At 68.0% G+C, this 113224-nt stretch carries 104 protein-coding genes and 1 pseudogene (2 of these 105 only partly in view); 57 read left to right on the top strand and 48 right to left on the bottom strand.

All coding sequences use genetic code 11. The features are described 5' to 3' along the window. A protein-coding gene (locus C8D78_RS07500) for a Crp/Fnr family transcriptional regulator (RefSeq protein WP_011693220.1) crosses the window boundary here: on the bottom strand, positions 1 to 280 show its beginning. 398 nt of this gene lie to the left of the window's left edge; only the first 280 of its 678 coding nucleotides appear in the window; it begins with the start codon at positions 278 to 280; the stop codon falls past the left edge of the window. Between the two features lie 223 nt (positions 281 to 503). On the opposite strand from C8D78_RS07500, the gene C8D78_RS07495 reads away from it, so the two are divergent. Next, positions 504 to 1688, top strand: a complete 1185-nt coding sequence (locus tag C8D78_RS07495; RefSeq protein WP_120951602.1) for a MarP family serine protease — start codon at positions 504 to 506, stop codon at positions 1686 to 1688. A gap of 36 nt (positions 1689 to 1724) precedes the next feature. On the opposite strand, the gene aroQ is transcribed toward C8D78_RS07495, so the two are convergent. Both aroQ and acs read right to left on the bottom strand, forming a co-directional pair. Continuing rightward, entirely contained in the window at positions 1725 to 2201 is a 477-nt protein-coding gene (gene aroQ / locus C8D78_RS07490) for a type II 3-dehydroquinate dehydratase (protein ID WP_120951599.1), read from the bottom strand. A gap of 193 nt (positions 2202 to 2394) precedes the next feature. Continuing rightward, positions 2395 to 4401, bottom strand: coding sequence for an acetate--CoA ligase (acs, locus tag C8D78_RS07485; RefSeq protein ID WP_244208292.1), 2007 nt, complete (start codon positions 4399 to 4401; stop codon positions 2395 to 2397). A 431-nt stretch (positions 4402 to 4832) separates the two neighbouring features. Here acs and C8D78_RS07480 point away from each other — a divergent pair, with 431 nt between their 5' ends. Genes C8D78_RS07480 through C8D78_RS07470 form a run of 3 tightly spaced genes read left to right on the top strand, consistent with a single transcriptional unit; the run spans position 4833 to position 7799 of the window. Next, complete coding sequence (locus tag C8D78_RS07480) at positions 4833 to 6227, top strand: hypothetical protein (RefSeq protein ID WP_120951594.1); 1395 nt, start codon at positions 4833 to 4835, stop codon at positions 6225 to 6227. Positions 6228 to 6255: 28 nt separating this feature from the next. Next, positions 6256 to 7122 (top strand): endonuclease III, encoded by an 867-nt coding sequence (gene nth, locus C8D78_RS07475; RefSeq protein ID WP_244208291.1) that lies wholly within the window; start codon positions 6256 to 6258, stop codon positions 7120 to 7122. Then, positions 7119 to 7799 (top strand): NUDIX hydrolase, encoded by a 681-nt coding sequence (locus tag C8D78_RS07470; RefSeq protein WP_120951593.1) that lies wholly within the window; start codon positions 7119 to 7121, stop codon positions 7797 to 7799. The genes nth and C8D78_RS07470 overlap by 4 nt, the downstream gene beginning before the upstream one ends. A 92-nt stretch (positions 7800 to 7891) precedes the next feature. Here C8D78_RS07470 and C8D78_RS20110 read toward each other — a convergent pair whose 3' ends face one another. Together C8D78_RS20110 and C8D78_RS07460 are read right to left on the bottom strand one after the other, a co-directional pair. Continuing rightward, complete coding sequence (locus tag C8D78_RS20110) at positions 7892 to 8170, bottom strand: YegP family protein (protein ID WP_120951591.1); 279 nt, start codon at positions 8168 to 8170, stop codon at positions 7892 to 7894. Between the two features lie 142 nt (positions 8171 to 8312). After that, positions 8313 to 10040: a bifunctional 3'-5' exonuclease/DNA polymerase gene (locus C8D78_RS07460; RefSeq protein ID WP_120951590.1), complete on the bottom strand. Its 1728-nt coding sequence runs from the start codon at positions 10038 to 10040 to the stop codon at positions 8313 to 8315. Between the two features lie 135 nt (positions 10041 to 10175). On the opposite strand from C8D78_RS07460, the gene ssd reads away from it, so the two are divergent. The 7 genes from ssd (at position 10176) to C8D78_RS07425 (ending at position 15617) form a co-directional block, all read left to right on the top strand. Further along, entirely contained in the window at positions 10176 to 11282 is a 1107-nt protein-coding gene (gene ssd / locus C8D78_RS07455) for a septum site-determining protein Ssd (RefSeq protein ID WP_120951589.1), read from the top strand. Next, positions 11282 to 12619 (top strand): TadA family conjugal transfer-associated ATPase, encoded by a 1338-nt coding sequence (locus tag C8D78_RS07450; protein ID WP_120951587.1) that lies wholly within the window; start codon positions 11282 to 11284, stop codon positions 12617 to 12619. Before ssd ends, C8D78_RS07450 begins: the two co-directional genes overlap by 1 nt. Next, positions 12619 to 13536: a hypothetical protein gene (locus tag C8D78_RS07445; protein ID WP_167467876.1), complete on the top strand. Its 918-nt coding sequence runs from the start codon at positions 12619 to 12621 to the stop codon at positions 13534 to 13536. The genes C8D78_RS07450 and C8D78_RS07445 overlap by 1 nt, the downstream gene beginning before the upstream one ends. Positions 13537 to 13552: 16 nt before the next feature. Continuing rightward, positions 13553 to 14155, top strand: a complete 603-nt coding sequence (locus tag C8D78_RS07440; protein ID WP_120951585.1) for a type II secretion system F family protein — start codon at positions 13553 to 13555, stop codon at positions 14153 to 14155. A 291-nt stretch (positions 14156 to 14446) separates the two neighbouring features. Further along, positions 14447 to 14731: a DUF4244 domain-containing protein gene (locus C8D78_RS07435; protein WP_120951583.1), complete on the top strand. Its 285-nt coding sequence runs from the start codon at positions 14447 to 14449 to the stop codon at positions 14729 to 14731. Next, on the top strand, positions 14728 to 15183 hold the full coding sequence (locus C8D78_RS07430) for a TadE family type IV pilus minor pilin (protein ID WP_120951581.1): 456 nt from the start codon (positions 14728 to 14730) through the stop codon (positions 15181 to 15183). The genes C8D78_RS07435 and C8D78_RS07430 overlap by 4 nt, the downstream gene beginning before the upstream one ends. Next, entirely contained in the window at positions 15180 to 15617 is a 438-nt protein-coding gene (locus C8D78_RS07425; RefSeq protein ID WP_120951579.1) for an Rv3654c family TadE-like protein, read from the top strand. The genes C8D78_RS07430 and C8D78_RS07425 overlap by 4 nt, the downstream gene beginning before the upstream one ends. A 71-nt stretch (positions 15618 to 15688) precedes the next feature. On the opposite strand, the gene C8D78_RS07420 is transcribed toward C8D78_RS07425, so the two are convergent. Beyond that, positions 15689 to 18121 carry a DEAD/DEAH box helicase gene (locus tag C8D78_RS07420; protein WP_244208289.1) on the bottom strand — a complete coding sequence of 811 codons (2433 nt, stop codon included), beginning with the start codon at positions 18119 to 18121 and terminating at the stop codon, positions 15689 to 15691. A gap of 258 nt (positions 18122 to 18379) precedes the next feature. Further along, positions 18380 to 19072 (bottom strand): GNAT family N-acetyltransferase, encoded by a 693-nt coding sequence (locus tag C8D78_RS07415; RefSeq protein ID WP_120951577.1) that lies wholly within the window; start codon positions 19070 to 19072, stop codon positions 18380 to 18382. 117 nt (positions 19073 to 19189) lie between these two features. Here C8D78_RS07415 and trhO point away from each other — a divergent pair, with 117 nt between their 5' ends. Further along, the gene (trhO, locus tag C8D78_RS07410) at positions 19190 to 20083 is read left to right on the top strand and encodes an oxygen-dependent tRNA uridine(34) hydroxylase TrhO (protein ID WP_120951575.1); all 894 of its coding nucleotides are present in this window, start codon (positions 19190 to 19192) and stop codon (positions 20081 to 20083) included. A gap of 143 nt (positions 20084 to 20226) precedes the next feature. Here the strand turns inward: trhO and C8D78_RS07405 are convergent, their stop codons facing one another. Both C8D78_RS07405 and C8D78_RS07400 read right to left on the bottom strand, forming a co-directional pair. Further along, positions 20227 to 20772 carry a hypothetical protein gene (locus C8D78_RS07405; protein WP_120951573.1) on the bottom strand — a complete coding sequence of 182 codons (546 nt, stop codon included), beginning with the start codon at positions 20770 to 20772 and terminating at the stop codon, positions 20227 to 20229. A 159-nt stretch (positions 20773 to 20931) separates the two neighbouring features. Next, the gene (locus C8D78_RS07400) at positions 20932 to 21387 is read right to left on the bottom strand and encodes a hypothetical protein (protein WP_120951571.1); all 456 of its coding nucleotides are present in this window, start codon (positions 21385 to 21387) and stop codon (positions 20932 to 20934) included. Between the two features lie 250 nt (positions 21388 to 21637). Here C8D78_RS07400 and C8D78_RS07395 point away from each other — a divergent pair, with 250 nt between their 5' ends. Beyond that, a complete protein-coding gene (locus tag C8D78_RS07395; RefSeq protein ID WP_120951569.1) occupies positions 21638 to 22435 on the top strand; it encodes a MerR family transcriptional regulator in 798 nt (265 codons plus the stop codon). 113 nt (positions 22436 to 22548) lie between these two features. Beyond that, the gene (locus C8D78_RS07390) at positions 22549 to 24165 is read left to right on the top strand and encodes a DUF7059 domain-containing protein (protein WP_120951567.1); all 1617 of its coding nucleotides are present in this window, start codon (positions 22549 to 22551) and stop codon (positions 24163 to 24165) included. Between the two features lie 105 nt (positions 24166 to 24270). Here C8D78_RS07390 and C8D78_RS19940 read toward each other — a convergent pair. Then, positions 24271 to 25416 (bottom strand): annotated as a pseudogene (locus C8D78_RS19940) (MFS transporter); the annotation flags it as partial. A 202-nt stretch (positions 25417 to 25618) separates the two neighbouring features. On the opposite strand from C8D78_RS19940, the gene C8D78_RS07380 reads away from it, so the two are divergent. The 7 genes from C8D78_RS07380 (at position 25619) to proC (ending at position 34029) form a co-directional block, all read left to right on the top strand. Then, on the top strand, positions 25619 to 26287 hold the full coding sequence (locus C8D78_RS07380) for an ArsR/SmtB family transcription factor (protein ID WP_120951565.1): 669 nt from the start codon (positions 25619 to 25621) through the stop codon (positions 26285 to 26287). 193 nt (positions 26288 to 26480) lie between these two features. Further along, positions 26481 to 29219 carry a type I DNA topoisomerase gene (topA, locus tag C8D78_RS07375; RefSeq protein WP_120951563.1) on the top strand — a complete coding sequence of 913 codons (2739 nt, stop codon included), beginning with the start codon at positions 26481 to 26483 and terminating at the stop codon, positions 29217 to 29219. A 124-nt stretch (positions 29220 to 29343) separates the two neighbouring features. Next, positions 29344 to 29841 carry an SseB family protein gene (locus C8D78_RS07370; protein WP_244208288.1) on the top strand — a complete coding sequence of 166 codons (498 nt, stop codon included), beginning with the start codon at positions 29344 to 29346 and terminating at the stop codon, positions 29839 to 29841. A gap of 82 nt (positions 29842 to 29923) precedes the next feature. Beyond that, positions 29924 to 30928, top strand: a complete 1005-nt coding sequence (locus C8D78_RS07365) for a Ppx/GppA phosphatase family protein (protein WP_120951561.1) — start codon at positions 29924 to 29926, stop codon at positions 30926 to 30928. Between the two features lie 112 nt (positions 30929 to 31040). Beyond that, positions 31041 to 31382, top strand: coding sequence for a YciI family protein (locus C8D78_RS07360; protein WP_120951559.1), 342 nt, complete (start codon positions 31041 to 31043; stop codon positions 31380 to 31382). Between the two features lie 22 nt (positions 31383 to 31404). Continuing rightward, a complete protein-coding gene (locus tag C8D78_RS07355) occupies positions 31405 to 32736 on the top strand; it encodes an RNA polymerase sigma factor (RefSeq protein ID WP_120951557.1) in 1332 nt (443 codons plus the stop codon). 459 nt (positions 32737 to 33195) lie between these two features. Then, on the top strand, positions 33196 to 34029 hold the full coding sequence (proC, locus tag C8D78_RS07350; protein ID WP_120951555.1) for a pyrroline-5-carboxylate reductase: 834 nt from the start codon (positions 33196 to 33198) through the stop codon (positions 34027 to 34029). Between the two features lie 94 nt (positions 34030 to 34123). Here the strand turns inward: proC and C8D78_RS07345 are convergent, their stop codons facing one another. Together C8D78_RS07345 and C8D78_RS07340 are read right to left on the bottom strand one after the other, a co-directional pair. Next, on the bottom strand, positions 34124 to 34762 hold the full coding sequence (locus tag C8D78_RS07345; RefSeq protein ID WP_120951861.1) for a potassium channel family protein: 639 nt from the start codon (positions 34760 to 34762) through the stop codon (positions 34124 to 34126). A gap of 37 nt (positions 34763 to 34799) precedes the next feature. Then, a complete protein-coding gene (locus C8D78_RS07340; protein ID WP_120951553.1) occupies positions 34800 to 36233 on the bottom strand; it encodes a TrkH family potassium uptake protein in 1434 nt (477 codons plus the stop codon). 116 nt (positions 36234 to 36349) lie between these two features. On the opposite strand from C8D78_RS07340, the gene C8D78_RS07335 reads away from it, so the two are divergent. Beyond that, positions 36350 to 37573: an acetoin utilization protein AcuC gene (locus tag C8D78_RS07335; RefSeq protein WP_120951551.1), complete on the top strand. Its 1224-nt coding sequence runs from the start codon at positions 36350 to 36352 to the stop codon at positions 37571 to 37573. Between the two features lie 80 nt (positions 37574 to 37653). Continuing rightward, entirely contained in the window at positions 37654 to 38241 is a 588-nt protein-coding gene (locus C8D78_RS07330; protein ID WP_120951549.1) for an ArsR/SmtB family transcription factor, read from the top strand. Positions 38242 to 38310: 69 nt separating this feature from the next. Here C8D78_RS07330 and C8D78_RS07325 read toward each other — a convergent pair whose 3' ends face one another. Continuing rightward, complete coding sequence (locus C8D78_RS07325; protein ID WP_120951547.1) at positions 38311 to 39654, bottom strand: alpha-hydroxy acid oxidase; 1344 nt, start codon at positions 39652 to 39654, stop codon at positions 38311 to 38313. A gap of 405 nt (positions 39655 to 40059) precedes the next feature. Between C8D78_RS07325 and C8D78_RS07320 the strand changes: the two genes are divergently transcribed. From C8D78_RS07320 to C8D78_RS07310, 3 genes are all read left to right on the top strand, one after another. Next, positions 40060 to 41184, top strand: a complete 1125-nt coding sequence (locus C8D78_RS07320) for a 3-deoxy-7-phosphoheptulonate synthase (RefSeq protein ID WP_120951545.1) — start codon at positions 40060 to 40062, stop codon at positions 41182 to 41184. A 222-nt stretch (positions 41185 to 41406) separates the two neighbouring features. Further along, positions 41407 to 41628 (top strand): helix-turn-helix domain-containing protein, encoded by a 222-nt coding sequence (locus tag C8D78_RS07315; RefSeq protein WP_090951577.1) that lies wholly within the window; start codon positions 41407 to 41409, stop codon positions 41626 to 41628. Positions 41629 to 41831: 203 nt separating this feature from the next. Next, the gene (locus C8D78_RS07310; RefSeq protein WP_003792170.1) at positions 41832 to 41930 is read left to right on the top strand and encodes a 30S ribosomal protein bS22; all 99 of its coding nucleotides are present in this window, start codon (positions 41832 to 41834) and stop codon (positions 41928 to 41930) included. A 218-nt stretch (positions 41931 to 42148) separates the two neighbouring features. On the opposite strand, the gene C8D78_RS07305 is transcribed toward C8D78_RS07310, so the two are convergent. Next, entirely contained in the window at positions 42149 to 42967 is an 819-nt protein-coding gene (locus tag C8D78_RS07305) for an HAD family hydrolase (RefSeq protein WP_120951543.1), read from the bottom strand. 131 nt (positions 42968 to 43098) lie between these two features. Between C8D78_RS07305 and C8D78_RS07300 the strand changes: the two genes are divergently transcribed. Continuing rightward, positions 43099 to 43371 (top strand): glutaredoxin family protein, encoded by a 273-nt coding sequence (locus C8D78_RS07300; protein WP_120951541.1) that lies wholly within the window; start codon positions 43099 to 43101, stop codon positions 43369 to 43371. Positions 43372 to 43445: 74 nt separating this feature from the next. Then, positions 43446 to 44141, top strand: coding sequence for a redox-sensing transcriptional repressor Rex (locus C8D78_RS07295; protein WP_120951539.1), 696 nt, complete (start codon positions 43446 to 43448; stop codon positions 44139 to 44141). A gap of 66 nt (positions 44142 to 44207) precedes the next feature. On the opposite strand, the gene C8D78_RS07290 is transcribed toward C8D78_RS07295, so the two are convergent. The 3 genes from C8D78_RS07290 to C8D78_RS07280 form a co-directional block, all read right to left on the bottom strand. After that, the gene (locus C8D78_RS07290; RefSeq protein WP_120951537.1) at positions 44208 to 45080 is read right to left on the bottom strand and encodes a Yip1 family protein; all 873 of its coding nucleotides are present in this window, start codon (positions 45078 to 45080) and stop codon (positions 44208 to 44210) included. Between the two features lie 250 nt (positions 45081 to 45330). Further along, complete coding sequence (locus tag C8D78_RS19935) at positions 45331 to 46089, bottom strand: polyadenylate binding domain-containing protein (protein WP_244208306.1); 759 nt, start codon at positions 46087 to 46089, stop codon at positions 45331 to 45333. A 270-nt stretch (positions 46090 to 46359) separates the two neighbouring features. Beyond that, the gene (locus C8D78_RS07280; RefSeq protein ID WP_120951534.1) at positions 46360 to 46908 is read right to left on the bottom strand and encodes a YceI family protein; all 549 of its coding nucleotides are present in this window, start codon (positions 46906 to 46908) and stop codon (positions 46360 to 46362) included. Between the two features lie 211 nt (positions 46909 to 47119). Between C8D78_RS07280 and C8D78_RS07275 the strand changes: the two genes are divergently transcribed. From C8D78_RS07275 to ccsB, 5 genes are read left to right on the top strand one after another with little or no spacing between them, the layout of a single operon-like run. Then, the gene (locus C8D78_RS07275) at positions 47120 to 47785 is read left to right on the top strand and encodes a histidine phosphatase family protein (protein WP_120951532.1); all 666 of its coding nucleotides are present in this window, start codon (positions 47120 to 47122) and stop codon (positions 47783 to 47785) included. Positions 47786 to 47787: 2 nt separating this feature from the next. Continuing rightward, positions 47788 to 48408 (top strand): TlpA family protein disulfide reductase, encoded by a 621-nt coding sequence (locus C8D78_RS07270; RefSeq protein WP_120951530.1) that lies wholly within the window; start codon positions 47788 to 47790, stop codon positions 48406 to 48408. A 13-nt stretch (positions 48409 to 48421) separates the two neighbouring features. Continuing rightward, positions 48422 to 49177 carry a cytochrome c biogenesis CcdA family protein gene (locus tag C8D78_RS07265; RefSeq protein ID WP_120951528.1) on the top strand — a complete coding sequence of 252 codons (756 nt, stop codon included), beginning with the start codon at positions 48422 to 48424 and terminating at the stop codon, positions 49175 to 49177. Further along, positions 49177 to 50952, top strand: coding sequence for a cytochrome c biogenesis protein ResB (gene resB / locus C8D78_RS07260; protein ID WP_120951526.1), 1776 nt, complete (start codon positions 49177 to 49179; stop codon positions 50950 to 50952). Before C8D78_RS07265 ends, resB begins: the two co-directional genes overlap by 1 nt. After that, positions 50952 to 52064: a c-type cytochrome biogenesis protein CcsB gene (gene ccsB, locus C8D78_RS07255; protein ID WP_208641894.1), complete on the top strand. Its 1113-nt coding sequence runs from the start codon at positions 50952 to 50954 to the stop codon at positions 52062 to 52064. Before resB ends, ccsB begins: the two co-directional genes overlap by 1 nt. A gap of 696 nt (positions 52065 to 52760) precedes the next feature. On the opposite strand, the gene C8D78_RS07250 is transcribed toward ccsB, so the two are convergent. From C8D78_RS07250 to C8D78_RS07240, 3 genes are all read right to left on the bottom strand, one after another. Further along, on the bottom strand, positions 52761 to 53750 hold the full coding sequence (locus C8D78_RS07250) for a hypothetical protein (protein ID WP_244208287.1): 990 nt from the start codon (positions 53748 to 53750) through the stop codon (positions 52761 to 52763). 236 nt (positions 53751 to 53986) lie between these two features. Further along, positions 53987 to 54493 carry a GNAT family N-acetyltransferase gene (locus C8D78_RS07245; protein WP_120951524.1) on the bottom strand — a complete coding sequence of 169 codons (507 nt, stop codon included), beginning with the start codon at positions 54491 to 54493 and terminating at the stop codon, positions 53987 to 53989. Between the two features lie 145 nt (positions 54494 to 54638). Next, a complete protein-coding gene (locus tag C8D78_RS07240; RefSeq protein WP_120951523.1) occupies positions 54639 to 55067 on the bottom strand; it encodes a PLD nuclease N-terminal domain-containing protein in 429 nt (142 codons plus the stop codon). A gap of 129 nt (positions 55068 to 55196) precedes the next feature. On the opposite strand from C8D78_RS07240, the gene C8D78_RS07235 reads away from it, so the two are divergent. Continuing rightward, the gene (locus C8D78_RS07235) at positions 55197 to 55505 is read left to right on the top strand and encodes a DUF4229 domain-containing protein (RefSeq protein ID WP_120951521.1); all 309 of its coding nucleotides are present in this window, start codon (positions 55197 to 55199) and stop codon (positions 55503 to 55505) included. Positions 55506 to 55729: 224 nt separating this feature from the next. Here C8D78_RS07235 and C8D78_RS07230 read toward each other — a convergent pair whose 3' ends face one another. The 7 genes from C8D78_RS07230 to C8D78_RS07200 all read right to left on the bottom strand — a co-directional run bounded on the left by C8D78_RS07230 (position 55730) and on the right by C8D78_RS07200 (position 62532). Beyond that, a complete protein-coding gene (locus tag C8D78_RS07230; RefSeq protein ID WP_120951520.1) occupies positions 55730 to 56611 on the bottom strand; it encodes a 1,4-dihydroxy-2-naphthoate polyprenyltransferase in 882 nt (293 codons plus the stop codon). Between the two features lie 71 nt (positions 56612 to 56682). Beyond that, positions 56683 to 57828, bottom strand: a complete 1146-nt coding sequence (locus C8D78_RS07225; protein ID WP_120951518.1) for an AMP-binding protein — start codon at positions 57826 to 57828, stop codon at positions 56683 to 56685. A 22-nt stretch (positions 57829 to 57850) separates the two neighbouring features. Next, positions 57851 to 58804, bottom strand: coding sequence for a 1,4-dihydroxy-2-naphthoyl-CoA synthase (locus C8D78_RS07220; protein ID WP_120951516.1), 954 nt, complete (start codon positions 58802 to 58804; stop codon positions 57851 to 57853). A gap of 21 nt (positions 58805 to 58825) precedes the next feature. Continuing rightward, entirely contained in the window at positions 58826 to 59266 is a 441-nt protein-coding gene (locus C8D78_RS07215; RefSeq protein WP_120951514.1) for a VOC family protein, read from the bottom strand. A gap of 140 nt (positions 59267 to 59406) precedes the next feature. Beyond that, on the bottom strand, positions 59407 to 60168 hold the full coding sequence (locus tag C8D78_RS07210; RefSeq protein WP_120951512.1) for a CPBP family intramembrane glutamic endopeptidase: 762 nt from the start codon (positions 60166 to 60168) through the stop codon (positions 59407 to 59409). Between the two features lie 103 nt (positions 60169 to 60271). Beyond that, entirely contained in the window at positions 60272 to 62179 is a 1908-nt protein-coding gene (locus C8D78_RS07205) for a hypothetical protein (protein WP_120951510.1), read from the bottom strand. Then, a complete protein-coding gene (locus tag C8D78_RS07200) occupies positions 62176 to 62532 on the bottom strand; it encodes a hypothetical protein (protein WP_147429563.1) in 357 nt (118 codons plus the stop codon). The genes C8D78_RS07205 and C8D78_RS07200 overlap by 4 nt, the downstream gene beginning before the upstream one ends. 454 nt (positions 62533 to 62986) lie before the next feature. On the opposite strand from C8D78_RS07200, the gene C8D78_RS07195 reads away from it, so the two are divergent. Beyond that, the gene (locus tag C8D78_RS07195) at positions 62987 to 64444 is read left to right on the top strand and encodes an amino acid permease (RefSeq protein WP_120951507.1); all 1458 of its coding nucleotides are present in this window, start codon (positions 62987 to 62989) and stop codon (positions 64442 to 64444) included. A gap of 142 nt (positions 64445 to 64586) precedes the next feature. Here C8D78_RS07195 and C8D78_RS07190 read toward each other — a convergent pair whose 3' ends face one another. The 6 genes from C8D78_RS07190 to C8D78_RS07165 are packed head-to-tail and all read right to left on the bottom strand — an operon-like array spanning position 64587 to position 71180. Continuing rightward, positions 64587 to 65408, bottom strand: a complete 822-nt coding sequence (locus tag C8D78_RS07190; protein ID WP_167467868.1) for an HpcH/HpaI aldolase family protein — start codon at positions 65406 to 65408, stop codon at positions 64587 to 64589. Continuing rightward, complete coding sequence (gene hpaH / locus C8D78_RS07185; RefSeq protein WP_120951505.1) at positions 65393 to 66178, bottom strand: 2-oxo-hept-4-ene-1,7-dioate hydratase; 786 nt, start codon at positions 66176 to 66178, stop codon at positions 65393 to 65395. Before hpaH ends, C8D78_RS07190 begins: the two co-directional genes overlap by 16 nt. A gap of 1 nt (position 66179) precedes the next feature. Beyond that, on the bottom strand, positions 66180 to 67268 hold the full coding sequence (hpaD, locus tag C8D78_RS07180) for a 3,4-dihydroxyphenylacetate 2,3-dioxygenase (RefSeq protein ID WP_120951503.1): 1089 nt from the start codon (positions 67266 to 67268) through the stop codon (positions 66180 to 66182). A 46-nt stretch (positions 67269 to 67314) separates the two neighbouring features. After that, entirely contained in the window at positions 67315 to 68847 is a 1533-nt protein-coding gene (hpaE, locus tag C8D78_RS07175) for a 5-carboxymethyl-2-hydroxymuconate semialdehyde dehydrogenase (RefSeq protein WP_120951501.1), read from the bottom strand. Between the two features lie 58 nt (positions 68848 to 68905). Further along, positions 68906 to 69613: a GntR family transcriptional regulator gene (locus C8D78_RS07170; RefSeq protein WP_120951499.1), complete on the bottom strand. Its 708-nt coding sequence runs from the start codon at positions 69611 to 69613 to the stop codon at positions 68906 to 68908. Further along, complete coding sequence (locus C8D78_RS07165) at positions 69606 to 71180, bottom strand: fumarylacetoacetate hydrolase family protein (protein WP_120951497.1); 1575 nt, start codon at positions 71178 to 71180, stop codon at positions 69606 to 69608. The genes C8D78_RS07170 and C8D78_RS07165 overlap by 8 nt, the downstream gene beginning before the upstream one ends. Before the next feature lie 223 nt (positions 71181 to 71403). Here C8D78_RS07165 and C8D78_RS07160 point away from each other — a divergent pair, with 223 nt between their 5' ends. Further along, entirely contained in the window at positions 71404 to 73317 is a 1914-nt protein-coding gene (locus C8D78_RS07160) for an FAD-binding monooxygenase (protein WP_120951495.1), read from the top strand. 360 nt (positions 73318 to 73677) lie between these two features. Here C8D78_RS07160 and C8D78_RS07155 read toward each other — a convergent pair whose 3' ends face one another. From C8D78_RS07155 to C8D78_RS07145, 3 genes are all read right to left on the bottom strand, one after another. Then, positions 73678 to 74535 carry a prephenate dehydratase gene (locus C8D78_RS07155; RefSeq protein ID WP_120951493.1) on the bottom strand — a complete coding sequence of 286 codons (858 nt, stop codon included), beginning with the start codon at positions 74533 to 74535 and terminating at the stop codon, positions 73678 to 73680. A 103-nt stretch (positions 74536 to 74638) separates the two neighbouring features. Beyond that, positions 74639 to 75409 carry a dienelactone hydrolase family protein gene (locus C8D78_RS07150; RefSeq protein ID WP_120951491.1) on the bottom strand — a complete coding sequence of 257 codons (771 nt, stop codon included), beginning with the start codon at positions 75407 to 75409 and terminating at the stop codon, positions 74639 to 74641. Positions 75410 to 75641: 232 nt separating this feature from the next. Continuing rightward, positions 75642 to 75818 (bottom strand): CsbD family protein, encoded by a 177-nt coding sequence (locus C8D78_RS07145; protein WP_120951849.1) that lies wholly within the window; start codon positions 75816 to 75818, stop codon positions 75642 to 75644. Between the two features lie 165 nt (positions 75819 to 75983). Here C8D78_RS07145 and C8D78_RS07140 point away from each other — a divergent pair, with 165 nt between their 5' ends. The 5 genes from C8D78_RS07140 (at position 75984) to C8D78_RS07120 (ending at position 80208) form a co-directional block, all read left to right on the top strand. Next, positions 75984 to 76457, top strand: a complete 474-nt coding sequence (locus C8D78_RS07140; RefSeq protein ID WP_120951489.1) for an SRPBCC family protein — start codon at positions 75984 to 75986, stop codon at positions 76455 to 76457. Further along, positions 76457 to 77134: a pentapeptide repeat-containing protein gene (locus C8D78_RS07135; protein WP_120951487.1), complete on the top strand. Its 678-nt coding sequence runs from the start codon at positions 76457 to 76459 to the stop codon at positions 77132 to 77134. The genes C8D78_RS07140 and C8D78_RS07135 overlap by 1 nt, the downstream gene beginning before the upstream one ends. Positions 77135 to 77243: 109 nt before the next feature. Then, positions 77244 to 78455 (top strand): thiolase family protein, encoded by a 1212-nt coding sequence (locus C8D78_RS07130; RefSeq protein WP_120951485.1) that lies wholly within the window; start codon positions 77244 to 77246, stop codon positions 78453 to 78455. Then, positions 78455 to 79288: an enoyl-CoA hydratase/isomerase family protein gene (locus C8D78_RS07125; protein ID WP_120951483.1), complete on the top strand. Its 834-nt coding sequence runs from the start codon at positions 78455 to 78457 to the stop codon at positions 79286 to 79288. Before C8D78_RS07130 ends, C8D78_RS07125 begins: the two co-directional genes overlap by 1 nt. Before the next feature lie 110 nt (positions 79289 to 79398). Further along, positions 79399 to 80208: a 3-hydroxyacyl-CoA dehydrogenase family protein gene (locus C8D78_RS07120; RefSeq protein ID WP_244208305.1), complete on the top strand. Its 810-nt coding sequence runs from the start codon at positions 79399 to 79401 to the stop codon at positions 80206 to 80208. Positions 80209 to 80304: 96 nt separating this feature from the next. On the opposite strand, the gene C8D78_RS07115 is transcribed toward C8D78_RS07120, so the two are convergent. Beyond that, entirely contained in the window at positions 80305 to 80745 is a 441-nt protein-coding gene (locus C8D78_RS07115) for an SRPBCC family protein (RefSeq protein ID WP_120951481.1), read from the bottom strand. Positions 80746 to 80839: 94 nt separating this feature from the next. On the opposite strand from C8D78_RS07115, the gene C8D78_RS07110 reads away from it, so the two are divergent. Then, the gene (locus C8D78_RS07110; RefSeq protein ID WP_120951479.1) at positions 80840 to 81448 is read left to right on the top strand and encodes a GNAT family N-acetyltransferase; all 609 of its coding nucleotides are present in this window, start codon (positions 80840 to 80842) and stop codon (positions 81446 to 81448) included. On the opposite strand, the gene C8D78_RS07105 is transcribed toward C8D78_RS07110, so the two are convergent. Further along, positions 81445 to 82287 carry an SGNH/GDSL hydrolase family protein gene (locus tag C8D78_RS07105; RefSeq protein WP_120951477.1) on the bottom strand — a complete coding sequence of 281 codons (843 nt, stop codon included), beginning with the start codon at positions 82285 to 82287 and terminating at the stop codon, positions 81445 to 81447. The two genes, C8D78_RS07110 and C8D78_RS07105, sit on opposite strands and share 4 nt — an antisense overlap. A gap of 292 nt (positions 82288 to 82579) precedes the next feature. Here C8D78_RS07105 and C8D78_RS07100 point away from each other — a divergent pair, with 292 nt between their 5' ends. Both C8D78_RS07100 and C8D78_RS07095 read left to right on the top strand, forming a co-directional pair. Beyond that, on the top strand, positions 82580 to 83260 hold the full coding sequence (locus C8D78_RS07100; RefSeq protein ID WP_120951475.1) for a tyrosine-protein phosphatase: 681 nt from the start codon (positions 82580 to 82582) through the stop codon (positions 83258 to 83260). A 9-nt stretch (positions 83261 to 83269) separates the two neighbouring features. After that, positions 83270 to 86131, top strand: a complete 2862-nt coding sequence (locus C8D78_RS07095) for a S1 family peptidase (protein ID WP_244208286.1) — start codon at positions 83270 to 83272, stop codon at positions 86129 to 86131. Between the two features lie 199 nt (positions 86132 to 86330). On the opposite strand, the gene C8D78_RS07090 is transcribed toward C8D78_RS07095, so the two are convergent. Next, positions 86331 to 87539: a globin domain-containing protein gene (locus tag C8D78_RS07090; RefSeq protein ID WP_120951473.1), complete on the bottom strand. Its 1209-nt coding sequence runs from the start codon at positions 87537 to 87539 to the stop codon at positions 86331 to 86333. Positions 87540 to 87821: 282 nt separating this feature from the next. Continuing rightward, positions 87822 to 88238, bottom strand: coding sequence for a PaaI family thioesterase (locus C8D78_RS07085; RefSeq protein WP_120951470.1), 417 nt, complete (start codon positions 88236 to 88238; stop codon positions 87822 to 87824). 162 nt (positions 88239 to 88400) lie between these two features. Here C8D78_RS07085 and paaZ point away from each other — a divergent pair, with 162 nt between their 5' ends. Continuing rightward, positions 88401 to 90503: a phenylacetic acid degradation bifunctional protein PaaZ gene (gene paaZ, locus C8D78_RS07080; protein ID WP_120951468.1), complete on the top strand. Its 2103-nt coding sequence runs from the start codon at positions 88401 to 88403 to the stop codon at positions 90501 to 90503. A gap of 181 nt (positions 90504 to 90684) precedes the next feature. Continuing rightward, positions 90685 to 91092: a VOC family protein gene (locus C8D78_RS07075; RefSeq protein WP_120951466.1), complete on the top strand. Its 408-nt coding sequence runs from the start codon at positions 90685 to 90687 to the stop codon at positions 91090 to 91092. 142 nt (positions 91093 to 91234) lie between these two features. On the opposite strand, the gene C8D78_RS07070 is transcribed toward C8D78_RS07075, so the two are convergent. The 4 genes from C8D78_RS07070 to C8D78_RS07055 form a co-directional block, all read right to left on the bottom strand. After that, a complete protein-coding gene (locus tag C8D78_RS07070; RefSeq protein ID WP_120951464.1) occupies positions 91235 to 92074 on the bottom strand; it encodes a DUF427 domain-containing protein in 840 nt (279 codons plus the stop codon). 68 nt (positions 92075 to 92142) lie between these two features. Further along, on the bottom strand, positions 92143 to 92748 hold the full coding sequence (locus C8D78_RS07065) for a TetR/AcrR family transcriptional regulator (protein ID WP_120951462.1): 606 nt from the start codon (positions 92746 to 92748) through the stop codon (positions 92143 to 92145). A gap of 99 nt (positions 92749 to 92847) precedes the next feature. After that, positions 92848 to 94176, bottom strand: coding sequence for a phenylacetate--CoA ligase PaaK (gene paaK, locus C8D78_RS07060; protein WP_120951460.1), 1329 nt, complete (start codon positions 94174 to 94176; stop codon positions 92848 to 92850). Between the two features lie 16 nt (positions 94177 to 94192). Continuing rightward, the gene (locus tag C8D78_RS07055; protein WP_120951458.1) at positions 94193 to 94732 is read right to left on the bottom strand and encodes a hotdog fold thioesterase; all 540 of its coding nucleotides are present in this window, start codon (positions 94730 to 94732) and stop codon (positions 94193 to 94195) included. Positions 94733 to 95043: 311 nt separating this feature from the next. Between C8D78_RS07055 and pta the strand changes: the two genes are divergently transcribed. The 3 genes from pta (at position 95044) to C8D78_RS07040 (ending at position 99124) form a co-directional block, all read left to right on the top strand. Continuing rightward, entirely contained in the window at positions 95044 to 97155 is a 2112-nt protein-coding gene (gene pta / locus C8D78_RS07050) for a phosphate acetyltransferase (protein WP_120951456.1), read from the top strand. A gap of 166 nt (positions 97156 to 97321) precedes the next feature. Beyond that, positions 97322 to 98491 (top strand): acetate kinase, encoded by a 1170-nt coding sequence (locus C8D78_RS07045; protein WP_120951454.1) that lies wholly within the window; start codon positions 97322 to 97324, stop codon positions 98489 to 98491. Between the two features lie 60 nt (positions 98492 to 98551). After that, positions 98552 to 99124 (top strand): GNAT family N-acetyltransferase, encoded by a 573-nt coding sequence (locus C8D78_RS07040; protein ID WP_120951452.1) that lies wholly within the window; start codon positions 98552 to 98554, stop codon positions 99122 to 99124. A 195-nt stretch (positions 99125 to 99319) separates the two neighbouring features. Here C8D78_RS07040 and C8D78_RS07035 read toward each other — a convergent pair whose 3' ends face one another. The 4 genes from C8D78_RS07035 to C8D78_RS07020 form a co-directional block, all read right to left on the bottom strand. Next, complete coding sequence (locus tag C8D78_RS07035; RefSeq protein WP_120951450.1) at positions 99320 to 101848, bottom strand: hypothetical protein; 2529 nt, start codon at positions 101846 to 101848, stop codon at positions 99320 to 99322. A 7-nt stretch (positions 101849 to 101855) separates the two neighbouring features. Then, positions 101856 to 102620, bottom strand: a complete 765-nt coding sequence (locus C8D78_RS07030) for a peptidoglycan-binding protein (RefSeq protein WP_341867112.1) — start codon at positions 102618 to 102620, stop codon at positions 101856 to 101858. Between the two features lie 678 nt (positions 102621 to 103298). After that, complete coding sequence (locus C8D78_RS07025) at positions 103299 to 105515, bottom strand: S9 family peptidase (RefSeq protein ID WP_120951448.1); 2217 nt, start codon at positions 105513 to 105515, stop codon at positions 103299 to 103301. Between the two features lie 27 nt (positions 105516 to 105542). Beyond that, positions 105543 to 106535, bottom strand: a complete 993-nt coding sequence (locus tag C8D78_RS07020) for an LCP family protein (protein WP_244208285.1) — start codon at positions 106533 to 106535, stop codon at positions 105543 to 105545. 390 nt (positions 106536 to 106925) lie between these two features. On the opposite strand from C8D78_RS07020, the gene C8D78_RS07015 reads away from it, so the two are divergent. From C8D78_RS07015 to paaD, 8 genes are all read left to right on the top strand, one after another. After that, positions 106926 to 107252, top strand: coding sequence for a hypothetical protein (locus tag C8D78_RS07015; RefSeq protein ID WP_120951446.1), 327 nt, complete (start codon positions 106926 to 106928; stop codon positions 107250 to 107252). A gap of 263 nt (positions 107253 to 107515) precedes the next feature. Then, on the top strand, positions 107516 to 107818 hold the full coding sequence (locus C8D78_RS07010; RefSeq protein WP_120951444.1) for a DUF4193 domain-containing protein: 303 nt from the start codon (positions 107516 to 107518) through the stop codon (positions 107816 to 107818). 147 nt (positions 107819 to 107965) lie between these two features. Next, positions 107966 to 108619: a hypothetical protein gene (locus C8D78_RS07005; protein ID WP_120951442.1), complete on the top strand. Its 654-nt coding sequence runs from the start codon at positions 107966 to 107968 to the stop codon at positions 108617 to 108619. A 118-nt stretch (positions 108620 to 108737) separates the two neighbouring features. Then, positions 108738 to 110300 (top strand): CehA/McbA family metallohydrolase, encoded by a 1563-nt coding sequence (locus tag C8D78_RS07000; protein ID WP_208641893.1) that lies wholly within the window; start codon positions 108738 to 108740, stop codon positions 110298 to 110300. A 274-nt stretch (positions 110301 to 110574) separates the two neighbouring features. Further along, complete coding sequence (paaA, locus tag C8D78_RS06995; RefSeq protein ID WP_120951440.1) at positions 110575 to 111606, top strand: 1,2-phenylacetyl-CoA epoxidase subunit PaaA; 1032 nt, start codon at positions 110575 to 110577, stop codon at positions 111604 to 111606. After that, complete coding sequence (gene paaB, locus C8D78_RS06990) at positions 111603 to 111908, top strand: 1,2-phenylacetyl-CoA epoxidase subunit PaaB (RefSeq protein WP_028265291.1); 306 nt, start codon at positions 111603 to 111605, stop codon at positions 111906 to 111908. Before paaA ends, paaB begins: the two co-directional genes overlap by 4 nt. Next, a complete protein-coding gene (gene paaC / locus C8D78_RS06985; protein ID WP_120951439.1) occupies positions 111905 to 112837 on the top strand; it encodes a 1,2-phenylacetyl-CoA epoxidase subunit PaaC in 933 nt (310 codons plus the stop codon). Before paaB ends, paaC begins: the two co-directional genes overlap by 4 nt. An 11-nt stretch (positions 112838 to 112848) precedes the next feature. Beyond that, a protein-coding gene (gene paaD, locus C8D78_RS06980) for a 1,2-phenylacetyl-CoA epoxidase subunit PaaD (RefSeq protein WP_120951437.1) crosses the window boundary here: on the top strand, positions 112849 to 113224 show its 5' portion. Its footprint extends 197 nt past the window's final position; only the first 376 of its 573 coding nucleotides appear in the window; the start codon lies at positions 112849 to 112851; its stop codon lies off the right edge, out of view.

Raw genomic sequence — 113224 nt, 5'->3', positions numbered from 1 at the left:
CCGTGGCCGTCCGCGGGCTGGGGTCGAAGAGTGCCATTTCGCCGAAAAGCTCACCCGGGCCGAGGATTGCCAGCAGCGATTCGCGGCCGTCCGGCGACGTGCGGCCGAGCTTTACCTTGCCGGAGACGATGAAGTAGAGCTGGTCGCCCTGATCGCCTTCCCGGAATACCGAGGCACCGCGTGAAAGGTCCACCTCGGTGAGTTCGTCCGTCAGCAGACGGAACGCCTCGTCGTCGAGCGTGGCGAAAAGGGGTGCGCGGCGCAATACCTCGATATCCATGAAATCTCCTGACTAGCTGTGTCGGCTGGGGCGCTTCAGCCATTCTTTCAGAATTTCTGCGCTTCTGTGACGTAGTTGGCAGCGAAACGCCCGAAGGGCCCGAATGCTCGCCACCTGCGAAGTCCCCGCCGATCCCGGCAGACCCGCCAGGCATGGCGGCCGATCGGCAAACGTTCAGCTTACACCGCTAGAATCGTGGCTGACCTGTCTGTAAGGAGCCCCGGTGTTTGGCTTGACCATTTTGGACCTGGTGTTGGTTGTGGCGCTGCTGTCCTACCTCATACATGGCCTTCGCAACGGTTTCCTCGTGACGCTCGGGGGAATCGCTGGCTTCGCGGCAGGCGCGGTGGCCGCGTTCGTGTCCGTTCCCATTGTCAGCGGACTAGTGGAGGACAGCGGCTGGCGCCTGACGGCGATTGTTGCCACCGCCGTCGTGCTGATGATCGTGGGGAACGGCCTCGGCACCATGATCGGGCGGCGGATCCGCAGTGTGGTTCCCTTCACGCCCCTGCGGGCGGCCGACCGCCTCGTCGGGGGAGGCGTGAACGTGGTGGTGTCCGCCCTCGTGATGTCGATGCTCGCGTTCAGCATCGGTGCCCTCGGGGTGCCGTTCGTTTCGCAGCAGCTCGCCGAGTCCAAGGTGATCGGATTCATTGACGGCGTGACGCCGACGCCGGTCAAGGCGTCGATGGCGCAGTTGCGGTCCGCCGTGATCGGCGAGGGCATACCCACCCTGCTCGACGGATTCGGCCACGGCCAGCCCGTCGCCGTCCCGGACACCAACACGGACACCCCGGCGCTGAACAAGGCCGCCGCGTCGGTGCTGAAAATCGCAGGCACAGCGTACCAGTGCGGCCAGAACCAGACCGGAACCGGCTTCGTGGTCGCCCCCGGGCGAGTGGTGACCAACGCCCACGTCGTGGCCGGAGTCGACGAACCGGTCGTGGAGACGCCCGGCGGCGGCGCCCTGCCCGGCCGCATTGTGTACTTTGACACCCAGCATGACCTCGCCGTCGTGGCGGTGGACGGCCTCCAAGCGGCGCCGCTTCCCCTGACGTCAGACCTGCACTCCGGCACCGCCGCGGCCTTCGCCGGCTATCCGCACGGCGGCCCCTTCCAGTCCAAGCCGGCCCGGATTCAGGACATCACTACCGTGCTCGTCCCCGACATTTACGGCAAGAATGCTGCCCCCGAGGACGTCTACCGGCTCGCCGGGGACGTGCAGCCGGGCAACTCCGGAGGCCCGCTGCTGACCATGGACGGACAGGTGGCCGGGGTTGTTTTTGCCAAGGCCACCACCGAGTCCTCGCTCGGGTTTGCCATCACCATGCATGACCTCCGCCCCGTAGCGGCGCAGGCGCCGGGTCTGGGCAGCGCCGTCTCGTCCGGACAATGCGTCAAAAAATAACCGGGTAGCGCAACGGGGACGACGGTGGGGACGTGCTCAGCCCCTGGCCGTGTCCAGTCCGGCGAGGTATTCCACCGCGAAGCGGTAGCCCATAATGCCGGCGCCTGCGATCACGGCCTTGCTGATATCCGAAAGGTAGGAATGGTGCCGGAAATGTTCGCGGGCGTGAACATTGGTGATGTGCACCTCGACCGTGGGCAGGGCAACCGCGGAAATGGCGTCCCGGATGGCCACGGACGTGTGCGTGTAGGCCCCCGCATTGAGCACGATTCCCACCGCCTTCCCCCGGGCGGCATGGATGGCGTCCACGAGGGCACCCTCATGGTTGGACTGGAAGCACTCGACGTCCAGGCCGTGCGCCGCACCCGCGTCCTTGGCGAGCTGCTCGACGTCGGCCAGCGTGGCCGTCCCGTACTTCTCAGGCTCGCGGGTGCCGAGCAGGTTCAAATTCGGTCCGTTGAGAACCAAGATGGTGCCGCGGCCGGCACCGCTGGCGGGGGTGGCTTCAGTCATGTCTGCCAATCTATCGCGCCGCAGGCCGCCCACGCTGTTCGTTACTACCGCACGTTCTAAACGGCGGATCGTCCCGCCCCCGATTCGTGCGACAGGCAGGACCCGCGACGACGCCGGCTTGGCCCGCCGGGGGCGCCGCCGTCGTCTGTTCGCCGGCGCCGTAACACGCCGGCGCGGCGGCTGATTCTGCCGGCTACTTCTTCAGGGACCTCGCGATCTGGGCCATGACCGTGTTGTCGGCGAGGGTGGTGGCGTCGCCGACCTCGCGGCCTTCGGCGACGTCCTTGAGCAGGCGGCGCATGATCTTGCCGGAGCGGGTCTTGGGCAGTTCCGGGACCACGAGGATGGTCTTGGGCTTTGCGATCGGTCCGATTTCCTTGCTGACATGGTTGCGGAGTTCCTGGACGATGTCGTCGCCGGTGTCCACGGCGTCCCCGCGCAGGATCACGAAGGCCACGACGGCCTGGCCGGTGGTCTCATCGGCTGCGCCCACGACGGCGGCCTCGGCAACCGCCGGGTGGGAGACGAGTGCGGATTCAATTTCGGCGGTGGACAGGCGGTGCCCTGAGATGTTCATGACGTCATCGACCCGGCCGAGCAGCCAGATGTCGCCGTCCTCATCCTTCTTGGCGCCGTCGCCGGCGAAGTACATGCTCTCGAAGCGGGACCAGTAGGTTTCCTTAAACCGCTCCGGGTCGCCCCAGATCCCGCGGAGCATGGCCGGCCAGGGCTCTCGGATCACCAGGAACCCGCCGTGGCCGTTGGGAACGGTCTCGCCGAGCTCATCCACGACGTCCACGGCGATGCCGGGGAGCGGGACCTGGGCTGAGCCTGGCTTGGTGGCCGTGACGCCCGGCAGCGGAGCGATCATCTGCGCCCCGGTCTCTGTCTGCCACCAGGTGTCCACGATCGGTGCCGGGGTCTGCTTCCGGCCGCCGTTGCCGCCGATGACCTCGCGGTACCACATCCAGGCCTCCGGGTTGATGGGTTCGCCCACCGACCCCAGGACACGGATCGAGGAGAGGTCAGACTTGGCCGGGATCTCCTTGCCCCACTTCATGAAGGTGCGGATGGCGGTGGGGGCCGTGTAGAGGATGGAGACCTTGTACTTCTCCACGATTTCCCACCATCGGCCCTGGTGCGGAGAGTCCGGTGTGCCCTCGTACATGACCTGGGTGGCGCCGTTGATGAGCGGGGCGTAGGCGACGTAGGAGTGCCCGGTGATCCAGCCGACGTCGGCGGTGCACCAGTAGACGTCGGTTTCCGGGTGGAGGTCGAAGACCGCCTTGTGGGTGTAGGCGCCCTGGGTGAGGTAGCCGCCGGTGGTGTGCAGGATGCCCTTGGGCTTTCCCGTGGTGCCGGAGGTGTAGAGGATGAACAGCGGGTGTTCGGCGTCGTGCCCGACGGCGGTGTGCTCGGCGGACGCGGCCCCGACGGTGTCGGCCCACCAGTGGTCCCGGCCCTCGTGCCAGTCCACGTCTTGGCCGTTGCGTTTGACCACCACGACGTTCTGCACGGTGTGGCCGTCGTGGGCCAGGGCGTCGTCGACGGCCGGTTTCAGTGCGCTGGGCTTGCCGCGGCGGTAGGTGCCGTCGGCCGTGACGACGAGCTTGGCCTCGGCGTCGTCGATCCGGGACCGCAGGGCCTCGGCGGAGAACCCGCCGAAGACCACGGAGTGGATGGCGCCGATCCGGGCGCACGCCAGCAGCGTGATGACGGCCTCGGGGATCATGGGCAGGTAGACGGCGACGCGGTCGCCCTTGGTCACGCCCAGGGACTCGAAGGCGTTCGCGGCCTTCTTGACCTCTTCGGTCAGCTGCGCGTAGGTGTAGGTGCGGGTGTCGCCGGGTTCGCCCTCGAAGTAGATGGCCACGCGGTCACCGTGCCCGGCCTCGACGTGGCGGTCCAGGGCGTTGTACGCGGCGTTGATCTCTCCGCCGACGAACCACTTCGCGAACGGCGGGTTGGACCAGTCCAGGGTCTGGGTGAAGTCCTTGGACCAGCTCAGCAGCTCGCGGGCCTGCTTCGCCCAGAAAGCGGGGCGGTCGGCGTCGGCCTCGGCGTATTCGCCGGCGGTGACCACTGCGTTCGCCGCGAACTCGGCCGATGGCGCGAAACGGCGGTTCTCCTGGGACAGGTTTTCGAAGGCATCGCCCTGAGGCGCCTGCATTGCCGTGGATCCGGGGGTCTGCTGGGACATGGTGAACCTCATCATTCATCGATCCGTGCTGCGGTACGGTCGTGGCGCCTCCGCGCCGGGCAGCGTGCGCGACGTCGGGCGGCGGCAGATCACGGCGGTACCGCAATAGCTGTTCTGCACTAAACACTAATACGCGGGTCCGACTAAACGTGCGCCCCGTCACAAAGAGCGCCGTGAGCGGTGTTTGTTAAGCGCCGAATGGTTTGTGGGGCGGCGCTGAAGGGCACTCCTGCGCCTGTTCCGGATCTGCAAAACCGGGGAGTTCTGCTCCATCCGCCCACGGCTTGTCAGCTAGTGATCGGCCATTCACTTGGCTAGGCTGAGATGAAGTTGCGACATCCGATGGAGGCGACGGGACCCGCTGGCGGTCCTGTCTTTGCCTGCCGTTAGACGGCGCTGTCCAGAGTGCCGCCATGCTAAGGAGATACGGAATGAACGAGCAAGACAACGGGCAGGTCCGGGCCCCCGCCCAGAGCCAGGACGGATCGGCTCAGCCCGGTGCCGCCGGGTTCGGTGCCGCCCCGCGCTTCACCGTGGACAAGAAGTCCGCGAAGAAGCACGAAGCGGTCCTCGGCCCCTTCACCATCCGGGACCTCACCGTCTTCGGTTCCACCCTGCTGCTCTTCATCGCCTCGCTGATTCCGATGTTCGCGCTCGCCTACAACCTGTGGAACCTGGGTAGCCTGTTCTTCCTGGGGCTGGGCATCGTGCTGCCGCTCATTGTCACCGCCCTGTTCGTGGCCCGCCGCCTCAGCCCGGCGACCAGGATCCGGATCGGATCCCTGTCGATCGACCAGTTCGCATCCGTCGTCGCCTCCTTCACACTCGCCTTCTTCTTCCTCGCCGCCGCCGAAGCATTCGTTCCGAGCATGCTGATAGCCCTCCTGGGCGCAGCCGGGCTGTTCGCCGCCACGGTGCTGGGCCGCTGGATCCCGTTCTTCGCCAGTGACTTCGCGGGCCGGGAGGAAACGCCTGCCCACGTCGTGGCCCGCGAGGCCGTTGCCCCGGTACAAAAGCCGCGTGCGCCCAAAAAGCCGAAGCAGCCCAAGCCGGTCAAGGACTCCGCGGCCGCTTCCGGGGCCTCCGCCGGCTGGGCCAACCGTCCGGGAACCGGAACCCAGACCGCCGCCGCACCGGCGGCCGTTTCACCCGTCGTGCCGCCGGCCGAAGCGACTACGGGGGCCGGGACGCCCGCCGCGGCGCCGGGCGCTGCGGCAACAGGCGCGCCGGCGACCCAGATTTCCGGCGTCGTGCCGACAGCCGGCACGGCTGGCCCCGCCCCGTTCGCGTCCCCTGCGGCCGCCTCGTCTGCAGCCGGGTCGACGGCTCCGTCGACGGCTCAGTCCGCTGAACCGGCGCAGTCTGCGGGCGCCCCGGCGCCCGTCGCGGACCAGAAACCGGCCACAGGCGTCGCGGCCGCCTCGCCAGCCACCGGCGCCGCCGCGGCGGCCGCTGCTGCCGCCGCCGGGCCTGCCGCCTCAAGCGACGCCGAACAGACCCGCGCCGCCGACATTCCGGCGCCGGCGGGCGGCAGTGCGCCCACCACGGTCAACCCCCAGGTCAGGCCGCAGGAGCCCATCGGCGCCACCGTCGATCCCGCCAGCCGGCCCTCGGAGGACGAGGTCCACCCTGCGCAGGAGGCCTTCTGGTTCGCGGTCGCGCAGCCACGCACCGCCGTCGACGAGCGCACCGGGGCGCCGGCGTTCGTCATTGAACCGGGCGGCTGGGTCCTTGCCCTCGAGGACCGGGGTACCTCGTTCCTGGTCCAGCACACCGACGGCCGACTCGGCGTGCTGCGGGACCTCAGCAACATCGAACGCGGTTAGCCGGCCTGTGACCACGGAACCGGGCAGCATGGAATCGGCGCTTACGGAATCCGCAAGTGCGGCATCCGGCGCGCCGGCCCCCGGCACTACCGGGCCCGGGCCCGCGCGGGCGCCGGGGGAGTCGTCCCTGGCACTCAAGCGCCGAGCCCGCCGGATAAACCGGGCCCTCGCGGAGCAGTACCCGTATGCCCACGCCGAACTGGATTTCCGCAGCCCGTTCGAGCTCGTGGTCGCTACCGTGCTGTCCGCCCAGACCACGGACGTGCTGGTCAACCAGATCACGCCCCTGCTGTTCGCGCGCTACCCGGATGCGCGGCGGATGGCGGAGGCGGAGCCGGCAGAGCTGGAAGCCATCATCAAACCCACCGGCTTCTTTCGGGCCAAGACCAGGAACCTCCTGGCGCTGTGCAACCGGCTGGTGGACGAATACGACGGCGAGGTGCCGGGCCGGCTAGAGGACCTCGTGACGTTGCCCGGCGTCGGGCGGAAGACCGCGAACGTCGTGCTGGGCAACGCCTTCGGCATTCCGGGCATCACCGTGGATACCCACTTCGGCCGCCTGGCCCGGCGGTTCGGCTGGACGGAATCCGATGATCCGGTCCGGATCGAGTCCGACGTCGCCGAACTGTTCGAGCCCCGGGACTGGACCATGCTCTCGCACCGTGTCGTCTTCCACGGCCGCCGCGTCTGTCACTCGCGCAAGCCGGCCTGCGGCGCCTGTGCCGTGGCCAACTGGTGTCCCAGCTACGGGATGGGCGAAACCGACCCGGACAAGGCCAGGAAGCTGTTAAAGTACGAGCTCGCGCCGGGGCAGGAGGAACTGCTGGCCCGCCTGCAGGCCGAGACGCACCGCGCCGCCGAAATCCGGATGGAATCGCAGAGGAAGCCGCGGTGACCGCACGCCAGGAGCTGATCGATCTGGTCGCCGCGGTGGAGGCGGGGACGGCGCCGCCCCCGGATCCGCGCTGGCGGGAACTCGCCGTCGAACCCGGTGAACGCGTCCGCAGGGCCGCGGTACTCATGCTGTTCGGCGCACTGGACAACGTCCCGGCGGTGTCCGAGAAGTTGCTGGCGCCGGCCGACCTGGACGTCCTGCTGCTGCAGCGGGCACAGACGCTGGATGACCATCCCGGGCAGGTGGCTTTTCCCGGCGGCGGCATCGACCCGGGTGAATCCGTGGTCGCCGCGGCCCTCCGCGAGGCGGAAGAGGAGACCGGCCTGAACCCCACCGGCGTGGAAGTGCTCGGGGCCATGCCTGAACTGGCGCTGCCCCGGGGCAATTTCCTCGTCACTCCGGTCCTGGCCTGGTGGGCCTCCCAGTCCCCGGTCCGGGTCGTGGATTACGGCGAATCTGCGCAGGTTTTTCGTGTTCCGGTCCGTGATCTGCTGGACCCCGACAACCGGGTCATGGCTACGGTCAGCCGGGCCGGCCAGACATTCCAGAGCCCCGCATTCACCGTCAACGGCGTGGTGGTGTGGGGGTTTACCGGGATGATCCTGAACCAGCTTTTTGAACAGCTGGGCTGGGCGGTCGCCTGGGACCGCGCACGGCTGTATGGGATCGATGTCTAAGGTGAGCCCATCTAAGGTCAGCCGCGCGAGTTGAGTATCAGGGCCCGCGCCGTCGGGCCTCCCGCCAGCTGGGCGCCGTAAGCTGGGCGCCGCTAGCGGGATACCGCGACGCTGCCCGTGCGCCTGCTGGCCAGCGTCGGCGCTATTGCCCGCCCTCCGGGCCTGATGGTGGCGGCCCGTATGCTGTGTGTTTCGGAACGGTCCACCACCAGGCCGGTGGCGGCGTTTTCGCGGACGGCGGTGATGCCCGCCGCCGCGCTTTTGATGGAGCTGAACAGCGGTGACACGGCCACAACCGTGCCGTCCGCCGCTGTCAGCCTGAAGTAATAAGCTTTGTCGCCTGCTTGTGCAATCTCAAAAATGCCAGCCAAACCGCTGCCTCCCCAATGTACTTGCGTCTTTGCAATGGCCGGCGGAGTACGGGAAATTAGCCGGCCATTTTCGAGCCTAGCCCGGTGACGGAGACCACACAAAGCTACCAACGGGTACGTTACAGACGGTGACCGCGTCGACTCATTTGGCGTTGTCGTAGGAGTCCACAACGGCCACACTGACCGGGAATTCCACTGGAATGCGGCCGAACAGCAGTTCTTTGGCCGCGGCTGCGGAGTCTTCGATGGCCCGGATGCAGTCCGCGACGTCGTCTTCGGGGCACTGCACCATTACTTCGTCGTGCAGGAAGAACACGAGCTGGCCCGCGGCGGTGCCGGCTGACCGCATGGCGCGCAGCCGGCGTCGCAGTTCGGCCAGCCAGCACGCCGCCCAGTCGGCGGCCGAACCCTGCACCACGAAGTTGCGCGTGAAGCGGCCGCGCGAGCGGGCGATCGAGTCTGCCCGGCGCTGCTCTTCCGCGGTGCTGGACTGCTGGCTCTGCAGCCAGCGCTCCGACGGCGGCGGGCTGCTCCGGCCCAAGCGCGACGTGACTGTCCGGCCGGCTTCGCCGTCGCGGGCCGCCTGCTCCACGAAGCCCACCGCCCGGGGATAGGTGCGGGCGAGCTGGGGCATCAGCCGCCCGGACTCGCCGGTGGTGGCACCGTAGATGGCGCCCAGGAGGGCCACCTTCGCCTTTGCCCGGTCGCCGCCGAAGCCCTGCGCGGCGATGCCGGCGTAGAGGTCCTTGTCCCGGGCCGCCTCGGCCATTTTGGAATCCTGCGCGAGCGCCACCAGCACCCGCGGTTCCAGCTGCGAGGCATCGGCAACGATCAGTTTGTGGCCGGGATCAGCGTGCACGGCCCCGCGGACCTGGCGCGGGATTTGCAGCGCCCCGCCGCCCCGCGACGCCCATCGCCCGGAAACCACGCCGCCAACCACGTATTCGGGCTGGAACCTGCCGTTGCTGACCCACGTATCCAGCCACGTCCAGCCATTGGCCGCGTGCAGGCGGGACAGCTTCTTGTACGTCAGCAACGGCACGATCGCGGGATGGCTGGATTCCTTCAGCTCCCATTGACGGGTGGTCTTGACCTCGATGCCGTTGCGGTGCAGGGCGCGCATAAGCTCCTGGGGCGAGTCCGGGTTCAGCGCCGGCGACTGCAGCAGCCGCCGTAATTCGGCCGTGAGCGATTCGAGTTTGGCCGGCCGCTGGCCTGGAGCCGGCCGGGGTCCCAGCTGTTCGGCGAGAATCTGCTCATGCAGTTCCGCACGCCAGGGGACGCCGGTGTGCTGCATCTCGGCGGCGATCATGGCTCCGGCGGATTCCGCCGCCAGCAGCAGCTGGAGCCGCTGCCGGCGGGTGGCGTCGGCGCCCGCCGCGCCGGAGTCCGTTCCCGCCTGGCCCAGCGACTCCTGCTGGGCCGCATACTCGGCGCGGAGAGCCTCCAGCGATTGGCCGGGCCGCCGGCCGGGCGCCGGGGCGTCGAAGAGGGCGCCCTGTTCCGGCGGCGGGGGAGGAGGCTGCAGCGCCCGCGGCGGCTGGTTCAGCTCGTCATCCTGCGTCAGCTTCTCCGCCGCCTGCGCATAGCCGGTGTGGGCAGTAAATTCCGAGTGGGCCAGGATCGCGCCGCACAGCGTGAGGTCGTAGCAGCGCTCGAGCTCCACCCCGGCGCGCAGCAGCGCGGGGTACCAGTCCTGCGTGCGGTGCCAGATCCAGCGCGGGTGCCGCCCCTCAATCCCGCGCACGACGCCGGCCAGGTCGCCGGCGCTGACAACGCGCGGTTCCGGATTGGACGGTTCGGGGACGCCTTCCGCGGTGATTTCCTGGAGGGCCGCGCCGTCGGCATGGGCGGCGAGCAGCAGGTACATAGGATCAATTCTGCCCTGCTCCGGGGAGTGGTCCGTGCGCCTCGGACGGCGGCGGCCGCCGTCATCTTGTCCGCCTTGTCCACATAGCCGACGACGGCGGTTACGCCGCGCTTCCGGCGCGGGCACAGTGAGACCATGAACAGGCATCAACAACCAGATCCAGGCCTGCCGCCGGCGCGGGCGACGGGACCCTGGATTCCCGGGGAGTCCAACCAGACGTTGCTCGTCACCCGGGTCGATGTGCTGCGCAATGAGGTGGAGCGCATCGTCGCGGCGGCCGGGGGCCAGCTGCGGACGGTGCACGATGTGGCGGCTGCCGCGCCGTTCTGGGATGCCGCGGCCGCCGTGCTGGTGGGCAGCGACATCCGCGAGCTGCCGCTGCGGGGGAGGGCGCCGGCCGTGCTGGTCGGGCTCAAAGGTGACGGGGACGGGTTGTGGCAACTGGCCGCCGCCATCGGGGCCGAACGTGTCGCGGTGCTGCCCGACGCCGCCGCCTGGCTGGCCGAATACCTGAGCCGGTCGCGCGCGCCGGAAGCCGGCGGGCTCGTTGTCGGGGTTACCGGCGGCTGCGGAGGGGCCGGTGCCACGACAACCGCCGTCTGGATCGCGCAGGCCGCCGCCGGGCTTGGCGTCCGGGTGCTCCTCATTGACGGCGACCCCTGGGGCGGGGGCTTGGAACTGGCGTTGGCCGCCGAGGCCGCCCCCGGGCTCCGCTGGCCGGATCTTGCCGGCGCGAGCGGAACCATCGACCCCGCCCAGTTGGACCACGCCCTGCCGACGGCCGGCGGGTTCTCCTTCCTGTCGTGGCCCGGCACCCGGGACGGCGCAGCCGGCGTGGAGGCCGCGACGGTGGCCGGGGTTCTCGACGCCGCCCGTCGCGGCTGCGAGCTGGTCGTGCTGGACATCGGCCGGGGACGGGAGGCGTTCCGGGCTTTCGCCTGGGAATGCGACCGGATCGTGGTCGTGGCGCCGGCCCGGCTGCGGGCCGCCGTCGCCACGGCCAAGCTATTGCAGGAGCTTCCTCCGGTGGAGACGCTGCTGGTGGTCCGGGAAAGTCCCGGCGGTGCCCTGGACGCGCCTCTGATCGCCGAATCAGTGGGCCTGCCCCTTCAGGGGATCATGCCGGAAATCAAGGGTCTGGCCGCGGCAACGGAACTCGGCCGTCTTCTGGAATCGGGGCGGCAGCGCGCTGTCCGCCGTTTCGTCGCGGCACTCCTTGATCCGGACCGGGGTGAGAGCTGATGAGCGCCCATTCGGCTGCGGAACCTGCTGAACCGGATCAGGCCTTCCGCCGCGCGCGGGCGCGCGTCCGCCCGCCGGGATTTTTCGACGAAAAGCTGCTCGAATCCGTGCGCGCGTCGGTCATGGCCGATGCCGCTCCGGTAACCCCGTCGCGGGTCGCCGCGGCGGTCCAGGCGAGCGGACGGCTGCTCGGCACGGCCGGCGCGCTGGCCGCGGTGGAGGGCATCAGCGCCGAACTGAACGGACTGGGGCTCCTGCAACCGCTGACCCGGGATGCGGCCGTGACGGATATTTTCGTCAACGGACCGGACTCGGTCTGGCTGGACCGCGGCGACGGGCTGGAACGGGCCCCGGTCGTGTTTTCCGGGGAGCAGCAGATCCGTGCCCTTGCCGCGAGGCTAGTGGCAGCCGGCGGCCGCCGCCTGGATGACGGCTCGCCCTGCGTCGACGTCAGGCTGGACGGCGGCTTCAGGGTGCACGCGGTGCTGCCGCCGATTTCCACCGCGGGAACTCTCTTGAGCGTCCGAATCCGCCGGGCCACGGTCTTCTCCATGCCCGAGCTCAGGCGGGACGGCATGTTCGGACCGGGAGCGCTCGGTGCCCTGGTCCAGGCTGTCCTCGAGCGCATGGTGGCGGCCAGGCTGAGCTTTCTCATTAGCGGGGCCACCGGCTCGGGGAAAACCACATTGCTGGCCACGTTGCTGGGGTTGTGCCATCCCCGGGAACGGCTCGTCCTGATTGAGGATGCCGCGGAACTGAATCCCGTCCACCCGCACGTCGTCTCGCTCGAGTCCCGGCACGGGAACTTGGAGGGCGGCGGTGCCGTGGACTTGGGCGAGCTGGTCCGGCAGGCACTCAGGATGCGGCCGGACCGTCTGGTGGTGGGCGAATGCCGCGGCGCGGAGGTCCGGGAACTGCTTTCCGCCATGAATACCGGACATGCCGGAGGCGGCGGGACCATCCACGCGAATGCGGCGGCGGCCGTTCCCGCCCGGCTCGCGGCGCTCGGTGCGCTCGCCGGCATGGGCCAGGACGCCGTGCGCCTGCAGGTGGCGAGTGCCATCGACGCCGTGGTCCACGTCGAACGGACCGCGACGGGACGCCAGGTCGCAAGCATCGCTGTTCTGGAAGCACAGGAGTCCGGGCTGGCTGTCACCGCCGCCCTGGAACTGCTGAGGGGCCATGTGTCCTTCGGGCCGGCGTGGCCGCAGTTGGCGGGCCGGCTCGGGCTGGATCCCGGGATGGCCTCAGCAACCGGCTCCGCGCCGCATCTGGCCCGGGCAGCGGCGCACCTGGCGGAGTGCGGCGGCGAAACGCCGCTGCCGTCGACCCCGTGATGACCGGGCCCCTGGTCGTCGTCCTTGGGCTGGTTCTGGTCCCGGCCTTGTGGCTGGCACTTGCCGCCCCGGGCGCCGCGGCCCGCCGGGCCCGGAGGGCACTGACGGGGGCGAGCCTGCGGAGCTCCGCGGCCGGCGAGGAACGGCGACCCCGGCCGCTGCGGGCTGTCCGGGAGGCCTTCCCCGGCGCGGGCCGCTGGTTTGGCGGGGGACCCTCGGAGGCCGTCCCGATGACCGTGGTGGTCCAGCAACTGGCCGCACTCCTGAAAGGAGGGCGCAGCCCAGCCCGGCTGTGGGACGAATTGTGGATTTTGTACGGCGGGGCTGCACGCCGGGAGGGGTCTGCGGTCAACCGCGCGGCCCACGGACGTGACCGCGACGGGACCGGTGAGGTCTCCGGACCGGTGCTGGACCCCGGATCGCTCAGGATCCTCGCGGCCGCACGCGGGGCCGCCCTGCGGGGGTCCTCCGTGGCCGAGGCCATCCGCCGCGAGGTCTCCGGGGAAGCCGCCGGCGGTGGCAGCGACGGAACAGCCGCCAAGGCGGCGGGGCGTGTCCGTCTCGGCCGCGACCGGCGGGTGTGGGGCGAGCTCGGCGCATGCTTCGACACCGCCGAGGCCAGCGGGTGCCCGCTGGCCGACGTGCTGACCCGCTTTGCAGCGCATCTGGAGACCGAGGATGACGCCGAGGCCGCCCGGCAGACCGCGTTGGCGGGCCCGCGGGCCACCGTGCGCCTGCTGACGTGGCTGCCCCTGTCGGGGCTGGGCCTTGGCTTGCTGCTCGGCGTGGATCCGGCAGCGACACTCGTGCAGAACCCGTGGGGTCTCGCGGCGTTGGCCGCCGGTGCAGCCCTGACCGCCGCCGGTCGGTTGTGGTCCTCGGGGCTCGTCAGGGCCGCGGCGGGAGATCCGACATGATTCCCCGACCGCCGCCATGAGGCCGGGACTCGCCGGTGCCCTCGTGGCAGTGAGCCTTGCCAGTGCTGCCGTTGTGATCCTGGCACACCCGGGCCGTGGGCGCCGACGGCTCCGGCGCCAGGTTCAGGCTCCCGCCGACGGGACCCGCGGTGATCCCTACGTCGGCGGGCACGGGCGTGAAGGCTTCCCGGGTTTGCGGGACACCGCCATGATGCTGGAACTGGTCGGCGCCATGCTGGATGCCGGAGCCGGGCTTGGCCGTTCCCTGGAGCTCATCGCCGCGCTGGTGCCACCGGAACTCGAGCGCCAGCTTCGGCCGGTTGTGTCAGCCCTCGCCATCGGCGCGGATTGGGACACGGCATGGCGCAGTTCAGGGGCCCAGTCGTCCCAGCTTCTTGCCCTGCGCGACGCCCTGGCCTTTGCGGCGCTTACGGGCGCCCCTTCCGCGGCTCTCCTCTACGCCCAGGCGGCCCGCCTTCGCCGCGAACGGAACAGGGCCGCCGAGCAGGGCGCGGCGGCCCTCGGCGTGAAGCTCGTAGTGCCCCTGGGCCTGTGCTCCCTGCCGGCGTTTGTATGCCTCGGCGTCGTCCCCGTGCTCCTGGGGCTGCTCCCGCACTAATGCGGGCCGTCCCGGCAGCGTCGCGGGCCAACGCCGGGGGGGCGGGGTCCAGCCTGCCCGGCGGCGCCCGTTGACGGTCGGCTGTCGGGCAGTAGTTGGGTCGCTGGTCGTTCAGTGGTCGTTCGTTGTTCTGCAGAGCGGCAGCCGGTGAGTTCTCCCCCACAGCACGCCGTGGCTATGGTGACGCCGAAGTTTTCCACTTGGCGGACTTCAGGGCTTACCGCGCAACCCCGAAGCCGGGAGAGTCGGATCAGCCGGCAATCCTGCCGGCGTCCCGTGGAAGGAAAGCAGATGTCAATCAATCAGGACACTCCCGCTGCGAATCGCATCGACGCCGGGGAGGACGGCGTTGCCAAGGTGTACGAGATTTACCCGGGCGCCAGCTCGGTTGTTCCGGTTCAGCCCCACGGGCGGAGGAGGCCGCCCTCGGCGCAGGCGGGAATGGCGACCGCCGAGTATGCCATCGCAACTCTCGCCGCCGTGGGGTTCGCCGGGATCCTCGTGTTCATCATGCGCAGCGATGAGGTCCGAGGTTTCCTCCTGAACCTCATCCGGACTGCGCTGACGCTGCCATGAAGGCGGACTGGCTCGGCAGGGGTGGTGGCGGCAGCGCTCGGCCGGATCCGGCGCCTGCCCCGGACTGCCGCGGTGCCGTCACTGCGGAGTTTGCCGTGGCGCTGCCCGCCGTCGTCCTCCTGCTCGCCCTTCTGCTCGCGGGCTCGGCAGCCGGCGTGACGCAGCTCCGCGTCGAAGAGGCGGCCCGGGGCGGTGCCCGTGCGCTGGCGAGGGGCGCCCCGGCTGGCGAAGTCGGCGGCATCGTCCGCCGGCTCGCCGGCGAAACGGCAGGGTCGGAGGTGGCCCTCGACGGCGCCTGGCTCAGGGTCACGGTTTCCGGCCGCGTCCCCGGGGCGGTCGGGGCGCTCATTCCGTGGACCCTCAGCGCCAGTGCTTGGGTCCGATCGGAGGCCGCCGGGGCGGCCCAGCCGCGGTCAGAGGGCGCCGCCGGTGCTTCGCGGCAGCCCGCATGACTTCGGTTGCTGTCCGGAACCACGCGTCGCCCCGGTATCCGCACGTTCCCCGTGACCCCTGCCGCCGGCGGCCTCGGGAGCGTGGCTCCGGAACGGTCCTGGCCCTGGGTCTCGGGCTCCTCGTCATCATGGCGACGGTGTTGCTGCTGCTACTCGCCCAGTCGGCCGTTGCGGCGTCCAAGGCTGCGGCGGCCGCCGACCTCGCGGCACTCGCTGCCGCGGACGCCGCCCGGGGAATCACCCCCGGCGAGCCCTGTACCGTGGCCCGGCAGGTCGCCCTGCAGAACAACGCCACACTGGTCGCCTGTATTGAGGGCCCGGACGCGACAGTTCAGGTCCGCACGCAGCTCAGCGCCGGACCGGTGCTCGGCACGGCCACCGGGCTGGCCCGGGCCGGACCGCCGCCGGGGTCTGGGAAAGGGTCCCTCCCGTGACGGCCGGTGACCCGCCGGGGTCTGGGAAAGGGTCCCTCCCGTGACGGCCGGTGACCTGCCGAAGACCGCGCTCAGGCGCGGAGGGGTTGGACGGGATTCTCTGCCGACGTCCCGGCTGCTGTTCCGGCCGATGCCGTATCCGGGCGGGCGGGGTTCATCTGCTCGCCGGCGTCGTGGAGCAGCACATCGATCAGTGTGACGGCAGCGTCCTTGTCGAGAGGATTGTTCTTGTTGCCGCACTTGGGGGACTGCACACAGGACGGGCAGCCGGACTCGCATTCGCAGGCCTGGATGGCGTCCCGCGTGGCAGTCAGCCACAACCGGGCCTTGTCGTAGCCGCGTTCGGCGAAACCGGCCCCGCCGGGATGGCCGTCGTAGACGAAGATGGTGGGCACTCCGGTGTCGGCATGAATGGCCGTGGAGACCCCGCCGATGTCCCAGCGGTCACTGGAAGCCACGAGCGGCAGGAGACCGATGGCCGCGTGCTCGGCGGCATGCAGGGCCCCGGGGAACTGAGCTTCGATCAGTCCCGCCCCGGTCAGCGAGCGGTTGTCCATGACAAACCAGACCGCCTTCGTGAACAGGTCGCGGGCGCCCAGCTGCAAGGGTTCTTCGCCGAGGATCTCGTTAGAAATCAACGCCTTGCGCTGGAAGGAGACCACTTGGGTGGTGACTTTCACATCGCCGAAATGTACGGCCACGTCGCCCCACTGTGTGGTGCGCTCCGTTTCGAGGACCTCGATCTGGGTCACGTCCCGGGCCGTGGTGTAGTAGTCGGGGTTCGCCCGGCGCACGACCACACAATGATCGTCCTCGTTCAGGTCTTCCACCACGTAGCTGTCACCCTGATGGACGTAAATGGCGCCGGTATGGGCTTGGTAGTGGGTTTGGGGCGAATCCATGGTGCCGAGCAAGGAGCCCGTGTCGGCATCGACGATGCTCACCGGACCCCCGCCGTCTGCCCGCAGGTTCACCATGGCGGCGGCACTTTGCGGGTGGGTCCAGAACCATCCGGCCGGCCGCTTGCGCAGGTAGCCCTGCGCAACCAGTCGATCCAGGAGCCTTTCGGAGGTTGCTCCGAAGAGTTCCAGTTCGGCGAACCCCAGCGGAAGTTCCGCGGCGGCGGCGCAGAGATGCGGGCCGAGGACATAGGGATTGGAGGGATCGAAAACTGTGGCCTCCACCGACACGTCGAAAATCGCCTCGGGGTGATTGACCAGGTAGGTGTCCAGCGGGTCATCGCTGGCCACGAACGCCGCGATTGCGTCCTGCCCGGCGCGGCCCGCCCGGCCGATCTGTTGGAACAAGGACGCCCGGGTACCGGGCCAGCCGGCCACCAGCACGGCGTCGAGACCGGAAATGTCGATGCCCAGCTCAAGCGCGGATGTGCTTGAGACACCCAGCAGCTCTCCCGAGCGCAGCGACTTTTCCAGGGCCCGTCGCTCCTCCGGCAGGTAGCCCGATCGGTAGGCGGCCACCCGCTGAGGCAGGCTGGGGTCCACCTCATCGAGGAGGCGCTTGGCGATGGAAGCAATCGTCTCGGCCCCACGCCTGGATTTGATGAAGGCAATCGTGCGGGTGCGGGAGGACACCAGATTGGCCAGCAGATCGGCGGTCTCGGCGACGGCGGTCCGGCGCTCCTTGGCACCGTTTTCGCCCCGGAGTTCGGTCAGCGCCGGTTCCCAGAACGCCACGGTGGTGGACCCATGGGGCGAGCTGTCTTCGGAAACGGCACGCACCGGGGCGCCGATCAGCCTGCCGAAGGATTTCCCGGGCTCGGAGGCCGTGGCGGAGGCCGCAATGAACACGGGCCCCGGGTGCGATCCGCTTGGGCTGTAGTAGGCACAGATCCGCCGCAGGCGCCGCATCAGGTTCGCCACATGGGAACCGAAGACGCCGCGGTAGCTGTGGGCCTCGTCGACGATCACGTAGCGGAGGCGCCTGAAGAACCTGGCCCACCAAGCATGGTTCGGGAGGATGCCGAAGTGCAGCATGTCCGGGTTCGCGAGGATAAAGTTCGCGTGGTCCCGGATCCAGCGCCGGGAGGCGGGGTCGGTGTCACCATCGTAGGTTTCGGCCCGGACGGTGGGGAGTTTCAGGGACCGGATAGCGGCCAGCTGGTCGGCCGCCAGGGCCTTGGTGGGGGAGAGATAAAGGGTGACGGCGCCGTCGTCGTGAATCTTCCCGGGATCGGCCAGAACCCTGAGCTCGGAACGGTGGATCGCGTCCAGGGCGGGGAGCTGATACGCCAGGGACTTGCCGGACGCCGTGCCGGTGGCAATGACCACGTGCTCTCCGGCGTGGGCGAGCTCGGCGGCCCGGACCTGGTGAAGATAGGGCTCATGGATGCCCAAGGAACCGTAGGCCGCCACAAGATCCGGGTGGGACCAGTCCGGCCACGGCGCATTGACGGCTTGGCGGGCGGGAATGGTTCGCACATGACGGAGCTGTTCCGGGTCCGGACCTCGGCCCAGCAGCGGAATCAGGGACTCATGCGGGTTCACTCACACATTCTTTCATCCGGCCTCAAATCGACCCCGTGCCCTGCAGTCCCCCGTGCCCGGAAGTCCGCCGGCCCCGCTGGCCGCGGCACAGCAGACGGCCAACGGTTCGGGGAAACGGCGCGCTGCCCGGGCGTCGGAGCCGGTGCCATGCCGGTCCTGGGAACATGACGGCAGCTATGACCGTAGCGGGAATATGCAGGACGGCTGCCAGCGGCAGTCGCGTCCAGGGAATCGCTCCGGGGCAAGTCCCGCAGAACGTCAGCCCACGGACAGGTCGGCACCTTCATCGGATGTTGACAGCATCAGAACATGGCAGACCGTGCGCCAGCCGAGGTGGGAATAGAGTTTCTGGCCGTCCAGTGATGCGAGCAACAGACCGGAGTCGACGTCGTGTTCAAAGGCCTGCGCCGCCAGGGCCTTCATGATGAAACTGCCCAATCCTCGCCGCTGGTAGGCCTCCGCGGTCATGATCTTGTCGAAGATCGCCGTGTGTCCGACCACAAATACGCGCCCGCTTGCCGCCACCTCGTCGGCCGCGCGGACCACGGCATGATGGACGCCGTCCGTCCGGGAGGTTTCCAATTTGAGGTCGTCGTCCGAAAGCCAGGGGTCCTCCGCGTCCTGGGTCTCCATGTCCACGATCATCATGGTCTGGGAAGCCGAGGTGACCTGGAGGCCATTCTGCTGGCCCAACTGTGAGTACCGTGCCACATCGTTGGTGAGGATCGTGAGGACCCTCGCCGGCATCTCGGCCGTCTTGGCCGCCAGATCCGCGAATTCCGCACCGGTCGGGTCATAGGCGAAATATTCCCACTGGTGGGTGGTGTCCGCGCGGAAAGCCGCAGGGAACCGCCCCTCCCTGCGCGTCTCATATCCGCGACAACCTGCCCAACCGGCCACCCAGATTTCCAGCAGGTGAGTGGTGTCTTCAACCATGGCGTCAAGACTCATGTGAAGAGCGTATTCCAGCCGTGCCACAAGCAACAGTGGCCGGGTTGGGGAACAGCGCTTGCTTATCCAATTGTGATTGTCGCCCGGCCGTTCGTCGCACCCAGTACCCTTAAATGCGTGGCCTTGAACAGGATTGTGCTCTTTTACGGATTTACTCCCCTCGCTGACCCGGACGCCGTCCGGCTCTGGCAGCGCGCCCTGTGCGAGAAACTCGGACTGACCGGCCGCATCATCATTTCCAGGGACGGCATCAACGCCACGGTAGGCGGGGAACTGAACGCCGTGAAGCAATACGTCAAGACGACGCGTGAGTACCGGGGCTTCCACGGCATCGACGTGAAGTGGTCCGACGGCGGCGCGGCGGACTTCCCGCGGCTCAGTGTCAAGGTGCGGGACGAGATTGTGTCCTTCGGTGCCCCGGGCGAGCTCAGGGTCGACACTAACGGAGTGGTGGGCGGCGGCACGCACCTCAAACCCGAGGAACTGCACGAACTCATCGATGCCAAGAAACAGCAGGGCGATGAGGTCGTATTCTTCGACGGGCGCAACGGCTTCGAGGCTCAGATCGGCAAGTTCAAGGATGCGGTGGTCCCCGACGTCGCCACCACCCATGACTTCATCAAGGAACTCGACTCCGGTAAATACGATGCCCTCAAGGACAAACCGGTTGTCACCTATTGCACGGGCGGGATCCGCTGCGAGGTCCTGTCCAGCCTCATGGTGAACCGCGGATTCAAAGAGGTGTACCAGCTCGACGGCGGCATCGTCCGCTACGGTGAGACCTTCAAGGACCAGGGGCTGTGGGAGGGCTCCCTGTACGTGTTCGACAAGCGCATGCACCTGGAATTCAGCGAGGACGCCAAGACCATCGGTGAGTGTGTCCGTTGCTCGGCGCCCACGAGCAAGTTCGAAAACTGCTCCAATCCAATCTGCCGAACCCTCACGCTCTACTGCGCCGAGTGCGCCGCAAGCCCCGAAACCCTGCGATGCCCCGACGGCTGCGCCGCCTGACCGGCGCACCCCACCCCGTTCCGAACTGACTCAGCCGTTCCGGCCGCGCTCACCCGGTGCGCCGCCCGTCCCGTTCCGGCCGCGCTGACCCGGGGCGCCGCCAGAGGCAGGTGTTGCCCAGGCGTCGCGCGCCGCGGTGTGCCTCAGATCCGGCTCACCCGGTAGGCGAAGTTGGCTGCCGTCTGTCCGGTCACCTGGATGGAGAGCACGGCGTCCTTGGACAGGGAGACTACGTTGACTCGTGAGGTCCCGCAGCGCAAGCTCAGGTCCACCAGCGGCTCCTGACCATTGCGGACGGTGAACGCGACCCGGCCCTTGCTCCTGCATGCCAACGTCACGGAATAGGTGCCGGCGGGAAGCGGCGTGGTCGACTCCGTATGAACCGCGCCTGCCTTCACGGAGCCATATCCGGTCTGGAACACCCGGCCCCCGGCGTCGGGCAGTACGTGATCGGCCCATTCGTCCAGCTCGTCGCCCGTTACGGGTTCGTTGAGATGGGGATCCTGCGGCAGGGCGGCGTCGGTGGGCGGCGAGGCCGTAACTGAAGCCGATTCGTCGTCCCAGTGATCGGCGCTGTATTCATACTCACAGCCGGACAGGGCAGTCCCCAAAAAGACCGCAACTGAAAGCAACGCGGCGGCCGCCGGAGTGCGCCGTCGCGGCACCCTGCGGGCCGGCACAGTGGGCATACCCTGAGATTAGGACCGCCCGGGATCAAGCGCCAGAGGTTAAAAGCCCCGGGTCGGACGGGACGGTCGGCGGTGCAGGGCCGGGCCCCTCAGGAGGCCAATCCGTCCGGACTTCGGGGGCCGCTGAGACGGCCCGCCAGGATCCGGCCGGATCGGTTTCTACCCGGCGGCCAGGTGATAGGCGTAGATGAGCGGGGCATCCACACTGGAGGTACTGAGCGTGACGTCGCCTGCGGCGGGCACCTTGAAGCGGGCGGTTTCGCGGCTGCCGTTGCAGGCGGCTCCCGCCTCAGCCAACGGGCGCCCGTCCAGGCTGACGGCGATGAACGCCTTCCCGCCGCCGTCGCAGGTCATGGTCAGCGTGTAGGCGCCGGCGGGGACGCTGTGAGCGGTCCGGACAATCGGATCCCGGTTCAGGATCTTGCCGGAGTCCTCCAGCACGGTTCCGGGGGCAGAGGGCAGGGCCGTGGCCTTCCACGCCGGAACATCGGCGCTCTCGATCGAACCGGCCGGGGAACATGCCGCTGCGGCCAGCACGACGGCGGCGGCAGCCGCACCCGTCAGCGTCCGCCGAACCAGCCCGGCGGCCGGGGCGTGGGAGGAAGGGAAAACCATGCCTCCAACTTACCGTCTTACGGGTGCGCCTCCGGCCGCGCTGTCTCGTCGGGGCCCTCCCTCCCGGACACGGGGCGCGGCCGGTTGACTTTGACGCAACGTCAAAGTCTAGAGTCGAAGAAACAGGCCGGCAGCACCTGGAAGCCTGGCGGTGCCGGACGGCGGGGCCCGGACGGACGTCAGAGCCGACGGGACGGCACATCACAGACGGCACACCACTTCTAACCAGACGGCACGGAAAGGCACACGGATGGACTGGTCCGTTCAACAGATCGCAAAAATGACGGGCACCACCGGCCGCACCTTGCGTCATTACGACGACGTCGGCCTGCTCAAGCCAAGCCGAACAGGCCGCAACGGCTACCGATACTACGACCAGGAATCCCTGGTCCGCCTGCAACGGATCCTGCTCCTGCGCGACCTGGGGCTTGGGCTGCCGGCCATCGCCGGAGTGCTTGGCAACGAGGCGCACGCCGGGCGTGCGCTGGGCAGACATTTGGAATGGCTGCAGCAGGAACAGGACAGGCTGGGGCGGCAGATCGCCTCCGTCCGTCACACCATTGAGGCACTGCAAGCGGGAGGAACGATCATGGCCGAGAAAATGTTCGATGGCTTCGACCAGACCCAGTATCGGGAAGAAGTCGAACAGCGCTGGGGCAAGGATGCTTATGCGAAGTCAGACGCGTGGTGGCGCGGCTTGGGGACGGTACAGAAGGCTGCCTGGGCCGAGCAGTCCCGGCAGCTCGGCGCCGACTGGACGGCCGCGGCAGCTTCGGGCGTTCCGGCGGACGGGCCGGAGGCGCAGGATCTGGCCCGCCGCCACGTCGACTGGCTCAGGGGTATCCCCGGAACGCCGGCGGCCCCGGCAGCAGGCGCCACCCGGGGAGCGGACGGCAGCGCAGGCGCCCCGCCGGACATCAAGGCCTACGTCACCGGACTCGGGGAGATGTACGTGGGCGATCCCCGGTTCGCCGCGAATTACGGCGGCGCCGACGGCGCGGCCTTCGTCCGGGACGCCCTGCGGATCTACGCCGAGGCCAAACTCTAGCCGGAACGGCACGGTCCCGGGACTAAACTTGTGCGGTGACTTCCTCAGCGCAAGGCCCTTCACTGCCGGTCCCCCCGACTCCGGATACCCCGACTCCGGATACCCCGACGCCGGTGCCCGCCGGCAGCATCCCGGAGGCGCCGCGGAGCGATCTCCCCGTCCTCCTCGAGGCCCTGGCCGCGGACCTGCGAGCCGTGGGCTACTCCGTGGACGGCGTTGCTGAGCTTCTTGGCGAGGCTGCGCATTCAGCGCTCGGCCGGGACCAGCTCATCCCCGCGCTGATCGCCACCGGCCGCGCTGCCGGTGAGACGGCGACGGCGGCGCTCGCCGCCGTCGTGCGTCTCTGGCTCCTGGCCGTGCCGCAGCGTGCCGAGATCCTCGACGCCGCCCTCCCCGGCATCCGCACGGACGGGCTGATGGAACTCGGGCTGGTGGAGCCGGCCGACGGTGGCCTGTTCCAGGCGAAGGTGGACCTGAGGCCGTACGGCTGGGATCCGACGATAGGGGAGGACGGCGCCGCAGACGGCGGGGCGGACCTCTGGGTGGCCAGCGACCTCGCGGCCCACCAGCGCTCCGGCGTCCTCCGCCATGACCACGTCCTGGGGATCGGGCAGGCCTCCACCACCCTGGTCCAGGTCACCGCCCGGCGGCATGTCGCCAGGGCCCTCGACCTCGGCACGGGCTGCGGCATTCAGACGTTCCATCTGCTGCATCACGCGGAGCACGTGACGGCCACTGACATTTCCGCGCGCGCCCTGGCATTTACCCGGTTCAACCTTCTGCTCAATGCTGCCGAACTGCACCTGGACCCGGCCGATCTTGACGCCCGCGTGAGCCTGAAGCATGGATCCCTCCTGGACCCTGTCGCCGGAGAGGAGTTTGACCTGGTGGTGTCCAACCCGCCGTTCGTCATTACGCCCCGCAGCCTCGGCGAGACCGCCGGGGACCAGTTCACCTACCGCGACGGCGGCCTGCCGGGGGACGAGATCGTTTCCTCCCTGGTCCGCGGCCTGCCCGCGGTCCTCGCCCCGGCGGGAACGGCCCAGCTCCTGGGCAACTGGGAGATCCCGGCGGGTTCAGGCTGGGCCGACCGCCCCCAGAGCTGGGCCAGCCCGGCCACCGATGTGTGGTTCATCCAGCGCGAGCAGGTGGGTCCGGGGCAGTACGCCGAGACCTGGCTGCAGGACGCCTCGGAAAACCGCGACCGGGAGCATTATCAGGACTCATACGCGGCCTACCTCGATGACTTCGCCTCGCGCAACGTGACGGCGATCGGCTTTGGCATGATCTGGCTGCGCCGGCCCGCCGCCGGCGCCGGGCCGGTGCTATCCCGTTTCGAGGAGATCACCTACCCCATCGAGCAGCCGGTGGGGCCGCACCTGGGTGCCGCCGTCGAACGTGCCGACTGGCTGGCCGCCCACGATCTGGCCGGGGCCCACCTGCTCGTCGCGGAGGACGTCACAGAAGAGCGGCACCAGCGCCCGGGCGCCGAACACCCCGGTGTCATCCTGCTGCGGCAGGGCGCCGGGCTGCGGCGCACCAACCTGCTCAGCACCGAGCTGGCCGGCTTCGTCTCAGCGTGCGACGGCGACCTCTCCGTCGGGCAGATCATCGGCGCCCTCGAGGCGCTGCTGGGCGGCTACGAGGGGTTTGACGGGGCGGAATTCCGGACCGGCCTCCTCACCGAAGTCGGGAACCTGGTTCGCGACGGCTTCCTGCTGCCGGCCTGAGGCGGCGCTTCCCGCCGCCCCGGCGGTTTGCGCGGCCGGTGCGGCGGCTGTACCGGCTACCCCTGGCGCCGCGGCTGCCGCTTCCTCGCTAACTCCGGAGTCCTCCCGGCCGAACCGCGGCAGGACGTAGGCGGTGAGGGCGAGGGCAACCAGGGCGCCGACGGCGCCGGTGAGCAGAAAGCTCACACGCACCGGCACCACGGCGCCCAGGAGGCCGCCGAGGGCCAGCGCTCCGATCGACACTGCGCGTGTCATCCCGCCGACGATCGCCATCGCCTGGCCCCGGCCATTTTCCGGAATCCGCAGGATCGCGATGGCCCCGAAGCAGGCGTTCAGGCCGCCGCAGGCCGCCCCGGTCGCCGCGTAGGCCACAAACAGCATTTCCACGTTGGGGACTACTCCCGTGAGGACCAGGAAGGCCGAGGTCACGATCATGGAGGCCAGCAGCACGCGCAGCCGCACCCGGGGTGTCCGGATGCTCCCGGCCATCGTGGCCCCGCCCGCCATGCCGAGGCCGAACGCAGCACTCAGGAGCCCGTACTGCGTCTCCGTGGCGCCAAGTTCGCCGCGGGCCAGGAACACCTCAAGGACATTCGTGGCCTCGCCGACGACGATGAAGAACATCGCCCCGAGCACGAGGGCCCAGACGAGGCCGTCCCGGCGGATCAGGCGCAGCCCGTCGAGCAGTTCCGGCTTCGGCCTGCCGGCCCGCTCGGCTGCCGTGCCGCGCCGGGTGCGAATCAGCAGGGCGCCCAGCCCCATGGCGACGTAGCAGCCGCTGGCGACGGCGAACACCAGGCCGGCCCCGCCCCAGCCGCTGAGCAGGCCTCCCGCGGCGGGACCGGCCATGCCGGCAATCATGATGGTTGCCTGCATGGTCCCCATCGCCCGCGGGGTGCGTTTCTCGCCGACAATCCGGGGCAGCAGGGCCTGCCACGTGGGGCCGGCCACGGCCTGCGCCGCGTCGAGCAGGAACGTCATGGCAAACAGCACGGGCAGATAGTTCTCCAAGTACTGCAGGGCCAGGCCCATGCCGGCGACGGCTGCGGCGCTGACCGCGGACGCCGCCGTCGCCAGCGTGCGGGAGTCCCGGGTGTCGGCCAGCCGGCCGGCCCACGGGGCCAGCAGGACCAGCGGCAGCGCTGAACACAGGAGGTAGGCCGCCACGAGCCAGGGCCCGGCGACGGGCGTTCCGCCGGCGGCCGCCGCGTTCTGCAGGTGCAGCATGACGCTGACAGCGACGGCGCCCATCCCCGCCGTCGCAACGAACCGGGCGGTCCCGGCAATCAGGAAGTCGCGGTTGCGCCACAGAGGCTGCGCCGCAGCCGGCATCACTGCCCCGGAAGCAGGGGACTTATGAAGTGTATGTTTCATAAATTGCAAGCTAGTCCGGTCCCGGAATAGATGTCAAGCATTTCTTTCATATTTTGGAGCGGCTGGATACACTGGAAGAGTGAATGCAGAAACCCCGACGGCGGAGCCCACGGCTCCGTCGGCCGCCAAGCGCCGGCATCGTCCGGAAAAGCAAGTGGAAATCACCGATCCCAAGGCCATCCGGGCGCTGGCCCACGCGGCCCGGCTCGAAGTCATTTCCGAACTGTATTCCACCCAGGTGAGCCGAACGGCTACCGAACTCGCAGCGCAGACCGGCCTGACGCCCAGCGCCATGAGTTACCACCTGCGGGCGCTCCAGAAGTGGGGGATCGTGGTGCCGGCGGAAACTGCCGGGGACGCCCGGGAGCGGCGCTGGAAGGCTGCGGGCACCGATTTCACCATCCACTCGCTGGGGGGAGTTGCCAGCCCGGAACTCGCCGTTCTGGACCTTGAGCTCGAGGCCTACCGCCGGCGGGTCCTTGCGTACGCCAAGACCCGCAACGAACGGCGCGAGCGGGGCGACACCGCCGACGGCCCCTCTGCTGTGGTGCTGGCCAGCAACCTGCTGTACCTGACGCCGGACCAGCGGGCCGAGCTGACACGGCAGGTTTTCGACCTCCTCCGCGATTATGAACTCGAAGATCCGGACCAGGTGCCCGAGGGCGCCGAGCGCATGGCCACCCTGTGGTCGATGATTCCGGACGACCGCGGACACGCCGCCGCGAAACCCGGGGACGCCAAGGCCTAGGAACTCGTCCCGCGGCCGCGGAAGCCGGTTCCGAAGCTGCCTTCCGGACCGCCGGGCGCCGGCTTGTATTGCGGCCGGAACCGGCCCCCGCGGTGCCGTCATTTCCGGCCGGATGCGCGGGATTCTGCAAAATATGGTGAACTAGGCGGGTATGGGCGCATCTGCCCGAGCCACCTTTTTCTGTAGGAGCACCGTGCCAAGCAAGGCCAAAACCGGCAAGAAACTCGTGATCGTGGAGTCTCCCGCCAAGAGCAAGACCATCGCCAAGTACCTCGGCGAGGGCTTCATCGTGGAGGCCTCCATCGGTCACATCCGGGACCTCCCGCAGCCCTCGGAGCTGCCTGCAGAACTGAAGAAAACCCCGCTGGGCAAGTTCGCCGTCGATATCGACAACGACTTCAAGCCCTATTACGTGGTGTCGCCGGACAAGAAGAAAAAGGTGACCGAGCTCAAGGCTGCGCTCAAGGACGCCGACGCTCTCTATCTCGCAACCGATGGGGACCGCGAGGGCGAGGCCATCGCGTGGCACCTGCTGGAAGTGCTCAAGCCCAAGGTTCCCGTCTACCGGATGACCTTCGGTGAAATCACCAAGGAAGCCATCCACCGCGCCATGGACAACCTGCGCGACGTTGACCAGGACCTGGTGGACGCCCAGGAGACCCGCCGCGTCCTGGACCGGCTCTATGGCTATGAGATCTCCCCGGTGCTCTGGCGCAAGGTGGCCCGCGGCCTGTCCGCCGGCCGCGTGCAGTCCGTGGTCACCCGCATGGTGGTGGACCGCGAACGCGAGCGCATGGCCTTCAAGGCCGCCTCCTACTGGGACCTCACCGGGCAGTTCGGTGCCGAATCGGGATCCTTCAAGGCGAAGCTCGCCTCCGTGGACGGCGCCAAGGTGGCCAGCGGCCGCGACTTCAACGACGACGGCGAGCTGACCTCCCGCAACGCCGTGCACCTGAACGAGGAACTTGCCACGGCGCTGGCCGCCGGGCTGCAGGACGCGGACTTCCGCGTCCGTTCCGTCGACACCAAGCCCTACACCCGCCGTCCCACGGCGCCGTTCACCACCTCCACTCTGCAGCAGGAGGCCGGCCGCAAGCTGCGCTTCTCCTCGAAGAGCACCATGCAGGTGGCCCAGCGGCTCTACGAAAACGGTTACATAACCTATATGCGTACGGACTCGAATGCGCTGAGCAACGAGGCCATCACCGCAGCCCGGCGCCAGGCCTCCGAGCTGTACGGCCCCGAGTACGTCCCGCAGTCGCCCCGCGTTTACAGCGGCAAGGCAGCCAACGCGCAGGAAGCCCACGAGGCCATCCGTCCCGCCGGTGACTCCTTCCGCACTCCGGCGCAGGTCGCCAAGCAGCTCTCCGGCGACGAGTTCCGGCTCTATGAGCTGATCTGGAAGCGCACGGTCGCCTCGCAGATGGCCGACGCCAAGGGCTCCACCGCCACAATCCGCCTCGGCGCCGTGACTGTGGGTGGCGCTGCGGCAGGCCGGGACGCCGAATTCTCCGCATCGGGAACAGTCATCACGTTCCCCGGCTTCCTCGCCGCCTACGAAGAAGGCAAGGACGAGAGCCGCGGCGACGATGAATCCGACGAAGCGCGCCGGCTGCCCAATGTGGCCAAGGATGACGCGCTGACCGCCTCGGAGATCGTCGCCGTCGGCCACGAGACCTCGCCGCCGCCGCGCTTCACCGAAGCGTCGCTGACCGCTGAGCTGGAAAAGAAGGGCATCGGCCGCCCGTCGACCTATGCCTCCACGATCTCCACCATCCAAGACCGCGGCTACGTCCGGAAGCAGGGCTCCGCACTGGTCCCGAGCTGGATCGCGTTCTCCGTAATCCGGCTGCTCGAACAGCACTTCCACGACTACGTGGACTACGACTTCACGGCCGACATGGAAGCCGATCTGGACAAGATCGCCAACGGCCAGGAGGCCGGACCCGCCTGGCTCAAGCACTTCTACTTCGGTGCGGACTCCGAGCCCGGCCTGCTGAGCATCGTCAACAACCTTGGCGAGATCGACGCCCGCGAAATCAACTCCATCCCGATCACGGACGGCATCACGCTGCGCGTCGGCAAGTTCGGCCCGTACCTGGAAAGCTCCGTCCCCACCGTGGACCCGAAGACCGGCGAGGTGATCGAGTCCGCCCGCGCCAACGTGCCCGAGGACCTGGCCCCGGACGAACTCACCGCCGCCAAAGCAATCGAACTGATGGAGACCGCCGCCCCGGAGGAGCGCGTGCTCGGCGCCGACCCGCACACCGGGCACATGATCGTTGCCAAGAACGGCCGCTACGGCGCCTACGTCACCGAGATCATCCCGGAGATGACCGAGGAGCAGCTGGCCAACCAGCCCGTTGAGTACTACAAGAACGGCAAGCCGAAGCCGGCGAAAAAGCCGGTCAAGGCCAAGCCTCGGACCGGATCCCTGTTCGCGTCGATGAGCGTGGACACCATCTCCCTGGATGAGGCCCTGCAGCTCATGAGCCTGCCCCGGGTGCTCGGCCAGGACGCCGACGGCAACCCGATCACGGTGCAGAACGGCCGGTTTGGTCCGTACCTGAAGAAGGGCACGGACTCCCGCTCGATCGGCTCCGAGGAGGAAATCTTCACCATCACGCTGGAGCAGGCGCTGGAGATCTACTCGCAGCCCAAGCAGCGCGGTGCCCGTGCCGCCGTGCCGCCGCTGGCGGAGTTCGGCCCGGACCCGGTCTCGGAGAAGAACATCGTGGTGAAGGAAGGCCGGTTCGGCCCCTACATCACCGACGGCATCACCAACATCACCGTGCCGCGCAGCACCTCGGTCGAGGAGCTGACCCGGGAACAGGCCGTCGAGCTTCTCGCCGAGAAACGCGCCAAGGGCCCGGTCAAGCGCACGACGACCGCCCGCAAGGCGCCGGCCCGCAAGGCTGCCGCCAAAAAGTAGCCAAGAAACAGCCTGCGCCGGGTTCGCCGGAAGCTCGCGGGATCGCCGGAAACTACCGGCGAACCCGCAGGCTTCCGGCGATTTCGCGTTTGCGGACCAGCCGCGGACGTGATCGAGTAGGAACATGACTGAACAGCCCGCACACTTGGACAACCAGCCGCTGAACGAACTCGAGGTCCAGCTCGCCCGGGGGGAACAGCCGGACGCCAACCCCGTGGACGTGATCCTGGCCTTCCTCAACAACGAGGTCTACGTGGTCAGCTCCGATTCCCTTGAGGGTCCCGACTCCCAGGTGGAGCCGCTGGTCCTGGCCAACTCGTCCGGCAAGCCGGTCCTGGCCGTTTTCTCGCATCCCAGCCGCGTCACCGAGCAGTATCTCGCGGCCGCGCCCAACGTGCTCGGCACGCAGGGCGCCGCGATCATCGGCAACCTCGGCGAGGATCTCGGCATGGTGATCAACCCCGGAGCCGCCTACGGCTTTGAAATCGACCCGGAGGGCGTGGCCAACATCCGTCGGGACTTCAAGCCCTCGGACGAGCCGGCCGACGGGTCCGCCGACGGGTCCGCTAACGGTGCTGCCGCTGCCGCGGACCACCCGGCGCACGAGGCCGGCCAAGCCTAAGCAACGCCCGGGCGCCCGACTTCTCGGCGGGAACCGCCGTCGCAGTTAGACCAGCCGCTCCGGTGAGGGCAATAATGGCAGCATGCGCCTAGGGGTTCTCGACATCGGGTCCAACACCGTCCACCTCCTGCTGGTCGACGCCCACCCTGGCGCCCGCCCGGTCCCGTTTGCGTCGCACAAGCGCCCGCTGTCCCTCGTGCAGTTCCTCGATGCCGACGGCAGCATCAATGACGCCGGGCAGCATGAGCTCGTCGAATTCGTCCTGGAGGCATGGGAATTCGCGGCCAAGCACAAAGCCGACGACCTCCTCGCGTTCTGCACCTCGGCCATCCGCGAGGCCACCAACGGCGCGGAGGTCCTGGCCCGCGTCAAGCACGAAACCACGGTCACCCTCCGGGAACTCACCGGCAGCGAAGAGGCCTCCATGACGTTCTTCGCCGTCCGGCGCTGGTACGGCTGGGGCGCCGGGCCCATCCTGAATCTGGACATCGGCGGCGGCTCCTTCGAGATGGCCCTCGGGCAGGACGAGCTGCCCGAGCTGGCGATGTCCGTCCCGCTCGGCGCCAGCCGGCTGACCCGGGACTGGCTCCCGGAGGACCCGCCGTCGGCCAAAAGCATCAAGGAATTGCGCCGCTACATCCGCGCCACGCTCAAGCCCGCGGTGCGCAAGTTCGAGAAACTGGGCCGGCCCAACCACGTGGCCGGCACGTCCAAGACCTTCCGGTCCCTCGCCCGGATCGCCGGCGCCGCCCCCAGCGCCGCCGGCCCTTACGTTAAGCGGGAGCTGCTGGCCGTCGACCTGGGACTCTGGGCGCAGCGCATTTCGGCCATGGAGATAGGCGACAGGCTCCACCTGCCCGGCGTCTCGGAGGCCAGGGCCCCGCAGGTGCTCGCCGGCGCCCTGGTCGCCGAAGCGGCCCTGGAAATGTTCGAGTTCGCCAGCATGGAAATCTGCCCGTGGGCCCTGCGCGAGGGGCTCATCCTCCGCCGCCTGGACCAGCTGGTGTTTGAAGGACCCCTGGATCCCGCGCCGCACGTGGCGCAGAGGCCGCCGGCACAGCTGCAGTCACCGGAAAAGGTGACCTGAGGCTGGCGGCCTCCGGCGCGAACCCGGACTGGTGTCGATCTGCCGGGACCCCGTTCGTGTAGTTGCTGAGAAGCCGGCACCCGGCCGGCTGATTCGATAGGGAGGCCCAGCAATGTCGCAGTACCTGCTCAGCATTTACCAACCGGACGGCCCCGTCCCGGGCCCCGAGGTCCTGGAACCGATCATGCGCGGCCTGGCGGACCTGAACCGTGAGATGCGCGACGCCGGGGCCTGGGTGTTCGCCGCTGGACTCCACCCGGCCGAGTCCGCCACTGTCCTGCGGCCCAGCGGCGGCGAGATCCTCATCACCGACGGACCGTTCACCGAAGGCAAGGAGCACCTGGGCGGCTTCACCGTCGTCGAGGCCGAGGACCTGGACGCTGCCCTCGGGTGGGCGCGGAAACTGGCCGGGGTCACCACGCTTCCCGTTGAAGTGCGTCCCTTCCAGCATTAGCCGCCGGACGGAGGAGACTGCCGTGGCCGAGCATGGTGCCGGTGCCACCGGGGCGGACGTGGCGCGGGTGTTCCGGCACGAGTACGGCCGCGCCGTAGCCGTCCTGACGCGCGCTTTCGGGAGCCTCGATATCGCCGAAGACGCCGTCCAGGACGCGTTCGCGGCGGCGGTTCAGCACTGGCCCTCCGAAGGTATCCCGCCCAGCCCGGCCGGCTGGATCATCACTACCGCACGGCGCCGGGGGATCGACCGGCTGCGGCGGGAGGCCTCGCGTGAGGGCAGACATGCCCAGGCGGCCCTGCTGGCGGCGGTGCGGTCCGGGAACGGCCCTGCGCCGGCAGCGGAAGAGCAGTTCCTGGCGGAACAGTCAGGAGTGGATGAGGTGGACGATGACACCTTGCGGCTGATCTTCACATGCTGCCATCCCGCCCTGGCCAGATCGGCCCAAGTGGCGCTCACATTGCGGCTTCTGGGCGGATTGACGACGGCGGAAATCGCCCGGGCGTTCCTGGTTCCGGAGGCCACCATGGCGCAGCGGCTGGTCCGGGCCAAGGCGAAGATCCGCGATGCGAAGATCCCGTACCGGGTCCCGCAGGGGGCCGAACTGCCCGAGCGGCTTGGGCCGGTGCTGGCGGTCATCTATCTGATCTTCAACGAGGGCTACAACAAGGGTCCCGCGGACGGTCCGGCGGGTGACGAGCTCAGCGCGGAAGCCATCCGCCTTGGCAGGCTGCTGGCATCCTTGATGCCGGACGAGCCGGAGGCCACTGGACTGCTGGCGCTGATGCTGCTCATTGCCTCCCGCCGCGGGTCACGGTTCACCCCCGACGGCGGACTCGTGCTGCTGGCGGCACAGGACCGGGGACGCTGGGACGCCGCCCCGGCCGGGGAGGGGCGGGAGCTGGTGCGCCGGTGCCTGCGCCTCAACAGGCCCGGGCCCTATCAGCTCCAGGCGGCGATCAACGCCGTCCACAGCGACGCCGCGGCTGCCGGGAACACCGACTGGGCACAGATTGTGCAGCTGTATGACCAGCTCCTGGCCGTCGCGCCCGGGCCTGTCGTGGCGCTCAACCGCGCCGTCGCCCTGGCGGAGCTGCACGGGCCCGGTGCGGGGCTGGCCGCGGTTGAGGGGCTGGAGCTGGGCAACTACCGCGTCTATCACGCCGTCCGCGCCGACTTCTTGGTCCGCCTGGGCCGGCTGCCGGAGGCGGCCGCAGCGTACCAGCGGGCCCTGGAGCTTGCAGGCAGCGTCGCGGAAGGCCGGTTCCTGGGGGCGAAACTTCGGAGTCTCGGCGTCGCCGGGTACGGAGATGGCGGGCCCTCGGACCCGCTAACCCCGCGGCGGTCCCCGTGAAGGTCCGTTAAACGAGTAACGCCGGGCGTTGGGAGCAGGACTTGGGGGAACTCTGCTGCAAACGCCCGGCGCACCGCCGGCTCCGGTGGAACCGGCTATCATCACTCGCACCTGTTGAGGCACTTTCCAAGGTACTGGCCGTTTATGGGTAGACGACAGGATTTGCCTGTGCGTTGGCTGAAAATCCGACGGCGGCCCCCGATGGCACGGCGGCGCACGGCAGCTGGTCCGTGGAATCGGCGCGCCGAGGGGCTGAAACGGAAAAGGCACCGGCGGCCGGTAGCGTGAAAAATGGGAAAACCCGCTACAGACCACCGGTGCCGCGCAGGCATCCGCATGCCCGCTGTATCACTCGCACCCTCAATGAGGTAGCTACCACGCTAGGGACCGAAGTTGTGCACTGACTGCGGTGAAGGTGTGAACTAGCTGGGAATCGCGCGGGACTGCCATGATGGGGACATGAGCAACCGAATCGCATTCCTGGGCTGTGGGTCAATGAACGAGGCAATTCTGGCCGGACTGATCGACGGCGGCGTCGATCCGGCCGATATCGTCGCCACGGTCCGCCGGGCCGAGCGTGCGGCCGAGCTGGCCGAACGGCACCACGGGATCACGGCCATCGCGGGCGAAGAAGAACCCGAGAACAACAGGCAAGCCGCCACCGGCTCCGGCGTCGTGATCCTCGGCGTCAAGCCCGTGGGCATCGCGGACCTGGCACGGGAAATCAGCGGGTCCCTCTCGCCGGACACCATCGTCATCAGCGTTGCGGCCGCCGTGTCCCTGCAGCAGCTGGAGGCGGCCCTGCCGGCAGGCCAGCCCGTCATCCGCACGATGCCTAACACGCCGGCGAAGCTGGGGCGCGGCGTCGTCTCCGTTTCTGCCGGAACGAGTTGCTCGGCCGAGCAACTTCAGCACGCCAAGGACATCCTCGCGGCGGCCGGCACGGTGGTGGAGATCCCCGAAGACCAGGTGGACGCCCTTTCCGCGATCAGCGGCTCGGGGCCGGCCTACGCCTTCTATCTGGCCGAAGCCATGGCAGCGGCAGGGGTGGAGCTGGGCCTGGATCGGGAGCTGTCACTGCTGCTGGCCCGCGAGACCGTCGCCGGTGCGGGCTTCATGCTGGCGGAACCCGGTGCGGATCCTGCTGCGCTGCGCAAGGCCGTCACCAGCCCTAACGGCACCACGGAACGGGCCATCGCCACCTTTGACGAGCGGGGCATGCCGGCGATCATCGCCGACGGCGCCCGCGCGGCCGCCGCCCGCGCCGCGGAAATCACCCGGCAGCTCGCCTGAGCGGCACCCGGCATGCGGGGCAGTGGCGCCCTCGGCTCCGGCGGGGCTCACGGCCCGGCGCAGGAAGCCGCGGCGCCGTCGGCCCCGGCGGGGCTTACGGCCGGGCGGCGAACCGTTCGAGCAGGTCCACGTGGCCGGAAACGATGAGCATGTCCCGTGAGGAGACCTTGGTCTCCGGCCGGGCGTACGTGAAGTCCTCGCCCGGGGACTTCACACCCACAATCGTGACGCCGTACTTGGAACGGACCTTGGATTCGTCCAGGGTGAAGCCTACGGTCTCGCGCGGCGGGTACATCTTGACGATCGCGAAGTCATCGTCGAACTCGATGAAGTCCAGCATGCGGCCGGAAACCAGGTGCGCGGCGCGGACGCCGGCGTCGGCCTCCGGGTAGATGACGTGGTTGGCGCCGATCCGGGTCAGGATCTTGCCGTGCGAGGGCGTGATCGCCTTGACCCAGAGGTGCTCGATTCCGAGGTCCACGAGGTTGACGGTGATCAGCACGGAGGATTCGATCGACGTGCCCACACCGCAAACGGCGGAACTGAACTCCTGGGCGCCGAGCTGGCGGAGCGCGTCGATGTTCGTGGCGTCAGCTTCCACGACATGGGTCAGGACCCCCGCCCATTTCTGGACGAGGTTGCGGTCCCGCTCAATGGCCAGCACCTCCCTGCCCTGCTTGACCAGCTGCTCTGCGGTGGAGGCGCCAAAGCGCCCCAGCCCGATCACCAGCACGGGGGCGTTGTGGGCGGGGCGGTTGACGGCTGAGGAACTAGCCAATGATCGGTCTCTCTTCCGGATAGTGGTACAGCTGGGTGCGCTGGCGCAGGGCCAGGGCGGCGGCAAGGGTGACAGTCCCGACGCGCCCGGCAAACATGAGCACGACCAGGACGTAGACCCCCGACGGCGGCAGTTCGGCACTGAGATTGGTGCTCAAACCGACCGTGGCGAAGGCGGAAATCGTTTCGAACAGAACCCGGTCCAGGGAGGCGCCGCTGATGTGCAGGAGCAGGAGGGCTGAGACCGACACGAGGGTGGCGCCGGCGACGATCACCGAAATGGCCACCCGCATGGTGCCCTCGGGGATGGTCCGGCCGTAGATCTTCACGTCCGCGTCGCCGCGGGCTTCGGCGGCGATCGCCAGGAACATCACGGCGATGGTGGTCACCTTGATGCCGCCGGCTGTGGAGGCGGAGCCGCCGCCGGCGAACATGAGGGCATCGGAGAGCAGCATGGTGGTGGAGTCCATGTGGTTCTGGTCGACAAGGTTGAACCCGCCGGACCTCAGCATGACGGAGGCAAACAGTGAATGCGTGATTTTGTCGCCGATGTCCATGCCGCCGATGGTGCGCAGGTTGTCCCACTCCAGGAAGCCCCACAGGAGCGCCCCGCCGGCCAGGAGGATGAAGGACACCTGGATGGTCAGCTTGGTGTGCAGGTTCCATTTCTTCCAGCGCAGCCCGTTCTGCTGCAGCACCATGACCACGGGGAATCCCAGGCTGCCCAGGAACACGCCGATCATGAGCGGCACAAGGATCCAGAGATCCGTTTGGTAAGGGACGACTCCGTCGGAGTGCGGCGTGAATCCTGCGTTGTTGAACGAGGAAATCGCATAGAAGACGCCGTGCCAAAGGGCCTGCGGGAAACTTTCCCCGAGGGCAAGGAAGCCGGGGACGAGGACCGCTGCCAGGGCGCCCTCGATCACCAGGGACGTCACGATCACGATCCTGAGCAGGGTGCCCACCTCGCCGAGCCGGCCGGCGTTGTTCATGGCTTCCTGGGCTATCAGCTTGCCGCGGACGCCCAGTTTCTTGCTGACCATGAGCGCCAGCAGTGACGCGAGGGTCAGGGTGCCCAGGCCGCCGACGAATATGCCGACCAAAATAACCAGCTGGCCGAAGAAGGACCAGTGCACGGCCGTAGAGACCACAGTCAGGCCTGTGACGCAGACGGCGGATACCGCCGTGAACAGGGCCTGGTGCAGCGGCGTGGCCTGTCCTGTCGCGGATGACGCCGGGAGTGAGAGCAAGGTGGTGAAGACCAGGATCGCGATGCCGAACGCCGTGAGCGCCAGCCGGGCCGGCGAGCTGTTCGCGATGCCGTCGATGAAGTCGCGCAGGCGTGTGAAGATCCACAGGCCGTCCCGCTCCGGCATGCCTGGCTGCCAGCTGGCCGGGCTCGTGGACCTCGACTGGCTTTGCGTCATGTTTTTCCTCGGTTGAAACTGCTTCCCCCAGTAGTAAACCACTAAATTCCGCGTCATGGCCGGGGAGCACCGTGCGCGCGCGGGAAGCCGGGGGACGCTCGGGTAGCCTGTGATTGATGACATTCCTGCCGGGACTCGCTCAGACCGCGCCACCAACGACGGTGGTGTGGGCCCCTGCCATGACCGCGTACAACTTTGGCCACAGCCACCCGATGGCGCCCGAGCGCATGGAGCTCACGGCGAAGCTGGCCGGCAGTCTGGGACTGCTGGCGCTGGACCACGTCACGGTCGCGGCCCCGGAAGTCGCCACCGACGAGGAGCTGCAGTCGGTCCACACGCCCGAGTTCGTCGCCGCTGTCCGGCGCGTGAGCGAGAACCCGGGCGCCCCGGACGAAGCCAGGGGCCTGGGCACCGAGGATGACCCCGCCTTTGCCGGCATGCACGAGGCCAGTGCCCGGCTCGCCGGCGGTTCCCTGCTGGCGGCCGCTGCGGTCCTGGACGGCAGCGCGCTGCGGGCCGTGAACTTCGGCGGCGGGATGCACCATGCCTCCCGGGACCGCGCCAGCGGTTTTTGCATCTACAACGACGCCGCACTCGCCATCCAGCGCCTGCTCGACGGCGGCGTCCGGCGCGTGGCGTACGTCGACGTCGATGCGCACCACGGCGACGGGACGCAGAACATCTTCTGGGACGACCCCCGCGTCCTGACGATTTCGCTGCACGAATCCGGGTTGACGCTCTTCCCGGGCACCGGCTTTGCCAATGAAATCGGTGGACCGAACGCGCAAGGCAGTGCCGTGAACGTCGCTCTTCCGGCCGGCACGGCCGACGCCGGGTGGCTCCGGGCCTTCCACGCCGTCGTGCCGCAGCTCATTGGCGCGTTCGAACCGGAAGTCATCGTGAGCCAGCACGGCTGCGACTCACACCGGCTGGATCCGCTCACCCACCTGAACATCAGTGTGGACGGCCAGCGTGAGGCCGCCACCGCGATCGGCAATCTCGCCGCGCGGTACTGCGGGAACCGGTGGATATCCACCGGGGGCGGCGGCTACAACGTGGTGAGCGTGGTGCCGCGGTCCTGGAGCCACCTCATAGCCATCGCCGCGGGGCGCCCGGTCCCGCTGCGCACCCCGGTGCCGGAGGACTGGCGCAGCTACGTCCGGGACAAGTACGGGGCCAGGTTCGGGGTGGAGCCCCCGGAATTGATGGGGGACGACGTCGACCTCTGGTGGCGGTCCTGGGAGGTGGGGTTCGACCCCAACGACGCCGTGGACCGCAGCGTCATGGCCACCCGCAAGGAAGTATTTCCGCTGCACGGACTGGACCCCTGGTTCGACTAGTTCCGGGCCGGGAGCGGGGCCCGTGCCGGGCCGGCAATTTGTGGATGCCATCTGGCGTATATGTCGCTAGTGTGGAGGGCATGGTGACAGACGACGTATTTGCCGTCATTGCTGAGGCAACCAGGCGCGACATCCTGGTAGCCCTGCGCAAGGGGGACAAGGCGGTGGGGGAGCTGGTCGAGGAGCTTGAAGCAAGCCAGCCCACCATTTCCAAACATCTCAAAGTCCTTCGGGAAGCGGACCTGGTGAGCATGCGTGCCCAGGGCCAAAAGCGCTACTACACGCTCAACCCCAAGCCCCTCGCCGGGATCGCCAGCTGGCTGCAGGCGTTCGATATCCTGCCCTCCGCGACGCCGGATGCGGCCCCGGAGCGCCATCCCGGATTAAACCCGGCAGCTGTCCCGGACGGCCTGGCCGCGGCTGCCGGCCCGCAGCCCGCCGCAGCGCCTACGGGCGCGGAATCCGCTGCCGCCCAGGTTGCAGCCCAGCCCGCCGCGACCTTGGCGGGCCGTCCTGCCGGCAGCCCGCTGAGCGCCGCCGTCGTCATCCCGGTGGGAACGGCCGGCGAGGACAAGATGCCCCAACAGATCGGGCGGACCGTGGGCCGTGCCGCCACCCGCGCCGCGGACCTCCTCGCCAACCTGCCGAAGTTCGGCCGCAAGAAGTAACCCAACTCGCTCGCGGCAGGGGCTGCTCTGCGCGCTGAGAACGGCCCCTGCTGCGAGTCAGCTGGCCGCCTACTTTGTGAGGATCCGGACGTGGTCGGGGGTGAGGTCTGCGATGCGGCTGACGCCCAGCAGGGCCATGGTGCGTTGCATGTCTTTTTCCAGGATTTCCAGGGTCCGGTCCACGCCGGCGCGGCCGCCGGCCATGAGTCCGTAGAGGTAGGCGCGGCCGATCAGGGTGAAGTCCGCGCCGAGGGCGACGGCCGCGATGATGTCGGCGCCGCTCATGATGCCGGTGTCCAGGATGATGGCGGCGTCGCTGTGGTCGGCCTTGAGGGCGGCGGAGACTTCGGGGAGCAGGTGGAACGGGATGGGTGCGCGGTCCAGTTGGCGGCCGCCGTGGTTGGAGAGCACGATTCCGTCCGCGCCGTGGTCCGCCACCTTGCGGGCGTCCTCGACTGTCTGGATGCCCTTGACCACGAGTTTGCCTTTCCAGGTCTCGCGGAGCCAGTCGAGGTCGGCGTAGGTGAGGGTGGGGTCGAACATGGAGTTGATGAGGTCCGCGACGGTGCCGGTGTAGCGGGAGAGGGAGGCGAAGGTCAGGGGTTCGTGGGTGAGGAAGTTGAACCACCACGCGGGCCGGTAGGACGCGTCCAGGACGGTTTTGAGGGTCAGTGCGGGCGGGATGGTCATGCCGTTGCGGACATCGCGGAGGCGGGCGCCGGCGACGGCGGTGTCGACGGTGACCATGAGGGTGTCGTTGCCGGCCGCGGCGGCGCGTTGGATCAGTTCCAGGGACCGGTCCCGGTCCGTCCAGAGGTAGAGCTGGAACCAGTTGCGTCCGGTGGGTGCGGCGGCGGCGACGTCCTCGATGGATGCGGTGCCCATGGTGGAGAGGGTGTAGGGGATCCCGGCGGCCTCTGCGGCCTGGGAGCCGGCGTATTCGCCTTCGGACTGCATCATCCGGGTGAAGCCGGTGGGCGCGATCCCCACGGGCAGCCGGGACGGTCCGCCCAGGATGTTGGTGCTGAGATCGATGTGGGAGACGTCCCGCAGGATCCCGGGCCGGAACTCGATGTCCAGGAAGGCCTGGCGGGCGCGGCGGAGGGTGATTTCGGCTTCGGCGGCGCCGTCGGTGTAGTCGAACGGGGCTTGGGGCGTGCGGCGCTTGGCCTGGTCGCGCAGATCCCAGATGGTGCTGGCCCGGCGAAGCTTTGCGGCCCGGCCGAAGTCGGGCTTCTTGAACTGCATGAGGGGCGCAAGGTCCGCGTACTTGGGCGCTCGGCGCTTCAAGGCTGCAGGAAGCCGGCGGGCGTCTTGCCCTGCACCAGAGGCTCCGGCCGCCTGGACATCCGGCGCAGCCGACTGGGACGTTGTGGGTGCCTCTGGATTGTCGGGCGGGAAGGTCTGCGTCATGGCGTCCTCCATAGCGGTCTGTTGCTCGGGCTGAAGTCCCATCACACTCTAGGCCGTGACGGGGCGAGACTGGCGGCAGATCGCGGCAGTGTCTGCCGCCGGCACTGCCCGGCCATGCCTTCCGCCGATCCCGGGGCGGTGGCGCTGCATCCCCGCGGCCCGGGGTGTGGCGCCGGAAATATTACGCCCCGCGTTTGCCCCGGCCGCGGCTCCGGGGCTATGGTCGTGGCTATGACTAACCGTTGGTATGCGTATTTTTCGTTGGCTCTGGAGGAGCCCGCGTCTAACTGACACGCACCCAACTTTCCTTCAGAGCCAACAGGGCAGAGATCATTCTCTGCCCTTCGCCATTTCTCCGGCGGGTTCTGATCAGGGCCCGCTCCGCATCCGGAACAGGACCCGAATATGAGCATTCAAGCAGCCGCCGGCACCCAGCACCCCACCTCGAACCTGCGCGTCAGCGAGTTCACCGCGCTGCCCACCCCGCAGGACCTGATGGCCGAGCTGCCGCTGGAGTCCCGCATGGCGGAGGTGGTGGGACGTGGCCGCGACCAGGTCCGCGCCATCATGGACGGCGTGGATGACCGGCTGCTCGTGATCGTGGGCCCCTGCTCCATCCACGACCCCAAGGCAGGCCTTGAATACGCCCGCCGGCTGGTCAGCCAGGCCGAGAAGCACCGCGAAGACCTGCTGATCGTCATGCGCACCTACTTTGAGAAGCCGCGCACCACGGTGGGCTGGAAGGGCCTGATCAACGACCCCCGGCTGGACGGCAGCCACGACATCGCCGCGGGCCTGCGCGCGGCCCGGGCATTCCTGCGGCAGGTCACGGCGCTCGGCCTGCCGACGGCCACAGAGTTCCTCGAGCCCATCAGCCCCCAGTACGTCGCGGACCTGGTCGCCTGGGGCGCGATCGGCGCCCGCACGACCGAGAGCCAGATCCACCGCCAGCTGGCCTCCGGGCTCTCAATGCCGATCGGCTTCAAGAACGGGACCGACGGCGATCTTCAAGTGGCGCTGGACGCCTGCAGCGCGGCCGCTGCCGCCCAGGCATTCCTTGGGATCGACGACGACGGCAGGGCCGCGCTGGTGGCCACCGCCGGCAACCCGGATACCCACGTCATCCTCCGCGGCGGACGCAAGGGACCGAACTACGCCGCCGCCGACGTTGAAGCCGCGTCCGCCAAACTCGCCGCCAAACAGCTGAACCCCCGGCTGATCGTGGACGCCAGCCACGCCAACAGCGGCAAGAGCCACCACCGGCAGGCCGAGGTCGCGCTCGAAATCGGTTCCCAGCTGGAAGGCGCCGGTGCCGCTGCAGGGGCGATCGCGGGCGTCATGCTGGAGAGTTTCCTGGTGGGCGGCGCGCAGAATCTCGACGTCAACGCCGGCGGCCAAACCGGTGAAGCCGGGAGGGCCGGACTGGTGTACGGCCAGAGCGTCACGGATGCCTGCATGGACTGGGATGTCACGGCCTCGGTACTCGGCCAGTTGGCGGCCTCGGCACGTACCCGCCGGACCCGCGCCTGAGGCGGGAGCCAGCGTGCCGGCGCGGGAACATTGGACGGCGTGCCGGCCGGGGAGGGTTTCGGGATTCCTGCGGAAAGTGCGTAGGGAATCCTGAGGAAGGCTTTCACATTGGCACCATCAGCAACTAGAGTTGCTGTCACATGGTTGTTTGATGGCTCAGCATCGGCACACCGCCATGGCATCAGATGGGGCTGCCGTTCGCTTGAGCAAAGGAATAGAGAAATGTCTACGGAGGCCAACTTCTCCAAGGCCCGTTTTTTGACCGTGGCCGAAGTCGCGGAACTCATGCGGGTATCAAAGATGACCGTGTACCGTCTTGTGCACTCGGGGGAGATGCCGGCCGTCCGCTTCGGCCGCTCTTACCGAGTGCCGGAAAACGCCGTCGAACAGTACCTCAAGGGTGCCGTCGTCGACCGGACTGACGGCCACGCCGGGACGGGCTGAAGGCCCGCGGCAACTTTCACAGCATGAATCGACTGCTTTAGGCCCGCACATGGCCCGCGGTCGAAGGGTGCCCCGCAGAGGCGGTACCCTGTTAAGGAACGTTTTACGTCATTGTAAGAACCTGTCCGTTGTTTCAGTCTGCTGCTTAGCCCGCGGACCCTTCCCAACAGGCAGGTACTGCATCTAGCCGGTAAGGAACTTTCGTGGGTTCAGTTATTAAGAAGCGTCGCAAGCGTATGGCCAAGAAGAAGCACCGCAAGCTGCTTCGCAAGACGCGCCACCAGCGTCGCAATAAGAAGTAGTAATACTTCGGACTGCATGAAATGCCCGTTGCCTTCCAGGCGGCGGGCATTTCTCTTGCCCTGCGGGGGCGGAATTCGCGCCGGATCCGGACACGGGCCACGGAATCGGCGCACGGCGCACCGGATCCGCGCCGCGCGGGTCCGAAACCGCCGCGCGCGTCCGAAACCGCCGCGCGGGTCCGAAACCGCAGCGGAAACGCGGCGGGCGCGCCGAGGCCTTAGCGGTTGGGTCCGCGGAAGCGGGAGAACCCCCGCCACAGGCCGTAGATGGCCCCTCCGACCGTGGCGGCCTTGAATCCCAACGTGGCGGCGCGCCGGCCCGAGCGGAAGTCATAGACCGGCCAGTTGTGCTCGCGGGCGTAGCGGCGCAACTTGGAGTCGGGGTTGATCGCGACCGGGTGGCCGACCATGCTCAGGAGCGGGATGTCATTGTGGGAATCGCTGTAAGCCCAGCAGCGTTTGAGGTCCAGTCCGTGCTTCTCCGCGATTCCCCGGACTGCAACCGCCTTGGCGGGGCCATGGAGGATATCTCCTACGAGCCGGCCCGTGTAGGAGCCGTCCAGGATCTCGCCCACGGTGCCCAGCGCCCCGGTCAGGCCCAGCCGGCTGGCAATGACGGTGGCCACCTCGATCGGCGTGGCCGTGACCAGCCAGACTTTACGCCCGACCCGGAGGTGCTGCTCGGCCAGGGCCTTGGTTCCGGGCCAGATCCGGGACTCAATCATCTCGTCGTAGACTTCTTCGCCCAGAGCTTCGATGTCCTTCGCCGTGATCCCGGCTGCCAGCGTCAGGGCGGAATCGCGGACGGCGTGGACATCATCCATGTTCTCCCCGCGCAGCACGAACATGAGCTGCTTCCAGGCGAAACCGGCAGCCTGCGGCAGGGTGAACGCGCCGCGCTGGTGCAGCTTGCGCGCCACGTGAAAGAGGCTCGCGCCCTTCATGAGAGTGTTGTCGACGTCGAAAAATGCGGCCTCGCCATGCTGCGTCGATGCAGCAGGCTCGCTGGCCACAGCGACGTATTTCTCCTCGGGCATGCCACGAGTCTAGTCAATGACCGACGCCGGGCGGCCCGTTGCGTGCGCGACGCGGCGCAGGACTGCGGCGCGCGCCCGGCGGACGTCACCGCACGTCGACGCCGAAGCGGCCGCCGGGCTACGGTGGACGCATGAGCACGCCCGCGTCTTTTCCCGATGTAGTACTGATCACCAAAGCTGACTGCCACCTGTGCGTGGAGGCTCGCGCCGCCGTCGGCCGGGTCACTGCCGCGCTGGGAATCGGATGGACGGAGCAATCAGTGGACCAGGACGCCGCGCTGAGGGAACGCTTCGCCGAGGAGATACCGGTGGTGCTGGTGGACGGTGTCCAGCGGGATTTCTGGAAGATTGATGAAGCCCGCCTGACACGGACGCTGCAACGGCTACTCGGCCAGCCGTCCTGACGACTGGCTGCTTTGTTGCGTGATGAGCCGGGGCCCTAGAGTGGGAAGCACAACGCGACGCAATGGAGCAGATAGTGACTTCGCTGGATTCATCTCCCGAGGCTGTGCCCGGGGGAGCCGGGACTGTAGCCAAACAGATTCCGCCCGCGGCCGTGGCTCGGCTGACCATTTATCTGCGCGCCCTGACCACACTGCTGGCTGACGGGGTGGACAGGGTCTCGTCCGAATCCCTGGCCGAGGCATCCGGGGTCAGCTCCTCGACGCTGCGCAAAGACTTGTCCTACGTGGGCTCCTACGGGACCCGGGGCGTGGGATACGAGGTCCAGTACCTCAACCGCAAAATCGCGGCCGCACTCGGGCTGACGCATGACTGGAAAGTCGCGATCGTGGGGGCTGGCAACCTGGGCAAGGCACTGGCCCGCTACGGCGGATTTGAGTCGCGGGGCTTTGATATCGTCGCCATTTTCGACGCCGACCAGATGGTTGTGGGCAGCGAGGTCGGCTGGCTGCGTGTCAGCGACTCCGCTGACCTCGAACCGGTCCTGCAACGCACGGGCGCCAACATGGTGGTCCTTGCGTTACCCGCCGCCGTCGCCCAGGATGTCTGCGACCGGGTGATCGCCGCCGGCGTGCGGAGCATCCTCAGCTTCGCGCCGGTAATGCTGCAGGTCCCGCCGGGAGTCAACCTCCGCAAGGTCGACATGGCAACTGAACTGCAGATCCTGGCGTACCACGCACAAAGGGCGCAGGATCCGGAGGACGCCGACTAGGGTCGGCGGAACCCTCCGGTTCCCGCGCCCGCTGAGCGGTTCTCCGCTGAGTAGGTTTTTGCGCAGTTACTTCCCGAATGGAGCCCCGGGCTGCCCGTAGGGGTTGGCGAAGGACTGCCGCTTCTGGAAGTAGGGCGAGGCCGCGGGCAGGTACAGCAGCACGATGGCCGCGATGCCGAGAAGTGCCGCCAGGGTGGCGAAACTGACCGGGAAGAGGTTGAAGATCGATAGTGCGGCGAACACGGTGCCCAAAATACGGGCCCAGTTCTTACCCCGGCGGACATTAAACGCGACCAAGGCGTACAGCCCGGCGCTGATGACCGCGAACACCACGATGGTTCCGATCAGGATTCCCTTGATGGAGTTGAAGTCGACCTTGGTGCCACTCGTTGCCATCTGCTGCTCGAACATCTGCCGGACCGCAGGAGTGTCAATGGTTCCCAGAGACACCAGCATGGAAATGACCCACACTGCTCCGGCTGCCACGATCAGCCAGAACGCGGTAGTCACGAGCTGGGGGACACCGCCCGATACCTGCGGCTGCTCGGACGGAAACTGGGCGTAGGGCGACTGACCGTACTGCTGGCCATATTGGCCGTTCTGGCCGTAGGCGGGGGGCGTCTGCTGGCCGTACTGCGGGGTGTTTTGGCCGTAGGCGGGGGGCGTCTGCTGGCCGTACTGCGGGGTGTTTTGGCCGTAGGCTGGGGGTGCCTGCTGGCCGTACTGCGGGGTCTGCGGCGTGTTCTGGCCGTAGGCCGGGGGTGTCTGCTGGCCGTACTGCGGGGTTTGCGGCGTGTTCTGGCCGTAGGCGGGGGGTGTCTGCTGGCCGTACTGCGGTGGCTGCGGGGTTTGCGGGGCGCTTTGGCCGTGGCCCGTGGTGGATTCCGCGCCGGGCTCGGAATCGTTGGGAGGTGATGGCTGGACTGGCGGGTTGCTCATGAGCGGTCCTTTGCGTGTAAATCACTGTATCGGCCACCGGGACCAGCGATCCTGCCCTGCCCCCAGCATGGTTTAGCTCCACCGTACCGCGGGCCAGCCGCCGTGCGGATCATTCCGGAGAGGTATTCTCAGCCCTCTTTTGGACACCGCTTTTCGAACCCCGGAGGGGCCGCGCCAGGCCTGCGGCGGGACGGGCGTAGGGCCGCCCCTGCAGCGCAGCCATCAGGCTGGTCCCAACGAAGCTTCGGTCTTAGATCCGGCCCCGTTGGGCGGCAAACCATGCCTGCGAATTCGGCACCCACATGAGCACGGTTGCCACGAGGCTGATGATGAAGCCTGGCAGGCTTCCGCCGGCCTTGCCCTCCGCGACGCCCGCGCTGACGAGTGCCAGCACCAGCGAGATGCCAACAAGAATGGTGAGGGCGAAGCGGGCCCATTCCCGGCCCTCTTTCATCTTCATTGCCAGAATGATCTGCGCGGTGGCCAGTGCGAGTGCCACCAGTACCAGCAGAAGCACCAGGAGCCCCACCGCGGGTACGAACGCGATGAGGACGAACGATCCGAACAGGCCAATGATTCCGCCGAGGAGGCCCAGGAACCCGCCGATGACCCAGATCCAGTACGAGACCTTCAGCTCGGTGGGCATCGCAGTGACCTTGAATATGCCGGAGAGGCCGCCCGCGGGCAGCGCGTCGCTGAACGTCCTGGGACGGTCGGCGGGCATTTGGAAGCGATTCCCGCCGCTGGATGCGGGCTGCCCCTGATACCCGGTCGGCGGCTGGTACCCCTGCGGCGGCTGGTAGCCGGGCTGCCCCTGGTACCCCTGCGGCGGCTGGTACCCCGGAGTGGGCGCCGGGTGAACCGGGGGCTGCTCGGGGCCGGCCCCAACCGGGGGCTGCTCGGGGCCGGCCCCAACCGGGGGCTGCCCGGGGCCGGCCGGCGGGACGTTGTCCGAGGGCGGGGGCGTGCCGCCGGGCTGCTCCGGCGGCACCTCATTGGGGTTGTTCATGGCACACACTGTAGACCGCCATTTCCCCGTTATCTAGGGAAAAGAGGCCCCTTCCGGAGCCGCCCAGGCGGCCTGGCCCGCGACGTCTCCGGGTAACGCGGGCGGCCGCATTAGTGGCAGGTGCGGCGGCACGGCCGGCCGGCGCGCCCGCGTCAGCACCGGCGGCTATTACAACAGCGCCCCGCTTCATCGCGAGGATGAAGCGGGGCGCTGGAGACGGATGCCGACGTCGGGCGGCGGGTCCGTACGCTGCTAGCTACGCTGCACTAATTACGCAGCGGGAGCGATGAAAGCCAGTTCCAGGTTGATGGCAACCTTGTCGCTGACCAGCACGCCGCCGGCCTCGAGGACCGCGTTCCAGGTCAGGCCGAAGTCCTTGCGGCTGATGGTGGTTTCGGCGGACAGGCCTGCACGGGTGTTGCCGAAGGGATCGACGGCCACGCCGTTGAATTCGGTCTCGAGGGCAACCGGACGGGTGACGCCCTTGATGGTGAGGTCGCCCTGGAGCTCGTAAGCGTCGCCCTTCGGGACGATGGTGTTGGAGACGAAGGAGATCTCGGGGAACGTCTCTACGTCGAAGAAGTCTTCGCCGCGGACGTGTCCGTCGCGGTTGGCATCGCCGGAGTCGAAGCTTGCCGTCTTGATCGAGGCATTGACCTTGGAGTCGGTGACGTTCTCGGCGAGGTCCAGGGTGGCGGCGGCATCGGTGAACTGGCCGCGGACCTTGCTGATGCCCGCGTGGCGGACGGTGAAACCGATCTCGCTGTGCGACGGGTCGAGGGTCCAGGTGCCGGTGGTGACGTTAGCGGGAAGTGCCATGATGGTTCTCCTTGAGTCGGGTGGGTACTAGCGGTTCGTCTGATCGTTAGTTGAAAGCTCATTGGTTGAAATCTCAACTAACTGCTTCACCCAGTATAAACATGCATTTGCATCTTTTATTCCAACTCCAGGGAACATTTTTCGAAACTCTTCAGTTCTACCTCCTGTAGAAGATTTCAGATCGACCGTCATCTTTGAGAAACTGGTAGACATGCCCCAAGCCACTGTTCATTTGCTCCGCCACGGCGAGGTCCACAATCCCGATGGTGTCCTGTACGGCAGGCTGCCGGAATTCCACCTCTCCGACCTCGGCCAGGATATGGCCCGCATGCTGGCGACGCACTTCAGTGAGCGGTCCGAGCAAGGGGCCAGGATCGTCCACCTCGCCGCGTCTCCGCTGACCCGGGCGCAGGAGACTGCGCAGCCGATCGCCGTCGCCCTGGGCCTTGAGATCGCCACCGACGCCCGCATCATCGAGGCCGCCAACTATTTCGAGGGCCTCCACGTCTCCAAAGCGGAGCTGCTCCGGCCCAAGCACTGGGCCCGGCTGTACAACCCGTTCCGGCCGTCCTGGGGCGAGCCGTACAAGGAACAGGCGGCGCGCGTCATCGCGGCCGTTCAGGATGCGCGCGTCCGGGCCATCGAGGTGGGCGGCGACGGGGCCGAGGCCATCCTCGTCAGCCACCAGCTGCCCATTTGGGCCACACGGCTCAGCGTCGAGGGGCGGCCGCTGTGGCATGACCCGCGCAAGCGCGAGTGCACTTTGACGTCCCTGACGTCCCTGGTGTTCGACGACGCCGGCGCCCTGGTCCGGGTGGACTACAGCGAGCCGGCCGCCGCCCTGCTGCCCGGTGCGTCCAGCACCCCGGGGGCCTGACCATGGCCGAGAACCGCCGCGCGCAGACTCCACTGTCCCGCCGCAACGTCCTGACGGCCGGCGGCGCCGCCCTGGCCGCAGTGTTCGGCCTGTCCGGCTGCGCCCAGGACGACGCCCTCGCCAAGCAGGCCAAGGCAGGGGACAACAAGAACTACGTGGCCGGCGACGGGTCCGTGACCGAGTTCGCCGTGGCCGACCGTAAGAGCCCCGTGGAGCTTAAGGGGACGCTGTTCGACGGCACCGCGGTCACCTCGGCGGACTTCGCCGGCAAGGTCACGGTGCTGAATTTCTGGTTCGCCGCCTGCGCCCCGTGCCGGATCGAGGCGCCTTCCCTCGAGGCTCTCCACCAGGAGTTCAAGCCCCAGGGCGTGCAGTTCTTCGGCGTGAATCTTCGCGACGAGAAGGCCACGGCCGACGCGTTCGACACGACCTTCAAACTGACGTACCCGAGCTTCAATGACAAGGACGGCGCCGTGCTGCTGGCCGTCTCGGGCCTCGTCCCGCCCGGGGCGGTGCCCACCACCCTCGTGCTGGACAAGAAGGGCCGCGTCGCGTCCCGGGTGCTCGGCGAGATCCAGCGGGGGACCCTCAAAACCCTCATCGCCGCCGTCGTGGCCGAGTAGCGCGGTCCGCACCGTGAACAGCCCCTTCGCCGAAGCCATCCTGAACGGATCGCTCCTGCTTGCCATCCCCGTCGCGCTCCTGGCCGGATTCGTCTCCTTCCTCTCGCCCTGCGTTCTTCCGCTCGTGCCCGGTTACCTGGGCTACGTCACCGGGCTGACCGGCGTCGACCTGCAGAAGCAGCGGCGCGGCCGCATGCTGGCCGGGATCGGGCTTTTCGTCCTCGGCTTCTCCGTGATCTTCGTGCTCCTCGGCGGGGCGTTCGGGCAACTGGGCAGCCTCATCACCGGCTCGCAGAACAAATGGATTACCCAGGTGCTGGGCGTCGCGGTGATTTTCATGGGCGTCGTGTTCATGGGCGGGTTCGGCTGGCTCCAGCGGGACGCCAAGATCCACGCCAAACCCCCGGCCGGGCTGTGGGGCGCGCCCCTGCTGGGCATCACCTTCGGGCTGGGCTGGGCGCCGTGCATCGGCCCCACCTACTCCGCCGTCCAATTACTGAGCCTCTCCGGCGGCTCATCGGCTGCCAAAGGCGCGTTCCTGGCGTTCGTGTATAGCCTTGGGCTGGGCATCCCCTTCCTGCTGATCGCCCTGGCCGTGCGCCGCGGCGTGGGCGTGATGTCCTTCTTCCGCAAGCACCGGCTCGCCATCCAGCGCACCGGCGGCGGCATCCTGATCCTGCTGGGCATCCTGATGGCCAGCGGCGTGTGGGGTACCTGGGTCTCCGGGTTGCAGTACTGGTTCCAAACCGATGTGAAATTGCCGATCTGATGAGCGAGCGCGTGAACGTAAAGAAGAAGAAGTCCCCGAAGCCCGACGCCGTCCTGCCTGCGCTGGGTCCGCTGGGCATGCTCCGGTGGGCGTGGACGCAGCTGACCAGCATGCGCACGGCGCTGTTCCTGCTGCTGCTGCTGGCGGTCGCCGCCGTGCCCGGCTCGCTGTTCCCGCAGCGCCCGGCCAACCCGGCGATTGTCACGCAGTACATCAAGGACCACCCGGACTACGGCAAGATCCTGGACTCGCTTCAGCTCTACGACGTCTACTCCTCGGCCTGGTTCTCCGCGATCTACCTCCTGCTGTTCGTCTCGCTGATCGGCTGCGTCATCCCGCGCGCCATCGCCCACTACAAAGCGATGCGCTCCCAGCCCCCGCGGACCCCCGCGCGGCTGTCCAGGCTCCCGGAATACGGCACCCTGGTCATTCCGTCCGACGCCGGGATCCCGGCGTCGGACGCCATCTCCACCGCAGCGGAGCTGCTGAAGAAACGCGGATACCGGGTCGACATCAGGGACCGCGACGGCGCCCGCCCCTCCCTGGGTGCCGAGCGCGGCTTCTTCAGGGAAGTCGGCAACCTCGTCTTCCACACTGCGCTGATCGGGGTGCTGGTCTCGGTGGCCGCCGGCGGCCTCTTCGGCTACAGCGGGCAGCGGATCCTGGTGGAGGGCGACACCTTCGTCAACACCCTGGTCGGCTATGACCAGTTCTCGCCCGGCACCAATTTCCAGAGCAGCCAGCTCCAGCCGTATTCGGTCCAGCTGGACAAGTTCAACATCACCTTTGACCGCGAATCGAAGGGCAAGTTCGGGCAGCCCATCGACTTCACCGCCGCCGTGACCACGAAGGAAAACCCGGGCGCGCCCGCCAAGAAGGAAGTGCTCAAGGTCAACGACCCCCTGAGCCTCGGCGGCACCAGCGTGTACCTGACGGGCAACGGTTACGCCCCCGTGGTCACCGTCCGCGACGGCGCGGGCAACATCGCCATGCAGGGTCCCGTCGTGGCCAAACTCCAAGGCGAGAACTACTACTCTTCCGTGGTCATCAAAGTCCCGGACGCCAAGCCGGACCAGCTCGCCTTCGCGGGGTTCTTCCTGCCGACCGCCTTCGTCACGGACAAGGGCGTCTCCTTCAGCGGTGACCCCGAGCTCATCAACCCGCAGCTGACCCTGAACTCCTACTACGGCGACCTCGGCCTGAACGCCGGTTCCCCGCAGAACGTCTTCGAACTCGACGTCCAGAAGCTGACACCGCTCAACGCCAGGAACCTGCCCACCAAGGGCATCGTCCTGGCACCGGGCAGCCGCTACACGCTGCCGAACGGCAAGGGCTCCATCAGCTTCGACGGCGTGAAGCGCTACATCGGCGTGGACATCCACCACAACCCCGGCCAGCTGTACGCGCTGATCTTTGCGCTCCTGGCCGTCGGCGGGCTGGTCACTTCGCTGTACGTAAACCGCCGCCGCGTCTGGGTCCGCACCGGCACCCACGAGGACGGCCGCACCATGGTGGAGTACGGCCTGCTGGCTCGCGGTGAAGACCACCGCCTGGCCGGGGAGGCCGCAGCCATCCGCAAACTCCTGGCCGGCGAATGGCAGTTAGCGGAGGACGCCACGCGCGGCTCCCAGCCCGTTCCCAGCAGGACAACGGATAATGACCGGGCGGATACCGCCGCGAACGGCGGCGGCGCCACGCACGCCACCCCTGAACAACCCGCAGAAGACTTCATCCAGTCAACAGCCGGCTCGTCCGAGTCGAAGAAGGATCAGTAATGTTGTTCTCGATCAACGAAACCATGGGCCAGTACAGCGAGCTCTTCATGCTCCTGGCAGCCGGCACGTACACGGTGGCCTTCATCGCCTTCGCCTGGGATCTGGCCAAGAGCAGCAAGATGCTGCGCGCGGTGGACCTCAAGGCCGCGGAACTCGCCGGTCAGGCGACGACCCCCGAGGCCGCGCGCGTACCCGTCGGCGTCGGTGCGGCGGCCGCGGGCGGCAACATTGACCGCGCCGATTCCGACGTCAGCGGACCTGCGGGCCGCGCCGAGCGTCCGACGTCGGCCGCCTCCGGCAGCCGCGCGACGGCGGGCATGACCGCCGATGGCAGCATGCGCTACGGCGGCGAGCGGCGTGCCCCGGCCCGGGTTGCCGTCGCGCTGACCGTCCTGGGCGCTGCAATCCATGCCGCCGGCGTCATCACCCGCGCGCTCGGCGCAGGCCGGGTGCCGTGGGGCAACATGTACGAATTCCTCACCACGGGCGCCTTCGTGGCCGTGGCGGTCTTCCTCCTGGTGCTCATCCGCCGCGACCTGCGCTTCCTGGGCACATTCGTGATCGGCCTGGCCATCATCATGCTTGTCGCGGCGTCCATCGCCTTCTGGACCCCCGTGGGCCACCTGGTGCCGGCGCTGCAGAGCTACTGGCTGCTCATCCACGTTTCCATCGCGGTGATGTCCTCGGCGCTGTTCACCCTGACGTTCGCCATGTCCGCGCTGCAGCTCGTGCAGTCGCACCGGCAGAAGACGATCGCCGCCGGCGGGGCCGACAAGCTCGGGTTCATGCGCCTGGTACCGAACGCCCTGAGCCTGGAGAACCTCTCCTACCGCATCAACGCGATCGCCTTCGTCGGCTGGACGTTCACCCTCATGTTCGGCGCGATCTGGGCGGAGAAGGCCTGGGGCCGGTTCTGGGGCTGGGACACCAAGGAGGTCTGGACCTTCGTGATCTGGGTTGTCTACGCCGGATACCTTCACGCCCGGGCCACCCGCGGCTGGACCGGAACCCGCGCCGCGTGGCTGTCGATCGTCGGCTACCTGTGCGTGGTCTTCAACTTCACGATCGTGAACCAGTTCTTCAACGGCCTGCACTCCTACTCCGGGCTGTAAACCTGCTCGGGCGGTGAACCTGCTCGGGCTGTGAACCGCGCCGCAGAGCTGCAAGGCCTCCGCGATGCGCCACGCCTCCGCGATTTGCCACGAATGGCCGCCAAACTTCCCGTTTGGCGGCCTTTCGTGTCAGGTGGGTGCGCTATGGGGCGGTTGGGGCGGCGTGGTGCCGGTCCTCTGTCGATTCGCCTCAGATGGCCGCTATGGGACCGCGCTTAGCGGCCTTTCGCGTCAGGTGGGTGCGTTCTGCGGCGTTGGGACGGCGTGCTTCCGGCCCTCTCTCGATTCGCCTCAGATGGCCGCTATGCGACAGCGCTTAGCGGCCATTTGTGTCAGGTGGGTGCGCTTTGTGGCGGTTGGGGCGGCGTGGCGTGGCGTTGAGGCTCTGAGGTTGCGCCTGCCTCGGCCGCGCGCCTGGGGCGGAGCGGGCCCAACCTCACCGCACACCGGGGGCTGCGCGCTCGACCTTAATCGATTCGCCTCAGATGGCCGCTATGGGACCGCGCTTAGCGGCCATTCGTGTCAGGTGGCTGCCCTACGGGGCGGTTGGGGCGGCGTGGCAGGGCGTTGAGGCTCTGGGGTTGCGCCTGCCTCGGCCGCGCGCCTGAGGCGGAGCGGGCCCGACCTCAAAGCACGCCGGGGGCTGCGCGCTCGACCTTAATCGATTCGCCTCAGATGGCCGCTATGCGACCGCGCTTAGCGGCCATTCGTGGCAGATGGCGGGGGTGTGGGGCGAGCGCGTCGACGCCGCCCCGGTTTCGGCACCGAGGCGGGAGTCCAGCCACGCTCAGTCAGCGCCGCACGCACGCGGGTAACTGCGGCCGGCTCCATCCCGGGGGCGAACGGGGTCAAGTGCCATTGGGTCAATACGACGACGCGCCACCCGGCATCCCTGGCGTTCTCATCCCGGAAGATGTCGCTGCGACGCTGGGCCGGAGTGGCATGATGCCCGCCGTCGAACTGGATCGCTACCTTTTCCTGCTCGTAGGAGAGGTCCGGGTCTTGGATCCAACCGCCGGACTCGTCGAACATCGGGACGTTGATTCCGGGTTCGGGCAGGCCGTGCCGAATCAGAAGTAGCCGGAGCTCGGTTTCTTTGGGGGAGTCAGTGCTGGCGCGAATCAGGGAGCGGGCACGCATGGCGCGGCGGTAGCCCGGCCTGCCTTGCTTCCCGGCGAGGAATGCGTCCAGCCTGTCGAGGGTGGTCAATGGATTTCTCCGCCGCAACAGGAAGTCCCCGGCAATTATCAATTCATCGAGGCTTAGTATGCCGGCGAGATCGAACCATGTCCGCAGCGGGGAGGTGCAGCTCGCTCTGGCACCGGACACGATCTCCTCCGGTTCGAGTGTCCGCTGATGCCCCACCACGTTTTTGTGCCGGACAGCCCGCCGGCCCGGCCGACTCGTCAGGTGGATGACCGCCAGGTTCTCCACGGCCCGCGGCAGGGGGAAGCCCCACAGCGCTGCCGCCGACAGATGGCTTACGACTGCGCCCGTCACCGCTGTCAGGGCATGCACGCGTTTCAGCAAACTATCCGGGATGGCGGCGGTGGCGCGCACTCCGTAACAGGGGGTGACGAGGTCCTGGGCCCGGGTCCGTCGTCGGCTCAGCCCGGCGGTGCGGGCCTCGGCCATTGTGAAGGGCCGGTGTCGAAGGTGCGGGGGTAGCTCCCGGGGCTCGCGCATATGAGCATTCTGCCCCCGCGCCGAAAGGGCTCGGGACTTATCCACAGCCCGGCCATGGAGTGGGGGAGGAGTCGGCAGCGTGAGTGGCAGGCGCGGAGCCGATGCGTGGCGGCGATTTGCCGGATATGGCCGCTTTGAGGGTGGAATTCCGGCCGTCCGGGGCGAATGGCCGCAGCTGTGTGATCCGGGGCAACAGCGGGTCCCGCATCACACGAAGGCACAGGCCTCTCAGCGGACTATGGGCTCGGCTCACTGGTTCGGATCCAGTAGCGCCACGCGGCGCTGGTTTCACTATCGGATTCTCGTTCGAGGATGCCGCCTTGGCGCTCGATCGTCCTTGCGGAGCCGCCGTTGCCGGCCTCGCAGACAACGAGCAGCCGGTCCATACCGAGCACCCGGGCCTCGTCCACCATCTGGCCGAGTGCCCACGTGGCCAGGCCGCGTCGGCGAGCGGACAGCCGGATACCGTAGCCGATATGCCCGGCCCACTGAACGAAGTCAGTGAATTCGTGCCGCAGCGCGATCCCGCCGAGTACTTGGTCGTCTTCGATGATCCACCGGTATGTGCAACGTGCGGCGTCATCGGTGAGCCGCGCCACCCAGGCTGCAAACCCGGCTTCTGAGTTGACCTCGTCGGTCGGCAACAGTCCGAAGCCATCCTCATGGAGGCCGGCACCCCACTCGGCATGTGCCGTGAGCCAGGCGCCGTGCAGGCGTTCGGTAGGGGCGATCAGGTCGGGCATGCCGCAACTATATCGATCCGGGGCAACGGTCGGTCCAGCCTGCCGAAGGAACGCCGAGGGAACGCCGAATTGGCCATTCGAGCCCTAAATCAAGCGCCACTTTCGACGAAAAATCACTACCGGCCGGGAGGGCGCGGGAGCTTCGCTACTTTACTTCGTCCGTGCCCTGCGTGCCGGCGTCGCCGGGCTCGTGGGCATCGCCGGCGCCCTGGGTGCCGCCCGCTTCCGCGGCGCCGTCGTCGAGCTTGCGTTCCTTGGCGTCGAGCTCGTCCTTGAGCTTTTTGCGCCTCTCGGCCTCGGCCTGGTTGCGGCGGCGGATTTCAAGGTTGCGCAGGAAATCGGGGTCGTCGTCGGGTGCCACGGGGTGGCTGTAGGGGACGGGAGCGGTATCCGTGGCACGCGGGCGTCCAATGAGGAACCACAAGGTGGCGCCAACGAGAGGGAGGAGGATTTGCACGAAGATCCAGGCCGTCTTGGAGATCCCCCGAGTCAGTCTTGCGTCAGTGCGGATGAGGTCGACCAGTCCATAGACGAATACGGCCAGTATGACGATCGGAACCACTACACGGAGCATGTCTTCAGTCTAGCCGTCAGGCGGCTCGACGTCGCAGGTCCCCGGCGCCCGGTACGGGCCCCCGGCGTCGCGGGCCGGGGAGTGGTGCGGCCGACGCGGGGCGGCCGTCCCGGCGGCTAAACTTGAGGGGTGGCTTTCCTCAAATACACCCTGATTCGGCTGGCGCTGTTTGCGCCCCTGTTCGCGCTTTTCCTGTACCTGCAGCTGGGGGTGCTGCTGGCTGCGCTGTGCGCCGGGATGATGGCCTTTGCCATCAGCTTCCTGTTCTTCCAAAAGCAGCGCGATGCGGCCACCGCGACCCTTCACCACCGGTTCTCGGGCAAGGCCAAGCCGTTGCGCAGTCCGGGCGAGGTTGCCGACGCCGAGGCCGAGGACCGCCTGGTTGACGCAAACCCGGACATCGCAGTCCAGTCGGACCGCCGCCCCAAGGACTCCTAGCCGCCGCGGCAGAGCCCCGGCACGGTCGCGGATCCGGTAGGGGGCTCCTCCCGGCCGCGCCCTGAACTGTGCCCCGGAAGGGGACCCGGCAGGGCCTCTCCCGGGGCGGCCTCAACGGCCGTTGAAGGGCTGTGCCCCCAGGGACTCCGCACGCAGAGACCGTGGCCCGAGCCCGGGCCCGGCCCCCGCCCGCAATCCAAAAGCGGCGGCTCGCCGCCAGGGCCCTAGAAGCCGTGGCTCAGGACGAGCCCGAGTGAAAACAGCGCGGCGAAGCCGAGGTTGATCATCCCGGTCTGCTTGAGGACCGGAATGAGGCTCTTGCGGCGACGCCCGGAGATCATCAGCCAGGACGGCATGAGGATGGCAGGGATCAGCAGCAGCACGATCAGCATCCACGGACGGGTGGGGGCCAGGACGATGACGAGCAGGATCGCGACGGCCAGCATCAGAACGTAGCTTTCGCGGGCGTGCTTGTCCCCGAGCCGCACTGCCAGGGTCTTCTTCCCGGCCTTCCTGTCAGTCGGGATGTCCCGGACGTTGTTGGCCATCAGCAGGGCGCACGCGATCAGCCCCGTGCCGATCGCGCCGATGATGGCGGCCACGCTGAGCCGGCCCGCCTGCGTGTAGGTGGTGCCGAGCGTTGCCACGAGACCAAAGAAGACGAACACGAAGACGTCGCCCAGGCCGAGGTAGCCGTAAGGGTTCTTGCCGCCCGTGTAGCCCCACGCGGCCAGCACGCAACCGATGCCGACGAGTATGAGCCACCAGGCCTGCGTGATGATCACGAGGATCAGGCCGAACAGCATCGCCAGCCCGAACGCCGCGAACGCCGCCCGTTTGACGTGCTCCGGGCTGGCCGCGCCCGAGCCCACCAGCCGCAGTGGGCCCACCCGGTCCTCATCCGTGCCGCGGATGCCGTCCGAGTAGTCGTTGGCATAGTTGACCCCGATTTGCAGGAGCAGGGCGACCATAGCGGCCAGCAAGGCGTTGAGCAGGATGAACGAATCCATCTCGTACGCGGCTGCGCTGCCGATCAGCACCGGCGCGATCGCGGCGGGCAGGGTGCGCGGTCGGGCGCCTTGGATCCATTGTGCGGCTGTGGCCACGGTCAGTACCTCATTGGTTGGTTGAATACTCGTTGGTTGGTTCAAAGGCCGGTCTGTAAGCGGCGGCTTGTCTATTTTCCCTGATGCAGCGCGTCCAGCAGGACCGTCATGCTCATTCGGTCCGGTTTGCCGTTGGGCAGCATGAGCAGTTCGGCGGCGGGCAGGACCGTTTTCGGTGCCAGCGGCCCCAGGGCCGGCCCCCACGTCTGGGCCCGCCGTGCCGCGAACGCCGCCAGGCCTTCCGGGGTGCTGTCGGCCACCGCCACGTACGCGGCGAGGGCCTGGCCCCACTCGGCGGAGGGGACCCCGGCCACAAACGCCGCGCGCACGCCGTCGAGCTTCTCCAGCTCAGCCTGGACCTGCGCGGCCGACACCTTGAGCCCGCCGGTGATGACGACGTCGTCGGCCCGGCCGAGGACGGTCAGCTTCCCGGTGGCGTCGATGGAGCCGAGATCGTTGGTCCGGTACCAGCGGACGCCGTCCTTTACCGTGAAGGTCTCTGCCGAGAGCTCCGGGGCCGCCAGATAGCCGGCCGCGATGGTTGCCCCGCCCAGCAGGATGCGGCCATCGTCCTCCACCCGGACCAGGACATCTTCGAGCGGGAAGCCGTCATACACGCAGCCGCCGCAGGTCTCGGCCGATCCGTAGGTGGTCACCACCTTCACCCCGGCGTCACGGGCCGCCGCGAGGAGTTCCGCCGAGGCGGGGCCGCCGCCGAGCAGGATGGCGTTGAAGCGCCGCAACACGGCCAGGGTCGCGGCCGAGGGCGAGTCCAGCAGCCGCCGCAGCTGGGTGGGCACCAGCGAGGTGAAACGGATCTTATCGGTGAGCTCCAACGCCCCGGCCGTGAAGGCCTCCGGGGTGAAGCCGCCGGTCAAGTCCATGACCCAGGGGCGGGTGCCGGCGAAGAGTGAGCGGACCAGCACCTGAACGCCGGCGACATATTGCAGGGGGAGCGCCAGCAGCCACTGGCCCTCGCCCTTCAGGGCAAAGGCGGTCGCCACTGACGAGGCCGCCAGGGCATCGACGGTGAGGACTGTTGCCTTCGGCGCGCCGGTGGACCCGGAGGTCCGCACCACGACGGCAGCGTCCTCCACCCCGGGCGTTTCGGGGAAGGCCGGCACCGGTGAGCCGTCCGGCCCGGCGGCGAGCTCGACGGCGGGTCCCTCGCCCTGGAGGGCAGCAGCCAGCGCCTTGAGCGCGGGCTCGATGTTCATGGCTCCGGAAGTCACAACGCCCCTAGAAGTAGTACGGAAATTTGGACCAGTCGGGGTCGCGTTTTTCGAGGAAGGCTTCCTTGCCCTCCACGGCCTCATCGGTCATGTACGCCAGGCGGGTGGCTTCGCCGGCGAAGACCTGCTGGCCGGCCAGGCCGTCGTCGGCCAGGTTGAAGGCGAACTTGAGCATGCGGATGGCCTGCGGGGACTGCCGGGCGATGTCGGCGGCGTATTCCAGGGCGACGTCCTCGAGGCGGGCGTGGTCCACGGCCTCGTTCACGGCGCCCAGGCGAACCATGTCCTCGGCGGAATATTCGCGGGCCAGGAAGAAGATCTCCCGGGCCGACTTTTGGCCGATCTGGCGGGCCAGGAGCGCCGAGCCGTACCCGGCGTCGAAGCTACCCACGGTGGCGTCGGTCTGCTTGAATTTTCCGTGCTGCCGGGAGGCGATCGTGAGGTCCGAGACCACGTGTAGGGAATGGCCGCCGCCGGCCGCCCAGCCGTTGACGACGGCGATGACCACCTTGGGCATGGTGCGCATGAGCCGCTGGACTTCCAGGATGTGCAGCCGGCCTGCGCGGGCGGGATCGATGGTTTCCTTTGTCTCGCCCTCGGCGTACCGGTAGCCGTCGCGGCCGCGGATGCGCTGATCCCCGCCGGAGCAGAACGAGTGCCCGCCGTCCTTGGCCGACGGGCCGTTGCCGGTGAGCAGGACGGTGGCCACGTCCGGGGTCATCCGGGCATGGTCCATGGCGCGGTAGAGCTCGTCCACGGTGCCGGGGCGGAAGGCGTTCCGGACCTCGGGCCGGTTGAAGGCGATGCGGACGGTGGGCAGGTCCCGGACCACTTCTCCCGCGGCGGAACGCTCCACCTGCCGGTGGTAGGTCATGTCCTGGAAGTCGTCGAAACCGGACACGGTGCGCCACCGGGTGGGGTCAAAGACGTCGGATACCTTGGCGGGGATTTCGTTACTCACAGTCCGAGTCTAGTAATCGGCTCAGCTGATGCAGAACTCGTTGCCTTCCGGGTCCGCCATGGTGTGCCATTCGTGCGGTCCCTGCCGGGCCGTCCACAAGAAGGTTGCGCCGCGGGCCTCCAGGGCCGTGCGCACCTCGTCCTTGTCTGCCCCCGCGAGCCTCACGTCCCAGTGGACCCGGTTCTTGGCCGTTTTTTGTTCCGGCACCGTCTGAAAGAGAATGCGCCGGGCCGGCGATGTGGCGTCGAGTTCTTCGGGCGGACGGATGGCGGCCCCGGCATTCCACACGAGGTTCCCGCGATGTACCCGGGTGTCCGCCTCCGTCGCGAAGCCCTGCTCGATCATGGACCGGATGAAACCGGCGTCCTGCGGCTCCACGGCCCAGTCCAGGGTTTCGGCCCACCAATCGGCGAGGCTGTGCGGGTTGATGCAGTCCACGGCGATCTGGATGTTCAGTGTCATGGAAAGAACCTACGACGCCGGGGCCCGCGCCGGAAGGTGCCCGGGCCGAGGAAGTTCCTCCCGTTTCCAAGCAACGCGGGGTCACGTACCGCCCATGTTGGGCCCCGGGATGGGCCGTAGGTGACCCCGCGTTGGTTTGGCTAGCCCTGGACGTGCTGGAGCTGTTCGAGGACCTCCGGCGGAATCGCGTAGACGAAGACCACCGCCAGAAGGTTCTTGGAGGCGTGGACGAAGTAGGAGAACATCACGTTGTTGCCGGTCCAGACGTACACGAACACCAGGACGGCGCCCATGGCGAGGTAGGGCATCAGCACCTGCAGGGTCATTTGCTCCTGGCCCACGATGTGCATGGCCGCGAACAGGACCACGGACAGCGCACAGCAGAACCAGAGGTTGATCCTGCGGCTCAGTTTGCCGATCAGCAGGTGGCGGAAAATGTATTCCTCAACGAACGGGCCCACAATCACCAGCAGCGGTACCATGAGCCAGGCCGGGACCTGCTGCATGAGCGCCTGCAGCCCGGCCTGGTTGGCGGAGGTCTGCACGGGCCCGCTGACGGCTACCAGGACCGCGGTGAGGATGAGCATCGCCACCACGGCCAGCGGCACCATGAGTGCGGTGAACCACGGCCGCGTGGCAAGGACGCGGAGGTCGCGTGCGGCGACGCGCCGTGCGGCGGCCAGGGCCAGGGCGCCGATGGTCGCGTAAAAGATCAGGTTCACCGCGTAGGACGCGACGGCAGGATTGGGCGAAATGCGCAGCAGCGCCGGCGCCAGCAGCTCGCCCGCCACGGCGAAGAAGGCGGCCACGGCCACGTAGAGCCCGGCGGTGATGAAATCGAGCCGGGAGAACCGGTATAGCTCCGGTTGCGGCGCTGGTGGTGTGCGGAGAGCTGTGCCCATGTCCTCAGCCTAGCGCCGGTCGCCACGGTGGGCCGCCGGAAATGGCTAACGCCCGGGCCGAGGGCGCCGGGCGTTAGCTTTGGGTGCTGTGGTGCGTCTGGATCTAGCGGAACAGTGCCCCGTAGGTCCCCATGATGATCCGGTCGCCCGGGGTGGACTTGCGGAGGTAGTCCACCACTGCCCAGTCATCGAGCGAGATGCAGCCGGCTGTCGGGATTTTGTTCATGTGCAGGAAGATGGCGAAGCCGGCGTCCTGGACGATGTTGGGCCGGTTGTAGTTGATGACCGCGCCTTGGCGGTAGTAGCCCAGGCTGGCGAACCACCACATGTTCTCATCCCAGCCGACCCAGGAGGAGGACTCGTGGTACTTGTTGTAGGTGGCCGTCCAGGGGTTGCCGCCCCAGCGCGACTGGGGGTTGAGCGTGCGGTAGGCAAGCTTTGTGCCCGGGTTGCCGAGGCCGAACGCCTCGGTCACGGAAAACGACCCGGTGGGGGAGTAGAGGTTACGGGTGGGGCCGGACGGCACGCCCGGCGGCTTGAAGCCTGATTTCCCGACGTAACCGTCAGTCCGCCAGTCCGGCACGTAAACTCCGGCGACGTTCATGCAGTACAGATTGGTCGCATGGGATATTCCGTAGCCCGAGGTCCAGGTCAGCAGGACGCGGTTCGCTCCGTACGTGGGGTACTTGGCCTGGCCGTTGTTGAGCTTATGGCACTCGGACATCTCATAGAGCCTGGCCCCGGACCTGGCCCAAGTGATATCCCCGTGCTGGTAGGACTGCGCGCAGGCGCCGTTAGCACAACGCTCGCTCGCGATGGGATAGCCCAGCGAGCTGCGAAGGCCACCTGCTGCCACGAATTTGCTGTCGATTCCCTTGCCGGAAATCCACGCACCCGTGGTGGATGACCAGTAAATACTTCCGCCTTGGAAGCGCTGCACACAGCCCCCGGACGGTTGTCCGCAGGCCTCGTTTGTGAGCGGGTAGCCCAGCATGCTGCGCGGCGCTCCGGCCGCGGCATATCGGTTGCCGATGGCGCCGCGGGTCGCGTGCGCGCCCGAGGTGGGCGAGTAGAAGATGCTGCCCCCTTCGAAGCGCTGCACACAGCCCCCGGCCGCCAGACCGCAGGACTCCCCGGTGAGCGGGTAGCCCAGCAGGCTGTTTTGTGCCCCGTCGTCCTTCCATCGCCCCAGGATGCTGCCCCAGACGACTTGGCCGCCGATTCCCGGCGCCCAGTAGATGTAGCCTTTACCGAACTGTTGAAAGCACCCGGATGCCCTCAGCCCGCAGGCCTCGGCGGCCACGGGAAGGCCCAAGACCGCCTCGCCGCCGGCGGCGACCCAGCGGCTACCGATCCCGCTTGTGGCCGAGAACTCCAGCAGTTGCGTGCCGGTCCAGGCCACGATGGGGCCACGGGAGAACTTCTGGATAGTTCCGCCGGACACCGCAGTCTCGTCCGTGACGGGGTAGCCGAAAACCGCCAGGGCGCCCTTCGCGTACCAGCGGGGGCCGGTGTGTCCGCCGGTCTCGAGGACCGGGTGCGCCCCCGTTGACGTGGTCCAGAAGATGGATCCGCCTTCGAAGGTCTGGCTGCAAACGCCGGAGGAGCAGACCTGGTCGGCGGTCGGAGCGCCGAGGGCGCCGGCGGCACCCTTGAGCGCTGTCCACTTCGCCGCGATGGGTCCCTGCGTAACGAAGGCGGCCGGCTGAGGCGTCGGCGCCAGGGTCGCGGTCGGCGTCGCTGTCGGCGTCACTGTCGGCGTCACTGTCGGGTCGGCCAGGGGCCGGAGACGCTCCGCGGTGGGCGTTGCCGTCGCAGCGGGAACAGCAGTCCCTTCCGGAGCCGGATCGGCGGGGGCCGAGGTGGACCCGGTCGGTGCCGGCGTCGCGGTCGTCGTGGGTGCCGGGCTGGTTGCCGGCGTCACATCTTCAGCGAAGGCCGGCCCGGCTGCCAGCGGCCCGGCAGTAAGTCCGAGGATCACCGCCGTGATGAGAAGTAACTTCGATTTCATGGGGCATCCTCTACGGAGACGACCGGCGTGCAGGTTCCGGCGCTGTCCTTGGTCTTGGCGAAGTTCGCCGCGGCGATGTCGGCCGACTGGCCGGCTGGAACTACCTTGGTGATGAGCGTGTGCCCTGCCATGGCGGGGCCGGCGGTGACCGCGATGGCCACGGTGAACACTTTGTTCTTGGCCGTGTTGTTGACGAGGGTCCCAGTGAAGGACCACGACCCGTCGGCTGTTGCGGTGCAGGCGTGCTGGCGCAATGCGTCGGGCGCGTTCAGCGAAGTGGAAACATCGGCGGGCGCGGAGGTACCCGGCGCCGGAGATCCTGATGTTGGTGTTTGTGATGTCGACGCCGGCATCCCCGGCGCCGTTGCGGTGCGGCTTTCGCTTGGCCCGGCCGGGCCGGAACCGCCGCTCGAGCACCCAGCTAGTGCGAGAAGCAGCACTGCAGGCAGTAGCGCTCTCTGTTTCATAGTCCCCCCTGACTCACGGCGTTCCCGCCATGGCCTGCAGTGATGTTGCAGGCGCACCGGCAGGAAGATCCCCGCCAGTGTGCTCAGAATAATGGAAGCAGCGGCCTGACCAGCGCTTTTGTGTGAAATGACCGGTGCTGTGGCGGGTCCGGGGCGGTCTCCGGTGTTGCCCGCGTCACGGTACGCGCCGGATAGCTAGTACTATGGACGAGCCGCGCGAAGCTTCGACCCTTTGTGAGATTCGGTACACATTGTTGCCCCGCAGCGGGCTAACTCCGAATTGCGTGTGCCTGAATCCACGGTTCAGCCCCGGCCGATCCCCGACCTACAAGGAACTGTTGTGCCACAAAGTACTTCCACCGAACTTAAGAGCGCGCCGGCGCAACCCGCCGTCGACTCGACTCTCAGCGCCGAGGGCTACAAGAAGACCCTCAGCGGCCGCCACGTCACCATGATCTCGATGGGCGGCGCGATCGGCGTCGGCCTGTTCATGGGAGCCGGCGGACGGCTGGCCTCCACCGGCCCCGCGCTGATCTTCTCCTATGCGATTGCCGGCGTGATCGCCTACCTGCTGATGCGGGCGCTGGGCGAGCTCATCATGTATCGCCAGACCTCGGGCTCCTTCGTCAGCTACGCCGGTGAAATGTTCGGCAGGAAGGGCGCCTTCATCTCCGGCTGGATGTACTTCATCAACTGGGGCATGACCGGCATTGCGGAACTGATCGCGATCGGCCTGTACTTCCAGTTCTTCTTCCCCAACGTGCCCGTGGAAGCCTCCGCGATTGCCGCCCTCGCGCTGCTGGTCGCCGTCAACCTGTTCAGCGTCAAGGCGTTCGGCGAGTTTGAATTCTGGGCCTCCTGCCTCAAGGTCGGCGCCATCCTGATCTTCCTGGCCGTCGGCACCTTCATGGTGGTCACCAACGCCAAGGTGGGCGGGGGCCACGCCTCGGTGGCCAACCTCTTTGCCGACGACGGCGGGATGTTCCCCAAGGGCGCCCTCGTCATGGTTCTCGTCCTCAATGCCGTGATCTTCGCCTACAACGGCATCGAACTCGTCGGCATCACCGCCGGCGAGATGGAAAACGCCAAGCGCGAAGTGCCCAAGGCGATCCGCGCCGTCGTGCTGCGCATCGTGGTGTTCTACGTCGGTTCCGTGCTGCTGCTGGCCATGCTGCTGCCCTCCGACCAGTACAAGGCCGGCGTCTCCCCGTTCGTCACCGTCTTCGGCCAGATGGGCCTCGGCTGGGTGGGCGACGTCATGAACATGATCGTCATCACCGCCGCGCTGTCCTCCTGCAACTCGGGCCTGTACTCGATCGGCCGGGTCTTCCGCACCATGGCCAACAACGGGCATGCCCCGCAGTGGCTCACCAAGATGTCCAAGCGCCACGTGCCGTACGCGGCCATCCTGGCCATCGCCGCGTTCTACCTCGTGGGCATCCTCCTGAACATCTGGCTCGGCGGCTCGCACGCCTTCGACCTCGCGCTGAACACCGCCTCGATCGGCGTGATCTTCACGTGGGGCGCCATTTTCGCCAGCCAGATCGCGCTGCGCCACCAGAAGGGACGCGTCTCCAGCCTCCCCATGCCGGGCTCACCCTGGACCAGCTGGGCCGGCCTCGCCGCGCTGCTGGCGATCACCGTGCTGATCGGGTTCGACACCATGACCAGCAAGACCGGTGAAGTCTTCCAGCTGGGCCTGTGGACGCTGGCCACCGTTCCGTTCTTCGCCCTGATGCTGTGGCTGGGCTGGCAGAAGGTCAAGAACAACGGGCCCAAGAGCGAGCTCTTCAGCTAGGAGCCCGGGGCGCGCACTGCGTCGATCTGCACTGTATCGATCTGCACTGCGTCGATCTACACAGTGACGTCCTGCACCACGACGACGGCGGCAGTCACCTCCACGAGGTGGCTGCCGCCGTCGCGGTTAACGCGGAGGACCGTCAGTAGCTGCCGGGGGTGCCGGCGGGCGCAACCGCCGGGCCCGACGGGATGTAGGCGGCGGCGAGGGCCTCGGAGCCGCGGGCCAGCAGCGCCACGTCGGCGCCGACCAGTACGAAGGCCGCGCCGGCGGCCAGGTAGGCGCGGGCCGTTTCCGGGTTGAAGGCGTTCACGCCGGCGGGTTTGCCGGCCGCTTGGGCGGCGGCGAGACAGTGTTCGACGGCGCCCCGCACCCGGGGGTGTTCCTGCTGTCCCAGCAGGCCCATCGACGCGGCGAGATCGGACGGGCCCAGAAAGATCGCGTCCACGCCGTCGACGGCGAGGATCTCCTCGACAGCGGCGACGGCTGCTTCGGATTCGATCTGCACGGTGACGCTGATTGTCTCGCTGGCGCGGGCGAGGTAGTCCGGGATCCGGTTCCAGCGCGCGGCCCGGGCAAGGGCCGAGCCCACGCCCCGGACCCCCTGCGGCGGATAACGGGTCGCGGCCACCGCAGCTTCGGCCTCGGCGGCGGAGTCCACCATGGGCACCAGCAGGTTCTGGACACCGAGGTCCAGGTACTGCTTGATCAGCACGGTGTCGTTGACCGGCGGCCGGACCACGGGGTGAACCGGGTAGCCGCGGACGGCCTGGAGCTGGGCGAGGATGGATTCCAGCCCGTTGGGGCTGTGCTCGGCGTCGATCAGCAGCCAGTCCAGGCCGGACCCGGCGCAGAGCTCGGCGATCAGGGGGCTGCCGGAGCAGACCCACATCCCGGCCAGGGATCTGTCCGAGGCGGTGAGTGCGTCACGGAACGTGGCGTCGGGCTCTATTCGAAGCGGCATGTGACAACTCCCAGGGGTCCGTAGTCGGCATGAACGGTATCGCCCTTGTGCACCCAGAGCGGCCGGGTGAAGGAGCCGGCGAGGATGATGTCGCCGGCTTTCATGCCGTCGCCGTGGGCGGCGATCTTGTTGGCCAGCCAGTGCACCCCGTTGGCGGGGTGGTCCAGGACCCCGGCGGCGACGCCGGTTTCCTCCACGGTCTGGTTTTTGTAGAGGATGGCGGAAATCCAGCGGAGGTCGACGGCGTCGGGCTTCACCGGCCGGCCGCCCACCACCATGGCGCCCATCGCGGCGTTGTCGGCGATGGTGTCCACAATGGTGCGGCCTTCCATCTCGATCCGCGAGTCCAGGATCTCCAGGGCCGGGACCACGTAATCGGTGGCGTTCAGGACATCGAAGATGGTGCAGCCGGGGCCGGCGAGGTCCTGCTTCAGCACGAACGCCAGTTCCACTTCCACCCGGGGGTGGGTGTAGCGGTCCCACTGGACCGAGCAGCCGGTTTCCAGGACCATGTCATCGAAGATGGCCCCGTAGTCCGGTTCGGTGATGCCGGTGGCAGCCTGCATCGCCCTGGACGTGAGGCCGATCTTGCGGCCTACGAGCCTTCGGCCTGCGTCCTCGTTGCGCCGCCGCCACAGCTGCTGGACCGCGTAGGAGTCCTCGACCGTCATGTCCGGGTAGCGGGCCGTCAGCCGGGGGACCGGGGTGCGGCTGCGTCCGGCCTCCAACAGTTCGTCGGCGATGGCCTCGATCGTCTTGGCATCCAGCACGCTAGACCTGCGCCCCGAGCTTGAAGCCCGTTTTCTCCCCGGCGGAGCCGTCCTCGTCCTTGCGCGTGTAGGAGAAGCCGTCGGCACCCACCGTCACGGCCATCTCGCTTCGCTCCTCGCGGACGACGACGGGCTGCGGGTTGCCGTCCAGGTCCAGGACCAGGGACGCCTCGGTGTACCAGGACGGGACCACGGGGTTGCCCCACCAGTCCCGGCGCTGGTTGTCGTGGACGTCCCAGGTCACCACGGGGTTGTCAGGATCGCCGGTGTAGTAGTCCTGGGTGTAGATCTCAATGCGGTGGCCGTCCGGGTCCAGGATGTAGAGGTAGAAGGCGTTGGACACCCCGTGCCTGCCGGGGCCGCGTTCGATCCGGTCGCTGATGCGCAGGGCGCCCATCTTGTCGCAGATCTGGATGATGTTGTGCTTTTCGTGCGTGGCAAACGCGACGTGGTGCATGCGCGGCCCGTTGCCGCCGGTCAGGGCAGTGTCGTGGACCGTCTGCTTGCGGTGCATCCAGACCGCGTAGGTGACGCCGTCGGAATCCTGGATGTCTTCGGAGACCCGGAAGCCGAGATCCTCCAGGTATTTGCGGCCGCGCGGAACGTCTGGGGTGACCTGGTTGAAGTGGTCCAGCCGGACCAGCTCGCCGGCGGAGTAGAGGTCATAGCGCTGGGTGAGGCGCTCGACGTGTTCGGTCTCGTAGAAGAACTCGTAGGGGAAGCCCAGCGGATCCTCCACCCGGACGGCGTCGCCGATGCCCTTGGTGAAGCCGTCCTTGCGGCGCTCGGTGCGGCAGCCGAGTTCCTTGTAATAGGCCTCGGCGGCGTCCACCTCGGCGGGGGATTTCACCCGGTAGGCGAAGGCTGCGACGGCGGCGATGGGTCCCTTGCGGAGCACCAGGTTGTGGTGGATGAACTCCTCGAGGGAGCGCAGGTAGATGGTGTTCTCGTCTTCCTCGGTGACGTGCAGGCCCAGCAGGTCCACGTAGAACTCGCGGGATTTGGCGAGGTCGGTGACCACGATTTCCATGTAGGCGCAGCGGACGATGTCCGGCGCCGGAACGGAGGGTGTGGGGATGAAGTTGGTCATGGTGTGCTCTCTTCTTTGAAAGGGTTCCGGTTGGCTGTGGTGAATTTCAGGCGCCGGTTTTGGCAATGTGACCGAATTTAGGCGTATGAACAGAGCCGAGGGTGATGTGGACGGCCTGCTGGTCGGTGTAGAAGTCGATGGAGCGGTAGCCGCCCTCATGGCCCAGGCCGGAGGCTTTGACGCCGCCGAACGGGGTGCGAAGGTCGCGGACGTTGTGGCTGTTCAGCCAGACCATGCCGGCCTCGACATTCTGGGAGAAGTTGTGCGCGCGGGTCAGGTTCTGGGTCCAGATATACGCCGCGAGCCCGTATTTGGTGTTGTTCGCCAGGGCGAGGGCCTCGGCGTCGGTCTCGAACGGGGTGATGGCGACGACGGGGCCGAAGATCTCCTCCTGGAAGATCCGTGCGTCCGGGGCGACGTCGGCGAACACGGTGGGCGCGATGTAGTTGCCTGCGGGCAGGTGCTCTGGCCGGCCGCCGCCGGCAAGCAGCCGGCCCTCGGACTTGCCGATCTCGACGTAGGAGGCCACCTTGGCGTAATGCTCCGGGTGGACCAGGGCGCCGACCTCGGTCTTGGGATCGTGCGGATCGCCGACCACGATGTTCTTGGCCCGGGCCGCGTACTTCTCGCAAAACTCCTCGTACACCGCGCGCTCCACCAGGATGCGGGAGCCGGCGGTGCAGCGCTCGCCGTTGAGGGAGAAGACGCCGAACAGTGCCGAATCGATCGCGGCGTCCAAGTCGGCGTCCGCGAACACGACGCACGGTGACTTGCCGCCGAGCTCCATGGACAGGCCCTTGAGGTTGGCCGCGGCGTTGCGGAAGATTGTCTGGCCCGTGGTGGTCTCACCGGTGAAGGAAATCAGCGGGACGTCCGGGTGCTTGACCAGCGCGTCGCCAGCTTCCTCGCCGAGGCCGTTGACGAGGTTGAAGACGCCGTCGGGGAGGCCTGCGTCCTTGAAGATCTGCGCCCAGAGCGAGGCGGAGAGCGGGGTGAACTCGGCCGGCTTGAGGACCACGGTGTTGCCGGTGGCCAGGGCCGGGGCGAGCTTCCAGGATTCGAGCATGAACGGGGTGTTCCACGGCGTGATCAGGCCCGCGACGCCGATCGGTTTGCGGTTGACGTAGTTGATCTGGGCGCCGGGGACCTTCATGGCGTCATCGAACTGGGCCACGATCAGGTCCGCGAAGAAGCGGAAGTTCTCGGCCGCGCGCAGCGCCTGGCCCTTGGCCTGGGTGATCGGCAGGCCGGTGTCGAAGGTTTCGAGTTCGGCGAGCCGGGCCTCCTGGGCCTCGACGGCGTCGGCGATCTTGTTCAGGATGCGGGCACGCTCCCGCGGCTTCATCTTCGGCCACGGGCCGTTGGTGAAGGCTTCGCGGGCGGCGGCGACGGCGAGGTCGATGTCCTCCTTCTGCCCGGCGGCCGCGGTGGCGTAGTTGGTGTTGGACACCGGGTCGAGGACGTCGAAGGTTTTGCCGCCCACCGAATCAACGAATTTGCCGTTGATGTAGTGCTGGATCCGGGTGGGCAGGTCCTGCGGAACGTAGTGGGTGGCGGTAGCCGAGGCAGTAAACGTCATTGTTGTCTTCCTAACAGATATTGCAACGCGGGGTCACTTACGGCCCATGTTGGGGGCCTTAATGGGCGCTAAGTGACCCCGCGTTGCTTTGGGCAAGGTACGCGTCCAAGGTGGCGGAGCGGTGGAGGCGGGCGGCCTTTTCGATGGTGTCGGCGCCGGCCCCGGCTTCGATGAGCTGCAGCAGGGCCTCGTGCTCGTCCACGGATTCGTGGGCCCGTCCCGGGACGAAGCGGAACGTGGATGACCGCAGCGATGCGAGCCGGTTCCAGCCCCGGTGGACGAGGTCCAGGATGTGGGGGTTGGGGCAGTGCTCGAACAGGATGCTGTGGAAGTCCTGGTTCAGCGCCGTGAACCGGACGGGGTCGAAGTGCTGCAGGCACTCGCGCATCTCGGCGTTGACGGCCCGGGCCCGGGCCACGTCCGCCGCGCCGATCAGCGGGGCCGAGAGCGCCGTGGCGGCGCCCTCGATGATGCTGAGGGTCTGCATGGTGTAAAGGAACTCGGTGGGGTCGATGCCGGACACGGTGGCGCCGACGTTCCGCTCGAACGTCACCAGTCCCTCGGCTTCGAGCCGGCGGATGGCCTCGCGGACCGGTACCACGCTGACGCCCAGGTCCTCGGCGATCTTCGCCAGGACCAGCCGGTAGCCGGGGGAGTAGGTCCCGTCCACGATCCGGGACTTCACGGTGGCATAGGCCTGCTCGGACTTGCTTCCGGAGGCCCCGTTTCCGGACAGTATGGCTGCTGTGCTGGCTGTGTCAGTCATGGGATTTACCGGCTTCCATCGCTTCCCATTGCAAGTACCGGGCCCGCCATGCGGCGTTCAGTGGGTAAAGGCCGTCCACGCTGTGGCCCTGCCGGACCATCTCGGTGATGAAGGTTTCCTCGCGTTCCTGGCCGATGGAATCGTCCGCGATCTCTTCGGCGAGGGCCGGCGGGATGACCAGGATGCCGTCCGCGTCGGCCACGATGATGTCCCCCGGCTGCACGGTGGTGCCGCCGCAGGCGATGGTGATGTCCGTGTCCCACGGGATGTGCCGGCGGCCCAGGACGGCGGGGTGCGGGTTGGCGTAATAGGTGGGCAAGTCCATGGCAGCCACGGCGGAGAAGTCGCGGACGCCGCCGTCGGTGATGATGGCCGCGGCACCGCGGACCTGGGCGCGGAGGGCCAGGATGTCCCCGATGGTGCCCGTGCCCTTTTCGCCGCGGGCCTCCATGACGAGGATTTCGCCCTCGTTGACGGAGTCGATGGCCTTCTTCTGGGCGTTGAAGCCCCCGCCGTGGGTCTTGAACAGGTCCTCGCGGTTGGGCACATAGCGCAGGGTGCGGGCCAGGCCAACGATCCGCCGATCCGGGCGGGTGGAGGTGAGGCCGTCGATGCTGACGTTGTTCAGCCCGCGCTTGCGCAGCTGGGAGGACAACGTGGCCGTGCAGACGCTTTCCAGCTTGGCCTTCAGTTCCGGGGACAGGATCTGTCCGACGCCGACGCCGACGCCGGCGCCGGCCGCAGCCGCCAGGCCGGCGGCTTCCCGCGAGCCGTACGCCTCCTCGCGCTGGAGGTCATCGGTCTTGGGCCGGGCGCCAAAGTCCGCGAACGGCGTCGTGCCTTCCTCTACGCGGGTGACCAGCCGGCCGGTGGAGAGACCCGAAGCGGCGCCGCCCGACGTCGTCGTGCTGACTTCAACGGTGCTGACTTCAACGGTGCTGACTTCAACGGTGCTGACTTCAACCTCGACGACGTCGCCCGGCTTGGCCACCGAGGCCCCGGCCGGCGTGCCGGTGAGGATGATGTCGCCCTCTTCGAGCGTGAGCAGCTGGGACAGGTCGGCCACTAGCCGGGAGAACGGGAACAGCAGGTCCCCGGTGGTGTCGTCCTGGACGAGTTCGCCGTTGTGCCAGGTGCGGATCCGCAGTTTGGCCGGGTCCACGGTGTCCGCGGCGATCAGTCCCGGGCCGAGGGGTGTGAACCCGTCGCCGCCCTTGGACCGGAGGTTGGAGCCCTTGTCCGCGTAGCGGAGGTCGTAGACGCCGAGGTCGTTGCTGGCCGTGATCCACTCGACGTGGCTCCAGGCGTCCTCGATGCCCACCCGGCGGGCGGGCTTGCCGATGATCAGGGCGATCTCGCCCTCGTAGCCGAGGAGTTCGCAGCCGGCAGGGCGCTCCACGGTTGAAGGGGCTTCCGCGGAACCCACCGTCAGGGACGACGTCGGCTTCAGGAAGTAGGAGGGCTGCTCCGGAGTGCGGCCGCGCTGGGCTGCCCGGCTGGGGTAGTTGATGTGGACCGCGATGACCTTGCGGGCCGCGGCCAGGATGTGGTCGGTGACCAGTTCCAAGAGTTACTCCTCATCGAGTACGAAATCGTATACGAAAACTATGACCCGGTAACCCCGGGGCGTCAACCCATTGCCTGGGCAATTTTCATGGCACTTGTAACCCGCGTCATATCTGCCGTACAGTTTTGGGATTGGCGTAGAAATTCTATTATCGAACGTCTAGTTCTAATATCGAACACGAATGACGGCGACTGGCCGCCACACAATGAAGTGAGGAAAGCCCGTGCAGTTTCACCACCACGGTTATGTCTCCGGTGACCCCCGGGTCCAGCCGGCCGCCGGCGTCGGCATCGACCGGCCCACGCAGCTTCCCGACGAGGTTGACGTGCTCATTGTGGGCACCGGGCCCGCGGGCATGCTCACCGCCGCGCAGTTGTCCCAGTTCCCGGGCGTCACGACGCGGATTGTCGAGCGCCGCGGCGGCAGGCTCGCCATCGGCCAGGCCGACGGCATCCAGGCCCGCAGCGTCGAAACCTTCCAGGCCTTCGGCTTCGCCGAGCGGATCATCGCCGAGGCGTATCGGATCACCGAGATGGCGTTCTGGAAACCGGATCCGGCGGATCCTTCCCGCATTCTCCGCGCCGCCCGCGCCGTGGACGACCCGGCGGGCATCAGCGAGTTCCCGCACCTGATCGTCAACCAGGCCCGGGTGCTGGACTACTTCGGGGAGTTCATGGCGAACTCGCCCGCCCGCATGTCACCCGACTACGGCTACGAATTCCAGGGCCTCGAGGTTGCGGATACTGGGGAGTACCCCGTCACGGTGACACTTCTCCACACGGCCGGCCCGCACGAGGGCCGGGAGCGCACCGTCCGGGCGAAGTATGTCGTCGGCGCGGACGGCGCCCGGAGCAAAGTCCGGGAGTCAATCGGCTGCACGCTCGCCGGCGACGCTGCCAACCACGCCTGGGGCGTCATGGACGTGCTCGCCGTCACGGACTTCCCGGACATCCGGCTCAAGTGCGCCATCCAGTCCCACGACGGCGGCAGCATCCTGCTGATCCCGCGCGAAGGCGGCCACTTGTTCCGCATGTACGTCGACCTCGGCCAGGTGGACCCCAACGACAAGGGCGCCGTCCGCGGCACCACGATCGAGCAGATCATCGCCAAGGCGAACGAGATCCTCCACCCCTACACGCTCGACGTGCGCAACGTCGCCTGGCACAGCGTCTACGAGGTGGGCCACCGCCTCACCGACCGGTTCGACGACGTCCTCCCGGCGGAGCGGGGCACCCGCACGCCGCGCGTGTTCATCACCGGCGACGCGTGCCACACCCACAGCGCCAAGGCCGGCCAGGGCATGAACGTCTCCATGCAGGACGGCTTCAACCTGGGCTGGAAGCTCGGGCACGTGCTTGAGGGCCGCAGCCCGGAGAGCCTGCTGTCCACGTACTCGGCCGAGCGCCAGATCATCGCGAAGAACCTCATTGACTTCGACAAGGAGTGGTCGACACTGATGGCCAAGAAGCCCGAAGAGTTCGAGAACCCCTCCGAGCTCGAGGACTTTTACGTCAGCACCGCCGAATTCCCGGCGGGCTTCATGACCCAGTACGCGCCCTCCATGCTCATCGCCGAGCCTGCGCACCAGCACCTGGCCGCCGGGTTCCCCATCGGCAAGCGGTTCAAATCCGCGCCCGTCGTGCGGGTCTGCGACACCAACCCGCTGCACCTCGGCCACCAAGCCACGGCGGACGGGCGGTGGCGGATCTACGTCTTCGCCGACGCGGCTGCGCCGGGACAGGGGGCAACGGCTCCGTCACCGGTGGCGGACCTGGCCGCTTGGCTTGCCAGCGCCCCGGACTCGCCGCTGGCCGCCACCCCCGACGGGGCGGATCGTGACGCGTGGTTCGACGTGAAGGTGATCTACCAGCAGGACCACACGGGCGTCGACATCGGCGCCGTCCCGGCAGTGTTCAAGCCGGAGGTCGGCCCGTTCAAGCTCACGTACCTTGAGAAGGTCTACGCCACCGATCCGGCGGCGGACATCTTCGAGCTGCGCGGGATCGACCGTGGCGGTGTGGTGGTGGTGGTGCGCCCCGACCAATACGTGGCTAACGTCCTGCCGCTGACGGCGACGGCGGAGCTCGCCGCGTTCTTCGCGCCCCTCCTGCGGTCGGGACAGCCCCAGACGGCGTGATCCCGGACGCGTGACCCCGGACGGCGTGACCCCAGGGAGCCTGGCGCCTTTCCGATGGCGGGCTGACGTTCCCGCCCGGTTGCTGCTGACCGCACGTCTGCGCGCCCGCGAAATTCCGGGGGTGCGTCGGGGTGAGGCGAGGTCCGGCGGCGAGCAACTGGGATGGAGCGTCGGCACACGGGGCGTTTCCGATGGCGCCGTGGCGTTCCTGCCCGGTTGCTGCTGACCGCACGTCTGCGCCGCCCGCGAAATCCCGGGGCTGCGTCGGGGTGGGGCGGGGTCCGGCGGCGAGCAACTGGGATGGAGCGTCGGCACACGGGGCGTTTCCGACCTGGCTCCGTAGCGGATTACTGCGGGCACTCAGCCGGGGACTGCTTGCCCGGTCCGGTATTCGGCGGCGGCATAGACGCCCAGGATGCGCACCTCGGTGGTGAAGAAGGCCAACTCCTCGAGGGCCAGTCTGACGGGGAGGTCCTCGGGGTGTCCCTCGACGTCGGCCATGAACATAGTGGCAGTAAACTCGTCGCCCACCATGTAGCTTTCCAGCCTTGTCATGTTCACGCCGTTGGTGGCAAATCCGCCCAGAGCCTTGAAAAGTGCGGAGGGGACGTTCCGGACTCGGAACAGGAAGCTGGTCATGGCCGCTCCTGGCAGCGCCTCCCGGGGCGGCAGGTCCTTTTCCGGCGCCAGGACCACGAACCGGGTGGTGTTGGACGGGTCATCCTCCACCCGGGAAGCCAGCACCTCCAGGCCGTAGATCCGGGCCGCGAGCGGGGGAGCGAGGGACAGCTTGGCTGGATCGTTCCACTCCCGCACTTCACGGGCGGAACCCGCGGTATCCCCGGCGATAACAGGCTTCAGGCCGGCACTGCGGATCAACTTGCGGCACTGACCCAGGGCGTGGATGTGGCTGTGGACCTCGGTGGCCCCCTCGACGGTGCTGCCGGGTATGCCCATCAGGTCGAAATGGATCGGAAGAAAGTACTCGCCCACTATCTGCAGACGGGATTGGGGCAGCAGGATGTGGATGTCAGCCACCCGGCCGGCGATCGAGTTTTCAATAGGAATCATGGCCAGGGCGGCCTCGCCGCTGGATACCAGTTCCAAAGCGTCCTCGAAGCTGGCACAGGGGACACTTTCGAACTCGGGAAACATCTGGGCGCATGCAATATTGGAATTGGCGCCGGGCTCACCCTGGTACGCAATCTTCTGGACCATGGTCGGTATGGTGTCATGCCGGGAGCCCCCGTTCCCAACTGGGTCGCGTTTAGCGTCCCATTCGGGGGTTTTGCGACGGCGCGTGTCCGCGGCGGGCGGGCGCTCAGGCCTTCAGATGCTTGGCGAAGTGGTCCTCGATCCTCTGCCACGCCTCCGGTGCCGACTGCGGATCCGGCTTGATTCCCATGACGCGAAATAGCGGGCGCAGGGGCCGCGGGCCGGTTTCCGCATCGTTGAGGAAGGCGTGCCCGGCGTTCGGGAACTCCTTGATGTCGTGCTCCACACCCAGCCGGTCCAGCAGAGACGATAGCTTTGCCGCTTCATCAGGCAGGCTGCGGTCCTTGCCGCCGAAGTTGGCCACGATCGGGCAGGCGCCGGCCAGGGCCTCCTCAGGATTTTTCGGGCGCCGGCCGTAATTGACGGCCGCCGCGTCGAAGTGGTCATTGGCCAGCAGGAGGGCGAAGCCGCCGCCCATGCAGAAACCGATCACGCCGATCTTGCCCGTGGTCCGGCCCGAATCCTGAAGCCAGTCCCGGGCTGTCGCCAGGTCGGTGAAGGCCCGGCCCTCGCCCGCCGCCAGCGCACGCATGGTGGCCACAAGGCACCGGCGGGGGCCGCCGTCGCTGAACAGGTCAACGGCCAGCGTCAGGTAGCCGGCCGCGGCCAGCCGGTCGGCGTGGCGGACGGTGATGTCGTTGAGGCCGAAAATTTCGTGGATCATCAGGACCGCCGGAAAAGGCCCGTCACCTTCCGGCGTCGCCAGATAGCCGCGCAGCACGGGCGATCCGCCGGCGGCAGCGCTGGCCTCGCTCAGGTCGATGTTGCTGAGATCCCGGCTGGGGGATTTGCCTTTGTCTGCCGCTGTCCGTGCCATGCTGTCTCCTCCGTCGGCTGGTGGGAGCCATTGTTGCAGGATGTGCGCCCGGAAGCCCGGAAGTCCGGAATGAGGCCCGGCGAAGCACGGGAGAACCCCGGCGCCACAGTGCGGGGAGCTCAGAGCGGGCACAGCGAATCCACACCAACCAGCATGCACAAAAAAGCAGGCACAAAAAAGCGGCGCCGGTCGTCCCCCAAAGGAAAGACCGGCGCCGCTTTTAGCTGAAGAATTAGTCCTTCTTGAAAGCGTCCTTGACGTTTTCGCCAACCTTCTTCGCGTCGGCTACGACCTGATCGCGCTGGCCCTCGGCCCGCAGCTGGTCGTTGTTGGTTGCGTTTCCGGCCGCTTCCTTGGCCTTGCCGCCCAGGTGCTCCGCTTCGTTCTGAATCTTGTCTCCGACACCCATGGTGTGGACCACCTTTCGTTTCCGGTAGAAAATCAACGTTCATTCAGCCTAACACAAAGCATGCTTACTAAATCAAGGGGTGAGCGCGGATTGACCGCCACCGGGCGCGGCGCTCAGCCCGGACGGGATGAACTTTTTCACCGCCCCCGGGCTAGGCTCGAGGGCATGGACCACAAGATCACGCTCACGCAGCACATCAATGCTCCGGCGGACTCGGTCTGGGCCGTGGTGTCGGATATCCCCGGATCGGCCTCAACCCTGTCCGGCGTCGATTCGGTCCAGATGCTCACCGACGGACCCTACGGCGTGGGCACCCGCTGGAAGGAAACCCGCACCATGCTGGGGCGCTCGGAGACGGTGGAGATGGCGGTGTCTGAGTGCGAGGCGCCTGGCCCGGACCGGGCCGGCGGCACCACAGTGAAAGCCCGCCAGGGCGGCGCCTCCTACACCTCCCGGTTCGCCCTGGCGGGGCGCGACGGCGGCACCGACCTCACGCTGACCTTCGGTGCGGAGCTCGTTAGGCCAACCCGGTTGGGAAAGGCCATGCTTGCCGTGTTCGGCCCGCTCGGCATGCGCATTACCCGCAAAGCGCTCGCCAAGGACCTGGCGGAAATCGCGACCAAAGCCGAGTCGCTCTGATGGTCCGGCACGCTGCAGCGGCCAAGGCCCCCAAAATCACCGCCCCTCGCCTCGCGCCGGTTCGGCCACCGGAACTGCGGGACGACCCTGCCCCGGACTTCCGGAGCGGTGAACGGTACGACGGCGTCCGCTACAGCCGCGCGTCGGCCGACGGACTGGAACTGAGCGGCGCGGTCTTTGCCGAGTGCGAGTTTGCCGGCGTGTCTTTTAATGAGACCCAACTGCGCGGCGCCACGTTCCGCGATTGCATCCTCACCGAGGTTTACGCCCCGGTTTTCACGGCAGCCCGGACCAGCCTGCGGGATGTGGAGATCGGCAACCCCCGTTGGGGGTCGGCGGAGCTCTACGAGAGCGGCTGGCAGTCGGTGCGGATAGACGGAGGCAAGCTCGATTACGTGAACCTGCGCGGCTCCAAGCTCACCGACGTCCAGATCAGTGACTGCATCATCAACGAGCTCGACCTGGGCTCCTGCACCGCAACCCGGGTTGCCTTGAAAAACTGCACGATCGGGACCCTCGACTTCGCCGGCGCCAGGCTGAAGGACTTCGACCTCCGGGGAACCGACTTCCGCGCGATCAGCGGTCTGGGCAGCCTGGCGGGCCTCGTGATCGACGATTACCAGCTCACCGTGCTGGCACCGTTGCTCGCAACCCATCTGGGCGTCGTCGTCGCGTAATGCGGCGGCGTCCGGTTGACCCCTCTGGCCCGCCGTGTAATCTTTATAGAACGAACGGTCGGTAAATTACTCTGCTGCCGGCCCCGCTTTCTTGGTGAAGGATGTTCTCATGGTCGAGGCTTTTCTTGTTGGCGGTGCCCGCACGCCGGTCGGCCGCTACGGCGGCGCCCTCTCCGCAGTCCGCCCCGATGACCTGGCCGCACTGGTGGTTCGTGAAGCCGTGGTCCGGGCCGGCGTCGATCCGGACGCGATCGACGAGGTAATCCTGGGCAACGCCAACGGCGCCGGCGAAGAGAACCGCAACGTGGCCCGGATGGCCACGCTCCTGGCCGGGCTTCCCCTGCACATCCCCGGCATCACCGTGAACCGGCTCTGCGCCTCCGGCCTCAGCGCCATCATCATGGCCAGCCACATGATTAAGTCCGGCGCAGCCGACGTCGTAATCGCCGGCGGCGTCGAATCCATGAGCCGGGCGCCCTGGGTCCAGGAAAAACCCCGGACGGCCTTCGCCAAACCGGGCGAAATCTTCGACACCTCCATCGGCTGGCGCTTCGTCAACCCGCAGTTCACCAAGGGCGAGCTCGCCCGGGACGGCAAGATGACCTACTCCATGCCGGAGACCGCCGAGGAAGTGGGCCGGGTTGACGGCATCTCCCGCGAGGACGCCGACGCCTTTGCCGTCCGCTCCCACGACCGCGCCCTGGCTGCCATTGCCGCCGGACGCTTCGCCGACGAAATCGTCCCCGTGACCGTCAAAACCCGCAAGGGCGAGACCGTGGTGGACACCGACGAAGGCCCCCGCGCCGGCACCACCATGGACGTCCTGGCCGGACTGCGGCCCGTCGTCAAGGGCGGCTCGATCGTCACCGCCGGTAACTCCTCCACCCTCAACGACGGCGCCTCCGCCATCATCGTGGCCTCCGAAGCGGCCATCCAGAAGCTTGGCCTCACGCCGCGCGCCCGCATCATCGACGGCGCCTCGGCCGGCTGTGAGCCCGAAATCATGGGCATCGGCCCCGTCCCGGCCACGCAAAAGGTTCTCGCCCGGGCCGGGCTCAGCGTCGGTGACCTCGGCGCCGTCGAACTCAACGAAGCATTTGCCACCCAGTCGCTGGCCAGCATGCGCCGGCTCGGCCTTGACCCGGAGATTGTGAACCGCGACGGCGGTGCCATCTCCCTGGGCCACCCGCTGGGTTCCTCCGGCTCGCGGATCGCCATCACGCTGCTGGGCCGGATGGAACGCGAGGACGCCAAGATCGGCCTGGCCACAATGTGCATAGGCGTCGGCCAGGGCACGGCCATGCTGCTGGAGCGCGTGTAGTGGCGGCCCCGGCATTCGACCCGTCCGCCTTCGGGACCCTCCTGGTTGAGGAACGCGAGGACCGTGTGGTGGTGGTACTCAACCGGCCGGAGGTCCGCAACGCGATCGACCAGCAGATGGTCGACGAACTCCATGCCGTGTGCGCCCAGCTCGAGCAGCACCCCAAGATCCTCATCATCGCCGGCGCGGACGGGGTCTTCGCCTCCGGCGCCGACATCGGGCAGCTGCGCGAACGCCGCCGCGACGATGCCCTGCAGGGGATCAACTCCACCATTTTCGTCCGCATCGCCAAGCTCCCGATGCCGGTCATCGCAGCCTTGGACGGCTTCTGCCTCGGCGGCGGCGCGGAACTGGCCTACGCCGCCGATTTCCGCATCGGCACCCCGTCGGTCCGGATCGGCAACCCCGAAACCGGCCTCGGCATCCTCGCCGCGGCCGGCGCCAGCTGGCGCCTCAAGGAACTGGTCGGGGAGCCGGTGGCCAAGGACATGCTGCTCGCCGGCGCCGTGCTGCGCGCCGAACGGGCCCTCGCCGTCAACCTCATCACCGAAATCCATGACCCGTCCGAGCTGATGGCCGCCGCGCATAAGCTCGCCGACCGGATCGCCGCGCAGGACCCGCTCGCCGTCCGGATCACCAAATCCGTGTTCCACGCCCCGGCCGAGGCGCATCCCTTGATCGACCAGCTGGCCCAGGGAATCCTCTTCGAATCCCAGGCCAAATTCGACCGCATGCAGGCCTTCCTGGACAGGAAAGCTGACAAGAAAACCGACAAGAATTCCGACCAGCATTCCGACCGGAAACCGGCCGAAGAATCAGAGAAGAAGAAATAGCCATGGACAACTCCGAACGCCACGCCAACAGTCCCGCGGATGCCCTCCCCGGCACTAACGTCCCCGGCGCTGACCTCCCGCACTTCGTGGGAGTTCTGGGCGGCGGCCGCATGGGCGCCGGCATCACCCACGCCTTCCTGATCAACGGAGCGAACGTCCTGGTGGTTGAACGCGACGAGGCGTCGGCCGAGGCCGCTCGCGAGCGGGTCGAGTCCGCCGCTGCGAAGAGCATCGAGCGCGGCGCCGTGGACGCCAACCTGGACGAGATGGTCTCCCGCCTAACGGTCACCGTGGACTACGACGACTTCGCCGGGCGGCAGCTGGTGGTCGAGGCCGTTCCCGAAGACTGGGACCTGAAGGTCACCGCCCTGCGCGGCATCGAGGAACGGCTCGCCGACGACGCCTATCTCGCCTCAAACACGTCGTCCCTGTCCGTCAACGGCCTGGCCCGTGAGCTCAAGCGGCCGCAGAACTTCCTGGGCCTGCACTTCTTCAACCCGGTGCCGGCGTCGACGCTCATCGAAGTGGTCCTCGGCGAGCAGACCTCCCATGCCCTGGCACACGCCGCCCGCGGGTGGGTGGAGGCCCTCGGGAAGACCGCCGTCGTCGTCAATGACGCCCCCGGCTTCGCGTCCTCCCGGCTGGGCGTCGCGATCGCACTCGAGGCGATGCGCATGGTGGAGGAGGGCGTAGCCACCGCCGAGGACATCGACAACGCGATGGTTCTCGGCTACAAGCACCCCACGGGCCCGCTGCGGACCACCGATATTGTCGGCCTCGATGTGCGCCTCGGTATCGCTGAATACCTGCAGTCCACTCTGGGGGAGCGTTTCGCGCCGCCGCAGATCCTCCGTGACAAGGTGGCCCGCGGTGAACTGGGCCGCAAGTCCGGCAAGGGATTCTTCGACTGGAACGGCTGAGCCGGAACGCTGAGCTGGACCGGCTGAGCCGGAACGCTGAGCTGGACCGGCTGAGCCGGACCGGCCAGCCCTGACCGGCCAGCCCGGTGGCGCAGGCTAGTTCGCTGCCATCGAGTCCAGGGACTTCTGCATGCCGTCCATGGCCGGAGCCGCCAGTGACTGGAATGCCGGCTTCACGAACGGTTCGGCGAACTTGAGCCAGCCTTTGAGCCGGAATTCAGCCGTGTACCGGACTTCCGACCCGGCTCCCGAGGGCTTGACGTCGATTGTGTCCACGGAGATGACCGTCTTGTTCTCGCCGCGCAGCTTGATAAGGGTCCCTGACAGCTCCACGACCTCGTAGATCAGCGTCTGCCGCTTGCCGCGGAAGTCCGCTTCGGCGTGATAACGGTGCCCCACCGCCACCGGGCCTTCGGAGAGCTTCTTAACCACCGGAGTCCCGGGGTCCCATTCCGGCGTGTGCTCGAAAGCTGAGAGGTACCCGAAGGCTTTGCCGGCCTCCAGATTTGAGCGGACCGTGCCCGTGACTGTGATCATGGCCCCAGCCTACCCAGAAGGCCTTGCCGCGGGGACCCGGCCGCGTCCTGACGGCGGGGCCGGGCACGCCGCCGGATCCCTTTAGGATGGTCCCGTGAACCGCATTCATCCCACCACGCTCACCGGCAGGTACGTTGTCCTTGAGCCGCTGCGCCAGGACCACCATGACGGCCTCGTCGAGGCGGCCCGGGACGGCGAACTGTGGCGCCTCTGGTACACCAGCGTGCCCGACCCGCAACACATGGCCGCCGAGATTGAGCGGCGCCTGGCCCTCCAGGACAGCGGCGCCATGCTGCCTTTCACCACGCGGCTGCTTGACCCCGCCACGGGCGCCCCGGGACGGGTGATCGGCATGACCACGTACATGAATATCGATCCAGTCACGCCGCGCGTCGAGATCGGGTCCACCTGGAACGCCGCGTCCACGCACGGCAGCGGCACCAACCCGGACGCCAAGCTCCTGCTGTTGCGGCACGCGTTCGAGACGATCGGCTGCCCGGCGGTCGAATTCCGGACACACTGGCTCAATCACCAGTCCCGCGAGGCGATCGCCCGGCTGGGCGCCAAGCAGGACGGCGTGCTGCGCAGCCACTCCCGCTCGGCCGACGGCGCCCTGCGGGACACCGTGGTCTTTTCCATCCTTGAGCACGAATGGCCGATGGTCCGCAACGGCCTGGAACTCCGGTTGGCCAAGCGGCGCTAAGGTGCCGAGTAGGCGTTGACCTTGTTGAGCGACGCGAAGTACGCCTCATAGCCCTCGGCATTCGGGTGGAAGTTGTCCGGGCTGGTTGGGTGGGCGAGGTCGAGGTTGATCCACGGTTCGTGCGTCGCCGAGTTGATGCCGTGCCCGGCAAAGGCGGCCCTTACATCAACGTATGTCGCTCCGCCGGACCCGGCGGCGATGGAGTCGTTTAGTCCGTCCGCCAGGCGGGTGGCCTTGTAGATGAACAGGGACATCGGATCGGCCGGATTGGGGGTGACCGGATCGTAAAGGTAGGGATAGCCGGTCACCACAACCTTGGCGTTGGGTGCTGCAGCCTTGACACTCTGGATCATCGAGGCCACATCGCGGGCGAGTTTTCCACTGGCAATCTGAGCAGTCGCGTCGGCGGTTACTTTGTCACACAACGCCGCCGCCGCCGCGGTGGGAGCGGCCAAGGCAGCGCCGCAATAAGTGACGATTTGGCCGAACTTGAGGTTGTTGCCGCCGGCGGTGATGGTCACCAGTTCCGTGCTCTTGTTCAGCTGGCGCAGCTGGTTGTTCACGACGTCCTGGGTGGTCTTGCCGCTGCACGACGCGTTGGTGACCAGTTTGATGGCCTTTGACTCAGCAGCGAGTTCGGAATAAGCGTTCTCGCTCCGGTAACAAGCATCCAGGTACGGCCCAGCGCCCTGCCCCGCGGCGTAGGAGTCCCCGAGCGCGATGTACTTGGTCTTGTCCACTGCCTGCGCCGGCACCGTTGCCACCCCGGCCGCCAGTGCCAGGGTTGCGAGACCGGCCGCCAGGGCCGTTCGCCGGCGTCGAAGGTTCAAAGTTCCCATGGTGTTCCCCTCAGTAGCACGTAGGTTCAGCCCCGTGCCGAGGTGTCAGTCCCGGCGGCGGCGAGCTGAAAAGAGCCCGGCGGCTACCGGGTTCACCGCCACAGTACGCGGATGCTTGCACCCCGCACCATGCCTCCGGTCCCGTTGTGGAAAACTTTCCCGAATGCGGCCCGTGGATCTGCACCGGCGCGTGTGCTTAACTTTCAAAATGACCATTCCTGCCGACTTCGGAGGCCCAACCATCAGGAAGCCATCCAACAAGCCAGCCAGTTGGAAAGCGGTGCCCGGAGGGATGGAGTGGGACGGGGCAGTCAACGCGTGGCATGTGGCCGGGGACGTGTACCGGATGGGACGCCGGGAATGGCTGACGGAGGAAGGCTGGCGCCAGGCCTACCGCCACGGCATCCGGACCGTCGTCGACCTCCGCAACGAAACCGAAATCCGGCGCCGGGAAACCGACCCGCCGGTGCCGAGGGCAGCACTGGCCCGATTCGACGTCGTGCTGGCCCCCACGGAAGACCCGGACAACAGCGAATTCCGCGAACTCTGCGTGCCCTACCTCAACGATCCGGCCTCCTACGCGGACAATGCCCGGCTGTTTCCGCACCTGCTGGCCGGCGTCTTCAAGGCCGTGGCCGCCGCGGACGGCGGAGTGATCATCCACTGCTCCGCCGGGCGGGACCGGAGCGGCATGATCGCCGCCATGCTCCAGGATCTCGCCGGGGACGATGACGAGGCCATTGTGCACGGCTACCAGCGCGCCATGCGGGGCATCAACGAGCACCACCGGAACTCGGCCGTCCCGCATCCCTATGAACGCTTCCTGCCCGAGGACGTCCTGATGCCCCTGCTGGAATCCCGGAGCAGGAGCCTGCTGGAGTTCGTCCGGTCACTGGACACGGCCGATTACCTGAACCGCCACGGCGTGACGCCCAGGGAGCTCGCGGCCATCCTGGCCAAACTCGGCAGATAGGGTTGCGGAGTGAAAACTCCGACGTTCCAGCCCATGATGCGGGCCGCCGCGGCCCTCGCGATTGCGGTTTGCGGCGCCTTGCCCGCCATTGCGCTGACCGCCGTCCCGGCGGTGGCTGTAACCGTCACCCCGGCGCCTGTCCCGTCGGCGTCACCCGAGCCGGTCCCGACGGCGACGCCGGCTGGAGCGGGGGGAGCGGGGTCGTCGGCACCGACACCGGCCCCCACGGCGGCAGACGCTGCTCCCCCCGCACTGGCGGGCTCTTCGTCGTCGGCCCTTTCTTCCGCGTCCGCTGCGCCGCTCCTCAGTGATGCCGGGCTCGCGGAAGCCGTGCGGCGGGACCTCGGCATGACCCTGGCGCAGTTCAATGCTGCGGGGGCGCTGGCGCGGCGGGCCGCCGACGCCGCGCCCTCCCTCCGCGCGCTCCCCGGCTATGAGGGGATCAGGCTCGACGCCGGCAAGATCACGGTTGAGGGCAACAGCCCGGAGCTCCGGTCCCGCGTGGCCGAGCTGAACCAGCTGGACGGAAAGAATCAGGCCGGCGGGGCCGACTTCGTGCTTGCCGCCCCCGCTTCGGTTCGCTCGGACGCGGCGCTCCTGGCCTCCAGCACCCAGCAACTCTTCGAGGCCTACGTCCGCGAGGTCGGCGCCGCCGGGCTGCAGGCAGTGACCTACACCAGCGGCCACTTCGTCATCCGCACCGGCGGCACCAACTCGGCGCAATCCGCCCCGGCCTCCGGCCCAGACGCGCGCCCGGCCTCTGCCCCGGAAGCGCAACCGGCCACAGCACCCGGCGCGAAGCCGAAGATCGCCGCCGCCGACTTCGTGGCCCGCTACGCCAACGTCGCGCTAGAAAAAGGATCCCGGATCGCGACGGAAGAGGACTTTTTCGGCGGCCAGGGTTACGTCATTGACGGCCGCACCCTGTGTTCGGCCGGGTTCGGAGCCTTCAGCCCCAAGGGCGAGCCCCTGGTCCTGACGGCCGGACACTGTGCCGCGGACGGCACCGCCAAGCAGGCCGAGATTGAGGATCCCGCAGGGGCGACGGCGGCGGGCGGAGGCAGTTCGGGCGCGGTCACAGGAGCGCTGGGGACATTCGGGTTCAGCCAGTTCGGCGGCCCCGGCAACGCCAAGGTGGCGGCGGACGGCAGCAACGTCGGCACGGACATCGCCGTCCTGCGGGGCATCAGGGGCGGCCTGAATGTCCAGCCCGCCGTCACCCGGTGGGACCAACCGGCCGATCCGGGGCCCACGTCCGTGAAGATCGTCGGCACGGTGGCCCCCTTTCAGGGCCAGCCCGTATGCCGCTCCGGCCGGACCCTCGGATGGTCGTGCGGCACCGTGGACTCCGTGGGAACGTGGGTCATCCCCGGACCAAACTCGCTGCCGCCAAACTACGACAACGATCTCCGGGCGCTGAGCGGCTTCGACTCCACCACGGTCAAGTCCCGCCCCGGAGACTCCGGCGGCCCGTGGATCAGCGGAAACTTCGCGGTCGGCACGCACACCGGAGCCGAAAGCGACGGCGGCGTCCAGACACGCGCCGTCGCGACCACGCTTGAGGACGCCACCGGCAGGATCCCAGGCGGCATCCAGCTCCAGCTCTTCCTGAACAAGCCAACCCTCACGGCGGCCGCCACGGAAACTGTCACAGCCGGCGAGCCAATCGCTGGACACGTGGGTGCGGCGCCGGCCTCCGCGGTGGCTGCGAAATCGAAGGTCCGCATCACTGTGGGGGCGCAGAAGCTTGAGGTGCCGGTGGACGCCGCCGGGAACTGGACGTTCCGGGCTCCGCTACCGAGCGGACAGCTGGCCTTCTCCGCGGAGACCGTCAACGGCTTCAGCCATTCCGAACCGGCGTACTTCACGGCCACCGTCGCACCGGCCCCGCTGTCGGCGCCTGGAATGACGACGCCGACTGGGACCACCCTGCCGGCACTCAACAGCATTGACGGCACCGGCATGCCGGGAGCGACCGTCAGGCTGTCAGGCGATGTCTCCGGTTCGGGGACGGTCGGCCTGGACGGCCGCTGGAGCATCAAGGTGGCCGATCAGCCGGTCTCCGGGCTGGTCTCTGTCACCGCAGTGCTCACTACTCCCGGAGAGGCGGACAGCCCCTCCGTGACCAGCACCTATACCGTACGTCCGCCGGCGCCGACGTCGAGCATCCGGCAGGGCCAACACCTCCGCCAGGACGCCCTGCCCACGGACATCTCCGGCACCGGCGTCAGCGGTGCTGACGTGCGCGCGTCCGTGGACGGGGTGTCCGTTGGATCGGTGCGGGCAGGCGCAGGGGGTGCAGCCGCGGGGGCCGCCCCTCAGCCCACGATTTCGCGGAACATCGCCGGTGACTCCCGGTGGAGCGTTCCGTTCCCTGCGCGACTGGCAGTCGGAGCGCACACGCTGACGGTCACACAGACCGTTGATGCCGTCGTTTCGCACCCGGCAGAAGTGGTCTTCATCATCGACCCTGCTGCCGTTTCCGCAGGCACCCGGGCCGAACCGCCGGCTGGCCAGCAGCTAGGAACTCCTGCCGTTCAGCCGCCTGGTGCCCAGCTGCCCGAGGTCCAGCCGCCTGGTGCCCAGCCGCGTGCCGCCAGGCCGCCTGCTGCCCAGCCTCTTGGCGACCAGCCTCTTGTCGCCGGGCCGCTGCGGGCTTCCGCCCCGCCGGCTCCCGTCCCGTCGTCTCCCGTGTCGCCGTCGGACGTCTCCGTCACGGTGGAGGGCGCGGCCACGGGCGGCACGTCGTCGGGCAATGTGGGCCAATTGGCCGGTTTCGGCGGGCTCCTGCCTGTCGCCGGTCTCGCCGCCGGTGTGCTGCTGCTCGGAGCGGCGGCTGTGGCGTTCGGTCGACGTCGGCGCATGCACTAGCAGCCGGATTCCACGCCGGGTTCGCCGGAAACGCCCGGCGTCGCCGTAACTGCACGGCGACGACGCACGCTTGCGGCGACTCCGGCGGGTCCCGGGCGCTCAGCAGGTCTACGGCGACCCCGCAGGTCTAGGCGACTCCCGGCGACCCCGCAGGTCTGCGGCGACCCCACGGGTCCGGACAGATCAGCGCGCTGCCGGGTTACTGGAAGTCAGCCAGCCAGAGATCAGGGCCGAAAACCTCGTATTGGATGTCCTTGGCCGGCGTGCCGCCCGCGATCAGGGCGCTCCGAACCGATTTCAGGAACGGCAGGGGACCGCAGAGGTAGTACTCGGCGTCGTCAGGGAGATCCACCTGACTGACATCCATGAAACCGGAGAACACGGAACCGGATGACTCTCCGGCCTCGGCGGGGGTCAGGAACCATGTCTTCAAGGTCCCGTCGGCCAGTTTCGCGAGATCCTCCGTGACCTGCGCGCGGAGCGGGAAGGATGCCTCGCTGTCATCGGCATGCAAAAGCATCACCTGCCGTTGCGAACCGGACTGCACGAGGTGGGAGAGCATCCCGGCCATGGGAGTGATGCCGATTCCGGCGCTGGCCATCACCAGGGGACGGTCCGTGTACTCCAGCACGACGTCGCCGAACGGTGCCGAGAGCACCACTTCGTCGCCCACCTGGACATCGTTGTGAAGCAGCGTGGACATCTCGCCGTCGGGAGTTTCGAGTCCATGGACCCGTTTGACGGCGAACTGCCGGTGTTGCCCGTCGTCGGCCCTCGTGAGGCTGTATTGCCGGGGCTGCTGCACGCCGTCTGGCATGGTCATCTTGATGGTCACGTACTGCCCCGGCAGGGACGGCTTGACGTCGCGCTCGTCGGTCCGTTCGACGACGAAGGAGACGACGTCGTCCGTCTCCTGGATCCTGCGCACCACCCGCCATGTCCGCCAGATGGTCTCGGGGGAGAGGTGCACGGCGTTATACAGGCCGCGTTCCTTGTTGATGAGAAGGTTCGCCATCAGCCAGTAGACCTCGTCCCAGGCGGCGGCGACCTCCGGCGTGACGGCATCCCCGAGGACATCCACGATCGCCCACATGAGGTTGTCGTGGACGATCTGGTACTGGTCGGGGCTGAGCCCGAGCGAGACGTGTTTGTGGGCCACCCGGGAGAGCAGATGGTCCGGCACCTGATCCGGTTTCTCCACGAGCATGCCGGCGAATGCCGCGATGGATCCGGCTAGCGCCTGCTGCTGGCGGCCGTCGGCCTGGTTCCCGCGGTTGAAGAGTCCGTCCAAAAGATCCGGCCGTGCCTCGAACATGTGTCGGTAGAAGCGCTTGGCGATCTCCTCGATGTGCTCGCCGACCACGGGCAGCGTTGCCTGGATTACGGGAAGTGAGGTGTCTGAGAGCATGGTGGACCCTTCCGGTGCGACCGGGGATACCCGGCGGCGCCGGGCAAATCGGCACTTCCACGCTAACAGTCCGGGCACCTTGCCTTCCGGGCCGATCGGCTCTACGTCAACGGGGAAGGCCGGTGTAGGTGGGCTCCGGTCCGGGCAGCTCCGCCGGGGTCGCCGCAAGCCTGCGGGGTCGCCGGACGGCTACGGCGACTCCGCAGGTTTACGGCGAACTCGCGGGTGGCGGGTCAGTAAGGCGGGACAGTAAGGCGGGGCAGCGGTAGGGAGGGAGAAGAGTCAGGCCTTGCGGTCCAGCAGCAGGTTGGTGATCCGCAGCGTGCACAGCCGCTGGCCGGCCTCGTTCGTGATCAGCACCTCGTGGGTGGTCAGCGTGCCGCCCAAGTGGATCGGGGTTGCCGTGATGGTGATGGTCCCCTCCCGCGCCGATTTGTGATGCGTCGCCGAGACGTCCACGCCCACGGCCGTCTTGCCCAGGGTGCTGGCATGGATCACGGCGGCCCATGATCCCACGGCCTCGCCGACGGCCAGCGAGGCGCCGCCGTGCAGGAGCCCGAACGACTGCCGGTTGCCCTCCACCGGCATGGTCGCCACCACGCGGTCCACGGACTCCTCGACGATTTTCACGCCCATCTTCTCGTCGAGTTCCCCGAGGGTGATCTTCCACAACTCGGTGCTGCCGGTCTCGGGCGTCATAGCGTCTCCTTCATTGCCGGCCGACCAACGGCCGGACCGGTCTGTGCTGCCACAGCTAGTGTGCGGCAGGCCTCATTCATGTACTGTAGACATATTACCGAACGGACGGTCAGTAATGCTGGCCGTGTTGATCTTGCCCCGCGTTGGAAGGACCCGTCAACGATGACCACCACAGTCGTACCCACAGTAGACACAGTAGAGATCGTTCCCAGCTTCATCCGGGGCTCCTGGTGGACTCCCGACGCTGCCTCCGCCGCCGGCGCCGCCCCGGTCCTGGACGCCAGCACCGGGGAACTCCTGGCCAAGGTGAGCACCGAAGGACTCGACCTCGCCGGCGTCGTGGACTACGGCCGCACTACCGGGCAGGCGGAACTGGGCAAGCTGACCTTCCACCAGCGCGCCCTCAAGCTCAAGGAACTGGCGCAGTACCTCAACGGCCGGCGCGAGGAGTTCTACGCTCTTTCGGCGCAGACCGGGGCCACCAAGATCGACTCGATGATCGACATCGACGGCGGCATCGGCGTGCTCTTCACGTTCGGGTCCAAAGGCCGCCGCGAGCTTCCCAACTCCCAGGTGGTGGTGGACGGCCCCATGGAGGTGCTGTCCAAGGACGGCTCCTTCGCCGGCGAGCACATCTACACCCGCATCCCCGGCGTCGCCGTCCAGATCAACGCCTTCAACTTCCCGGTCTGGGGCATGCTGGAGAAGCTGGCCCCGGCCTTCATCGCGGGCGTGCCGACCATCGTCAAGCCCGCCACCCCCACCGGCTACGTGGCCGCGGCAGTGGTCAAGGCGATCGACGAATCCGGCATCCTGCCCAAGGGCTCGCTGCAGCTCATTTCCGGCTCGGTCCGCACCCTGCTTGACCACCTGGACTACCGCGACCTCGTGGCCTTCACCGGCTCGGCCTCCACCGCCAACACGCTGAAGTCCCACCCCAATGTGGTCAAGGGCGGCGTCCGCTTCACCTCCGAGACGGACTCCCTCAACGCCGCGATCCTGGGCCCGGACGCTGTCAAGGGCACGCCGGAATTCGACGCCTTCATCAAGTCCCTCGTCACCGAGATGACCGCCAAGGCCGGCCAGAAATGCACTTCCATCCGTCGTGCGATCGTCCCGCAGGAGCTGGTCTCCGACGTCGTCGCCGCGGTGGGGGAGCGCATCCGGGAACGCGTGGTGCTCGGGGACCCCCGCGCCGAGGGCGTGACGATGGGCGCCCTGGCCTCCCGGGAACAGCTCGCCGACGTCCGGGCCGCGGTCCAAACCATGCTCGACGCCGGCGGTGAGCTTGCGTACGGCACGCTCGACGCGCCGAAGGTCACCAGCGCGGACGGAAGCGTCGGCGTCGTCGGAGGCGGTGCCTTCATGTCCCCGGTCCTGCTGAGCTGGGCCGACCCGGAAGCCGAGGAGGTCCACTCGCTGGAGGCCTTCGGCCCGGTGTCGTCCGTGATCGGCTACACGGACCTGGCCGACGCCGTCCGCCTCGCCGCCCGCGGCGGCGGCTCGCTCGTCGCCTCGGTCTGCACGAATGACCCCGCCGTGGCGCGTGAACTCGTGACCGGGATCGCGGCCCACCACGGCCGTGTGCTCATGCTCAACCGCGAGGACGCCCGCAGCTCCACCGGCCACGGCTCACCCGTCCCGCACCTGGTCCACGGCGGACCCGGGCGTGCCGGCGGCGGCGAAGAGCTGGGCGGCATCCGCTCCGTGATGCACCACATGCAGCGCACCGCGATCCAGGGCTCGCCCAACATGCTGACCGCCGTCACGGGCGTGTGGCACACGGGGGCAGACCGCAACTTCACCCTCGACACCGAGGGCCAGCACCCGTTCCGGAAGTCCCTGGCCACGCTGCATATCGGCGACGCCATCCGCTCGGAGCTGCGTGAGGTCTCCCTGGAGGAGATCACCAAGTTCGCGAACTCCACGGGCGACACCTTCTACGCCCACACCAACCAGGAAGCCGCGGCCGCCAACCCGTTCTTCCCCGGCATCGTGGCGCACGGCTACCTGCTCCTGGCGTGGGGCGCCGGCCTCTTCGTGGAGCCCGCGCCGGGCCCCGTCCTGGCCAACTACGGCCTGGAGAACCTGCGCTTCATCACCCCGGTGGCCGCGGGCGACTCCATCCGGGTGACCCTGACGGCCAAGAAAATCACCCCGCGTGAGACCGACGAGTACGGCGAGGTGGCCTGGGACGCCGTCCTGACGAACCAGAACGACGAAATCGTGGCGACCTACGACGTCCTGACCCTCGTCGAGAAGTAGCCCTTCCGGACGCTCCCTCCCGTTGCTCTATCACTTGTGGCTGCCAAAACGTCGGATTGGCAGCCACAAGTGATAGAGCAACCCAAGCGGCGCGGAGGGAGCTTCGCCGGTTCAGGGGCGCAATTTGCAAGCTCTTTCCATGCTGCTCCGGCGTAAAATCTTCAACGTAGGAGGTGGCAAAATGACCCTAGTATTGAACAAAGCCACAACCGTCCTGCCCGTGGATGATAAAGAGCGCGCCCGTCATTTCTATGCGGATACACTCGGACTCCCACACCGCGGCGTGGCGGAAGACGGAAGCGAATTGTTCGGCAGCGGCGACGGCCCGATGCTGCAGTTGATGCCAGTCAAGGATGGAAAGCACTCAGAGCACACCACCCTGAGTTTCGAAGTCAGCGAGATCGAACGCACAGTCCAGGAAATGGAAGCCAAGGGCGTCATATTCCAGGACTACGATCTCCCGGATCTCAAGACCGAAAACCACATTTGTACAACCGATTCAGAGAAGTGCGCCTGGTTCATGGACTCCGAGCACAACATTCTGTGCGTGCACGAGAACATCACCACGGCAGCTGATTACCAGCTCTGAGGCCTACCCTGGAAATTCGGGGGGAACAGAGCAGGGTGGACAGAAGGGCGGCGTTCCGGCTCAGCGGGGCGCCCCTTCTGTTGTCCAGACGCGCTGTCCAGGCCTGGTTCCCGTGCCCGCGGTCAGCCGGAATCAGCCCGGATCAGCCCGGCCGGGACCAGGGCGTCACGGGTCGTGGCTGCAGCACGCCGTCCACGGTCAGGTCCACCCGCTCATTGAAAAAGCTCACCAGGGAGTGGATCTGCGCGGCATCCCGGAAGCGCCTGTCATAGCTCCAGGCGATGTTCCGGCCGTTTACGGAATCCGGATAAGTCCAATAGCGGGCCTCGCCTTTGTAGGGGCAGACTGTCCGCTTGGGGCTTTCCTCCATCAGGTCCAGGCGCACATCCCGCGGGGGGATGTAGTACCGGACCGGGAGCAGCGTCTCATAGAGGAACTGTGCGCTGTTCGTACTGGCGATCGTAACGCCGTCGAGCGCTACTTCAACACGCAGGGAGGAGGCCCGGATGTCCACCCGGTGGAACGGGTCACGGGGATGGCCGATAATCTCCTCGTCATCCTCCAGCCAGTCGAAGGCGTCGAAATCGAGCACGATGTAGCCGGCAAGATCAGCGTCGTCGGGACGGAATGCGGCCCCTGGTGCCACCCCGGTTGCTGCCACGACGTCGAGCTGCTCCCCGGAGGTAGTGTGCCTGCCAAAGCCCGTGCGCGGGTCGAGCGAGACCGGTGCGTCGGCGGAGAGCCTGACGCCGCGCTCCGGGACTTCGGTCCCCGAGCCGCCGGACCTGGTCAGCTCCGCCCGGAGTTCCGGCTCCGGCACGGCAAAGATCGGGGTGATGCGCCGCGGCTCCCAGACCAGGTAGGCGCGCAGGGTATCGACAACGGTGATCCCTGCGAGACTCGCTCGGACCCTTTTGGCGGTGGGTTCGTAGCGCAGCTGCGGAAAGGATTCGAGCAGAACCTTGGATAGTCGCGTCGCCATTTCCCCAGCGTGACCCCGGAGCCTGACGGCGTCAATGGCGAGTCCGCGGAAGGTGCGGACGTGCCGGGTCAGCGCGGGACGTGGAGGCCGTGGAACGCCATGGTGATGACGTCGTCGGCAAGCTTTTGAGGCGACAGCGAGCCGCCGGGCTTGTACCATTCCACGATCGAGTTGATGGTGCCGAACAGCAGCCGGGCAACCGTTCGCGGATCGATGTCCTGGCGGAGCGTGCCCTCGTCCCGGGCCTCGGAAATCAGTGCAGCCACCTTGTGGTCGAAGGTGCGGCGCCGTTCCAGCGCGTCCCGTTCGATCTCCGTGTTGCCGCGCAGCCGCAGCAGCAGCGTCACGAACGGCAGCCGTTCCACCAGCACCGAGATGGTCTCCCGGACCACGAACTCCAGCCGGGCGTCGGCAGAGCCGGTCTGTGCCTCGGGCCGGTCCAGGATGGCCTCGAGGCCGCCGAGTGCGTGGTCCAGGGCGAGCTTGAGCAGATCGCCCTTGGATGGCACGTGGTGGTAGATCGCTGACTTGGAGATGCCCAGGTTCTCGGCGAGGATGCCCATGGAAGTGGCGTCGTAGCCGTGGCGGTTGAAGACGTCGACGGCGATCAGCAGGACTGATTGCTGGTCATAGCCGGGCCGGCCGCGCTTGGTGGTGGTCTCTGAGGTGGGCATACTCGCTAGTTTCTCATGAACGGTCGGTCAGCCCCGGCCGGCGTGCCGCAAAGGACCCGCCGGCCGGGGCTGACCGGGTGGCTGAACAAGCGGGCCGGGTCAGCCCTTCGGGCGCATGTCGTAGATGCGCCGCAGTTTGCCGTTGGACCGCTCCAGCGAGCCCGGTTCGACGACGTCGACCATGCAGGAGGAGCCGACGTGGATCTTGATCTGCTGCTGCAGGACCTTGGCCGCCGCCGCGCCGCTTTCGATCGTGACGGTGTCGCGGCGCTCGATCTTGACGGTCATCTGGTCCATCCGGTGGCCCTCGGGCCGGGTGAGTTCCAGCTGGAAGTGCGGGCTCAGCTCCGGGATGCGCAGGGCGATTTCCTCGATCTGGGACGGGAACAGGTTCACGCCGCGCAGGATGATCATGTCGTCGCTGCGGCCGGTGATGCGTCCCATGCGGCGGTGCGCCGGGCGCGCGGTGCCCGGCAGCAGCCGGGTGAGGTCCTTGGTGCGGTACCGGATGATCGGCAGGGCTTCCTTGGTGAGCGAGGTGAAGACCAGCTCGCCAGGTTCGCCGTCGCCCAGGACCACTGAGGGGTCGAAGGCGTCGATGATCTCGGGCCGGAAGTGGTCCTCCCAGATGTGGCTGCCGTCCTGGGTTTCCACAGCTTCGCCGGCGACGCCGGGGCCCATGACCTCGGAGAGTCCGTAGATGTCGCAGGCCTTGAGGTTCATGGTCACCTCGAGCTCGTGCCGCATTTCCTCGGTCCACGGTTCGGCGCCCAGGACTGCGTACTTCAGCGAGGTGGAGGCCGGGTCGATGCCCTGCTTGATCATGGCGTCGGCAATGGTCAGCAGGTAGGTGGGGGTGGCCAGGATGGCGTCGGGCTTGAAGTCCTGGATGAGCGTAATCTGGCGCTCCGTCTGGCCGCCGGAGATCGGGATGACGGTGCAGCCGAGGGCCTCGGCGCCGGCGTGGGCGCCCATGCCGCCGGTGAACAGGCCGTAGCCGTAGGCGTTGTGGACCTTCATGCCGGGCCGGACTCCGGAGGCGCGGAGCGAGCGGGCAACCAGCTTGGCCCAGTCGGCGAGGTCCTTCTTGGTGTAGCCCACCACGGTGGCGCGGCCGGTTGTGCCGGAGCTGGCGTGGATCCGGGCGACCTCGTGCTGCGGCACGGCGAACATGCCGAAGGGGTACTCCAGGCGCAGGTCCTCCTTGGTGGTGAAGGGGAACTTGCCGAGGTCCGAGAGTTCGCGAAGGTCCGTGGGGTGGACGCCGGCCTCGTCGAACTTGCGCTTGTACAGGGGAACGCGGTCGTAGGCGTACGCCACGGTGTGCTGCAGGCGGCTGAGCTGCAGGGCCTCCAGTTCGTCGCGGGAGATGGTTTCTTCGCGGTCCAGGACAGCATCACTGGTGGAGGCGACGGTTTCTTGGGTCATCTGGGGTTCCCTGTTTCTATTTCTTGGAGATGGTGCGGCTGCGGCCGCGGAACTCGGCGACGAGTTCCCACGTAGGGGCATCGGTGGCGATGTCGGAGGGGAGTTCGCCCGGGATGGTGGCAGCGGGCGCCGAGCCGGCGGGGGCCGGCTGCGCGCCCGTGACGGGATCCGCGGCGTAGATCTGGACGTCGTAGAGGCCGCTGCGCCCGGTGCTGGCGCGGCGGTTGGCGACGGCGGTCAGCACCTGGCCGCGGAAGGCCGGCTTGAGGAAGTTGATATCGACGCCGGAGGCCACGGTGATGGTGCCTGTGCCGGGCCCGGCTTCGCCCGGTTTCGGGTTGGCCGGATTGCAGGCCAGCGCGAACGCTGTGTCGCCGAAGGCGAAGATCATTCCGCCATGGGCCATGCCGAATCCGTTAAGCATTTCCTGCCGGAGAGTCATGCGGATCGTGGCATGTCCGTCGGCCAAGGCCACAACTTCGATGCCCATCCATTCCGAGGCGTAATCGTCTTTGAGGATGGGGTGGATGTCACCGGAAATCGTCAGTTCAGCCATGCGTCATTGCCTCCAGCTTTATTTACCGAATGTTCATTAGGTAATCCCATTTCGGTGCCCGCTGTCAAGAGCAGGCGACCTCTGCGCCCGTCCTCCAGACACATTCCGTGACCGCCGGCACCCGAGCAAACGGCTAAGGAGCGAGGCAAGGGAGATCCGCACCGGCGATTGGCGGGCTCGGGCCGCCGCGGGGAAGCCGCGGGGAATGTGCTCGGCTCGGCCAGCCTCCGGGTGCGGCATGGAGAAACGGCGGCAACAAGTGAAAGTATGGAGGGACGGAGCACCACCACGACACGACCTAAGGGCGGATCATGGCCAAGGGGATATACGTCAGCGCGACCACACCGGGATCCGGGAAGTCGCTCATAGCGCTGGGGCTGGCGGACACGCTGCACCGTCATGCGGACCGCATCGGCTTCTTCAAGCCCGTGGTTCACGGCAACGACGCCGCGGCGGACCCGATGGTGGCCCTCATGAAGGCCCGGTTCGATCTTGATGACCAGCGCTGCCGCGGCGGCCTGACATTCGCCGAGGTCCGCGGGCTGCTGGCCGAAGGGAACCGGGCGGAGATCGACGCCCGGTGCGTCGAGATCTTCGCCGAGATGTCACGCCACTGCGATGTGGTGATTGTGGAGGGGACCGACCTGACCGGCCAGGACGCCGCCGTCGAATTCGACCTCAACGCCCGCCTCGCGAACAACCTCGCCGCCTCCGTCGTGGCCGTCGTGGGCGCGAAGGGACGGACCGTCGCGGAGGCGGCCGACGCCGTCGAGGTGGCCCGGAAGGAACTGCTCGCCGAACGCTGCACGCTGCTGGCAATCATGGTGAACCGCGCGGACCCGGAGGACCTGGACGGCATCGCCGCGGCCGTGCGTCCCGGCGCCTCGGGCCGGCCCGTGTACGTCCTGCCGGAGCTGGAGTCGATCGCGAGGCCCACCACCGGCGAGGTCGCCTCCGCCCTTGGCCTTGGCCAGGTGGCCGGGCTGCCGGACCTCGAACGCGACGTGCATTCGGTCAAGGTGGCGGCCATGAACGTCGCCAACTTCCTGCACGTGCTCGACGACGGCGCTCTGGTGATCGTGCCCGGCGACCGTGCCGACGTGCTGGTCGCCTGCCTGGCGTCGTCGTTCTCGCCCGAGTTCCCGGTCCCGTCCGCGCTGATCCTGACCGGCGGCCTGGCCCCCGACCCCACCATCTACTCGCTGCTGGCCCAGGCTCCGTTCCCGATCTTCGCCGCCCCGGACGACACCTACGTGACCGCCAAGCGGGTCTCCGAGGTCCGCAGCGAGATCTGGTCCGGGCACCGCCGCAAAGTGGCCTCCGCCCTGGGCCTGTGGGCCAAGCGCGTGGACGAGGCCGAGCTGCTGGAGCGGCTGCACCTGCCGCGGCCTGAACGGATGACGCCGCTGCGGTTCCTGCACGACCTCATTGAGCGGGCCCGGCAGCAGCGCCGGCACATCGTCCTGCCGGAGGGGAACGATGTGCGGATCCTGCGTGCCGCCGAGATCCTGCACCGGCGGGACGTCTGCGACCTCACCATCCTGGGCAATGAGTCCGATGTCCGGGAGCTGGCCTCCACCCAGGGCATCGACCTCTCGGGCATGAGCATCGTGGACCCCGCGACGTCGGAGCTGCGTCAGCAGTTTGCGCAGAAGTACGCGGAGCTGCGGGCGCACAAGGGCGTGGACCTCGCCCGGGCGCTGGAAGTCATGCTGGACGGCAGCTACTTCGGCACCATGATGGTCCAGCTGGGCGTGGTGGACGGCATGGTGTCCGGCGCGGCGCACACCACCGCGCACACCATCCGTCCCGCGCTGGAGTTCGTCAAGACCCGCGACGGCGTGAAGATCGTCTCTTCGGTGTTCCTGATGCTGATGCCGGACCGGGTGCTGGTCTACGGCGATTGCGCGGTGAATCCGGACCCGAACGCGGAACAGCTGGCGGACATCGCGCTGGCGTCGGCAGAGACCGCAGCCCAGTTCGGCGTGGAGCCGCGCGTGGCCATGCTCTCCTACTCCACCGGCGGCTCCGGCACCGGCGAGGCGGTGGACAAAGTCCGGCAGGCCACCGAGGCCGTGAAGGCCCGCCGCCCGGATCTCGCTGTCGAGGGCCCCATCCAGTACGACGCCGCCGTGGATGCGGCGATCGCGCAGTCCAAGATGCCCGGCTCAACCGTCGCCGGGCAGGCCACCGTGTTCATCTTCCCGGACCTCAACACCGGCAACAACACCTACAAGGCCGTGCAGCAGTCCTCGGGGGCGGTCGCCGTCGGGCCGGTCCTGCAGGGGCTCCGCAAGCCGGTCAACGACCTCTCCCGCGGCTGCACCGTGGAGGACATCGTAAACACGGTGGCCATCACCGCCGTCCAGGCCCAGTCCGTGGAACCCGCCACCGAGCCGGCACGCGCGGCCGCCCATGCATAGCCGGCCGTTCCCAGACGCCGGCCGCGGCTTCCGCCACGGATGGGCGCCCGGGCAAGTCCGGCAATTTATAGTGGATCCCACGGAGCGCTCCGCCAGGCTCCGGCGTGAAGCCAGTTCCGGCGCACCCTTCGGGGCAAGCGCAGAAGCCAAGGCTTAGGAGGCCTCAATGCTCGTGCTCGTCATCAACTCCGGCTCGTCCTCGCTCAAGTTCCAAGTGCGCGACGTCGAGGCCGGCAGTGTGCTCACCGAAGGCCTGATCGAGAAAATCGGGATGGGTACCGGCGGGGAGGGCGACGGCCGGATCGAGGGCCCGCGAGACCACGCCGAGGCGCTGGAGCAGGTGGACTCGGCCATTCACGCGGCCCTGGGGGACCGGGTGCTGGACGCCGTGGGCCACCGCGTGGTGCACGGCGGGGAGCGCTTCGCCGAGCCGCTGCTGGTCAACAACGAGATCACCCGGGCCATCGAACGGCTGAACCCGCTCGCGCCGCTGCACAACCCTGCCAATGTCCTGGGCATCCGCGCGATCTCGAAGAGGTGGCCCGAGTTGCCGCAGGTGGCCGTGTTCGACACCGCCTTCCACCGCACCCTGCCGGAGCACGCCTGGCGGTACGCGGTGCCGGACGAGCTCTACACGAACCACGGGATCCGCCGCTACGGGTTCCACGGCACCTCGCACGAGTACGTTTCGCACCGGGCGGCGGCGCTGCTGGATGTTCCGGTGGAGGAGTTCGACGCCGTCATCGCCCACCTGGGCAACGGCGCCTCGGTCACGGCGATCCGCGGCGGCCAGTCCATCGACACGTCCATGGGCTTCACGCCCCTCGAGGGCCTCGTCATGGGCACCCGCTCTGGCGACCTCGATCCGTCCATCCTCGTGTTCCTGGGCCGGGCCGGCTGGTCTCCCGAGGACCTGGATTCGATGCTGAACCGCCAGTCCGGGCTCAAGGGCCTGGCCGGAAACAATGACATGCGCTCGGTGGTGGAGGCCGCGGAGGCCGGGGACACCAGGGCGGCCATGGCCCTGGCCGTGGCGTCCTACCGGCTCGCGAAATACATCGGCGGGTACCACGTGGCCGTCGGCGGCGCGAAGGCCCTCGTGTTCACCGCCGGGATCGGCGAGAACTCGCACCAGTTCCGGAACCTCGTGGCGCAACGCCTCGGTGCCCTCGGCGTAGAACTCGACGCCGGCCTGAACCGCGAACGGTCCAAGGAACCCCGCATCATTTCCACCGCGACGTCGGCCCTGCCGGTCCTGGTGGTCCCCACCGACGAGGAGCGGGCGATCGCGGAGGCGACGGCCGCCGTCGTCGCCCGGGCCTCGGTTGCTCCGTAAGTGCCCTTTTGACGGCCCAAAACGGCAGCCTCGGAGCAGTCGATGGGTAGCGTTGGAGGTATGACCGAACCCAAGCCCCTCCCGCAGCTTCCCCTCCGCACCGAGCAGCTGGTGCTGCGCCGCTTCGAAGCCTCTGACCTCGAAGCCTTCCACGCCTACCATTCGTTGCCCGAAACCGCCCGGTTCCTGCCCCGCGAGGCCAAGAGCTTGTCCCAGTCGATGGAGACAGTGGGACGGTATGCCAACTTCGAATTCGAGAAGGAGGGCGACTGGGTGGCGCTGGCCATCGAGGCCGCGGATTCGCCGGGGCTGCTTGGCGAGGTGGTGCTCAAGTGGCTTGAAGGGTGCGGGCAGGCCGAGATCGGCTGGAGCCTGGCGCCGGAGGCCCGGGGACGCGGCGTCGCCACCGAGGCCGCCCGGGCGCTGCTCAAGCTCGGGTTCGAGGATCTGGGCTTCCACCGCATCGATGCCAAGCTTGATGCCCTGAATACTGCCTCGGCGGCACTCTGCGAACGGCTCGGCATGCGCCTGGAGTCGCGCCAGGTGGACAAGTGGCACTACAAGGGCGAATGGGCCACCGAGGTGGTGTACGCCATCCTCGAAGACGAGTGGAAGGCCCGAAAGCCCGCCTAGCAGGCCTGGCCCGCGTGGCCCGCCTGGCCCGCGACGGATTGAGCACCCGGGTGACGCTCCCGCCCAGTTGCTTCTTCCCTGCCCACCTGGGCCCACCCGGAAATCCCGGGAATCCAGGGGTTGCACGGGCCCGGGGTCGTCTCAGGCAGCCAGCAACTGGGATGGAGCGTCACCACCCGAGCCCGCGCGCCACACTTAGGGCGCGGCAGGCTCGGTAGCGGTCGGGACGGGCGACGCCGTTCCGGGTGCGGGAGCGGGTGCGGTGGCCGGTTCCGTGCCCGTACCCCCGGACGGGGCAGGCGGGGCAGTCTGGGCCGGCTCTGCGGATGCTGGCGCCGGAGCTGTAGCCGTGCCGCCCGGAGCGGCGCCCGACGGCGGCGTCCCACCGCTCGGCGGGGCCTGTTCCGTGCCACCCGGTGACGGCGCCGTGCTGCTCCCCGGGGTGGGTTGCGTGGTGGCGCCCGGCGTCGGGGCTGTGCCGGTAGTTCCGCTCCTGGTCGCGCTTGGGTCGGCCTTGATGACTTCCACGATCTGCTCCTTGAAGGCGCTCAAACGATTCTGGATTTCCGAAAGCGGGACGTTGCGCAGGTCCCGGCCGAAGTCGGCAATCTGCTGCCACAGCGCATTTAGTTTGGTCATGCCTTCTGCGCTCAACGGGCCGTCGAGGGTGAGGACCAACTGGCTCGCCAGGGCGTAGGTGAGGCACCGGACGCAGTTGTAGTTCGCAGCCGCGGAGAGGTTCTCTGGGACGATCACATCAGTCTGGCCCACGATCAGGACCACCTGGAAGCCCACAGCCACGGCCGCGCAATCGGCGCAGCTGGCGAATGCGTAGGCTTCGTTGCGGGTCTGGACGTCCTGGCCGTCGTCGGCCCAGACCAGCGCGAAGGCAACGTCGTAGGTCACCGATCCGTTGGTGGTGTTGACCGCCAGCGCCTGATTATTCCCCTCTTGGGGAGCGGGCGGCTTGTCGAACGGGAAGACCCAGGAAGGGGCAGCCGGCGCGGCGCCCGTGGCACCCGTGGCACCCGCTGGACGTGCCTGACCCGCCGCCCCGGACAACCGCGGCACCAGGACCATGCTCAGCTGGGGATCTTCGCGGGTTGGCCTCCTGGCATCCTTGGGCCACAGGGCGACGGTCCGGCCGGCCTGGCCCTCCGCCATCCGGCCCGCAGAGGATGCCGGGAAGACGGCGGTGGTGGCATCGGACAGCGTGCCGCGCTCATAGGACTGGACAGGACGGTAGGTTTCGGCGCCGGGCCACCAGGCCCAGGCAAGGCCCGCAAGCAGCGCGGCGATCGCCGCCACCGCCGTACCCCGCTGGAGGGCCTTGCCCCGGGTCCTTGTCCACAGTCCGGCGACGAACTGGCGGAGCAGGCGCACCAGGATGTAGAAGATGCCCAAGATAGGCAGGACGATGCACACGAGGGCGACTATCCGCACGGCGGCGTCGGCAAAGTCCCCGGTGGAGACGCTGTGGGCGAGCATGGCCTGCTGTTTCCAGCCGTTGTCCCAGGCAGTCCCCAGCACGCGCGGCAGGGTGAGCACCATGGTGGCCATGCTGAACACCAAGAGGGGCACCGTCACGAGGACCCAGATTGTGACGACGGCCCGGGCCCAGGGCTTAAGGAGCTGCGCCTCGGGACCGGTTCGGCGCCACGGCAGCAGGCCCAGCAGGGTGGGTTTGATCCGCTGGAAGAGGTCCGGGACGCCCGTGGCATCGGCCAGGATGTGGTAGCCGTCGAAGCGGACCATGGGCATGAGCTGCCGCACCATCTGCAGGATTTGGGTGACCACTACCAGCAGCAGCGCGTCATAGCCCGTGGCCCACCAGATGCCCATGATGGCCACGGCCACAATCGCGTTGAAGTACAGGCCGCCGAGGTCGGTGCGGATCCGGCCGCCGCGGCCCAGCCGGTATGAATCCGTGACGTCGGTGTAGAAGGCGGGCCACATCAGGTACAGGCCCGTGCCCATGGCGCCGGGTGTTGCGCCGCCGCGGCGGGCCCCGGCGGCGTGCCCGAATTCGTGGAATCCGGCAGAGAGCACCGTGACGGCCAGGATCAGCAGCACCAGCCCCGGGTTGGCGAAGGCTTCGTGGGTGGCCGAGGCGAGGCCTTTGACCATGAGCACCCACCAGCAGGAAGCCAGGAAGGCGGCCGTCACGGCCACAACGATCAATGGGTTGAAGAGCCGGGCGAAGGGTGCGGTGAGCTTCCGGGTGCGGTCCGGATCGGTTACCGAGTACCGGAAGCGCATGCCCAGGAGCGGGTTGGCCTTCCTGACTTCGGGTTGGGAGCCGTCAGCCAGCTGCAGGAGCCCCAACGGCAGCAGCTGGGAGGTGATAAGGGTCTGGACGTTCGCCGCGCTGACCAGTTTTCCGAATCCGTTGCTGGCGTGCTCGGCAATTGCGTCCAGGCCGCGGCGGCCGTCGATCGCTTCGAGCACCAAGTAGAGCAGCCGGGTGAGCTGGATCGTCTGGCCGTCCGCACGGCGCACCAAAGACGGAGCCTCTTTGTAGCCGGAGCCCTTCGTCTCGCCGATGAGTTGGACGCCCTCCGCCAGAACGGGAACCGGCTGCTGGATGAGGGCCACAGCTGATGCCGGATCTGCGGACGACGGCGGATCTGCGGCGGGTGTGCCGCGTCCGGGACCTGCGCCCCCTGGCGCGGAAGAACCCGGAGGGCCGTCCTGGGCGGACGGCCCTCCGTGCAGAGTGCTCATCTGGGTGCTACTGCTTCAGGGTGGACTGCTGGTCCGCCGAGGACGTGGCATCGCCGTGGATGTCCTGGTTGATGATGGCCTCCTGGTGGGCAACGGCGTACGCGTTGCTGTCGATCGATCCGATGTTCGCACCGACGGCCGCGTCGATAGGCGCGGCGACGTTGGCGTTGGCCGCAACGGCGCCGTTGATGGGCGCTGCGATGCCGGCATTGGCGTCCAGGTTCACGTTCACGTTCAGAAGGTTGCCGTTGAGGGCGCCAGCGGCGCCTGCGCCCGCTGCACCCAGATCCTGCGTGGTGCCCGTCGGCAGCACGCCACCGGGGACAACCCCGGAGTCGGTAGTGCCCGCCGGAACGGCCGCCGCAGGATCCGTCGTCGCCGGGCTGGCGGTGGCCGGGTCGGTCGGGGCCGGGTCCGTCGAGGCGGGAGCAGCGTCGGCAGCGCCCGTGCTCTGGTCAATGCCGCTGTCCTGCACGGAGTGCGCCGTGGCGTCGCCCGTAATGCCTTGGTTGATGAGCGTTCCCTGATCGGCCAGGGCCTGCGATTCGGAGCCGAACGAGAGGACGTTTGCGGACGCGGCGGCGTCAATCGGCGCGGCGACGTTCGCGTTGGCTGCGACGCCGAGGTCAATCGGTGCCGCAGCGCTGATGCCCAGGTTCAGGTCCGCGTTCAGGTCCAGGACCGACGCCACTTCCTTGTCCGGAAGGGCTGTGCCGCCCTGCGCCATCAGCTCATCGTCAGTCAACGGGGTCATTCCCTGCTCAACGCTCACAACCAACTCCATCTCCGGCACCCTGTGCCCGGTCAAAGCTCTGCGACGCCCCGCCCCCAGCGGACGGGTTCCACGTCGATGTGCCCATCATGCCAGTAAATAGTAAGCATGATGACCAATTAGGCAATAGGCGGCTTCGGGGGAGCCGGCCCGGGTGGCTCGGTCCGGGTCCAGCTCTGGTGACTCGGCCCGGGTTCAGCTCTGGTGACTCGGCCCGATCGGACGCGTTGCCACAGGGATTGCTCCCCGACGGTCCTCGTCGGCGTCCAAACGGGCGAACGGGCCGGACATGCGCGCCATCGCTGAATGGAATGCAGCACTCCCGCCCAGTTGCTTCTTCCCGGCCCACCTCCGGCCCACCCGGAAATCCCGGGAATCCAAGGGTTTCATGGGCCCGGGGTTGTCTCCGGCGGCCAGCAACTGGGATGGAGCGTCACCAACCTCGACGACGGGTTCCCGCGGGCAGCAACTGGGATGAAGCGTCACCACCCGGGCCCGCATGGCCCGCGACGGATTGAGCGACTGGGCGACGCTCCCGCCCAGTTGCTTCTTCCCGGCACATCTCCGGCCCACTCGGAAATCCTTGGAATCCAAGGGTTTCACGGGCCCGGGGGTTGTCTCAGGCGGGCAGCAACTGGGATGGAGCGTCGCCCAACCTCGACGACCCGTGCCGGCGGGTTACTTCAGCCCGGCGCCGGGCAGCAGCTCGGTGGCGCCGAGGGAGTCGGCCACGAATGCGTAGTCCCAGGCCCGTTCGCGCCACTGCACGTACCGGCCCGAGGCGCCGCCGTGGCCGCCTTCCATCTCGATCTTCATGACGATCGGCTCGCTGCCGGTGTTCACTTCGCGCAGCCGCTGCACCCATTTGGCGGGCTCCACGTAGAGCACCCGCGTGTCATTGAACGAGGTGACCGCGGCGATCTTCGGGTAGGCCACGGCGCGGACGTTCTCATAGGGCGTGTAGGACTTCATGTAGGCGTAGACGTCCGGGTCGGTGATCGGGTTTCCCCATTCCTCCCATTCCAGGGCCGAGAGCGGCAGCTCGGGGTCCAGGATGGTGGTCAGCGCGTCCACGAACGGAACGGCCGCCACAATCGCCGCGTATTTCTCCGGGGCAAGGTTGGCGACGGCGCCCATGAGCAGGCCGCCCGCGGAGCCGCCCATGGCGGCAATCCGGGCCGGGTCCACCCAGCCGGAGCCGGCGAACCAGTCCGTGGCCGCGATGAAGTCGGTGAAGGTGTTCTTCTTGTGCAGCTTCTTGCCGTCGTCGTACCAGTGCCGGCCCAGCTCGCCGCCGCCGCGAATGTGCGCGATCACGAACACGATGCCCCGGTCCAGCAGGGACAGCCGGGGAATGCCGAAACCCGGGTCCATGCTCATCTCGTAGGAGCCGTAGCCGTACACCAGACCGGCCGCCGTCGAATCCCGCCGGACGGACGCGTGCCGGAGGACGGAGAGCGGAATCCGGGTCCCGTCGGAGGCCACCGCCCACTCGCGGGTGGCGACGTAGTCCGACGCCGTGTAGCCGCCCAGCACGGGACTTTCCTTGCGCAGGAGGAGCTCGCCGGCCGGCAGCTCGGCGGTGGGGAGGACGAAGTCGTAGACCCGGGACGGGGTGAAGTAGGAGGTGTAGCCCATCCGGATCACGGGGGCCTCGTAGTCCGAGCCCGCGACGCCGGCCGTGTACAGCTCCTCGTCGAAGGCCGGCTCCACCGCGTCGCCCTGTTCCCGGGTGCCCAGGCCGGCCAGGGGGAGGACCTGGACCCGTTCGATGGTGTCCTTGCGGACGGAAACCACGGCATGGGTGGAGGTCACCCCTGCGCCGTTGACCCGGACCTGGTCGGAATGCGCGACGACGGTGCTCCAGTGTTGCCCGGCGAGCGGCTTCGCGAGCTCTGCCGGGTCCACGAGCGAGACCATGGAATTGATGGCGTCCTTGTTGTGGGTCAGCAGGATCCGCTCCTGGGCACGGCCCGAGGCGTCCGGCAGCAGGAACGGCTCGGCTTCATAGAGGATGCGCTCCTCGCGGGAGATCACGGTGTGCAACCCGGCGTCGGGGTCATCAAAGCGCAGCAGGCGGGTTTCGCTGAACTCGGAGCAGCCGATGCTCAGCACCAGGTGGCGCCGGTCGGCGGAGAGCTCAAAACCGAGCCACATGGCGACGTCGTCCTCCTGATAAATCACCTCGTCCTCGCTGACGGGCGTGCCGAGCACGTGGGACTTCACCTGGTAGGGCCGCCACGAATCGTCCACCACGGTGTAGAAGATTCGGCTGCCGTCGGGGGAGAAGGAGATGCCGTAAAAGACGTTCTCGATCACGTCAGGCAGCAGTTCGCCGGTGCGGAGGTCCTTGATGCGCAGCGTGAAACGCTCGTCGCCGGCGTTGTCCACGGCATAGGCGTAGAGGGTGCCGTCGATGGTCGTGGCGGCGCCGCCGACGGCGAAGAAGGGATGCCCTTCCGCCTCGAGGTTGCCATCGAGCAGGACCTCCTCGCCGGGAATCACGACGCCGGCCTCGACCGCCGGGGGAGTCCAGTCCGCCACGCGATCCCCGGTGTCCTGGCCGCGCACGCGGCAGTGGATGCCGTACTCCTTGCCCTCGACCGAGCGGGTGTAGTACCACCAGCCGTCCTTGCGGTTGGGGACGGACAGGTCCGTCTCCTGGGTGCGGCCCTTTATTTCCTGGAAGATGGCCTCGCGCAATGGCTCCTGGTGTGCGGTCACCGCCTCCTGGTAGGCGTTCTCCGCTTTGAGCAGGTCCACGACCTCCGCGGATTCCTTCTCGCGCAGCCATTCGTAGTTGTCCTGGAACGTGTCGCCGTGGTGGGTGCGGAGGGCGGGGATCTTCTTGGCGACGGGAGGCTGCGGGAGCGGCTGCGCGGGAGTCTGGGTCATGGACCCAATGTACCGAAGAGCGGCGCCTCAATTCCCGTTCTGCAGCTTGTTGGCCGCCACGTAGCCCGCGAGCTTTCCGGAACGCAGCGCGGCGGAGAGCGCGGCTGTCGCGGCAGGGTCCTGCAGGACAATCGACTGGCCGTCGAGGCTGGTCCCGGTGCCGGCGGTCGGAAGCGTGAAGAACACACCCCGTCCGGGGGCCGTCTTGCGGAGGCTGAAGGCGAGGTCCTCCAGCGACGTCACGCTGAAGCTTGCGTCCAAGGTCACGTGCGGCAGGACCGTTCGGACGAGCTTCCGCACGGTATCGCGGTTTTCCAGCCCGCCCTCGGCAGCCATCTTGGCCATCACGGCCTTCAGGAAAGTCTGCTGGTTCCGGACCCTCTGATAGTCGCCGTCAGCGAAGGCATGGCGCTCGCGGACAAAAGCCAGGGCCTGCCGCCCGTCGAGCCGGTTGACGCCCGCCGGGAAATGCACCTTGTCATCCACTGTGGCGGTGAACGGCTGTTTCACGAGGACGTCGACGCCGCCGAGCGCGTCTGTCATGGCCGCGAATCCTTGGAAATCCAGCATCACGGTGTGGTCGATGTGCGCACCCAGCAGCGCCTCCACCGTCAGGGTCATCAGGGGCAGGCCGCCCAGGGCCAGCGCCGAGTTGACCTTCGCCTCGCCATGGCCCGGGATCGCCACCCAAAGGTCGCGCATGATCGAAATGCCGTAGACACCCTGCCGGTCCGCGGGGAGGTGCAAAAACACGAGGGCATCCCCGCGCTGGTCGGAGGCGTTGCCGGCGGCCGCCGTCGCCCGCTCATTGACCCTGCTGTCGCTCCCGACCAGCAGGATGTTAAGGGCGACGGCGGGTGGTTCCGGCGTCGGGGTGGGGCTGGGCTTGGGGGCGGGTGGCGTCGAGGGCGCGGCGGCCGGGGTGGCGGCGGGGATCGGGACCTCGGCGGGGCCCGGGGCTGCGGGCCGGGTGAGGAGGAACGCCGCGGCCGAGCCGGCGATGGCAAGGACAAGCAGCACAGCCAGGAGCAGGATTGTCCGGCGGCGCCCGGTTCTGTGTGATGAGACCGGTGACGAGGGCGGTGATGAGACCGGCGACGAGGGCGGTGGCGCCGCGGAAGCCGCGGCTGCTGGCTCCGGAGCGTTCCCCATGAGCGGACGGTATCACCGCCGCCCGCTGCCGGTCACGGGCCCAAGGACCCCAAGTGCGGGCGCGGTGGCGGGCCCCGCGCCGACCACCTTTACAGTATGCCGGGCCCAGCAATCAACACCTTGGGCCGAACAAAGCGGCAGATAACGCGAGGTTTCCCGGATGTGAAGCCGAGTGTTGCCTGCGTCACACTCCCTGCCTAGGCTGGGGGCGGTCGCAGCGTCGCGGCCAAGCGGTACATGCACGAACAGGGGAATCGTTTGAACCACAAACTCCGGGTTCTTGTCAGGCTTGACCTCGATTGCGGGCAGGCGGAAGTGGCAGCGCAGGGACATGTGACGGCGAGAAGCCTCCAGGCCCTGTACGTGGTGGTGAAGAGGGCAAACCACCTGAAGGAAGGCCTCCACCTGGTGCTGGATGTCAGCCACGCCGTGGTGGAACCGGCGGCCCTCGAGCAGCTGCGGGAGTGCTCGGCCTCCCACCACCTGCCGGCAGCAATCGATCCGCTGCAGTCCGAATGCCAGCTCAGTATCGTGGCGCCCGCGGTTGATGCGCCGGCTCCCAGGATCCGGCGGCTCGCGGCCTAAGAATCCGGCCGCACGGGCGCCGGCGAAGGGCGATCATTGCCCGGAACATCGGGGGCGACCCCCACGGCGGAGGTCGATGGACAAGACCGGTGCCGGCATCGACGGCGGACTGATGGCCTTCGTCTCCTCCACAGTTTGAGCCAGATGGGTGCGGGGCGCCCGCGCAGTTGAGCGGCCGGGGAACGCCGGGGCCGTCGTGTACGTTGCAGTTCCGTCGGGCAAGAATCCGTCAGACAAGAACGCCAAAAAAGAAAAAGGACCCAGTGGCAACCGATTACGACGAAGTACGTTCCGACGTCAGGGAATCACAGGACCGCTCCCTGGAGGCCCTGCAGTCCGCCAACGCCCCGGATGCCCGCAGCGTCGTCAGCGAGCTGGACGAATCCGACGCGCTGGATGACGCCATGACCCCCGGCGGGGAGATCGTGGCCGAGGAACTGATCGTTCAGGTAATTCCCCAGGCCGCAGACGAGTTCACGTGTTACTCCTGTTTCCTGGTCCGGCACCGATCCCAGCTCGCTCGCGAAAAGGACGGCCATTCCTACTGCATCGAGTGCGCGGGGTAGCAGGCCGCTGCCAGGTGGCTGTCTGACCGGCGTGGCGCGGCCCGCCGGGACAGCCTGGCGGGATACAACGGTAGACGGGAGGCTCCGGCGTCCTCTCCTGTTGTCCGATCGGGCACCCGTTCCCAACCCGCCGTACACCTGAGGACCATGACTTTCTCCCGCTCGCGCGTCGCCCTGTTCACCACACTATTCGTCGTCGCCCTGGTGATCGCCGGGTTCCTCTACACGAGCTCTCGGAACTCCCACGCGGCGGGCCCCAACGCTGCGGCGTCCGCGGGCACGGCCGCTGGCGCGGGACTGGACGTGAAGTCGGTGCATTCCCCGGACAAGGTGGCCGTTGACGAGACCCTGGCGCCGGGCCAGTGCAAGGTCCGCATTATTGACGCCGCTGCCGGACTCTTCCTGCCGGATCCGGCCTGCACCCCGGGCGCGGTGGATCCGGCCGTCACGCAGAACAACCTGGCATCCACGATCTGCAAGTCCGGCTACACCACGACGGTCCGGGCGCCCGCCTCGGACACCAACAAGGCCAAAGTCCGGAGCCTGACGCAGTACGGCCAGACCCGTGCCGCCTCGACCGAATACGACCACCTGGTCTCGCTCCAGCTCGGCGGCACCAACGCTGTCTCCAACCTGTGGCCGGAACCGAACCGTGCGGGCGCCCCGGGGACCACCAACCCCAAAGACGCCGTCGAAACGAAATTGAACAGGGCCGTGTGCTCGCACAGGGTCACTCTCGCCGCGGCGCAGAAAGCGATCGCCCGCGACTGGGTCACCGCCGCGAAAAACCTCGGCCTCTAACCGCGACTCCCCGCAACACGGGCGCCCCGGGGCGGCCGTTTCAGTGCCCGAACTCTTTTCAGGTTGCGTTGGTCGGGGCGTTGTCTTCCGTTAATCCCGCTTCGTGACCATGGGGCCGGTGAGTTCACCATGCAAAGCCCATGCGGGCGACAATGTCCTTCCTTCCCCTTCGCGCCGCGGATTCCTGGCCGCCGCATTGACCGGCGCCGCGCTGACGCTGGCTCCGGTGCAGTTCGCGGCCGCCGACACCGGAACCAGTAGGACCAAAACGATCACCGGGCACCTGGAACCGGGGGCCGCGGACTTCGTCTACCTTCCCGTCGACGTGCCCGCCGGCGTCAACAGGATCAGCGTTACCTACAGCTACAGCAAGCCCGCGGTCGCTTCCGGGCTCCTGAGCAACGCGTGCGACATCGGCGTCTTCGACGAGAAGGGCACGGCCCTGGCCGGCAAGGGCTTCCGCGGCTGGTCCGGCGGCTTCCGCACGGAGTTCTTCATCAGCGCCGCCGAGGCCACACCGGGATACCTGCCCGGTCCGGTCGGCAAGGGCACCTGGAACATCGCGCTGGGGCCTTACCAGGTGGCCGCGCAGGGCATGGATTACACCGTTAGTGTCACTTTGGACTACGGGCCCGACGGCGCGGCCTTCCGCCCGCAGTATCCGCCCCAGCACGTTGCGGGCCGGGGCGCCGGCTGGTACCGCGGCGACGCCCACCTCCACACCGTGTATTCCGACGGCAAGCGCACGCCCGAGGAAGTTGCGGCCGGGGCCCGCGCCGCGCGCCTGGACTTCATGATCAGCACCGACCACAACACCCCGGCTTCGCATGGGGCGTGGGGTCCGCTGGCCGGCAACGACCTGCTCATTCTCACGGGCGAGGAAGTGACGACCCGGAACGGGCACTACCTCGCTCTCGGGATCGAGGCCGGAGAGTGGATCGACTGGCGCTACCGGGCCCGCGACAAGGGGTTCGCGCAGGAAGCGCAGCGGATCCACGCTTCGGGCGGGATCGTGGTTCCGGCTCACCCGTTCTGCCCGTACGTCGCCTGCCGCTGGAAGTTCGGGTACGACGACGCCGACGCCGTCGAGGTCTGGACGGGCCCGTGGACCGCCGACGACGAGTACGCCATCAACTCGTGGGATTCCATGCTGGTCCAGTCCGTGCGCACCGGCGGCCGCTGGCTTCCGGCGATGGGCAACAGCGATGCCCACAGCGCGCCGCAGGTCATCGGCTTCCCGCACAACGTGGTCAACGCCGCGGCACTGTCCCGGGACGCCCTGCTCGAGGGCATCCGCAACGGCCGGAGTTGGATTGCCGAATCGGCGGACGTCTCCCTGGACTTCAACGTCACGGCGGGCGGCCGGAGCGCTGGCGTCGGGGAGCGGCTCGACGCCGCGGCGGACGCCCGCGTCACGGTCACGGCAAAGGTTTCCGGAGTCCCAAACGGGGTGGTCCGGTTGATCACTGATGAAGGCCAGATCCAGCAAACCACGCTCCCGGCGACAGGCGAAGGCACCAGCACATGGGTGACCACACCGCAGCTCGCCGCCTACGTGCGGGTCGAGGTGCGCCACCCGATGACCGATGGCACCCCAAGCAACGGGACGGCCATGGGAACGGCGCTACTGCTGGGCCCGATGGCTGCGCTGACCAACCCGATTTTCCTCGGCGCTAAATAGCCGAACGACGACGGCCCCGCAGACCGGCCCCGCAGACCTGCGCCGCAGGTGTGCGGGGCCGCGGCGTCTGTCGGGGCCACCTCTGGCGGACAGCCGCGAGGAGCTGGGGGCGGGGATAGTTTTTCCTCCGCGGGATCTTCCGCCCGCAGGTGCAGGGTGTGTTCAGCGCTCCCGAGCTCCTGCCTGGAATCCCTGTCCTTGACGCATCTCGGGCCTTGCGCATATCCTGAACGAACGGTCGGTAATTATTTATCGGAAACGCATAGGAGCAACCATGGCATCGCAGACCCTGCAGTCAGTGCCCGCCGAGCCATCGCCGGCACGGCATGAACAGAGCCTCGAGGACGTGGCCCGGCGTGACGCCGAGGGCCAGGCATACTTTGACAAGGTCATGGCCGAGGATTCGCGGATCGAGCCGCGCGACTGGATGCCGGCGGCCTACCGCAAGACGCTCCTGCGCCAGATCTCGCAGCACGCGCACTCGGAGATCATCGGCATGCAGCCGGAGGCCAACTGGATCTCCCGCGCGCCGAGCCTCAAGCGCAAGGCCATCCTCATGGCCAAGGTCCAGGACGAGGCCGGCCACGGACTCTACCTGTACTCCGCCGCCGAGACCCTCGGCCAGCCCCGGGATCAGATGATGCAGGACCTGATGGACGGCAAGGCCAAGTACTCCTCCATCTTCAACTACCCGGCCCGGACCTGGGCGGACATGGGCGCGATCGGCTGGATGGTCGACGGCGCCGCGATCGCCAACCAGGTGCCGCTGTGCCGTGCCTCCTTCGGCCCCTACGGGCGGGCCATGGTCCGGGTGTGCAAGGAAGAATCCTTCCACCAGCGCCAGGGCTTCGAGATCCTGCTGGAACTCTCCCACGGCACGCCCGAGCAGAAGCAGATGGCCCAGGAGGCCGTGAACCGCTGGTACGCCCCGGCCCTGATGATGTTCGGGCCGCCGGATGATGACTCACCCAACTCCAAGCAGTCGATGGCCTGGAACATCAAGCGCTTCAGCAACGACGAGCTCCGCAACCGGTTCGTCGGCATGATGATGGAGCAGGTCAAGGTCCTCGAGCTGACGCTGCCGGACAAGGACATCCGCTTCAACGAGGAAACGAAGAAGTGGGAGCACGGCCCGCTGGACTGGGATGAGTTCCACGAGGTCCTCGCCGGCCGCGGCCCCTGCAACGCCCAGCGCCTGGAACGGCGCCGCGAGGCACATTTGGAAGGCGCCTGGGTGCGCGAAGCCGCCGCCGCGTACGCGGAAAAGCAGGCAAAGAAGCAAGCAGAGAAGGTATCCGTCGCATGACAACCCCCGAACCCCACGCAGGCAACGTCTGGCCCATCTGGGAAGTCTTCGTCCGCTCCAGCCGCGGCCTCTCCCACGTCCATGCCGGGTCGCTGCACGCCCCCGACGCGGCGATGGCCCTGCGCAACGCCCGCGACCTCTACACCCGCCGCAACGAGGGCGTGTCCATCTGGGTTGTCCCCGCGGACGCCATCGCCTCCAGCGATCCGGACTCGAAGGGCTCATTCTTTGAATCCCCCCAGGGCAAGGACTACCGCCACGCGACGTACTACACCAAGAGCGAGGGCGTGAAGCACCTGTGAGCACCCCCCAAACAGCCACCCAGACCAACGACGCGCACGACGGCGGCCACGGGGACATCTCCGTCGGTCTGTCCGGTGCCGGAGCCAGCGGCGACGGCGCCGCCAGCGCCACCCGCATCACGCCGGGCAACGCGCTGCGCCCGGAGGACATCGCACTGGCCGTCAGCCGCGGCACCGCCAAGCCCAGCGCGGACGTCGCCGAGCTCGCCCTGCGCCTGGGCGACGACGCCCTGATCCTGGCCCAGCGCCTGGGCCACTGGATCTCCCGCGCACCCGAACTTGAAGAGGACATCGCGCTCGGCAACATCGCGCTGGACCAGTTGGGCCACGCCCGGTCCTTCCTCAGCTACGCCGGCGGACTGGACGGTCGGAGCGAGGACGATCTCGCCTACTTCCGCCGCGAGCCGGAGTTCCGTTCGGTCCAGATCTTCGAGCAGCCCAACGGCGACTTCGCGCACACGATCGCCCGGCAATTCGTGGTGAGCTACTACCAGTTCGAGCTCTACCGCCGGCTGGCCCAGTCCACGGACGCCACCCTGGCCGGGATCGCCGCCAAGGCTGTCAAGGAAGTGGACTACCACCGTGACCACAGCGCCCAGTGGGTTTTGCGCCTCGCCCTCGGAACAGATGAGTCCCGCCAGCGCATGATCCACGCGTTCAAGACCGTCTGGCCGTACGTGGACGAGCTCTTCCGCGATGACGAGCTCACCGGCCGCCTCAGCGAAACCGCCGCCGCGCCGCAGCCCTCAAGCCTGCGAGCTGACTTTGACCGGCTCACCGGTGAAATCCTGGCCGAGGCGGAGCTTCAAGTCCCCAACGTGCAGCCTGCACCCGGCGGGGGCCGGCGCGGCCTGCATTCCGAACACCTCGGTTATATCCTCGCCGAAATGCAGGTGCTCGCCCGCGAGTACCCCGGAGCCAGCTGGTAGCCACCATGGAAATGTTCGTGTCCGACCCGGAAACCGCCGAGCGCCGCACGGCCGCCCGTGGGAACACCGCCCAGGAGAAAGCCTGGGCGGTGGCTGCCACCGTCTGCGACCCCGAAATCCCGGTCCTCACCATTGCCGATCTCGGCATCCTGCGCGACGTCCAGGTTTCGAAGGAACCCAGCACTGACGACGGCGGGATGGTTCCCGCCGTCCAGGTCACTATCACCCCGACCTACTCCGGATGCCCCGCCATGGACGCCATCCGGGATGACCTCACCGCGGCCTTCCACAGTGCCGGGTACCCGAGCGTCCGGGTGGACCTCGTGCTCTCCCCGGCCTGGACTACCGACTGGATGAGCGAGGCCGGCAAGGCCAAGCTGGCACAGT

It is taken from the genome of Arthrobacter oryzae, assembly GCF_003634095.1.
GTDB classification, from domain to species: domain Bacteria; phylum Actinomycetota; class Actinomycetes; order Actinomycetales; family Micrococcaceae; genus Arthrobacter; species Arthrobacter oryzae.
The sequence above is the reverse complement of the archived record's forward strand: the minus strand, read 5'-3'. Positions and strand labels throughout refer to the sequence as shown.

Excerpts from the sequence above, each read along its gene's own strand:
- aroQ (WP_120951599.1), bottom strand. The coding sequence starts at position 2,201 with ATGACTGAAGCCACCCCCGCCAGCGGTGCCGGCCGCGGCACCATCTTG.
- acs (WP_244208292.1), bottom strand. The coding sequence starts at position 4,401 with ATGTCCCAGCAGACCCCCGGATCCACGGCAATGCAGGCGCCTCAGGGC.
- C8D78_RS07480 (WP_120951594.1), top strand. The coding sequence starts at position 4,833 with ATGAACGAGCAAGACAACGGGCAGGTCCGGGCCCCCGCCCAGAGCCAG.
- nth (WP_244208291.1), top strand. The coding sequence starts at position 6,256 with ATGGAATCGGCGCTTACGGAATCCGCAAGTGCGGCATCCGGCGCGCCG.
- C8D78_RS07460 (WP_120951590.1), bottom strand. The coding sequence starts at position 10,040 with ATGTACCTGCTGCTCGCCGCCCATGCCGACGGCGCGGCCCTCCAGGAA.
- ssd (WP_120951589.1), top strand. The coding sequence starts at position 10,176 with ATGAACAGGCATCAACAACCAGATCCAGGCCTGCCGCCGGCGCGGGCG.
- C8D78_RS07450 (WP_120951587.1), top strand. The coding sequence starts at position 11,282 with ATGAGCGCCCATTCGGCTGCGGAACCTGCTGAACCGGATCAGGCCTTC.
- C8D78_RS07445 (WP_167467876.1), top strand. The coding sequence starts at position 12,619 with ATGACCGGGCCCCTGGTCGTCGTCCTTGGGCTGGTTCTGGTCCCGGCC.
- C8D78_RS07440 (WP_120951585.1), top strand. The coding sequence starts at position 13,553 with ATGAGGCCGGGACTCGCCGGTGCCCTCGTGGCAGTGAGCCTTGCCAGT.
- C8D78_RS07435 (WP_120951583.1), top strand. The coding sequence starts at position 14,447 with ATGTCAATCAATCAGGACACTCCCGCTGCGAATCGCATCGACGCCGGG.
- C8D78_RS07430 (WP_120951581.1), top strand. The coding sequence starts at position 14,728 with ATGAAGGCGGACTGGCTCGGCAGGGGTGGTGGCGGCAGCGCTCGGCCG.
- C8D78_RS07425 (WP_120951579.1), top strand. The coding sequence starts at position 15,180 with ATGACTTCGGTTGCTGTCCGGAACCACGCGTCGCCCCGGTATCCGCAC.
- C8D78_RS07415 (WP_120951577.1), bottom strand. The coding sequence starts at position 19,072 with ATGAGTCTTGACGCCATGGTTGAAGACACCACTCACCTGCTGGAAATC.
- C8D78_RS07405 (WP_120951573.1), bottom strand. The coding sequence starts at position 20,772 with ATGCCCACTGTGCCGGCCCGCAGGGTGCCGCGACGGCGCACTCCGGCG.
- C8D78_RS07400 (WP_120951571.1), bottom strand. The coding sequence starts at position 21,387 with ATGGTTTTCCCTTCCTCCCACGCCCCGGCCGCCGGGCTGGTTCGGCGG.
- C8D78_RS07395 (WP_120951569.1), top strand. The coding sequence starts at position 21,638 with ATGGACTGGTCCGTTCAACAGATCGCAAAAATGACGGGCACCACCGGC.
- C8D78_RS07370 (WP_244208288.1), top strand. The coding sequence starts at position 29,344 with ATGACTGAACAGCCCGCACACTTGGACAACCAGCCGCTGAACGAACTC.
- C8D78_RS07365 (WP_120951561.1), top strand. The coding sequence starts at position 29,924 with ATGCGCCTAGGGGTTCTCGACATCGGGTCCAACACCGTCCACCTCCTG.
- C8D78_RS07360 (WP_120951559.1), top strand. The coding sequence starts at position 31,041 with ATGTCGCAGTACCTGCTCAGCATTTACCAACCGGACGGCCCCGTCCCG.
- proC (WP_120951555.1), top strand. The coding sequence starts at position 33,196 with ATGAGCAACCGAATCGCATTCCTGGGCTGTGGGTCAATGAACGAGGCA.
- C8D78_RS07340 (WP_120951553.1), bottom strand. The coding sequence starts at position 36,233 with ATGACGCAAAGCCAGTCGAGGTCCACGAGCCCGGCCAGCTGGCAGCCA.
- C8D78_RS07335 (WP_120951551.1), top strand. The coding sequence starts at position 36,350 with ATGACATTCCTGCCGGGACTCGCTCAGACCGCGCCACCAACGACGGTG.
- C8D78_RS07330 (WP_120951549.1), top strand. The coding sequence starts at position 37,654 with ATGGTGACAGACGACGTATTTGCCGTCATTGCTGAGGCAACCAGGCGC.
- C8D78_RS07325 (WP_120951547.1), bottom strand. The coding sequence starts at position 39,654 with ATGACGCAGACCTTCCCGCCCGACAATCCAGAGGCACCCACAACGTCC.
- C8D78_RS07320 (WP_120951545.1), top strand. The coding sequence starts at position 40,060 with ATGAGCATTCAAGCAGCCGCCGGCACCCAGCACCCCACCTCGAACCTG.
- C8D78_RS07315 (WP_090951577.1), top strand. The coding sequence starts at position 41,407 with ATGTCTACGGAGGCCAACTTCTCCAAGGCCCGTTTTTTGACCGTGGCC.
- C8D78_RS07305 (WP_120951543.1), bottom strand. The coding sequence starts at position 42,967 with ATGCCCGAGGAGAAATACGTCGCTGTGGCCAGCGAGCCTGCTGCATCG.
- C8D78_RS07300 (WP_120951541.1), top strand. The coding sequence starts at position 43,099 with ATGAGCACGCCCGCGTCTTTTCCCGATGTAGTACTGATCACCAAAGCT.
- C8D78_RS07290 (WP_120951537.1), bottom strand. The coding sequence starts at position 45,080 with ATGAGCAACCCGCCAGTCCAGCCATCACCTCCCAACGATTCCGAGCCC.
- C8D78_RS19935 (WP_244208306.1), bottom strand. The coding sequence starts at position 46,089 with ATGAACAACCCCAATGAGGTGCCGCCGGAGCAGCCCGGCGGCACGCCC.
- C8D78_RS07280 (WP_120951534.1), bottom strand. The coding sequence starts at position 46,908 with ATGGCACTTCCCGCTAACGTCACCACCGGCACCTGGACCCTCGACCCG.
- C8D78_RS07275 (WP_120951532.1), top strand. The coding sequence starts at position 47,120 with ATGCCCCAAGCCACTGTTCATTTGCTCCGCCACGGCGAGGTCCACAAT.
- C8D78_RS07270 (WP_120951530.1), top strand. The coding sequence starts at position 47,788 with ATGGCCGAGAACCGCCGCGCGCAGACTCCACTGTCCCGCCGCAACGTC.
- resB (WP_120951526.1), top strand. The coding sequence starts at position 49,177 with ATGAGCGAGCGCGTGAACGTAAAGAAGAAGAAGTCCCCGAAGCCCGAC.
- ccsB (WP_208641894.1), top strand. The coding sequence starts at position 50,952 with ATGTTGTTCTCGATCAACGAAACCATGGGCCAGTACAGCGAGCTCTTC.
- C8D78_RS07250 (WP_244208287.1), bottom strand. The coding sequence starts at position 53,750 with ATGCGCGAGCCCCGGGAGCTACCCCCGCACCTTCGACACCGGCCCTTC.
- C8D78_RS07245 (WP_120951524.1), bottom strand. The coding sequence starts at position 54,493 with ATGCCCGACCTGATCGCCCCTACCGAACGCCTGCACGGCGCCTGGCTC.
- C8D78_RS07240 (WP_120951523.1), bottom strand. The coding sequence starts at position 55,067 with ATGCTCCGTGTAGTGGTTCCGATCGTCATACTGGCCGTATTCGTCTAT.
- C8D78_RS07225 (WP_120951518.1), bottom strand. The coding sequence starts at position 57,828 with ATGAACATCGAGCCCGCGCTCAAGGCGCTGGCTGCTGCCCTCCAGGGC.
- C8D78_RS07215 (WP_120951514.1), bottom strand. The coding sequence starts at position 59,266 with ATGACACTGAACATCCAGATCGCCGTGGACTGCATCAACCCGCACAGC.
- C8D78_RS07210 (WP_120951512.1), bottom strand. The coding sequence starts at position 60,168 with ATGGGCACAGCTCTCCGCACACCACCAGCGCCGCAACCGGAGCTATAC.
- C8D78_RS07205 (WP_120951510.1), bottom strand. The coding sequence starts at position 62,179 with ATGAAATCGAAGTTACTTCTCATCACGGCGGTGATCCTCGGACTTACT.
- C8D78_RS07200 (WP_147429563.1), bottom strand. The coding sequence starts at position 62,532 with ATGCCGGCGTCGACATCACAAACACCAACATCAGGATCTCCGGCGCCG.
- C8D78_RS07190 (WP_167467868.1), bottom strand. The coding sequence starts at position 65,408 with ATGCCGCTTCGAATAGAGCCCGACGCCACGTTCCGTGACGCACTCACC.
- hpaD (WP_120951503.1), bottom strand. The coding sequence starts at position 67,268 with ATGACCAACTTCATCCCCACACCCTCCGTTCCGGCGCCGGACATCGTC.
- hpaE (WP_120951501.1), bottom strand. The coding sequence starts at position 68,847 with ATGACGTTTACTGCCTCGGCTACCGCCACCCACTACGTTCCGCAGGAC.
- C8D78_RS07170 (WP_120951499.1), bottom strand. The coding sequence starts at position 69,613 with ATGACTGACACAGCCAGCACAGCAGCCATACTGTCCGGAAACGGGGCC.
- C8D78_RS07155 (WP_120951493.1), bottom strand. The coding sequence starts at position 74,535 with ATGGTCCAGAAGATTGCGTACCAGGGTGAGCCCGGCGCCAATTCCAAT.
- C8D78_RS07150 (WP_120951491.1), bottom strand. The coding sequence starts at position 75,409 with ATGGCACGGACAGCGGCAGACAAAGGCAAATCCCCCAGCCGGGATCTC.
- C8D78_RS07145 (WP_120951849.1), bottom strand. The coding sequence starts at position 75,818 with ATGGGTGTCGGAGACAAGATTCAGAACGAAGCGGAGCACCTGGGCGGC.
- C8D78_RS07140 (WP_120951489.1), top strand. The coding sequence starts at position 75,984 with ATGGACCACAAGATCACGCTCACGCAGCACATCAATGCTCCGGCGGAC.
- C8D78_RS07135 (WP_120951487.1), top strand. The coding sequence starts at position 76,457 with ATGGTCCGGCACGCTGCAGCGGCCAAGGCCCCCAAAATCACCGCCCCT.
- C8D78_RS07130 (WP_120951485.1), top strand. The coding sequence starts at position 77,244 with ATGGTCGAGGCTTTTCTTGTTGGCGGTGCCCGCACGCCGGTCGGCCGC.
- C8D78_RS07120 (WP_244208305.1), top strand. The coding sequence starts at position 79,399 with ATGGGCGCCGGCATCACCCACGCCTTCCTGATCAACGGAGCGAACGTC.
- C8D78_RS07115 (WP_120951481.1), bottom strand. The coding sequence starts at position 80,745 with ATGATCACAGTCACGGGCACGGTCCGCTCAAATCTGGAGGCCGGCAAA.
- C8D78_RS07105 (WP_120951477.1), bottom strand. The coding sequence starts at position 82,287 with ATGGGAACTTTGAACCTTCGACGCCGGCGAACGGCCCTGGCGGCCGGT.
- C8D78_RS07100 (WP_120951475.1), top strand. The coding sequence starts at position 82,580 with ATGGAGTGGGACGGGGCAGTCAACGCGTGGCATGTGGCCGGGGACGTG.
- C8D78_RS07090 (WP_120951473.1), bottom strand. The coding sequence starts at position 87,539 with ATGCTCTCAGACACCTCACTTCCCGTAATCCAGGCAACGCTGCCCGTG.
- C8D78_RS07085 (WP_120951470.1), bottom strand. The coding sequence starts at position 88,238 with ATGACGCCCGAGACCGGCAGCACCGAGTTGTGGAAGATCACCCTCGGG.
- paaZ (WP_120951468.1), top strand. The coding sequence starts at position 88,401 with ATGACCACCACAGTCGTACCCACAGTAGACACAGTAGAGATCGTTCCC.
- C8D78_RS07075 (WP_120951466.1), top strand. The coding sequence starts at position 90,685 with ATGACCCTAGTATTGAACAAAGCCACAACCGTCCTGCCCGTGGATGAT.
- C8D78_RS07070 (WP_120951464.1), bottom strand. The coding sequence starts at position 92,074 with ATGGCGACGCGACTATCCAAGGTTCTGCTCGAATCCTTTCCGCAGCTG.
- C8D78_RS07065 (WP_120951462.1), bottom strand. The coding sequence starts at position 92,748 with ATGCCCACCTCAGAGACCACCACCAAGCGCGGCCGGCCCGGCTATGAC.
- paaK (WP_120951460.1), bottom strand. The coding sequence starts at position 94,176 with ATGACCCAAGAAACCGTCGCCTCCACCAGTGATGCTGTCCTGGACCGC.
- C8D78_RS07055 (WP_120951458.1), bottom strand. The coding sequence starts at position 94,732 with ATGGCTGAACTGACGATTTCCGGTGACATCCACCCCATCCTCAAAGAC.
- pta (WP_120951456.1), top strand. The coding sequence starts at position 95,044 with ATGGCCAAGGGGATATACGTCAGCGCGACCACACCGGGATCCGGGAAG.
- C8D78_RS07045 (WP_120951454.1), top strand. The coding sequence starts at position 97,322 with ATGCTCGTGCTCGTCATCAACTCCGGCTCGTCCTCGCTCAAGTTCCAA.
- C8D78_RS07040 (WP_120951452.1), top strand. The coding sequence starts at position 98,552 with ATGACCGAACCCAAGCCCCTCCCGCAGCTTCCCCTCCGCACCGAGCAG.
- C8D78_RS07035 (WP_120951450.1), bottom strand. The coding sequence starts at position 101,848 with ATGAGCACTCTGCACGGAGGGCCGTCCGCCCAGGACGGCCCTCCGGGT.
- C8D78_RS07025 (WP_120951448.1), bottom strand. The coding sequence starts at position 105,515 with ATGACCCAGACTCCCGCGCAGCCGCTCCCGCAGCCTCCCGTCGCCAAG.
- C8D78_RS07005 (WP_120951442.1), top strand. The coding sequence starts at position 107,966 with ATGACTTTCTCCCGCTCGCGCGTCGCCCTGTTCACCACACTATTCGTC.
- paaA (WP_120951440.1), top strand. The coding sequence starts at position 110,575 with ATGGCATCGCAGACCCTGCAGTCAGTGCCCGCCGAGCCATCGCCGGCA.
- paaB (WP_028265291.1), top strand. The coding sequence starts at position 111,603 with ATGACAACCCCCGAACCCCACGCAGGCAACGTCTGGCCCATCTGGGAA.